Origin of the sequence: Paenibacillus sp. NPDC058898 (assembly GCF_049316025.1) — a bacterium.
GTDB lineage: Bacteria > Bacillota > Bacilli > Paenibacillales > Paenibacillaceae > Paenibacillus_AQ.
In genome coordinates this window covers 1-115,343 of the sequence record NZ_JBMOSM010000012.1, presented here as the reverse complement: position 1 = coordinate 115,343, position 115,343 = coordinate 1, and the positions used below count along the sequence as shown (strand labels likewise).

General features: G+C 50.4%; 103 protein-coding genes and 1 riboswitch (1 of these 104 running past the window's edge). Of the genes, 46 read left to right on the top strand and 57 right to left on the bottom strand.

Annotated features, from left to right (window positions below; all coding sequences use genetic code 11):
• From ACOZB4_RS26225 to ACOZB4_RS26205, 5 genes are all read right to left on the bottom strand, one after another.
• On the bottom strand, window positions 1-516 hold the start of the coding sequence (locus ACOZB4_RS26225) for a peptidase U32 family protein (RefSeq protein WP_379410786.1). The gene continues 1,464 nt to the left of window position 1, outside the view; only the first 516 of its 1,980 coding nucleotides appear in the window; its start codon is at window positions 514-516; its stop codon lies beyond the left edge, outside the window.
• A 386-nt stretch (window positions 517-902) separates the two neighbouring features.
• Window positions 903-2,615: an ABC transporter permease gene (locus ACOZB4_RS26220; RefSeq protein WP_379410789.1), complete on the bottom strand. Its 1,713-nt coding sequence runs from the start codon at window positions 2,613-2,615 to the stop codon at window positions 903-905.
• 16 nt (window positions 2,616-2,631) lie between these two features.
• Window positions 2,632-3,645 carry an ABC transporter ATP-binding protein gene (locus ACOZB4_RS26215; RefSeq protein ID WP_379410791.1) on the bottom strand — a complete coding sequence of 338 codons (1,014 nt, stop codon included), beginning with the start codon at window positions 3,643-3,645 and terminating at the stop codon, window positions 2,632-2,634.
• Between the two features lie 109 nt (window positions 3,646-3,754).
• Complete coding sequence (locus tag ACOZB4_RS26210; RefSeq protein ID WP_379410794.1) at window positions 3,755-4,834, bottom strand: extracellular solute-binding protein; 1,080 nt, start codon at window positions 4,832-4,834, stop codon at window positions 3,755-3,757.
• A 320-nt stretch (window positions 4,835-5,154) separates the two neighbouring features.
• Entirely contained in the window at window positions 5,155-7,320 is a 2,166-nt protein-coding gene (locus ACOZB4_RS26205; protein WP_379410797.1) for an extracellular solute-binding protein, read from the bottom strand.
• Window positions 7,321-7,461: 141 nt separating this feature from the next.
• Between ACOZB4_RS26205 and ACOZB4_RS26200 the strand changes: the two genes are divergently transcribed.
• The 6 genes from ACOZB4_RS26200 (at window position 7,462) to ACOZB4_RS26175 (ending at window position 13,333) form a co-directional block, all read left to right on the top strand.
• Window positions 7,462-8,319, top strand: a complete 858-nt coding sequence (locus ACOZB4_RS26200; protein WP_379410800.1) for a glycerophosphodiester phosphodiesterase family protein — start codon at window positions 7,462-7,464, stop codon at window positions 8,317-8,319.
• Window positions 8,320-8,664: 345 nt separating this feature from the next.
• Window positions 8,665-9,414, top strand: a complete 750-nt coding sequence (locus tag ACOZB4_RS26195; protein ID WP_379411016.1) for an alpha/beta fold hydrolase — start codon at window positions 8,665-8,667, stop codon at window positions 9,412-9,414.
• A gap of 7 nt (window positions 9,415-9,421) precedes the next feature.
• Entirely contained in the window at window positions 9,422-10,006 is a 585-nt protein-coding gene (locus ACOZB4_RS26190; RefSeq protein WP_076322282.1) for a TetR/AcrR family transcriptional regulator, read from the top strand.
• Window positions 10,007-10,278: 272 nt separating this feature from the next.
• Window positions 10,279-11,226: a helix-turn-helix domain-containing protein gene (locus ACOZB4_RS26185; protein ID WP_379410803.1), complete on the top strand. Its 948-nt coding sequence runs from the start codon at window positions 10,279-10,281 to the stop codon at window positions 11,224-11,226.
• Between the two features lie 150 nt (window positions 11,227-11,376).
• Window positions 11,377-12,459: a Gfo/Idh/MocA family protein gene (locus ACOZB4_RS26180; RefSeq protein ID WP_076322284.1), complete on the top strand. Its 1,083-nt coding sequence runs from the start codon at window positions 11,377-11,379 to the stop codon at window positions 12,457-12,459.
• 34 nt (window positions 12,460-12,493) lie between these two features.
• Window positions 12,494-13,333 carry a hypothetical protein gene (locus ACOZB4_RS26175; protein ID WP_379410806.1) on the top strand — a complete coding sequence of 280 codons (840 nt, stop codon included), beginning with the start codon at window positions 12,494-12,496 and terminating at the stop codon, window positions 13,331-13,333.
• A gap of 114 nt (window positions 13,334-13,447) precedes the next feature.
• Here the strand turns inward: ACOZB4_RS26175 and ACOZB4_RS26170 are convergent, their stop codons facing one another.
• From ACOZB4_RS26170 to ACOZB4_RS26145, 6 genes are all read right to left on the bottom strand, one after another.
• The gene (locus ACOZB4_RS26170; protein ID WP_379410808.1) at window positions 13,448-14,182 is read right to left on the bottom strand and encodes an ABC transporter permease; all 735 of its coding nucleotides are present in this window, start codon (window positions 14,180-14,182) and stop codon (window positions 13,448-13,450) included.
• 1 nt (window position 14,183) lies between these two features.
• Complete coding sequence (locus tag ACOZB4_RS26165; protein ID WP_076322287.1) at window positions 14,184-14,900, bottom strand: ABC transporter permease; 717 nt, start codon at window positions 14,898-14,900, stop codon at window positions 14,184-14,186.
• On the bottom strand, window positions 14,897-15,817 hold the full coding sequence (locus ACOZB4_RS26160) for an ABC transporter ATP-binding protein (protein WP_379411019.1): 921 nt from the start codon (window positions 15,815-15,817) through the stop codon (window positions 14,897-14,899). The genes ACOZB4_RS26165 and ACOZB4_RS26160 overlap by 4 nt, the downstream gene beginning before the upstream one ends.
• Window positions 15,818-16,356: 539 nt before the next feature.
• The gene (locus ACOZB4_RS26155) at window positions 16,357-17,745 is read right to left on the bottom strand and encodes a sensor histidine kinase (protein WP_379410813.1); all 1,389 of its coding nucleotides are present in this window, start codon (window positions 17,743-17,745) and stop codon (window positions 16,357-16,359) included.
• Entirely contained in the window at window positions 17,742-18,416 is a 675-nt protein-coding gene (locus ACOZB4_RS26150) for a response regulator transcription factor (protein ID WP_339270002.1), read from the bottom strand. The genes ACOZB4_RS26155 and ACOZB4_RS26150 overlap by 4 nt, the downstream gene beginning before the upstream one ends.
• A gap of 248 nt (window positions 18,417-18,664) precedes the next feature.
• The gene (locus ACOZB4_RS26145) at window positions 18,665-19,609 is read right to left on the bottom strand and encodes a helix-turn-helix transcriptional regulator (RefSeq protein ID WP_379410816.1); all 945 of its coding nucleotides are present in this window, start codon (window positions 19,607-19,609) and stop codon (window positions 18,665-18,667) included.
• Window positions 19,610-19,723: 114 nt separating this feature from the next.
• On the opposite strand from ACOZB4_RS26145, the gene ACOZB4_RS26140 reads away from it, so the two are divergent.
• Window positions 19,724-21,976 carry an ATP-binding cassette domain-containing protein gene (locus tag ACOZB4_RS26140; RefSeq protein ID WP_379410819.1) on the top strand — a complete coding sequence of 751 codons (2,253 nt, stop codon included), beginning with the start codon at window positions 19,724-19,726 and terminating at the stop codon, window positions 21,974-21,976.
• A 120-nt stretch (window positions 21,977-22,096) separates the two neighbouring features.
• On the opposite strand, the gene ACOZB4_RS26135 is transcribed toward ACOZB4_RS26140, so the two are convergent.
• Entirely contained in the window at window positions 22,097-23,794 is a 1,698-nt protein-coding gene (locus ACOZB4_RS26135; RefSeq protein WP_379410823.1) for an alpha-amylase family glycosyl hydrolase, read from the bottom strand.
• 616 nt (window positions 23,795-24,410) lie between these two features.
• Here ACOZB4_RS26135 and ACOZB4_RS26130 point away from each other — a divergent pair.
• The 3 genes from ACOZB4_RS26130 to ACOZB4_RS26120 all read left to right on the top strand — a co-directional run bounded on the left by ACOZB4_RS26130 (window position 24,411) and on the right by ACOZB4_RS26120 (window position 28,639).
• Window positions 24,411-25,445 carry a LacI family DNA-binding transcriptional regulator gene (locus ACOZB4_RS26130; RefSeq protein ID WP_076322293.1) on the top strand — a complete coding sequence of 345 codons (1,035 nt, stop codon included), beginning with the start codon at window positions 24,411-24,413 and terminating at the stop codon, window positions 25,443-25,445.
• Window positions 25,446-25,594: 149 nt separating this feature from the next.
• Window positions 25,595-26,245 carry a beta-phosphoglucomutase gene (gene pgmB, locus ACOZB4_RS26125; protein WP_339269995.1) on the top strand — a complete coding sequence of 217 codons (651 nt, stop codon included), beginning with the start codon at window positions 25,595-25,597 and terminating at the stop codon, window positions 26,243-26,245.
• A gap of 90 nt (window positions 26,246-26,335) precedes the next feature.
• Complete coding sequence (locus tag ACOZB4_RS26120) at window positions 26,336-28,639, top strand: glycoside hydrolase family 65 protein (RefSeq protein ID WP_379410828.1); 2,304 nt, start codon at window positions 26,336-26,338, stop codon at window positions 28,637-28,639.
• A gap of 253 nt (window positions 28,640-28,892) precedes the next feature.
• Here the strand turns inward: ACOZB4_RS26120 and ACOZB4_RS26115 are convergent, their stop codons facing one another.
• The gene (locus ACOZB4_RS26115; protein ID WP_076322295.1) at window positions 28,893-29,927 is read right to left on the bottom strand and encodes an EAL domain-containing protein; all 1,035 of its coding nucleotides are present in this window, start codon (window positions 29,925-29,927) and stop codon (window positions 28,893-28,895) included.
• A gap of 205 nt (window positions 29,928-30,132) precedes the next feature.
• Window positions 30,133-31,671 carry a diguanylate cyclase domain-containing protein gene (locus ACOZB4_RS26110; protein ID WP_379410833.1) on the bottom strand — a complete coding sequence of 513 codons (1,539 nt, stop codon included), beginning with the start codon at window positions 31,669-31,671 and terminating at the stop codon, window positions 30,133-30,135.
• Window positions 31,672-31,907: 236 nt separating this feature from the next.
• Between ACOZB4_RS26110 and ACOZB4_RS26105 the strand changes: the two genes are divergently transcribed.
• From ACOZB4_RS26105 to ACOZB4_RS26080, 6 genes are all read left to right on the top strand, one after another.
• Entirely contained in the window at window positions 31,908-32,291 is a 384-nt protein-coding gene (locus tag ACOZB4_RS26105) for a VOC family protein (protein WP_076322297.1), read from the top strand.
• 171 nt (window positions 32,292-32,462) lie between these two features.
• A riboswitch (TPP riboswitch) is annotated at window positions 32,463-32,574 on the top strand.
• Between the two features lie 113 nt (window positions 32,575-32,687).
• Window positions 32,688-33,719, top strand: coding sequence for an ABC transporter substrate-binding protein (locus ACOZB4_RS26100; protein WP_379410837.1), 1,032 nt, complete (start codon window positions 32,688-32,690; stop codon window positions 33,717-33,719).
• 91 nt (window positions 33,720-33,810) lie between these two features.
• Entirely contained in the window at window positions 33,811-34,104 is a 294-nt protein-coding gene (locus ACOZB4_RS26095; RefSeq protein ID WP_379410840.1) for an MTH1187 family thiamine-binding protein, read from the top strand.
• On the top strand, window positions 34,101-34,856 hold the full coding sequence (locus ACOZB4_RS26090; RefSeq protein ID WP_379410843.1) for an ABC transporter permease: 756 nt from the start codon (window positions 34,101-34,103) through the stop codon (window positions 34,854-34,856). Before ACOZB4_RS26095 ends, ACOZB4_RS26090 begins: the two co-directional genes overlap by 4 nt.
• A 54-nt stretch (window positions 34,857-34,910) precedes the next feature.
• Window positions 34,911-35,744 carry an ABC transporter ATP-binding protein gene (locus ACOZB4_RS26085; RefSeq protein WP_379410847.1) on the top strand — a complete coding sequence of 278 codons (834 nt, stop codon included), beginning with the start codon at window positions 34,911-34,913 and terminating at the stop codon, window positions 35,742-35,744.
• 79 nt (window positions 35,745-35,823) lie between these two features.
• Window positions 35,824-36,639, top strand: a complete 816-nt coding sequence (locus tag ACOZB4_RS26080; protein WP_379410849.1) for a TatD family hydrolase — start codon at window positions 35,824-35,826, stop codon at window positions 36,637-36,639.
• A 32-nt stretch (window positions 36,640-36,671) separates the two neighbouring features.
• Here the strand turns inward: ACOZB4_RS26080 and ACOZB4_RS26075 are convergent, their stop codons facing one another.
• The 4 genes from ACOZB4_RS26075 to ACOZB4_RS26060 all read right to left on the bottom strand — a co-directional run bounded on the left by ACOZB4_RS26075 (window position 36,672) and on the right by ACOZB4_RS26060 (window position 40,522).
• On the bottom strand, window positions 36,672-36,848 hold the full coding sequence (locus ACOZB4_RS26075) for an aspartyl-phosphate phosphatase Spo0E family protein (RefSeq protein ID WP_076322303.1): 177 nt from the start codon (window positions 36,846-36,848) through the stop codon (window positions 36,672-36,674).
• Between the two features lie 157 nt (window positions 36,849-37,005).
• Window positions 37,006-38,556 (bottom strand): extracellular solute-binding protein, encoded by a 1,551-nt coding sequence (locus ACOZB4_RS26070; RefSeq protein WP_379411021.1) that lies wholly within the window; start codon window positions 38,554-38,556, stop codon window positions 37,006-37,008.
• A gap of 68 nt (window positions 38,557-38,624) precedes the next feature.
• A complete protein-coding gene (locus tag ACOZB4_RS26065; RefSeq protein ID WP_076322305.1) occupies window positions 38,625-39,509 on the bottom strand; it encodes a carbohydrate ABC transporter permease in 885 nt (294 codons plus the stop codon).
• A 32-nt stretch (window positions 39,510-39,541) separates the two neighbouring features.
• A complete protein-coding gene (locus ACOZB4_RS26060) occupies window positions 39,542-40,522 on the bottom strand; it encodes an ABC transporter permease (protein ID WP_076322677.1) in 981 nt (326 codons plus the stop codon).
• A gap of 377 nt (window positions 40,523-40,899) precedes the next feature.
• Between ACOZB4_RS26060 and ACOZB4_RS26055 the strand changes: the two genes are divergently transcribed.
• On the top strand, window positions 40,900-43,218 hold the full coding sequence (locus ACOZB4_RS26055) for a helix-turn-helix domain-containing protein (RefSeq protein WP_379410857.1): 2,319 nt from the start codon (window positions 40,900-40,902) through the stop codon (window positions 43,216-43,218).
• Window positions 43,219-43,464: 246 nt separating this feature from the next.
• Window positions 43,465-43,692 (top strand): hypothetical protein, encoded by a 228-nt coding sequence (locus ACOZB4_RS26050; protein WP_379410860.1) that lies wholly within the window; start codon window positions 43,465-43,467, stop codon window positions 43,690-43,692.
• A gap of 21 nt (window positions 43,693-43,713) precedes the next feature.
• Here ACOZB4_RS26050 and ACOZB4_RS26045 read toward each other — a convergent pair whose 3' ends face one another.
• The 3 genes from ACOZB4_RS26045 to ACOZB4_RS26035 all read right to left on the bottom strand — a co-directional run bounded on the left by ACOZB4_RS26045 (window position 43,714) and on the right by ACOZB4_RS26035 (window position 45,129).
• Entirely contained in the window at window positions 43,714-43,905 is a 192-nt protein-coding gene (locus tag ACOZB4_RS26045) for a hypothetical protein (RefSeq protein ID WP_379410863.1), read from the bottom strand.
• 92 nt (window positions 43,906-43,997) lie between these two features.
• A complete protein-coding gene (nfsA, locus tag ACOZB4_RS26040) occupies window positions 43,998-44,738 on the bottom strand; it encodes an oxygen-insensitive NADPH nitroreductase (protein WP_379410866.1) in 741 nt (246 codons plus the stop codon).
• A gap of 187 nt (window positions 44,739-44,925) precedes the next feature.
• Complete coding sequence (locus ACOZB4_RS26035; RefSeq protein ID WP_076322308.1) at window positions 44,926-45,129, bottom strand: cation transporter; 204 nt, start codon at window positions 45,127-45,129, stop codon at window positions 44,926-44,928.
• A gap of 297 nt (window positions 45,130-45,426) precedes the next feature.
• Between ACOZB4_RS26035 and ACOZB4_RS26030 the strand changes: the two genes are divergently transcribed.
• The 8 genes from ACOZB4_RS26030 (at window position 45,427) to ACOZB4_RS25995 (ending at window position 53,106) form a co-directional block, all read left to right on the top strand.
• Window positions 45,427-46,044: a DUF5317 domain-containing protein gene (locus ACOZB4_RS26030; protein ID WP_076322309.1), complete on the top strand. Its 618-nt coding sequence runs from the start codon at window positions 45,427-45,429 to the stop codon at window positions 46,042-46,044.
• A gap of 265 nt (window positions 46,045-46,309) precedes the next feature.
• Window positions 46,310-48,166 (top strand): bifunctional diguanylate cyclase/phosphohydrolase, encoded by a 1,857-nt coding sequence (locus ACOZB4_RS26025; protein WP_379410872.1) that lies wholly within the window; start codon window positions 46,310-46,312, stop codon window positions 48,164-48,166.
• Between the two features lie 100 nt (window positions 48,167-48,266).
• Window positions 48,267-48,497 (top strand): hypothetical protein, encoded by a 231-nt coding sequence (locus ACOZB4_RS26020; RefSeq protein WP_098741711.1) that lies wholly within the window; start codon window positions 48,267-48,269, stop codon window positions 48,495-48,497.
• A 151-nt stretch (window positions 48,498-48,648) separates the two neighbouring features.
• A complete protein-coding gene (locus tag ACOZB4_RS26015; protein ID WP_422759696.1) occupies window positions 48,649-49,776 on the top strand; it encodes an ArnT family glycosyltransferase in 1,128 nt (375 codons plus the stop codon).
• 170 nt (window positions 49,777-49,946) lie between these two features.
• Window positions 49,947-50,336, top strand: coding sequence for a hypothetical protein (locus ACOZB4_RS26010; RefSeq protein WP_379410880.1), 390 nt, complete (start codon window positions 49,947-49,949; stop codon window positions 50,334-50,336).
• Between the two features lie 54 nt (window positions 50,337-50,390).
• Window positions 50,391-51,152, top strand: a complete 762-nt coding sequence (locus ACOZB4_RS26005) for a stalk domain-containing protein (protein ID WP_076322314.1) — start codon at window positions 50,391-50,393, stop codon at window positions 51,150-51,152.
• A gap of 203 nt (window positions 51,153-51,355) precedes the next feature.
• Window positions 51,356-51,856, top strand: a complete 501-nt coding sequence (locus tag ACOZB4_RS26000) for a sigma-70 family RNA polymerase sigma factor (protein WP_379410884.1) — start codon at window positions 51,356-51,358, stop codon at window positions 51,854-51,856.
• Window positions 51,853-53,106, top strand: a complete 1,254-nt coding sequence (locus tag ACOZB4_RS25995; protein WP_379410888.1) for an anti sigma factor C-terminal domain-containing protein — start codon at window positions 51,853-51,855, stop codon at window positions 53,104-53,106. Before ACOZB4_RS26000 ends, ACOZB4_RS25995 begins: the two co-directional genes overlap by 4 nt.
• A 202-nt stretch (window positions 53,107-53,308) precedes the next feature.
• Here the strand turns inward: ACOZB4_RS25995 and ACOZB4_RS25990 are convergent, their stop codons facing one another.
• Entirely contained in the window at window positions 53,309-53,503 is a 195-nt protein-coding gene (locus ACOZB4_RS25990; protein ID WP_339269961.1) for a hypothetical protein, read from the bottom strand.
• 289 nt (window positions 53,504-53,792) lie between these two features.
• Here ACOZB4_RS25990 and ACOZB4_RS25985 point away from each other — a divergent pair, with 289 nt between their 5' ends.
• Entirely contained in the window at window positions 53,793-56,255 is a 2,463-nt protein-coding gene (locus ACOZB4_RS25985) for a UvrD-helicase domain-containing protein (protein ID WP_379411024.1), read from the top strand.
• A gap of 185 nt (window positions 56,256-56,440) precedes the next feature.
• Here ACOZB4_RS25985 and ACOZB4_RS25980 read toward each other — a convergent pair whose 3' ends face one another.
• Together ACOZB4_RS25980 and ACOZB4_RS25975 are read right to left on the bottom strand one after the other, a co-directional pair.
• A complete protein-coding gene (locus ACOZB4_RS25980) occupies window positions 56,441-58,168 on the bottom strand; it encodes a phospho-sugar mutase (protein ID WP_379410892.1) in 1,728 nt (575 codons plus the stop codon).
• A gap of 41 nt (window positions 58,169-58,209) precedes the next feature.
• On the bottom strand, window positions 58,210-59,241 hold the full coding sequence (locus ACOZB4_RS25975; RefSeq protein WP_379410895.1) for a LacI family DNA-binding transcriptional regulator: 1,032 nt from the start codon (window positions 59,239-59,241) through the stop codon (window positions 58,210-58,212).
• Between the two features lie 346 nt (window positions 59,242-59,587).
• Between ACOZB4_RS25975 and ACOZB4_RS25970 the strand changes: the two genes are divergently transcribed.
• From ACOZB4_RS25970 to ACOZB4_RS25930, 9 genes are all read left to right on the top strand, one after another.
• Window positions 59,588-60,907, top strand: coding sequence for an ABC transporter substrate-binding protein (locus ACOZB4_RS25970; RefSeq protein WP_339269957.1), 1,320 nt, complete (start codon window positions 59,588-59,590; stop codon window positions 60,905-60,907).
• A gap of 5 nt (window positions 60,908-60,912) precedes the next feature.
• Window positions 60,913-61,791, top strand: coding sequence for a carbohydrate ABC transporter permease (locus tag ACOZB4_RS25965; protein WP_235201867.1), 879 nt, complete (start codon window positions 60,913-60,915; stop codon window positions 61,789-61,791).
• Entirely contained in the window at window positions 61,778-62,617 is an 840-nt protein-coding gene (locus tag ACOZB4_RS25960; protein WP_379410899.1) for a carbohydrate ABC transporter permease, read from the top strand. Before ACOZB4_RS25965 ends, ACOZB4_RS25960 begins: the two co-directional genes overlap by 14 nt.
• A gap of 136 nt (window positions 62,618-62,753) precedes the next feature.
• The gene (locus ACOZB4_RS25955) at window positions 62,754-64,394 is read left to right on the top strand and encodes an alpha-glucosidase (protein WP_379410903.1); all 1,641 of its coding nucleotides are present in this window, start codon (window positions 62,754-62,756) and stop codon (window positions 64,392-64,394) included.
• A 13-nt stretch (window positions 64,395-64,407) separates the two neighbouring features.
• Window positions 64,408-65,379 carry an MTP-1 family protein gene (locus tag ACOZB4_RS25950; RefSeq protein WP_379410905.1) on the top strand — a complete coding sequence of 324 codons (972 nt, stop codon included), beginning with the start codon at window positions 64,408-64,410 and terminating at the stop codon, window positions 65,377-65,379.
• A gap of 83 nt (window positions 65,380-65,462) precedes the next feature.
• Window positions 65,463-66,524: a glycoside hydrolase family 130 protein gene (locus ACOZB4_RS25945; RefSeq protein ID WP_379410907.1), complete on the top strand. Its 1,062-nt coding sequence runs from the start codon at window positions 65,463-65,465 to the stop codon at window positions 66,522-66,524.
• Window positions 66,525-66,823: 299 nt separating this feature from the next.
• Window positions 66,824-67,231 (top strand): VOC family protein, encoded by a 408-nt coding sequence (locus ACOZB4_RS25940; RefSeq protein ID WP_339269950.1) that lies wholly within the window; start codon window positions 66,824-66,826, stop codon window positions 67,229-67,231.
• A gap of 247 nt (window positions 67,232-67,478) precedes the next feature.
• The gene (locus ACOZB4_RS25935) at window positions 67,479-68,981 is read left to right on the top strand and encodes an MDR family MFS transporter (protein WP_379410912.1); all 1,503 of its coding nucleotides are present in this window, start codon (window positions 67,479-67,481) and stop codon (window positions 68,979-68,981) included.
• 4 nt (window positions 68,982-68,985) lie between these two features.
• Window positions 68,986-69,567, top strand: a complete 582-nt coding sequence (locus ACOZB4_RS25930) for a PadR family transcriptional regulator (RefSeq protein ID WP_379410916.1) — start codon at window positions 68,986-68,988, stop codon at window positions 69,565-69,567.
• 96 nt (window positions 69,568-69,663) lie between these two features.
• On the opposite strand, the gene ACOZB4_RS25925 is transcribed toward ACOZB4_RS25930, so the two are convergent.
• Window positions 69,664-70,494, bottom strand: a complete 831-nt coding sequence (locus ACOZB4_RS25925) for an aldo/keto reductase (RefSeq protein WP_076322322.1) — start codon at window positions 70,492-70,494, stop codon at window positions 69,664-69,666.
• 209 nt (window positions 70,495-70,703) lie between these two features.
• Between ACOZB4_RS25925 and ACOZB4_RS25920 the strand changes: the two genes are divergently transcribed.
• On the top strand, window positions 70,704-70,895 hold the full coding sequence (locus tag ACOZB4_RS25920) for a hypothetical protein (protein WP_339269944.1): 192 nt from the start codon (window positions 70,704-70,706) through the stop codon (window positions 70,893-70,895).
• 104 nt (window positions 70,896-70,999) lie between these two features.
• On the opposite strand, the gene ACOZB4_RS25915 is transcribed toward ACOZB4_RS25920, so the two are convergent.
• A complete protein-coding gene (locus ACOZB4_RS25915; protein ID WP_213646409.1) occupies window positions 71,000-71,371 on the bottom strand; it encodes a hypothetical protein in 372 nt (123 codons plus the stop codon).
• A 101-nt stretch (window positions 71,372-71,472) separates the two neighbouring features.
• The gene (locus ACOZB4_RS25910) at window positions 71,473-72,057 is read right to left on the bottom strand and encodes a nitroreductase family protein (RefSeq protein WP_076322325.1); all 585 of its coding nucleotides are present in this window, start codon (window positions 72,055-72,057) and stop codon (window positions 71,473-71,475) included.
• 303 nt (window positions 72,058-72,360) lie between these two features.
• Here ACOZB4_RS25910 and ACOZB4_RS25905 point away from each other — a divergent pair, with 303 nt between their 5' ends.
• Window positions 72,361-74,361 carry a S9 family peptidase gene (locus ACOZB4_RS25905; RefSeq protein ID WP_379410922.1) on the top strand — a complete coding sequence of 667 codons (2,001 nt, stop codon included), beginning with the start codon at window positions 72,361-72,363 and terminating at the stop codon, window positions 74,359-74,361.
• Window positions 74,362-74,623: 262 nt separating this feature from the next.
• On the opposite strand, the gene ACOZB4_RS25900 is transcribed toward ACOZB4_RS25905, so the two are convergent.
• From ACOZB4_RS25900 to ACOZB4_RS25840, 13 genes are all read right to left on the bottom strand, one after another.
• Window positions 74,624-75,784: an N-acetylglucosamine-6-phosphate deacetylase gene (locus ACOZB4_RS25900; protein ID WP_379410926.1), complete on the bottom strand. Its 1,161-nt coding sequence runs from the start codon at window positions 75,782-75,784 to the stop codon at window positions 74,624-74,626.
• A 14-nt stretch (window positions 75,785-75,798) separates the two neighbouring features.
• Window positions 75,799-76,536 carry a glucosamine-6-phosphate deaminase gene (locus tag ACOZB4_RS25895; RefSeq protein WP_379410929.1) on the bottom strand — a complete coding sequence of 246 codons (738 nt, stop codon included), beginning with the start codon at window positions 76,534-76,536 and terminating at the stop codon, window positions 75,799-75,801.
• Between the two features lie 36 nt (window positions 76,537-76,572).
• Window positions 76,573-77,847 (bottom strand): Gfo/Idh/MocA family protein, encoded by a 1,275-nt coding sequence (locus ACOZB4_RS25890; protein ID WP_379410932.1) that lies wholly within the window; start codon window positions 77,845-77,847, stop codon window positions 76,573-76,575.
• Window positions 77,844-80,042 carry an alpha/beta hydrolase family protein gene (locus tag ACOZB4_RS25885; RefSeq protein WP_379410934.1) on the bottom strand — a complete coding sequence of 733 codons (2,199 nt, stop codon included), beginning with the start codon at window positions 80,040-80,042 and terminating at the stop codon, window positions 77,844-77,846. Before ACOZB4_RS25885 ends, ACOZB4_RS25890 begins: the two co-directional genes overlap by 4 nt.
• Window positions 80,039-81,280, bottom strand: a complete 1,242-nt coding sequence (locus ACOZB4_RS25880) for a Gfo/Idh/MocA family protein (RefSeq protein WP_379410937.1) — start codon at window positions 81,278-81,280, stop codon at window positions 80,039-80,041. The genes ACOZB4_RS25885 and ACOZB4_RS25880 overlap by 4 nt, the downstream gene beginning before the upstream one ends.
• A 16-nt stretch (window positions 81,281-81,296) precedes the next feature.
• On the bottom strand, window positions 81,297-82,127 hold the full coding sequence (locus ACOZB4_RS25875; RefSeq protein ID WP_379410940.1) for a carbohydrate ABC transporter permease: 831 nt from the start codon (window positions 82,125-82,127) through the stop codon (window positions 81,297-81,299).
• Window positions 82,120-83,001: a carbohydrate ABC transporter permease gene (locus ACOZB4_RS25870; RefSeq protein WP_379410947.1), complete on the bottom strand. Its 882-nt coding sequence runs from the start codon at window positions 82,999-83,001 to the stop codon at window positions 82,120-82,122. The genes ACOZB4_RS25875 and ACOZB4_RS25870 overlap by 8 nt, the downstream gene beginning before the upstream one ends.
• Window positions 83,002-83,081: 80 nt before the next feature.
• Window positions 83,082-84,395 carry an ABC transporter substrate-binding protein gene (locus ACOZB4_RS25865; RefSeq protein WP_379410950.1) on the bottom strand — a complete coding sequence of 438 codons (1,314 nt, stop codon included), beginning with the start codon at window positions 84,393-84,395 and terminating at the stop codon, window positions 83,082-83,084.
• A gap of 329 nt (window positions 84,396-84,724) precedes the next feature.
• Window positions 84,725-85,765 carry a LacI family DNA-binding transcriptional regulator gene (locus ACOZB4_RS25860; RefSeq protein ID WP_379410953.1) on the bottom strand — a complete coding sequence of 347 codons (1,041 nt, stop codon included), beginning with the start codon at window positions 85,763-85,765 and terminating at the stop codon, window positions 84,725-84,727.
• 318 nt (window positions 85,766-86,083) lie between these two features.
• Entirely contained in the window at window positions 86,084-87,301 is a 1,218-nt protein-coding gene (locus tag ACOZB4_RS25855; RefSeq protein WP_379410956.1) for an asparaginase, read from the bottom strand.
• Between the two features lie 347 nt (window positions 87,302-87,648).
• Window positions 87,649-88,464 (bottom strand): anti-sigma factor, encoded by an 816-nt coding sequence (locus ACOZB4_RS25850; protein ID WP_379410959.1) that lies wholly within the window; start codon window positions 88,462-88,464, stop codon window positions 87,649-87,651.
• Complete coding sequence (locus ACOZB4_RS25845) at window positions 88,454-88,996, bottom strand: RNA polymerase sigma factor (RefSeq protein WP_379410962.1); 543 nt, start codon at window positions 88,994-88,996, stop codon at window positions 88,454-88,456. Before ACOZB4_RS25845 ends, ACOZB4_RS25850 begins: the two co-directional genes overlap by 11 nt.
• Window positions 88,997-89,150: 154 nt before the next feature.
• Entirely contained in the window at window positions 89,151-90,542 is a 1,392-nt protein-coding gene (locus ACOZB4_RS25840) for an MATE family efflux transporter (protein ID WP_379410966.1), read from the bottom strand.
• Between the two features lie 156 nt (window positions 90,543-90,698).
• On the opposite strand from ACOZB4_RS25840, the gene ACOZB4_RS25835 reads away from it, so the two are divergent.
• Window positions 90,699-91,568 (top strand): AraC family transcriptional regulator, encoded by an 870-nt coding sequence (locus ACOZB4_RS25835; protein WP_379410968.1) that lies wholly within the window; start codon window positions 90,699-90,701, stop codon window positions 91,566-91,568.
• Between the two features lie 184 nt (window positions 91,569-91,752).
• On the top strand, window positions 91,753-91,905 hold the full coding sequence (locus ACOZB4_RS25830) for a hypothetical protein (RefSeq protein ID WP_179090620.1): 153 nt from the start codon (window positions 91,753-91,755) through the stop codon (window positions 91,903-91,905).
• A gap of 139 nt (window positions 91,906-92,044) precedes the next feature.
• On the opposite strand, the gene ACOZB4_RS25825 is transcribed toward ACOZB4_RS25830, so the two are convergent.
• From ACOZB4_RS25825 to ACOZB4_RS25770, 12 genes are all read right to left on the bottom strand, one after another.
• Window positions 92,045-92,599 (bottom strand): hypothetical protein, encoded by a 555-nt coding sequence (locus ACOZB4_RS25825; protein ID WP_339269917.1) that lies wholly within the window; start codon window positions 92,597-92,599, stop codon window positions 92,045-92,047.
• Between the two features lie 134 nt (window positions 92,600-92,733).
• Entirely contained in the window at window positions 92,734-94,317 is a 1,584-nt protein-coding gene (locus ACOZB4_RS25820) for a response regulator (RefSeq protein ID WP_379410971.1), read from the bottom strand.
• Window positions 94,292-96,217, bottom strand: a complete 1,926-nt coding sequence (locus ACOZB4_RS25815; RefSeq protein WP_379410975.1) for a cache domain-containing sensor histidine kinase — start codon at window positions 96,215-96,217, stop codon at window positions 94,292-94,294. The genes ACOZB4_RS25820 and ACOZB4_RS25815 overlap by 26 nt, the downstream gene beginning before the upstream one ends.
• Window positions 96,218-96,399: 182 nt before the next feature.
• Window positions 96,400-98,073 (bottom strand): extracellular solute-binding protein, encoded by a 1,674-nt coding sequence (locus ACOZB4_RS25810; protein ID WP_179090621.1) that lies wholly within the window; start codon window positions 98,071-98,073, stop codon window positions 96,400-96,402.
• A gap of 128 nt (window positions 98,074-98,201) precedes the next feature.
• Window positions 98,202-99,083, bottom strand: coding sequence for a carbohydrate ABC transporter permease (locus tag ACOZB4_RS25805; RefSeq protein WP_339269909.1), 882 nt, complete (start codon window positions 99,081-99,083; stop codon window positions 98,202-98,204).
• A 31-nt stretch (window positions 99,084-99,114) separates the two neighbouring features.
• Window positions 99,115-100,104: an ABC transporter permease gene (locus ACOZB4_RS25800; RefSeq protein ID WP_339269907.1), complete on the bottom strand. Its 990-nt coding sequence runs from the start codon at window positions 100,102-100,104 to the stop codon at window positions 99,115-99,117.
• A gap of 338 nt (window positions 100,105-100,442) precedes the next feature.
• The gene (locus tag ACOZB4_RS25795; protein ID WP_179090623.1) at window positions 100,443-100,616 is read right to left on the bottom strand and encodes a hypothetical protein; all 174 of its coding nucleotides are present in this window, start codon (window positions 100,614-100,616) and stop codon (window positions 100,443-100,445) included.
• A gap of 187 nt (window positions 100,617-100,803) precedes the next feature.
• Complete coding sequence (locus ACOZB4_RS25790) at window positions 100,804-101,040, bottom strand: cold-shock protein (RefSeq protein ID WP_071222231.1); 237 nt, start codon at window positions 101,038-101,040, stop codon at window positions 100,804-100,806.
• Window positions 101,041-101,136: 96 nt separating this feature from the next.
• Window positions 101,137-101,337: a cold-shock protein CspD gene (cspD, locus tag ACOZB4_RS25785; RefSeq protein ID WP_006207896.1), complete on the bottom strand. Its 201-nt coding sequence runs from the start codon at window positions 101,335-101,337 to the stop codon at window positions 101,137-101,139.
• 304 nt (window positions 101,338-101,641) lie between these two features.
• On the bottom strand, window positions 101,642-102,106 hold the full coding sequence (locus ACOZB4_RS25780) for a hypothetical protein (protein ID WP_076322346.1): 465 nt from the start codon (window positions 102,104-102,106) through the stop codon (window positions 101,642-101,644).
• A gap of 20 nt (window positions 102,107-102,126) precedes the next feature.
• Window positions 102,127-103,776, bottom strand: a complete 1,650-nt coding sequence (locus tag ACOZB4_RS25775) for a glycoside hydrolase family 5 protein (protein WP_379410983.1) — start codon at window positions 103,774-103,776, stop codon at window positions 102,127-102,129.
• A gap of 227 nt (window positions 103,777-104,003) precedes the next feature.
• Window positions 104,004-105,185 carry an acyltransferase gene (locus ACOZB4_RS25770; RefSeq protein WP_379410985.1) on the bottom strand — a complete coding sequence of 394 codons (1,182 nt, stop codon included), beginning with the start codon at window positions 105,183-105,185 and terminating at the stop codon, window positions 104,004-104,006.
• A gap of 147 nt (window positions 105,186-105,332) precedes the next feature.
• Here ACOZB4_RS25770 and ACOZB4_RS25765 point away from each other — a divergent pair, with 147 nt between their 5' ends.
• From ACOZB4_RS25765 to ACOZB4_RS25750, 4 genes are all read left to right on the top strand, one after another.
• The gene (locus ACOZB4_RS25765) at window positions 105,333-106,106 is read left to right on the top strand and encodes an amino acid ABC transporter ATP-binding protein (RefSeq protein ID WP_379410989.1); all 774 of its coding nucleotides are present in this window, start codon (window positions 105,333-105,335) and stop codon (window positions 106,104-106,106) included.
• A gap of 157 nt (window positions 106,107-106,263) precedes the next feature.
• The gene (locus tag ACOZB4_RS25760; protein ID WP_379410992.1) at window positions 106,264-107,073 is read left to right on the top strand and encodes an ABC transporter substrate-binding protein; all 810 of its coding nucleotides are present in this window, start codon (window positions 106,264-106,266) and stop codon (window positions 107,071-107,073) included.
• 135 nt (window positions 107,074-107,208) lie between these two features.
• A complete protein-coding gene (locus ACOZB4_RS25755) occupies window positions 107,209-107,868 on the top strand; it encodes an amino acid ABC transporter permease (RefSeq protein WP_083397713.1) in 660 nt (219 codons plus the stop codon).
• 42 nt (window positions 107,869-107,910) lie between these two features.
• Window positions 107,911-108,561 carry an amino acid ABC transporter permease gene (locus tag ACOZB4_RS25750; RefSeq protein WP_076322351.1) on the top strand — a complete coding sequence of 217 codons (651 nt, stop codon included), beginning with the start codon at window positions 107,911-107,913 and terminating at the stop codon, window positions 108,559-108,561.
• Between the two features lie 70 nt (window positions 108,562-108,631).
• Here ACOZB4_RS25750 and ACOZB4_RS25745 read toward each other — a convergent pair whose 3' ends face one another.
• The gene (locus ACOZB4_RS25745) at window positions 108,632-108,793 is read right to left on the bottom strand and encodes a hypothetical protein (protein ID WP_422759695.1); all 162 of its coding nucleotides are present in this window, start codon (window positions 108,791-108,793) and stop codon (window positions 108,632-108,634) included.
• A gap of 19 nt (window positions 108,794-108,812) precedes the next feature.
• Between ACOZB4_RS25745 and ACOZB4_RS25740 the strand changes: the two genes are divergently transcribed.
• Entirely contained in the window at window positions 108,813-109,310 is a 498-nt protein-coding gene (locus ACOZB4_RS25740; RefSeq protein ID WP_379410997.1) for a hypothetical protein, read from the top strand.
• Window positions 109,311-109,391: 81 nt separating this feature from the next.
• The gene (locus tag ACOZB4_RS25735) at window positions 109,392-109,826 is read left to right on the top strand and encodes a DUF6376 family protein (RefSeq protein ID WP_076322354.1); all 435 of its coding nucleotides are present in this window, start codon (window positions 109,392-109,394) and stop codon (window positions 109,824-109,826) included.
• 123 nt (window positions 109,827-109,949) lie between these two features.
• Here ACOZB4_RS25735 and ACOZB4_RS25730 read toward each other — a convergent pair whose 3' ends face one another.
• The 4 genes from ACOZB4_RS25730 to ACOZB4_RS25715 all read right to left on the bottom strand — a co-directional run bounded on the left by ACOZB4_RS25730 (window position 109,950) and on the right by ACOZB4_RS25715 (window position 115,033).
• The gene (locus tag ACOZB4_RS25730) at window positions 109,950-111,059 is read right to left on the bottom strand and encodes a hypothetical protein (RefSeq protein WP_379411001.1); all 1,110 of its coding nucleotides are present in this window, start codon (window positions 111,057-111,059) and stop codon (window positions 109,950-109,952) included.
• Between the two features lie 174 nt (window positions 111,060-111,233).
• Window positions 111,234-111,860, bottom strand: coding sequence for a nitroreductase family protein (locus tag ACOZB4_RS25725; RefSeq protein ID WP_339269893.1), 627 nt, complete (start codon window positions 111,858-111,860; stop codon window positions 111,234-111,236).
• Window positions 111,861-111,882: 22 nt separating this feature from the next.
• Window positions 111,883-112,287: a DoxX family protein gene (locus tag ACOZB4_RS25720; protein ID WP_076322356.1), complete on the bottom strand. Its 405-nt coding sequence runs from the start codon at window positions 112,285-112,287 to the stop codon at window positions 111,883-111,885.
• Between the two features lie 340 nt (window positions 112,288-112,627).
• A complete protein-coding gene (locus tag ACOZB4_RS25715) occupies window positions 112,628-115,033 on the bottom strand; it encodes a LamG-like jellyroll fold domain-containing protein (RefSeq protein ID WP_379411007.1) in 2,406 nt (801 codons plus the stop codon).
• Window positions 115,034-115,343 lie beyond the last annotated feature (310 nt).

Here is a 115,343-nt window from a genome sequence, read left to right as displayed (position 1 = left end):
GAAGTACTCGAACTCCATGCCGCTCTTAGCGTGCAGCACCTCCGCCGTCTTCAGGTCCATCTCGCGGGAAGCCACGATGCGGGAAACGCCCAATGCTTTGACGGCTTCAATCATCTCCAGATTGTGCACGTTCATCATGACCGAGGAGTGAACCGGAATATTCGTGTAGTTCATCTCTTGAATCAGGGGAAACACGGCCAGATCCTGCGCAATAATAGCATCCGGGCCAACCTCGTTCAAAAAGGCGAAGTAACGTTTCGCTTCCTCCAGGTCCTCTTCATCCATCAGGTTGTTCACTGTAATGTAGGCGCGTTTACCGCGCTCATGGGCCAATTGAACAGCTTCTCTGACTTCCTCATAACTTAAGTTATAGCCCTTGCGCATCATGCGCATATTTAGGGATGGTCCCCCGAAATATACAGCATCGCAGTTTGCGTTAATGACGGTTTTGAATATCTCGAATGTTCCGGCAGGAGCCAACAGTTCCACTTCTTTACCGTTAAAATAACGAGCCATTGTCCGTTCCTCCTAATCCGTAAATTTTAATTTTATTGATTGTAACATAATTCACAATCAATAAAAGTGAATTAATTCACAGCTGGATTCGCACGGGTCGTATGCAGGTATTTACGGAGATAACAAAAGCAATATCACCGACAGCCATCCAAGCATGCCCCGAACCACGGATCGTACGCACAGGGAGCAGTGTTGCCTTATAGGATTTTTTTAAGGTATCAACTTTCGAAGCATGTCCTTCCTGATATCGCAAGAAAAATTACAGCTAACCGCGGTCTGTCTTCATGGATGTACGTCGATATACGTTTTTCTTTATCAAAACTCCCTTCGACTACTACCAGGCACGTATTTAATCCGAGCTTGGTTGATCAAAGGGAGTTTTGTAATTAATGCTTTGGTTTTCTGCCATAAACAAGATATAGCGTAACCGCTGAGATGGCCATCAGCACGACAGAGTAAACAAGTACGAGCGCCCGCATATCACCAGATGCCTGAGCATCCGTACTATTCTTGATCACGATGCCGAGCGGTTGGAGCAGCGGGTGATACAGGAAGACGGTCAGATCATAATCGGCTAGCTGTCCATTGAAGTTCAGTGCGAGCACTGCTAATGTCGATGGCAAGATGATCGGAAGCAATACTCTTCTGAAGGTGTAGAATGTGCTTGCACCCAAGCTTTTGGACGCATCCTCCAGTGAACTGTCAATCGTGAAGAACGCAGCTTTGAGCATACGTAACGTAAATGGAATCTGTACAATGACATAAGCGATAAGCAGTACCCACATGGTTCCCGTCAACACGTTGTTGCCCATAATGAACCGCGGAGTATCATACGTAATAATCAACCCAAGGGCAATCAGTGTTGAAGGCAGCAGCCATGGAATCAACATGGAATATTCCAAAGCGGCCGACAATTTATTATTGTATTTATGAAGGATACGTGAGACGACCAGCGCCAGAATTACGACCAGAATGGCTGCCATCGCCGAATAGAACATACTTACCAGATACGGTTTATAAGCATCGGCCTGGGTGAACAGCATAGTATAGTTGTCCAGTGTGAAACGATTCCAGGATAACGTTGCATTTGAAATGCTATATGCATCCGTGAAGGAAAAGATTATGATAAGCACAACGGGAAATACATAGATAACAAACAACAGATACGCTGCTATATGAACGATTATATTTACAAACCTGTTGTTAATCTTCTGCTTCTTGATCTCCGATTTCACTTTGGAGATCGATATGAAGTTACCATTCTTTTCAATTTTCCTCATTAAGGTCAATAAAATTAAGGTAGATACCCCGAGAATAATGGCCAGTAGGGATGCCATGTCTCTGGATGTAACGCTTTGTGCAAAAGACAGGATCATCGGCGTTATCGTTTGGAAGTTCCTTCCCCCTACGATTAATGGCGCAGAGGTGGCACCAAGTCCTGTCAGAAACAGCAGGATCGTAATAGCAAACAGGGTCGGTTTTAATACGGGCAGTACGATTCTTCTTAAAATATAGAATGTGGATGCTCCCATATTTTTGGCCGCTTCAATCGTTTGATAATCCAATTTCTTGATGGCGTTGGACAGAAATATGATGTGATTTGAAGTCACCGCAAACGTCATGACAAACAAAACAGCACCGTAGCCCTGAAACCATGAAGGATTGAAATCAGGGAATACCCCCATCAACGCTTTTGTAATAATCCCCTGCTCCCCGTATATGAATTTGTAACCTGATACCAGCACAACCCCGCCGTATATGAGCGTAGTAAAATAGCCCAAACGCAGGATTCTTGCTCCCTTAATATCAAAGTAATCAACGACAAGCACCAGGAAAATGCCAATAACATTAACGGTAATCACCAAAGAGATCGCCAAGACAAAGCTGTTCAGCAGACTTCTCAGCGCTCTCTCTGAACCAAGCAATTTCTGAAAGGGCTCCAATGAAAATCCGCCGTCTGAAAAAAACACCGATTTGAGCAGGTTAAGGTTAGGGTAGAGTAAAAAGGCAACAACAAACCATGCCAAGCACACTCCAATGACAACTGCAGTCGTTTTGCCGGAAAACAACGCATTCTTCCACTTTGTTATGTTTAACATAAGAAATTATCGTCTCCTAATACTGCAAAATGTCAGCGGCGTTAATAAATAAATCAACATCGTCACCCAGTTCATGTTTGATCATGCCGTCTTCTTTTTCAATATTTCGAATGGTCGACCCGTCCACATCAAACGTATATTTCGTGAACAGACCGTAATAATCGATATCTACAACTTTTGCTTTTAAGTGAGCAAAGCCGGATTCAACTGTTTTTAGAGACGTATGCACTCTTTCGGTTCGTAAATATCCCTCCTTCGTCATATCAAGAGGAACACCCGATTGACGTTGTATCTTATCTACAATGGTTGTATCCAGTTTGTTAATATCGCCAATAAAATTGCAGACAAATTCTGTAGCCGATTTATTATATATTTCAAAAGGTGTTCCAACCTGTTCAATAGCCCCGTTATGAAATACAGCAATTCGGTCGGATAGTGTCAACGCTTCTTCCTGATCATGCGTAACATAAATGGAAGTGATGCCAAACTTCTTCTGCAGCTTCTTCAATTCATTTCGTAATTGTACGCGCAAGCTTGCGTCCAAATTGGAGAGTGGTTCATCCAACACAAGAATACTTGGCTTCAACACAAGCGCTCTTGCAATTGCAACCCGTTGCTGCTGTCCGCCGGATAACTCAGATACTTTTTTCATTAACTGCTGATCGGATAAATCGACCTTCCTTGCGATATCCTTTACTTCCGCATCGATTTGTTGCTTGGATGTTTTTCTTACTTTCAAACCAAATGCAATGTTCTCATACACATTGAGCGTCGGGAACAGCGCATAATTTTGAAAGACCATGCTGATTTCTCTTTTTTCCACGGGCAGGCTTGTCACATTGCGTCCATTCACATAAATATCCCCGCGTGACGGGCTCACAAAACCGACCAGACTCCGCAGCGTTGTCGTCTTGCCACATCCGGAAGGACCTAACAGTGTGAAAAATTCACCTTCTTCGATCTTTAGATTAATATGGTGCAATGCGGTATAATCGCCATACTTCACTTCAACATCTCTAAATTCAATCATCGCGTTCACATCCTCTTTGCGGAAAAAACAAGGCATCTATCCGACAATCCGGTTATTTCGACGGTATATGAAAAACCAGATTGCAGAGAGATGCCGTATTTCCAACTTATTATGGTAATAGCTCAAGCTCAATTTTCTCCACCCATTGATTGATGTTTTTGGCAACGAACGACCAATCGATATCTTGCGGCTTTAAGGATGCCTCCATATCTTTGATCTCTTGCGGCGCATGCTCCAGTGCTTTGGCATTTGCAGGCATGGAAGAGAACGTTTTTGACCATTCGCCTTGTACTTCCGCGCTGCCAAACCAGTCAATGAATTGTTGCGCTGTTTCAAGATTTTTAGTTCCTTTGATAATACCAACTTGCTCAACCACATAAGGTACGCCGATCTCCGGTCTGACAATTCCGGCTTTCACTCCATATTGCTTCTCGCGTTCCGCGATGCCGCTTGACCACATCGGACCGAGTGGAGACTTTCCGCTCGCCAGGTTGGCGTAAAAATCCTCACCTTCCGCAGCATAAAATCCATACTGCAAATAACTCTTCACTTCGTTCCAGCCCGCTTCCGAAATGCCGTATTTCCCATTCGGGTCCTGATGACGGACCAATATTCCTGCAAGTACCGCTCTTGTCGTGCCTCCGCCAAAGCTGGAAGGAGCAGCATACTTGTTATGGAATTGATCGTTGTTCCATAGATCAGTCCAATCCTTCGGGGCTGTGTTCTCGTCATACATCTCCGAGTTGTAGATCAGGAAGATCGCTTGTTTCACCAGGGCATGATAGTAGCCATCCGGATCATTCAGCCCGTCCGAAACCTCCGATGCCCAGACCGGCTTGTACTGCTCAAGCAGGCCCTCTTCTTTGAAATTTTCATAATCTACTGTATTGAGTCCAAAGACGACATCTGCAATCGGGTTGTTTTTTTCGGCAACCAAACGGTTTACAATTTCACCGCCCCCACCTTCAACGATTTCAATGGCAAAGCCTTGCTCCGCCGCTTTCTCTTTTAGCCAATCCCCTCTCCCGTCCGATGCTGAATTTGAATAAACAACAAGAGCTTTCTTTCCACCCTCTGCTTTATTGCCAGAATCTGCTGTGCCATTGCCCATACAGCCAGTCAAAAGGCTAGTGATCAATCCCATTGCAATGATAGCGAACCTCATTTTTTTTGCGTTTGTCTTATTCATAAACCATCAGCCCCCTCAAAATTGGAACGTATCAATTTTTGTTCAAGTTTATTATATTTTGACTCTCAGAGTGCGTCAATACGCCAGAAATGATTTAACACATCTTTTACACAAGCTATACATCGCATTTACAATACAGCAAAATAGCCCCGCAAAGTGGAGCCTATGCTTCGATGATTATTCCAAATACTTTGCGGGGACCCCAAAATATATAAGTGCGATTAAAGAATTGCTTACGCTTCGCTTATTTGACATAGTACGCTTTAATCTCAAAAAAACCGCCCCTTTGGAGGGCGGTTCGCATGAAAGGAATCCCATTATTAAAATTCAAGCGCGAAAGCACGCAATTCCGAATTGATCCAGTCTATGGTCTCGCCGATATCTCCCGGACCTTTCAACATATCTTTAATGGCACGGCCAATGATCTGCTCCATCTTCTTCGTGTTAAAACCGCCTCCGTTCAGAAACTTGGTATCGCGGACACCCTTTTCATTCATATTATGGGCTTCATGCAGCCAAGGGTATAATGTACGAACCGCTTGATTATTGCACACCAGGGAATTGGCTGATGTTCCGCCGAGCAAACTGATTTGCTCCGCCACTTCAAGCCTATTGACCCATTGCAATAAAGCGACTGCTTCCTGAACGTTTATAGCATTCCTGGATATACCTATGACTCCGCCGCCCAGAAGGGGCTTTTCTCCCGGTACAGATGCCGAACCTATAAAATTGCCAATTTCACTATGCGCGATCCGTGATACATGGTTCATAAAGCCGATGACCATGGCCGTTTCGCCTCTGGCAAAGCTGTTTACAGCCTCTCCCCACCATGACTCATCCAATAACTGCGCTGCCTCCATCGTATCCAGGTAACTTTGAAGAGCTTTGGCCGCGATTTTTGTATTTAAGTGCACGCCGTTCTCATCAACCAGTTTTCCATTTGCCGCATAATACCTCGTCAGAAATTCTACAGCAACAATCTCAGCTCTGCCCAATGTCATGCTGGTGCCATACTCGGTTGGCGAATGACTGAAATGAGATTTCGAGAAAAATCGGACCAATTCATTATAAGCATCAAAATCTTGAGGAAGACTTAATTGCTTTTTATTGGCCTCATAATACATCCGTTTAATTTTGGGGTCCTCAAATAAATCTGTCCGATAGAAAAGCATCTGAATACTAGGATCAAACGGTATCGCATAGGGTACCCCTTCGATTTGGGAGTAATTGTCGCGCATATGCGGTGGGAATGATTGTATCAATCGGTCCAAATCATCATTCAGGCCCAGCAAGGGTCGAAATATTTCTTTACCGAACCATGACAGCCAGGCCATATCCATACGGATAATGTCATAATGACTATCGTTGTTCGGATCCGTTAATATTTGATAAATTTCCTCATATGAATGGATAGCCAAGTGTACTTTAATTTCAGTGTTTTTGGTAAAGTGAGGCAGCAGCTTATGCAGCGCATCCGTAGTTGGACTGGGGATCGTAAGGATCGTAAGTGTCTTTTGATCCGCTTGCTGGATGACATGCTCCCAGCTTGCAATTCCGTCGTTTTCCACCATGATTTTAGAGTCAATCTCTCGTTCATGTTTAACTTGCTGAATCATTAAATTCGCAATGTTGTGACCTAACAGATGATAATTTTGACGATAAACCGTGAAAGAATCCATATAAGTAGATGAAGTCGCACCTAGACATACGATTTCAGGAAGTTTCTGTAAGCTTCCCCAAAACTGCGCATTCTTAAGAAGCGAAGCCCTGCTTAAACTTGTAGTAATGATGATTTCTGGCAGTTCTTTCTCAAAAAACTCAAACGATTTGCGATACGATTGGTTCAGAGGAACATGAAGCACCTTCGTATCGATCTCTTTCAAATCCTGAAGAATCGCCTCCACAAACCAACGCTCACAAGAATATTTATGATCATCCGCAAATATGCCCACGGTCGTGTATCCATTGGTTCGGATATAGGAACGAATGTCCGTTCCGGCTTTCTGAAAATCAAAAGAAATAAACTTCTCCGCATTTTGAACTTCCCGATTCACGAAAATGATATGTTCACGCGGGATTTGGATCTCCTCATAATACGCATTGGCATCATCCAGGCAGGATATGGACACAATGCCCGTCACCCGCTCCTCCGCGATTTCCTTGATAATTTTTTTTTCGTTATGGGGCTGATCATAAGTAATGTATAGATGGGTGCGATAACCCAAGGTTGTCAGCGTTTTATCCAAGCCTTTGTACAATTGAATATAAATATCGGATTCGATGCTGGGAATGATGATGGAAACAGAATGGGTCGCTCCTGAACGCAACGATTTCGCTTTATAGTTCATTTTGTATCCTAATTTTCTCGCAGCTTCTTCAACCAATTGAATTTTTTTGACGCTGACATTGCCCTTCCCATTTAATACATTGGATGCTGTTCCATGAGAAACTCCCGCTTCCTTTGCAATATCCTTTATGGTTGGCATATTCCCCGCAGACCTCCTTACGATATTCTCTTACATTCTAGCTCAAATCAGGCTCACCGAAAACAATCATTAAGATTGACACGTTCCAATTTTTAATGTACGATGTCGATATTCAACATCAGGAGCGAGGTAGGTACGCATATGATAGGTAAGTATGAGTATGGTGAAATCAATCATTTGCTGCAAAGAAAGCTAGATGCTCATGGCGTCTTAATTGCGGTGCACAGAGGCAGCTCGGGTGGCAACATTATTGAAAATACGATCCCTGCCTATAAAGTCGCCCTCAAGCAAGGCGGAGATATGCTGGAAGTCGATGTCATCAAATCAACAGACGGGAAATTATATACGTTTCATGACGGACAGGAACGAAAGCTGCTGCACAGAACGGAAAACATTAAAACGATGAGTTCACAAGAGATAGAAAGTCTAACCTATTTTAATAGCATCTACCACCAAACCAGCTATAAAGTTGAGACTTTGAAGGACGTCCTTTCCTATTTTAAAGGCGATACTTTGATAAATATCGACAGAGGCTGGGATATATGGCCAGAAGTGCTGGAGTTATTGGATCAATCCGATATGACAGACCAAATTCTATTAAAAGGGCCAGTAACAGAAGAGCATTTGCAGTTTTTGAATGATTACCCGACAAAATATATGTTTATGCCCATTGTCCATACCATGGAGCAGATCGACACCGTCTTGCAGTATCCACATATCAATTTGGTTGGCATGGAGCTAATCGCCGATACGGAAGCACACCCATTGTTTCAGGATGAAGTGATTGAAAGGCTGCATAACCTGAACCTATTCGTGTGGGCGAATGCAATCAATCTGGATGATGTTACGATGCTGTTTGCCAGATTGGACGATGATACCTCCCTTATGCAAAGTCCGGATCATGGCTGGGGTCGATTGATAGATAAAAAAATTGATGTTATTCAGACCGACTGGCCTGCTTTGCTGTCGGCATACCGCACGAAAAAACGGAAATCATGATGCCTGCTCTTTTATGACAGGCCTTAAATCGATTATAAAAGTGAAGGGTTAGTCATTAGAGCATAACGTACAAGCGGTTACTACAAATATGTAGCTGCATGATCACGTTCGCTCTGATAAGACAGCCCTTCATTTTATTATATCTGACAGTCTTTCCAAATGATCGCAGGTGTGATATAACACCACCCGTATGGCTAGCTAATCTGCCTTGTTAGAGCATCCAATCATCAACTCGGATGTAGGAGGATTCATATTGAATTTTAAATTGACTAAACGTTCATTCAATAATAAAATAAGCCTTATCAAGTGTTCCAAATGATTGGAAATCGATTGGAGGGTATTCTATTGGACCTGCACTACGAAGTTCACGGCAACGGTAAGCCTGTCGTCCTTGTTCACAGCGGTGGAGCGGATATGCGGGATTGGGGCTATCTTGTCCCTCTCTTATCCGAGAACTTTTACGTGATTGCCTTTGACGGCCGCGGAGCCGGACGATCTCCCTCTCCCGTTCAGCCGCCAAACTATGTTGAAGATCTGTTGTCTCTTCTTGATCATCTGAATATTTCGCAAGCTGCGGTTATCGGACATTCTATGGGCGGCCGGATTGCCACGGAGTTCGCGATCCATTATCCTGAAAGAGTATCGGAACTGATTGTCATTGCACCAGCCCTGTCCGGTTTTCCTTATTCTGAGGAAATGCAAACTTACATGCACCGGGTAAGCGCTGCTGCCCCTGACATCGAGAAAATGATCGAGCTATGCATAGAGCCGCCCTCTTATGAAATTACAAGAAACCGTCCCGAGCGGGAGCTTATGATCCATATGCTTCGGCACCATTTTGAACGTACGTTTACCTGGTCTACCTTTGACTCGATTTGGCCGGAGCCGCCGGCGATGGAGCGATTACAGGAAATCTCGGCCAAAACGCTGTTTATCATTGGAGATCATGAACTGCCTGATAACCAGCAGGTAGGAGAACAATTTCGGAGGGTTCCGAGCATTGATTTTGCCACCATTGCGGGAGCGGATCACATGGTCACATTAACGCATCCGGAGGAGTTATCCCGCCATATCACTAAATTTGTGAAGGAATGAAGATTTCATGCCACGCACACCCAGCGAGAATGAGCGCATACGCCAGATAGCAAAAGACAAAATTTTAGAAGCCGCCATGGATTTGTTTATCCATCAGGGCTACCATGCCACTTCCATTAGTGATGTAGCCAAGCAAGCCGGGATATCCAAAGGGCTGCTTTATAACTATTTTTCAGGCAAGGAAGGGCTACTGGCCGCCATGGTTGAGGAGCGAATCGCAGGCGTTGCGGAAGTCATAGAGAATGCCGCTTCACTCCAAGCACCTGCAGAGCAACTGAAATTTATTCTGGAGCAAGCCATCGACAACGTCTATCAGCAGCCGGAAGTATTCCGGTTTTACTTGCATCTTCAAACCCAACCCGAAGCGGATCAAGAGTTGTTCCCCTACAGCAGGCGTCTTGTGGAAGAGGCTGCACGACAGTTTGAGATTCAATGCCGTATATTCGAAAGCCTCGGAGTTCCCGAGCCGCACAAGCGCTCCTTGTACTTTTCTTCTACTCTGCAGGGGATTATGCTGATGATATCCACGTATCCTCAGCACTTCCCCATTGATGAAGTGAAGGAGCAGATGCTGAAGGAGTTTTGCCCGTAACAAAAAAGAGCCGAGGTCGCACCTGTGTTTCAGGACGCCTCGGCTCTTTGCTGCATGAAACTATATCTTCGCACGCGAATGGGGATTTGATCTTTAGAAATTAGCCTAGCCTGATACCACGCACCGTCCCCACCAATTAATCTCCTTGTAACATCGTTCTCCCTGAACGCCTTGCATTCGATTAACTTTTTCAATTTTTCTCTTCCTTCATGTCCTTAATCAGTTATGCTGTTAATAACAGGATCAACACGCGCATGAGGAGGTAATGAATCATGGCTATTCACTGGTTGGCACCGGATATCGCCGAGTGTACCCGAAGAGGAATCGCCTACTTTACATCGGAGCTGGAAATGACGAATGGCCTGCCTTGCAAAGTGTACCGAATTACCGAAAAGTTCGGGAGTTTGTCCGACCATATGCACGATTATCTTCAGATCTGGTATGTCAGCAAAGGTGAATTCATCCATACGCTCTATGGTCAAAAATACCGGATGGTCCAAGGCAACATATTCGTGCTTCCTCCCTATAGCGTCCATCGCGTGGAGATGATACCGGGCAAAGAGCTGGAGGTGCTGGGGTGCGAATTCATGCCGGCCTTCATTAATGAACGACTGAATGAGACGCCGACCGAGGCGCAGCTGTTCGACCTTTCCTTCATCAAGTCTTTTGTTACGACCGAGGATAACGTACCGTTCAAAATTACCTTGACCGGCAGCAGCGACCTCGCCGTGAAGGAGCTCCTAACCGAAATGCTGGCCGAATACGGAAGCCGGGGTCCATTCTTTGATATTTTGCTGAAAGCCAATCTGCTGAAGCTGCTGGCGATCGTGAACCGCGAGTATGCCGAGCAAGGGAAGCATACATCGATCACCGTCGGTAGCGACCAGTACCGGGAGCCCATCCTGGAATCAGTCCAGTATATTCATGACCATTACGACCAGCCCCTATGGCTGGAGAATCTGTGTGCCCGGACGATGATGTCCCGGACTAATTTTTGCCGCCGATTCAAGGAGGTTACAGGCCGAACCTTCAGCCAATACTTGGCCAACTACCGGATACGGATGGCCATGCGGCTGCTCACGGAGCCTGAACTCACGGTAACCGACGTGTGCTTCAAGGTCGGATTTAACGAGCTTCCCTACTTCTGCCGCATTTTTAAGAAATATACGGGGACGACTCCCGCATACTATAAAAAGAATGCTTTTAAAACGGTGGACTAACACCCCGGTACGATAATCCAATAAATAAACACGATAGTGAAATCGAAGCGATCGTTCCCATGCTATACTCGGGGCAAGCAATAACGAAGAATCAAGTGTCAGGCTCATGTTATCCCTGCATCATCAATCCACGACTTTGGAGGAGAACCGATGAACAAAATTACAATTGCCGTGATTGGCTGCGGCACGATTGCGAACAGTGCCCATATTCCCGCCTATATGGCCAACGAAGACGCCGAGATCAAATACTTTTGCGATATCGTCAAGGACCGGGCCGAAACCGCCGTCGCCAAATACGAATGCGGTCAAGCCATTGAGGATTACCAACAAATTCTGAATGATCCTGAGGTCGATGCCGTATCCATCTGTACGCCGAATGACGTCCATGCCTCCATCGCCATCGATTGTTTACGCGCAGGCAAGCATGTATTATGCGAAAAGCCGGCCGCCCGCACCTACCCGGAAGCGCTGGAAATGCAGAAGGTTCAGCACGAAACGGGCAAGACGCTTAATATCGGGGTGGTCAACCGCTACAATGAAAGCGTAAACAGAATCAGAAAAATGATCCAAAACGGCGATCTTGGCGAGCTGTATCACGTATATGCCAGCTTCCGTTCCCACCGCTCGATCCCGGGACTCGGCGGCGCCTTCACGACCAAGGCCATCGCTGGCGGCGGCGCGCTGATCGATTGGGGCGTTCACTTCCTCGATGTCGTGATGTACTGCACGGGCGATCCGAAACCGAAGACCGTCTCCGGGCAGGCCTACTGCAAGCTGGGCAAAGATATGGAGAATTACACCTTCCTCAACATGTGGGCAGGTCCACCGAAATATGACGGCACATATGACGTCGATGATTTTGTCACGGCTCTCGTCCGCACCGAAGGCCCGACCATTTCCCTGAACGGTGCATGGGCGCAAAATATTGGCGCCGAAGAAATGTTCATCGACTTCCTCGGCGACAAAGGAGGCATCCGGCTGAAGTACGGCTCAGACTTCACCTTCTACACTACGGAGGACGGCGCATTGATCGAAACCACGCCGAAATTCAATCTCGGCAGCATGTTCCAGAATGAAATCGACGGATTCATCCGATGCATTCAAACCGGGGAGAAGCAGCCTTCGCATATCGATACGGTCATCCTCTCCTCCCAGATCATCCAGGCGATTTACGACTCGTCCGACCAAGGCGCAGAGGTTTCGCTGCAGCCCGTTGCCCAGAACAGCCTTTAACCTATAGTTTGAACGCCAGGGAGGACCTTTTATCATGAAAAAAATCGGATTCATCGACCTGCATCTGGACCAATTCCATGCGAATAAATATCCTGGCTGGATTGAACAGGCTACGGAAAGTGCCATGAAGGTCGTGTACGCCTACGGCAAAAGAGACAAAGAGAACGGGCTCACTAACGAAGCCTGGAGCAAGGAGAATGGAATTGAGCTGCTGCCCACGATCGAAGACGTGGTAGAGCGCAGCGATTACCTGATCGTGCTGTCCCCGGATAACCCGGAATTCCATGAGGAGTTGTCCCAGCTTCCGCTGCAATCCGGCAAACCAACCTATATTGATAAAACGTTCGCGCCTGACCGGGACACGGCTATCCGCCTGTTCGATCTAGCGGCACAGCATGGAACGCCGATGTATTCAACGTCGGCCCTTCGTTTTGCGAGCGAATATACGGAGCTGGACCGGAGCGATATCCAAACCATCAGCAGTTGGGGCCCCGGTAGATTCGCCAATTACTCGATCCATCAGATCGAGCCGATCGTTAGCCTGATGGGGGCCAGCCCGAAGAGGGTGATGTACATCGGAACGCCTGACTCCCCCGCCCTGCTGATCGATTTTGGGGATGGACGTCAAGCCACCGTGAATCATCTTGGGGAGAACTGCCCGTTTACCTTAGGGATAAAGAATGACGCCGGGGGGTTCAAGCAGGTCACCGCCAATTCGAATTTCTTCGCCTTGTTCATTGAGAATCTGGTGAACTTCTTCGAATCGGGCAAGCCAGCCGTCCACTCAGCGGAAACTATTGCTGTCATCACGATTATCGAGTATGGATTAAAGGCAGCCGACACGCCATATACGTGGGTAGAATTGCCTCAGTAACGTAACCACTGGTTCGTCACACTTAAGAAAACACAGAAAAAGAGCTGCTCCAGCAGGCCGTAAGGGCCTGGGGCAGCTTTTTTTACATGAAAACACGGATTTTCTCGTTCTGGATTACACTTCTTTCCGCTGAAAATAGATGAAGCCCGCGAGAAAGAACAGTAGAAACCCGCCAACCACGACGGTCATGAGACTCTGAAACGGCAGGTTGAATGCGCCGAAATCGGCCTGACCCGCCGGCATCATCGCAAGAAACGGCTGTGTCCACGGATAGAAAGGGGCATATGTCTGCGAGTTGGCTATCAGCATGTTCGGTATGGTAAAAACCACATTCAATGCCAGCGGAGCGGCAAAGCTGCTCCAGGCTGTGGAGACTCCAAGCTGCAGCGCGGCCAGCGGCAAACAGGCAACCCATCCGCCCAGCACGCAGCGCAGCAGCATTTCCCACGGAATTGGAGTTTCCACCTTATGGATCAAACCTGCTCCCAGGACGGATCCCAGGAACAATAACTGCACCACGGCGAGCAGCATGGCTACCACCGAGAATTTCGCAAAATAGACAGCGCCGCGTGAAACCGGCAGGACGAGCAGTTGCTTCCACCCCCCGCCCGTATGCTCATACCGGCACACCATGGCACTAAAAATTCCCGTCAGAATCGGAAGCAGTAGCATCGCATGCAGGATGATCATAATGCTGATTAAATGCTCCCATGGCGCCAGCTCCTCAGGCTTTCCATTTAATATGCCCACCAGCATGACCAGGATCGCACACAGGAAAATCTGCGGCCACAATTTGGACTTTGACAGCTTAAGCCACTCTGCGGACACCGCTCTTATACAGGATGCCATCTTAGTCCACATCCTTTCGGTTAAAATGAATCAGGCCAAGGCACGTTATCACCGCGCCCAGCAGCAAACCTGCTCCGATGACCTTGACTTCCCCCGGCCCCAAATAAGCCAGAAGCGGCCACTTTAGCGGCATCCAATCGGGGAATTGCAGGGCAAACATCGATACAACGGAGGCGGTAACACCTATTCCGACCGCGATCCCCTGGTTCTTGAGCGTCAATGATAGCCACAGCTGAAAGGCCAGCATGGGAAGCGCAGCAATTAATTGTACAAAACCGATGCGCAGCAGATCTAGATACGGCATTTGATCTGCGCCCATCCCCAGTATGATGCCGAGCACGGCGGTACTGATCGACAGAAGAAGACAGGATACGCATAGAATCAGGAAGGCCTGGACGAACTTGGCACTGAATACTGCCGTTCTGGAAATAGGCAATGCGAGCAGCTGTTTCCACGAGCTCAGCTGATGCTCCACGTTGGCCATCAGCGAGCAGACCAGCGTGATCCCAAGAAAGAGGGCAATCGGCACGAAAAACAGTACGTTCTCCAGCAGCCCGCCCCATGGATCGGCCGCGTAGGATTTCATCAGGTAATCATAGCGAAGTCCGAAGTTCAGCCCTTGCATCGCTGCCAGCCCGATGGGACCGAGCGCAGCGAGAAACCAAATGCCTTTGCCCCGGATTTTCAGCCAATCGGCGGAAAGCGCACGGAACATCATACCCGGCTTCCCTCCCCTACGATCTGCATGAAGATATCCTCGAGCGACTTCCGCTGTTCTTCCACTCGGTACACCGCATGCTGATTCTCCACCAGCCGCTTCACGAGCAGCGCGATCTTGGCGTCCTGCATGCTTTCCAGCTCCAGCATCTGGTTCCGCAGAACTCCTTCACAGCCCAGGTCCAGCGCCAATCCGAGCGCTAACTCCGGCTCGGACACCGATAGACGGAAGCCGCTGGACGCCGTGGATACCAGATTGCTGATCGTATCCTGGAACACCATGCGTCCCTCACGGATGATGCCGACTTTATCGGCCATCTGCTCGACCTCACCCAGCAGGTGACTGGATACCAGCACGGTTATTCCGTATTGGCGCGGCATATTCTTGATCAGCTCCCGGATTTCATGAATACCGGATGGATCCAGACCGTTGGTCGGCTCGTCCAGAATGAGCAGCTCCGGATTGTTCAGCAAGGCGGCTGCAATGCCAAGCCGCTGCTTCATCCCAAGGGAGTATCCCTTGACCGGGCGCTTGGCTTCCTTCGTCAAGGAGACAATCTCCAGCACTTCCGAGATGCGGGACTTCGGCCCGCCGGTAATCCGGCGAATGGCTTCCAGATTCTCTATGGCCGTTAAATGGCCGTAATAGGATGGGTATTCCACGAGCGATCCGGTCCGGCGCAAAATGTCCATTTTTTCGCTTTTCAAATCCTTGCCGAACAAATGAATCGCGCCACGCGTTGGTTGAATGAGTCCGAGCAGCATGCGGATGGTCGTTGTTTTCCCGGCACCGTTCGGTCCGAGGAAGCCATAAATGTCACCGCGGGCGATCTCCAGATTCAAATCCACAACGGCTGCGCGCTTTTTGTATATTTTATATAAGCCTTTTGTTTGAATGACGAGTTCCGTCACGTTCATCACCTCAGGTATAAATCCTACATGTCCAAGGTTAAATGCCGGTCGACCTCAAGTTTAAATTTTCTTTAAAAAAGCTATGCGGCTATCGAAGTCTCTTTGAAACGTCTGTTTCATTGGAGAAGTTCTACAGATCATGAAGCTAAGAGTGAGTTCGTGCAGCTAAGGCGCTGCGTGGCCGAATCGTTCTTCCGATCGCTGTTAAAACCGGGAAACTGGAATTTGCCCAGCGGTGGTTTCCCGGTTTTAAAGGCGAACGCTTCGCTTCTCCAGCAACGATTCCGTCCCCTCCGCTGGTGTATCTGCATGAGTTCAAGAGGCAGCCTAGCAGCTGCAGCCTGCCTTGCTTATGAACCCGGTTCACTGACGAGTTAGTGAAACTCGAGCGAAAAGTAATGGTACACAGACGCCTGATAGAATGTCTTTTCCGTTATAGACAGCAAAAAAGAGGAACCGGTAAAAATGCCGGTTCCTCTTTCTATATATTCGATCTAGATGTAATCATCCCAGATATGATGCTTGATAGCCCGGCCCTTGATTCTTCACCGCTTCCAGATGCGGATCCTCGTTCCCTCGTCCGAGCTTTCCACTTGGCATCCAAGTCCCATTTCCCTTGTCAGGTGATCCACGATGGCCAGGCCGATGCCTGTTCCTTTGTTGCCGGAGTCGCTTTCAATTCCCGGTCCGTGATCCGAAATGACAAGCACGCCCTCAAGCCCTTCTCTCTCCTCGGTGTGTATTCCGATGTACTTCCCGGATTTGGCATGGCGGACGACATTTTGGAACAGATTATCAAGAAGCCTTCGGAACCACAGCACGTCCACGTTCCAGCTTAGCGGTTCGTCACGCACCTGGATATCGGGTTCGATCCCCGCCTTCTCCCATACGGGGTACCAGGCCGCTGCGCTTTCCTTGACGATTCGCAGAACGTCGGTCGGCTCCATGCTCAGCTGCACTCTGCCGCTGGTGAGCAGGTTGTAGGACAACAGGTTGTCGATCAGACCGCCTAAATCCGCGATTTTCGATTCGATGAGTGACAACGATGCCTTCCCCTTCTCGCTCAGCGGCTCCCGCTCCATGGAGAAAATATGGCTTCGAATCACAGTCAAGGGGGTTCTTAGATCATGAGATAGATTGGCAATCAGCGACTTGCGCAGCTCCTCTTCCTCGCGCTGGCGGCGCTGACCTTCCTCTAATTGGATGACCATATCGTTATAGCCCGCCTCCAGCTGCCCAATCTCGTCATGCTTGGTTAAGGTAACCGGCTGCGGAATGCCTGTCACCGTATGAGGAGACGTCATGGCAAAGCGAAGTCGCAGCAGCCGCTTGCGGATGCGCACAAAGAACAGCCAGGAGACCAGAATGAACAGGCCGGACATCAAGGCCATGAACAGGCCGTACAGCGCCGTTTCACTGGCAATGGGCTGCTGGACGCTGATATATTTTCTCGGCAGCTGCATGACCATAAAGCCTTCTCCCGATCCCTCTCCCCCGATAAAAGCGACGGATGTGAACGGGTCGCTATCCAGGGAGTTTTTCATAAACTGCACGGTATAGGGCGCGCTCCATACCTCGGGAATGTTAGACTGTACAGGCAGCTGCAGCCTGGTCTCATTGCTGCCGTCCACCCAGAACATGGAGATTTCCGGATACTCCTGCCGTATCGAATTCAGCTTCTGCTCAATAACCTTCGGTGAGGCTCCGCTTAATCCGGCTGCTTCCGCATGCCACATTTTCTCTAACACGGCACCGCTGGTATACTTCCCGACAGGGGCCGGCGGCCGATCCGAGAACGTATCATTCACGAACCAGTAAAAAATCGACGCTAACGGAAACATGATCGGCATGAAGATCATCGCCATTGAGATTAACAGCAGATAACGGTTGGTCAACGAATTGCGGAACCTGCCCTGCTTCCTTCTCCATCTCATGCCCTCACCCGATAACCAAGCCCGCGAACCGTCTCAATAATCTCCGGGTTGGCGGGATCCCGTTCCAGCTTCTCGCGCAGATACCGGATATGGACCATGAGCGTCTTGTCCCCCTCGATATAAGACTCTCCCCAAACCGATTCGTAAATTTGCTCCTTGGTCATGACACGCCCCTGGTGCTGGAGCAGGTACATAAAGATTTGATACTGCTTGCCGGTCAGCAGCGTCTCCTCGCCGGTATCTTCGTTCACGATCCGATTCTCGGCTTCATATACGGATAAATGCTTTACTCTCATGGGCTCCGCTGATTTCACGACAGACCGGCGCAGAAGCACCTCCAGACGGGCAGCCAGCTCGTCCGGGTGAAAAGGCTTCGTTAAGTAATCATCGGCAAACTCAAGCCCCTGCAGCTTATCGTCAATAGAGGTGCGGGCCGACAGCATCAGGATAGGCAGTCCAGGATAGGCTTTTTTGAGGCGCTGCCCTATTGTAAAACCGTCAAGCCCCGGGAGCATGACATCCAGAACAACGACCGCACACGGAGCCGCTTCCTCTACGGCCTTCTCTCCAGTCAGCAGCCACCGCACCTCATAGCCCTTATCCCTGAGAAATTCACTGACCCACCCGCCGATCTCCCGGTCGTCCTCGATATATAGAATGCATGCGCTCATGATCCATCTTCCTTTCTCGTGCCAATATTCATATCCCCTGTGAAGGGGTTCCCTAGATCCTTTAAGGAAAAAAAACGCCCGTATCTATTTATGTATATATGATCCATCATTTGTCATTGTATCATGGGATACCAAGCGTGCAGGCAGCTGATTCGCTAACCTACCTTGATCCTTCATCAACCTTCTCTGAATTTCACTCCAAACATTTCACGCCACTTGATCTTACGACTCTTAGGTGACCCTGGCACCTATGTATCCGCCACTCCGTAATGCAGGCTCAGCTTCCTTGCCTTCTCCCTCAGCATATCCACGATCTCCTGAGGTTCAATGACTTTCGCCTCCATACCCAAACGCAGGAAGACCTGAGCGACATATTCAAAATCATTGCGATCTACGATGGTGTCCACAATGCCCCGGTGCTCATCTTGCATGACCACCTCGTTCTCCAGCCACGGAATGCTCTCGCACTGTCTCGCCCCTTCTCTTGTCAGCTCGGCATATAATCGAACAGGCTCCCGAATGGGATAGTCCTCGAGCCATTCTTGCATGCTAAAGTCCACCTCATAGGTGTGATCGGTTAGGGCTAAGGATTCCATCCGGTCCATGCGGAACACACGCACACCCTCCTTCTCGCGTTCCACCGCGGGCATATACCATAAACCATCCTGAGCATAAACGCCGATCGGCAGCACTTCCCGGTCGCTCGTACCCGATTTGGAACGATAGCTGATCCGTACAGCCCGCTGATGAAGAGCGGCTTCAATGACATCTTTTAGATAAGGGGACCCTGCGGTTCTGCTTGGACTCCAGAACGTCAGCACCGATTCCAGGCGGCTGATCATCATTTTGGTATCCTCCGGAAATCCGGCCAGCAGCTTGCGGGAGGCGGAGTCGATATTCAGCTCAAACGGTAACGAGGTATAACGCTTCAAGGCTTGAAAGGCAAAAAATATAGCAAACACTTCATCTTCATCGAATAAGATCGGCGGAAGAACGCGACTTTTCAATGTACGGTATCCCCCGTGCCGACCTTGCTCCGTATATAAGGGAACGCCCATATCGCTGATTTCGGTAAGATATCGGTGCGCCGTGCGAACGGAAACGCCGAATTCATCGGCCACTTCCTGAGCGGTAAAACTCCTTTTGGCATTGGCGTACATGATGACATCCATAAGCTGTTTCGCTTTTGACATAATACCCACCTCACACGCAATAACTAGACAAGAATTGTCATGTTTATAAGATATGCTATTGCTGTGTCCAGGTCAAAACGATACAAGAAAGGAGCCCTCATGATGTGCAACCACATGGAACAGTTCATCAAGGTAAACGGTGCCCGAAACAAAAACCTGCGTAACGTGAGCCTGACCATTCCCAAAAAACAAATCACGGTATTCACTGGCGTGTCCGGTTCCGGCAAATCCGCCATGGTCTTCGATACGATTGCCGCAGAATCCCAGCGTCAGCTGAATGAGACGTATTCCAGTTTTATCCGTCATCGCCTCCCACATTACGGGCAGCCTGAGGTCGATTCGGTTGAGAACCTGTCGGTCGCGATCGTCGTTAATCAGAAAAGAATCGGCGGTAATGCCCGTTCAACCGTAGGAACCATCACCGATATCCATTCCTTGCTGCGCTTGTTATTCTCCCGGATCGGCCGGCCCTTCGTCGGATATTCGGACGTATTTTCCTTTAACAACCCGCAAGGCATGTGCCCTCATTGCGAGGGACTGGGCAAAGTGAACAGCTTTCGGATCGAGAACTTGATCGATAAGGAGAAATCGCTAAACGAAGGCCCCATCCGGTTCCCGACATTCCGGCCGGGGGAGTTCCGCTGGAAGCGTTATGTCGCCACAGGCCTGTTTGATAATGATAAGAAGCTGAAGGATTACAGCGAGGAAGAATGGGACACGCTGCTGTACAAAACCGGCTTTAAACCGCCGAACCCGACGGAGGAATGGCCGCCCACCTCGTATTATGAAGGCATTATCCCCCGATTCGAGCGGACATTCCTGAGTAAGGATTCACGGGATGCGAGGACATATAGGGAAGCCATCGATCAAGTGGTGGCCGAGACCGCCTGCCCGTTATGCCACGGCGGAAGACTGAATCAGGAGGTGCTCTCCTGCAAAATCAACGGAACCTCCATCGCCGACTGTGCACGGATGCAGGTCAATGAGTTGATCGCCTTTTTGCACACAATCCAGGATCCGGCGGCAGCAACCATCGTGGAAACCTGCATAACTCGGCTGGAGCAGCTGCTTCTGGTCGGGATCGGCTACCTGACGATGGACCGGGAAACCTCGACCCTGTCCGGCGGCGAGTCCCAGCGCATCAAAATGGTCCGCCAGTTGGGGAGCAGCTTGACGGATTTAACGTATATTTTTGACGAGCCCAGCATCGGCCTGCATCCGCACGATGTGCACAACATGAACCGCCTGCTGCAACAGCTTCGGGATAAGGGAAACACGGTCATCATCGTGGAGCATGATCCCGACGTCATCCGGATTGCGGATCATATTGTAGATATGGGACCCCGAGCCGGCACCGCTGGCGGTACGATTGTGTATGAGGGGGACCCGGAAGGGTTGCGCCACGCAAACACACTGACAGGTAAATATTTGAGTCAACGCGCCCGGTTAAAGTCCTCAGTCCGGGAGCCGGCCGGATGGCTGCACATTGAGGACGCCTCCCTTCACAATCTGAAGCAGGTGTCTGTGAGCATTCCAACCGGGGTGCTGACGGTGGTAACAGGCGTTGCCGGGTCAGGCAAAAGCACGCTCATTAACCAGGTGCTGCCAAACGTTTATCCGGAGGCCATCATTATTAATCAGGACATGATCCAGGCGTCCAACCGCTCCAATATCGCGACGTTTACCGACATTTTTGATGCCATCCGCAAGCTGTTCGCCGACGAGAATCAGGTAAGTCCATCCCTGTTCAGCTTTAATGCCAAGGGGGCTTGTCCGGTGTGCAACGGCTCCGGCACGATTACGATGGATCTGGCTTTTATGGACAGCCTGGTTACCGTTTGCGAAGCCTGCCGAGGCCGCCGCTTTCATGATGACGTTCTGCGCTATCAACTTCGCGGTAAAAACATCAGTGACGTGCTCGCCATGACCACCGACGAAGCGCTGGATTATTTTGCGGAAAAGGGCATCGTATCCGCGCTTCAGCGTATTCAGCATGTTGGGCTGGGTTACTTGACGCTCGGTCAGTCCTTAAGCACGCTATCGGGAGGGGAACGGCAGCGGGTGAAGCTGGCGGCAGAGCTTGATAAGCAAGGTGAAATTTATGTACTGGACGAACCCTCGACCGGGCTCCATCTGTCCGATTGCGAGCGGCTAATGTCCATCATCAACCGCCTTGTCCGTCAGAACAGCACGGTCATTGTGATCGAGCATAATCTGGATATCATCAGCCAGGCCGATTGGATTATTGACATGGGACCCGGCGCGGGGCAAGACGGCGGGAATATCCTGTTCTCTGGCAAACCGGCCGATCTGCTGAAGAACGCGCATTCCCTAACAGCCAGATATTTACGGCAGTTTCAAGCCTAGACATTTACGCCTTCCAGGCTCATGCGGAGGGCATCCTAACGGTCAAAAAGACCCCGAGCACACCTCCTTCCAAGGGGCTCGGGGTCTTTGGGTGTTCCACTGCAATAGACAAGCTGCGACCTACTCCAATATGACGGTCGTATAAGGCGGCAGCGTTAAGCTGCTGCCGTTTAATGTCGCTCTATCATCCGTTGTTTTCGACAAGGATTGGAATAGCGATTCCCCGCTCTTTGCCGCCAAATCGACCGTCTGCTCTTCGCCGGACAGGTTATGGACAACAAGGGCTTTGTTGTCCTGGGTACGGCGGATATAAGCCATCACCTGCCCATTGCCGGAAGCATAGGATTCGATCGTGCCGCTGTTCAGCGCAGGCATATCATTCCGCCAGCGGATCAGCGTGCGATAACGGGACAGCAGGGAACCCGGGTCTCCCGTCTGCTGTTCCACGCCCTGCACCTGGTCGTCCCGGTTATACTTAAGTGGCTCCCAGGTCGTCTGCCCCTTATCGCTGCCCGTATTGGACCAGATCATCGGCTCGCGGATTTGTTCGTCCGGCTTCGCACCCTTCATCCCGATCTCTTCTCCGTAATAGATAAATGGATTGCCCGGCATGGTCAACAGAATGCCGGCGGCCATCTTGGCGTGGTTCTCATCGCCCTTCAGCTGCGACATGACACGGTTCATGTCATGATTCGTCAAGAATGCGGCATCCGTAAACTGGCCGCCTGATACCTGGCTGAACAAACCATAAGTCCGCTCCAGGGTGAAGGCCAGGTTGTTATCCTTCTCGTTCATCGCAGCACCGATGATGCTCTCGCCCAGGCTAAAATTGAACCCGGAATCAAACGCTTTATCGAGATACGGGGCAATGACCGCTGCGGAATTATCCCAAACCTCACCTACGATATAAGCGTCCGGGTTCACCTCATTCATGCTGGCGCGGAATTCCTGCCACCAGGCCGTATTCTTGGCCGTGGTTGCCTCGCCCTTATCGGACATCAGATCCTCATAAATATGTTTGGCTGCATCGATCCGGAATCCATCGACACCGAGCTCCAGCCAGAACTTCCCGATATCCTTCATCTCCTCGCGGACCATGGGATGATCGAAGTTTAGATCGGGCATTCCGCCCCAGAACGTGCCCATGTAATGGGCACCGTTCATCTCATGCCAAGGCGAGCCGCTGCCGGCTGCGCTGGCCCCCGAAGGGGTCTTCCCTTGATCCTCGGCCCAGATGTACCAATCGCGGGTCGCCGAAGCTTTGTCTTTCGCAGCCTGCTTAAACCAGGCATGCTCCGTGCTGGTGTGATTGACTACCAAATCCATAATAATTTTGATTCCGCGCTTATCCGCTTCAGCAAGCAGCGTTTTGAAGTCATCAAGCGTCCCGTACTCCGGATGTATGGAGCGATAGTCGGTTACATCATAGCCATGATAGCTTGGCGAAGGATTGATCGGCATCAGCCAAATCCCCGTCACGCCCAGATCGTTAGTAGTGTCTGGATTTCCGTCATTCAGATAATCCAGCTTCTCAATGACGCCTTGTAAATCACCGATCCCATCCCCATCGGAATCATAGAATGAGCGTACAAAAATCTCATAATAGACGTCGGAGGGCTGCTCATCCACCTCCTCTGTCTCCACTGTTGCAGGCGCTTTCGGATCCGACTCTTTCGTTTCCGGCGCCGCTGGCGGCTTGGCCTCCTCTTGCGGTGGAGCCGCTGTACCGCTACAGCCTGCCAGCAGACTTCCGGTAAGCGTAATGGCGGCAAGCCATATAGGCAGAGCTCTGCGTTTTCCCCATGTAAAACGTATCACATTATTTACCTCCTGTTCGCTGCAGCAGCAGAAGTTCATCCAGTTACTGCATTTATGTATTCAAATGTATCTCTTCATATCTCTACAGCATTCCGAGAAAGCGCAAACGTTTGTATTCAAAACCACTAGTGTTTTCCAGTAAAACGGTTACATTTCGTGGTACAACTTGAATTCCATCTTGTTCCGCCGATAGGCGGCCCATTTTTATCCATCCATATCATAACTCACTTCTTTGTTTTGTTAAATCGTTTGCACAATGCCGTTTTAAGTTGTTTTCCGGACTTTTCTGGCCATAATACCGGCCTTTCTCCAGTTTTCTAACCCTTGCTTCTTTTTTGATGCATTTGTGAAATAATTGCGCTGGACTGACTTGGATACGTATTTACAAGCCTATCGATTAACGTTAATATAGCAGTGTGAAACCGTTTAACTTACCGGATCAATATGGCTTTAGATCAATAGGTATCATGTATACTCAGGGCCTGACAGACCCACAATTAAATAAAGCAGAACGGTCCGCGATTAGCGGAAGTTACTCTTCTGAAGCAAGAGAGAACTCCAGTAGTCGCTTTCTTATTTTCAAAAAAACGCAAACGGTTCCACTGGAGGTCCTATTATGTCTGTAACGATTAAAGATGTCGCAAAACGAGCGGGCGTATCCCCCTCCACCGTCTCGCGGGTGCTTTCCAATCATCCTAGAATCAGCCGCGAAACCTCGCGTAAGGTGAAAGAGATCATGGAGGAAATGGGCTATCATCCCAATATTATGGCCAAAAGCCTTGTTTCCAAAACGACGGAAAGCATATGTGTCATTCTGCCGAAACCTGCGGAGGAATTGTTCCTCAACTTATTCTTCATGGAACTGATCCGCGGTATCGTCACCCAAGCGAACCGCTCCGGATACGACGTCGTTCTCAGTTCGGGCGGCAACGAGAAGGAAGAGGTCGAAGCCGTATCCCGGCTGCTTAACGGTCGCCGCGTCGACGGCGCCATTTTGCTATACTCCAGGCAGGACGATAAGGTGGTTGATTTTCTCAAGTCCAACAACTATCCGTTCGTGCTTGTCGGCCGGAGCGAGAAATACCCGGATCTGTTATCCGTCGATACCGATAATGTGCAGGCTGCCTATGATGCAACCAAGCATCTAATCTCCCTTGGACATCAACGGATTGGCTTTGTCAGTGGCCCGCCTAACCTGATCGTATCTCAGGACCGGATGAAAGGCTATGGCAAAGCGCTTGCCGATGCGGGTCTGGAGATGAGAAAAGAGTGGATTGTGGAAGGCGAGTTCCTTCAGGAAAGCGGCTATCGCGCCATGTCCTTTTTCATGAACCTGCCTGAACGTCCGACGGCGCTTGTCATTGTTGATGATATTGTCTCTTTCGGCGTGCTGCGGGGACTGCATGAGCTAGGGTATAAGGTACCCGAAGATGTATCCATTATCAGTTTCAACAATATCTCTTTGACCGAACTATCGACCCCGCCGCTGAGCAGTGTGGACATCGGGATTTATAACCTGGGTTATACCGCTTCCCAAGCGCTGATCCAGACCATTCGAAACGATGACAACACGATACTGCCGCACCGTTATATCATTCCGCACCGGTTGATGATCCGCGAATCCTCGATGTTTTCGCTGCCGAAATCTTAAGGTCCGGATCGAATCGCGGAAGATACACAATGTGTTTCCAAAATGCGGAAGATACACGAAGTATTTCAAAATAAAGAAGCATCGTGGTGCTTCCTTTATTTTTGCAGCTTGGTTCAAACGTTTGCACTAATTCGTTAAGGAGGATGTTCATGTCATCCATATCCGCTTGTTTATTTGATCTTGACGGCGTTCTGGTGGATACCGCCAAGTATCACTACATTGCCTGGAAGCGTCTTGCCGGGGAACTCGGCTTTGAATTCACGGAGCAGGACAATGAACGCCTGAAGGGAGTAAGCCGCATGGCCTCCCTCGATATTCTGCTCGAGGTTGGCGGAGTGAAGCTGGATGAGGCCGCCAAGCTGGCACTGGCCGAGAAGAAGAACGCCTGGTATGTCGAGTATATTTCCAACATGGATGAATCCGAGATTTTGCCTGGAGCCCTCGAATTTATCCAAGCGCTGAAGGACCGCGGCATCAAGGTTGCGCTGGGCTCCGCCAGCAAAAACGCCATGCTGATCCTGAACAATACCGGCCTCACGCCTTACTTCGACGCCATTATCGATGGAACGAAGACTGCCCAAGCGAAACCGGATCCAGAGGTATTTACGATGGGCGCTCATGAGCTTGGCGCCCGGCCTGACGCCTGCGTCGTATTCGAGGATGCTGAAGCCGGTATCGAAGCTGCCACGCGCGCGGGAATGCGCAGCGTCGGCATCGGTTCCCCTGAAACCTTGGGGCGGGCCAACATCGTTCTTCCCTCCCTGGAAGGATTCACAGTGGATCGTCTACAGGAGTTGTAAGCGAATGCGTACACATGCTTACGGCATCCGGTAGTTTCATCCCATATAGATCTGCAACCATTTTTCCTAAAAACAAAGGAGCCGATGATTGTGAAACAATATTTAAAGCTTGATGAATGGTCAATTATTGAGGAGGGCTTTGATCCTCACACGCATGAGATCTCGGAGAGTATCTTCAGTATCGGGAATGGATTTATGGGCCAGCGCGCCAACTTCGAGGAATCCTACAGCGGCTCCTCCCTGCAAGGCAGTTATATGGCCGGCGTGTATTACCCGGATAAAACCCGTGTAGGCTGGTGGAAGAACGGTTATCCTGAATATTTCGCCAAAGTGCTGAACAGCACCAACTGGATTGGCATCAGCATTGAAATCGACGGCGCGCCGCTTGATCTGGCTAAGAGCACGGTGAAGGATTTTGTGCGTGAGCTGAACATGAAGGAAGGCTTCCTTTCCCGCAGTTTCACCGCTGTCATGGAAGACGGCAAAGAACTCAAGGTTGAAGCTGTTCGTTTTGTCAGCATCGTACGCCATGAGATTGGTGCCATCCGTTATGCAGTTACCCCACTCAATTTCAGTGGTGAGCTTACGATTACCCCTTATCTCGATGGCGATGTGAAGAACAAGGACTCCAACTATGACGAGAAATTCTGGCTTGAAGTATTCAAGGAAGCTGCGCAAGGTTCGGCCGCATTGACTGTAAAAACCAAGAAGCTCGATTTCCATGTAACCTCCGTCATGTCTTATGCTATTTTAAAGAACGGCGAGAAGCTGGAGCTTCAAGCGGAACTGGTGGAGAAAGAGAAATATGCGGGGAACCGCGTAGGCATACCCGTGTCTGAAGGTGAAGTCATCACCATCTATAAATATGTGGCTAATGTTACTTCCCGCAATCATGGATACGGCGAATTGGTGGATGCTGCACGTGCTGTGCTGGAGCCGGCGGCCCGGACCGGATTTGAGTTGCTGCTGAAGGAGCAGGCCGATGCATGGGGCGATAAATGGAAGGAAAGTGATATCGTCATTGAAGGCGATGTAGCAGCCCAACAAGCGATCCGTTTTAACATCTTCCAGCTGAACCAAACCTACAGCGGCGAAGACGACCGTCTGAATATCGGGCCGAAGGGCTTCACCGGGGAAAAATACGGCGGCAGTACCTACTGGGATACCGAGGCGTATTGCCTGCCGTTCTACTTGAGCACCGCGGATGCCAGCATCTCGCGCAACTTGCTGATTTATCGTTATAAGCACCTGGAAAAAGCGAAGGAAAACGCCAAGAAGCTCGGCTTTACCAAAGGCGCTCTCTATCCTATGGTGACGATGAACGGCGAAGAGTGTCATAACGAGTGGGAGATTACCTTTGAGGAAATTCACCGTAACGGGGCGATTGCCTATGCCATCTACAACTATGTCAACTATACCGGCGACTTCTCTTACCTCGGCCAATACGGTCTGGAAGTGCTCGTGGAAATCTCCCGTTTCTGGGAAGAGCGCGTGAATTACGTGCCGGCGAAGGATCAGTATATGATGCTCGGCGTTACCGGTCCGAACGAGTATGAGAACAACGTGAACAACAACTGGTACACAAACCGGATTGCCAGTTGGACGATGGAATACACGCTCGACGTGCTCGAATATTTGAAAGAGAACGAGAATTCCCGCTATGCCGAGCTTACGGCGAAGCTTGCGCTGCAGGATGTCGAAACGACCAAATGGCAGGATATCATCAGCAAAATGTACTACCCGGTAGACGAGGAGCTCGGCGTATTCCTGCAGCAGGACGGATTCCTCAACAAGGTGCTTGTTCCGGTGAAGGAACTGGACCCAGTCCACCTGCCCCTGAATCAGAACTGGTCCTGGGACCGCATTCTGCGTTCGGTATACATTAAGCAGGCTGACGTACTGCAAGGATTGTTCTTCCTTGGCGACCAGTACGACTTGGCTACGAAAAAACGCAACTTCGACTTCTATGAACCGTTCACGGTACACGAGTCCTCCCTCTCGCCATGCGTACACTCCATTCTCGCGTGCGAGCTTGGGTACCAGGAGAAGGCGTACGAGATGTACCTCCGTACAGCTCGCCTGGATCTGGACAACTACAACAACGATACCGAGGACGGCTGTCATACAACCAGCATGGCGGGAACCTGGATGTCCGTTGTGCATGGCTTCGGCGGCTTGCGTGTGAAGGATGGCGTATTGCATTTGAATCCATTCATTCCAGGCCACTGGTCTTCCTTCTCCTTCAAAGTGATGTTCCGCGGGTCCCGCCTGAAGGTCAACGTCAAAGGCAAGGAAACCATCATCGTGAACGAAACGGATACGCTGGCTGTCCTGAACGTGAATGGCAAGGAATACAGTATCAGCGGATTTGGAGAGGTAACAGCCGCAAGATAACAAGCAAACTTGTTCAATCAATGGCTACCCCGAACTATATAAAAACAAGAGCCCTGGAGAACACTCCAGGGCTCTTGTTTTTACAGAAAACGGGCTCCTTCAGACATCATCATTACTCCTTCTTGAAGGACCCGTCTTCATCCATGCCAAGCATCTGTATTGTCTGAACTCAGCCAAAGGCTCCGGCAACCAGATACCAAAGCTCCGCATCAAGATGGCGGGGGAATTGCCGATTATGTATGCTATGAATAGATTAGTTGAGAATGAGGTCACGCGGAGGCCGTTCAGATGGCTTCCCAAACAAATACCCCTGCGAGAGCTCGATCCCGATTTCTCGGCAAAAATGAAACTCCTCCCGTCTCTCAATGCCTTCAGCCAGCACCATGGCCCCAAAATCATGAGCCATGTTGGTGATCATTTTGAGCTGCTTCTGCTGGGCGGGATTACGATCGCAATGGTCGATCAGACTCCGGTCGATTTTTACATAATCCGGCTTAAGCTTAATCATCTGTTCCAATGTGGAATACCCTGCTCCTACGTCATCCATGGCTACCGAGATTCCATGACTGCGATAAACCTCGAAAATCGATTGCAAATGCTTAACATCATCAATCTTCTCGGTTTCCACGACCTCAAATACGAAATCCCTCGGATCCAGATGGAGCCTGTCTATGGTATTAAAGGTGTGGCTTAGACACATCTCCGCATCATATATGGAGGATGGCAGGAAGTTCACGAATCGCTTCACGCCGATAGGAAGCCACTCGGCACTGGTCTCAATGGCACTGGTTCGTGCTGCCCGGTCCAGAAATGCATGCAATCCGGTTTTACGGGCTGTCTCAAACAGCTCATACGGCTGGAATCTGGCTCCCCACTCTACCGGACGAAGGAGAAATTCGTAGGCCACGATCTGCTCGGATGTATCCACGATGGGCTGCATGTAGCTCGTAAACTGCTTATGTAAAATGATACTCACCATATCGTAATGCTCCATCTGCAGTTCGAACTTCTGCATAGGGGTCCACGAATGCCGGATTTGCGGAGCTTCTCCACCGGTAACACAGAAGGACAGCTCTTGACGAATCTTCAGCGGAAGGGGCTGCAGACACTTCATCATAGAGATCAGGTCCGCACGTACCTTGTAGTTCACAGCACAACCCTCATTGTTCTCTTGTACCGTGTAGCCGTTCACTGCCAGCAACTGAATAAGCTCACCACTTGCAGGCTTCATATGAATGGTCCCCTGGTCCTCAATCGGTTCAAAGGTGCTGCAATTGTCGCAAATCATGTTCGTCCTCCTTGGCAAGCTAGCTCTCACTATGCTTCTTATCGGCATTTTGAATATGATTTCTTTGCATTTTATGGATTTTATATCGAAGTTATGACCTATTTTAAGAGAAATGCGCAAGATTCGTGCAATGATTGCGCCAAATTCTACAAAAATCGACTTATATTGCTTTTAACAACCTATTGTCGATACTACGGTCATACATTCATCTACTCACCTTTTGATCCAAAAGCTGCAGCAGCATCGTCCGCTCTACATCAAAATGCCAGGGGGCGTTCCGTTCCTTCGCCGCATACATCGCTGCATCCGCTCGACCAATCAGCTCCTGGTCATTTCTGGCATGATCTGGATAAACCGCAATACCGATACTCGGCGTGGTTCGGACCTCATGCCCTTCCAGCTCGTACGGCTCACTAAGCATCGTCCAGATCTCCTCCGCCATCCAGATCAGCTCCTGATCATCGCCGGCCGGATGGATCATGACCGTGAATTCGTCTCCTCCTAAACGGGAAACCAAAACTCCCTTGGATTCGAGTGATTGAAGCCGGTCTGCAACCTTTCGTATCAACAAATCGCCGGCACGGTGGCCGTATCGGTCATTGACTCGTTTGAAACGGTTCATATCCATATACAGCAAGCCTACACGGGAACCTGTGCGGTCCGCCTCCTTCAGCGAACTTGACAGCCTTGCATTAAAATAACGACGATTATACAGCCCCGTAAGATCATCGCGATGTGCCAGGGATTCACTCTGCATCAGACTTTCATGCAGTCGATCCAACAAGCGGTCGTTCTCGAACTGGATCAAAATCTGCCTGAATAGGATCAGGATAACGCACAGGGAAAGGCCGGTAAACAGTCCAGTCCACCCTCCAAAATGCTGCGCCATAAGGGCAAACATCCCGCCGAGCACGCTGTAGGGAAGCAGGTACCTTACGATCAGGTTTCCGGTTGAACGAGGCTCCCGCTCGCCAACAGATGGATTACGGGTATCAGGAGCGGACTGTCCGCCTGCGAAACTAATGAAAAATACCGATAACGTATAGAGTGGATACAGGTAAGAGCGAACCTCGATATCCAAAAGATCAACGAGATAGATGTACAGAACATCTCCGGCCATAAATGTACTTCCGCCAAGACATAACAGGATGGCCGCCCATTTCCTTAACTGTCCGGTATTAAAATACAACACCATTGTAAAAAAAATAAGTACCATTGCGCACAGTGGATACAGCATGTCCACCCAAAGGTTTCCCCATACTGTCTCATGGGCCAGACCCTGAAGCTCAGGCTTGATGAAATATTCCCATCCTACCGTCATGACCGCTATGCCAACAATCACGATATCCAGCATAAACCGCAGCCCCCGAAACGAACCCTGAACATGCCGGAATAAATAAATGAGAGAACTTGCGAACAGGATAAGTTCGATCCCCCAGAACAAATGGGTTAGAACTGACAGGAAAGCGCTCTCTTTTCCAAACCAGATATTGCATGCGTGGAGGGTTCGGGCCACTGCCTCCCCCATCAATCCGAGACTCGCAATAAGCCAAAACCTGCGAAGATGAACCTCAAAACGCCGACGGATCCGCATTAAATAAACGGAAGCGGCTGCAGGAGAAATAATGACTAGTACACGCTGAAGCGATAAAGCATCAGGCATCCACAGAGCGATCATTATCTGAATGAATGCATATATTATGGCGAGTCGAATCCACAGATGATCTGCTGGAGTTGGACTCATAAGCATTCCTCCTCGGCCAAAAGGTAAGCTGGTTCACTTTAAATGTGTTAGGTCTTTTGAATTAACATTTCTATTTCTCATGATACTTTTTGCCCACCCAAAAGTAAAGATGAGGAAATGAAAGAAAAATCATCTTATTCGCCTGTGCACGAACAACATAACACCCACTTGACGTATAGGAATTATATGATAATATTTCAGTCATATCTTATATGAATCGGAAAGGGTGTTGCACCATGTCACAGAAACGATTGGATCATGTTGGTATTGTTGTCCGGGACCTTGAAGCTACAATCGCCTTCTATACATCCGTAGTCGGACTTGAGCTGAAGGACCGCCTGACCCATACTAATGGCGTCATCCAGCTGGCGTTCCTAGGATTTAACGGCAGCAACGAGACGGAAGTCGAGCTTATTCAGGGATACAGCGACACGCTGCCTTCGGAAGGAACGGTACATCATTTTGCAGTCAGCACGGATAACATTGAAGAGGAATATGCCCGTGTGCAGGGACTTGACGTTCCTCACTTGGACGAGGAAATCGTGACGCTTCCGAACGGGTACCGCTATTTCTTCGTGCACGGTCCCGAAGGAGAATGGATTGAGTTCTTCCAGCGCTAACCTCTGCGTAGAAGCCGTATTCAAATACTTTATCTTGTGAAAGGTTCATAGCATCAATTAATTCTCCCATTGCATTAGTGTTCTAACAAAGACCTGTCACGTTCGCGCCTCTTCGAACTAGACAGGTCTGCTGTGTTAGGACTATAATAGCGGATGTAATGATCGAAACTTCATAAATACCGGGGGAGCTGGAATTTGGCCGGCTGAGAGTGTATCCGATATGATACTGACCCTTACACCTGATCTGGGTAATGCCAGCGTAGGAAGCCCATGTTTGCGGCAGCTTTTATTTGCCGTGGTATACACTTACGCCGTCATGCGTCCTGATATCATCAGGGCGTTTTTTTTGTGGAGTTGCGAGGTAATAGAAAGAGAACTTAAAGGAGAGAAGAAACGATGAAGAAGGGAAGATGGATTCCGCTGCTTCTCGCTTGCGTCCTGCTGATGGTTGCGTCCGGATGCGCTACAAGCGGAGAGAACAAAAAGATAGGCGCCGCAGGTGAGGACAGTCAGACTCCCGGGAAGCTCCGTGACGTACAACTGATGCTCGATTGGTCCGCCAATACGAATCACACCGGCCTGTATGCAGCGAAGGAGCTTGGGTATTATGAGGAAGAAGGGCTTAATGTCCAGATCGTCCAGCCGGGAGCAGGCGGAACGGATACGCTGGTCGCATCCGGAAACGTGCCGTTCGGTATCAGCTATCAGGAAGGCGTAACGCTGGCCAGAACCCAAGGATTGCCGCTCGTTTCTATTGCAGCGATCATTCAGCATAATACATCCGGCTTTGCGGCTCCCAAGGATAAAGGCATCTTGAAGGCAGGCGATTTTGAAGGGAAATCCTATGGCGGCTGGGGCTCGCCTGTGGAGGAAGCGGTTATGAAGTCCATCATGGAGATCGATGGTGCCGATGTCAGCAAGGTGAATATGGTCAATATGGGCGATGCCGATTATTTTACGGCCGTCAAACGCGACATTGATTTTGCCTGGATCTTCTATGCTTGGACGGGTATTGAAGCCGAGCTTCGCAATGAGCCGCTTGACATGATTTATGTGAAGGACTACTCCAAGCAGCTTGATTATTACACACCGGTGATCGTAACGAACGAGAAGCAGATCCAGGAAGACCCTGAGCTTGTCAAAGCGTTCATGCGGGCGACTTCAAAAGGATACGACTATGCGATTCAACATCCCGAAGATGCGGCAGCCCTGCTGACGAAGGCTGTTCCCGACCTGGATGCCGAACTGGTTCTAGCCAGCCAGAAATGGCTGAGCCCCCGTTATCAGGATGATGCATCCCGCTGGGGCGAACAGAAAGCCGAAGTATGGTCGGGGTACGCAGACTGGATGTTTGAGCGCAAGCTGCTGGAGAAGGAACTTGACGCTGACAGCGCATTTACCAATGAATTTTTACCGGAGAAGCCATAAGGTTATTTCTATATAAAAGAAGAGAGACGGCCTTTGCAGCAGGCCGCCTCTCTTCCATTACAATACAGCTTGCACGAAAGGATGAGTTTATATGGCGAATACTCTCTTGAGCATTCAAGTAATACCGAGAACGCCAAACGGGACCGACAGCATCCCTTATGTAGATGAAGCGATCAAGGTTATTCAGGAATCAGACGTGAAATACGAGGTTCATGCACTCGAAACGACCATGGAAGGAGAGCTCTCCGAGCTGCTCAGGATCGTTGAGCGCATGCACGAGGCGCTGGTGAATGCGGGCAGTCCCAGCATCATATCCCAGGTCAAAATCGCGCATCATCCAAGCGGCATCAGCATGGATAAGCTGACTGAGAAATACCGTCCATGAGAAGCTGGTGGAGTTCTGTTTGGCCGCCCGTTGTGGCGGTCCTCTTCTTTTTGGTGGTATGGCAGGCGGCAGTATCCGTGTTCGACATTGAACCCTTTATTTTGCCTGCACCGACGGCCATCGGGCATGAGGCCGTTACCGGAGCTTCCGGCCTCTTCCAGCATACAGCGGCCACCCTGCAATTAACCCTGATCGGCTTTATAATCGGTACGGCAATCGGTCTAATCATCTCGCTGGCACTGCACATGGTGCCTTTTCTCAAAACCTCCCTTTATCCGCTTCTTATTCTTAGCCAAAATGTGCCGACAATCGCCCTAGCCCCGCTTCTCATGATTTGGTTCGGCTTCGGCATGCTGCCCAAGGTTATCGTGATTACGCTGGTCTGCTTCTTCCCTGTCGCTGTTGCGGCCCTGGATGGACTCGCACGTACCGACCGCACCATGATGAATTATATGCAGATGGCGGGGGCTACCTCGTGGCAAATTTTCACCAAGCTGGAGCTGCCGCATGCCCTTCCCTCCATCTTCTCCGGGATTCGAATTGCGGCCACCTATTCGGTCATGGGGGCGGTTATCGGGGAATGGATCGGCTCGGACCGGGGAATCGGTTACTACATGATGCTGCAAAAATCCGGCTACCGCACGGATCGGGTATTTGTTGCCATCCTGGTCATCGTCTTGCTCAGCCTGCTGATGGTGCTGCTGATCACCCTGCTGGAGAAGCGGCTCATCCGCTGGAATCGAAAAGGTTGAGCCCCCTGTGAATAGACATTTCGAATCTTATATGAAAGGAGGCCATTTATCGATATGACACATCAAATACCCCTGCCGCTCCAGGACGGGGCTGATCCGTCCACTGCGTCGGTCTCATCAGCACCTGCCCTCGAGGTTCGCAGCCTTCGGAAAACCTTCCGCGACCGGCGCAGCGAAGTGCATGTACTGGATGGCCTTTCGCTTCAGGTACAACCCGGGGAATTCGTCTCCTTGATCGGTCCTTCAGGCAGCGGAAAGAGCACACTCTTCCATATCATCGGGGGATTAACCGCTCCGGATACGGGTTCGATCCTCATGGATGGTCAGGACGTGACCGGGGAAAAAGGCCGCATCGCCTATATGCCTCAACAGCCAGCCCTGTTCCCTTGGCGTACGGTGGAGGACAATGTGCTCCTTCCCGAGGAGCTGAGAGGCACCACGAAAGCCGTTGCCAGGGAACATGCCCGCAGCTGGATGGAACGGGCCGGCCTCACCGGCTTCGAGAAGGCGTATCCGCACACCCTTTCAGGCGGAATGCAGCAGCGGGCGGCTTTTCTGCGCGCACTGATGAGTCCCCAGGAAGTCATGTGCCTGGACGAACCGTTCAGCGCATTGGATGCGCTGACGCGCAGCGATATGCAGCGCTGGCTGCTCGATATCTGGGAGGATACGCGCCGTTCGGTGCTGATGATTACCCATCATATCGAGGAGGCGCTGCTCCTCTCGGACAGCATCTATATCCTGTCAGCCCGGCCCGGAACCATCTTGAAACGGGTAGAAGTCCCTTTCTCCCGCCCACGCCGGGAAAACATCCTGATGGATCCGTCCTTCATCGCATTAAAAACCGAAATTTCCGCCATCATGCGGGAAGAACAGCATAAACGCTGACCGATTAAGGCCAGCGGAATACATACATCCATGATTAGCCAAGCGCTTCGTGGAAGCTTACAAGCGAGGTTATGTAACGATGAAATCATTCATGCAAAGTGAAGCCAATTTCCCACTGTTGGATACTCATATTCATCTGGACAGCTATTCGTTATCCGATCAACAAGCGATTCTCGCGGATATCCGTCATCATGAGGTTCAATCCGTTATCTCCGTCTCCATGCATCTGGCTTCCTGCAAGCGAAACCTGGAGCTGGCCAGGCAGTACGGACCGATGGTGCGGCCGGCTTTCGGTTATCATCCGGAGCAGCACCTCCCTTCCACTAACGAAACCGAAGAGCTGCTGGATTGGATGGCAGAGCATGCCGATGAGATGGTCGCCGTAGGAGAGGTGGGTCTCCCCTATTACGCCAGGCTGGAGGCTGAATCGAAGGGCCGACCTTGGGATAACCGCCCTTACGCCTATCTATTGGAGCAATTTATAGCATTTGCTAAAAAGCATCATAAACCGGTGATTCTGCACGCTGTATATGAAGATGCGGATATCGCATGTGATTTGCTCGAAAAATACGGCGTCACTCGTGCCCATTTCCATTGGTTCAAGGGCTCCCGTGACACCTTGCAGCGGATGGCCGGTAACGGATACTATATTTCCTTCACGCCTGACATCCTCTATGAGGAAGAAATTCGGGATATGGCATGCAGGTATCCGGATCATCTCGTCATGACCGAAACCGATGGTCCTTGGCCGTTCGAAGGTCCGTTCACCGGACAGATGACCCATCCTCGGATGACGGCTGCTGTGGCTGCGGCATGGGCGGAGCTTCAGGGGCTGTCCATATCCGAGGCTCGCAGGATTTTTTATGAGAACGCCGCGAGACTTTACGATCTATAAAAAGAATCTTCATTCAGCTTTAAGTCGGTTGTTTACGCAATCGGCTTGTTTTCTTTAAGAAATCGGTTATATTGATTAATCAACTCATCAAGCACGATCGATTGACCGAGGACTTTAGGATGATTAAAATCACGATACCGCTGCTTCATCTTATGAAGCTTATGCCGTTCTTGCTCGATATTAAACTTTATGCCTTCCTTCGTTTCCATGACTTTATATCCTCCCCTCATGTAATATTTTATGCTTTAATGTAAAATTATAGGATGTTTAATATTAGACATCAGAAATATAACATGGAGGAGCTATTCCTGTTATTCACGCCAAAAAACCACAATGCAAGTTGCAGCATTGTGGTATTGGATTCCATTATTTAACGTACTTCTCCTGATACGCCTTTGACATCTCGTCTGTAATTTCCTTCATCTTCGGATCACTCTTGATCGTTTCGATCAGTTTATCGTACGATTCAACTGGTTCTTTGCCCGTGATGACCATGACCCGCATATCCTCCACCTTCTTGGAAATCTCGGGATAGTATTTGTTATAGGCTTCCGAATACAGCTCTCCCGAAGGATTCGGAACCTTGACCGTCTTGCGCTCTGTGACAATCTCTACGTTTCGCTCATATACTTCATCCGGCATCCCTACCGCGCTGATGGCCATATCGTCGCTGACGAGGTGAATCATATTGTTCAAGTTGCCGTCACCCGTCTTATCCACGGCGGCCTGCGGCGTTGCAACCTTCTTCCCGTTCTCCACATTATAATGGATACCTTCGATTCCGTAGGTCAGCATCTCATTGCCTTCTTGACTATAACCGTAATCGAAAAACTCGAGGATTTTCTTCACTTTCGCCTCCGGCACTTTCTTCGGAATCAGGTACACTCCATAGTACGGCGATCCTGAAGGCGTATACTTCACCCCGTTTGCATTCTCCAAGTAAGCAAGCGGCATTAGATCCGCCTTGGGGTCAACGCCTTTCACGGCTTCGCCGGTCACCCAGGCATGGTTCATGGACATGCCCCCTACCCCTGCCTTGGCGCTTCGCATCGTATCCATCACCTGCGAGAACTTCATGATCGCGAAGTCTTTGGGGAACAAGCCCTCGTCATAAGCCTGTTTGATCCACAGCATGGCCTCCCTTGACTCGTCCGACGTCATAATCGGAGTCAGGGTATTATCGGGTTGAAGCTTCCAGGACCCTTGCGTTTCATTAAATATATTGTAAATATAAGCGAGAGCCCCCGGATTTGCGGCATATGGAATCTCATCGGCCTGTCCATTACCATTCGGATCCTGTTCCTTAAAAGCCTTTAACACGTTATGGAACTCATCCAGCGTTTTGGGCGTTTCCAGCTTAAGGGCATCCAGCCAGTCCTTGCGGATCATCGGGAATACTCCGCCGCCATAGCTAGGATAATAACGAGGAATGACGATGTTCTTGCCATCCACCTTGGTGATTTCCCACATTTCCTTCAGTTCTTGGCGGTTCAAATTCGGATAGTCTTTAAGAAACGGCGTCAGATCCCAGAAGACGCCCTGCTTCAGCATTTTCTGCAGCTGCGGGTTCTGCATCGTTTCCACGAAAGTAACCTCCGGAAGATCGCCGGATGCAAGCATGACATTGATCTTCTCTTCGGCCGTGGACGGCGACAGCCACGTAATATTCAGCTTGGTATTGGTGCGCTTCTCGAGCTCTTTCCATAGTACATTGGTGTTGTCTATGAATTCGGTGGCATAATTCAGGGTCTGTATCGTAATGCTGGTTGGTTCACTGTTGTCTGTTCCGCTTCCGTTATCGCTCGGTGCACTTCCGTCTCGGCTGCCGCATGCGCTAAGCAAGAGCGAGCTTGCCAAGAGCAGCACCCCCGACATTTTTAAAAACGACTTGCCCGGCTTGGTTTCCTTTTTTTTCATCATTAGACCTCCCTTTTAATTTACATCTCGTCTGACTGATCATGATGGCAGTTAGACCGTATATCGGATCATTCCTTGACAGAGCCTACCATCGCCCCTTTGGCGAAGTGTTTCTGCAGGAATGGATACACTAACATGATCGGAACGGTTGCAATCACGACCGCCGCCATCTTCAACGTTTCTGTTGGGACGGGACGGTTCACTTGGAAGGCGAATCCGCCGCCGCTCCCCGATCCCATCGTTGTTGGGTCCACAAGCATATTTTGCAGCAATACTTGCAGCGGCCACATCTTCTGGTCGTTAATAAACATCAGTGCGTTGAAGTACGTATTCCAATAGCCGACGGCAAAGAACAATCCAAACGCCACCAACGCCGGCAGCGACAACGGCAGAATGATTCGCCAGAATACGCCGATATCATTCGAGCCGTCGATCATCGCGGCTTCCTCCAGACTTTCCGGAATGCTGTCGAAGAATCCCTTCATGAGCAGCACATACCATGCGCTGGTCAAGCTCGGCAGGATCAGCGACCAGACGCTGTCAATGAGTCCCACATTGCGGACGACCAAATACAGCGGCACCAATCCCGGCGTAAAGAGAAAGGTGATTAGGATCATAATCATGATGGCCTTGCGAAACCGAAGGCGTTTACGGGACACCGCATAAGCCAAGCCCCCGGTAACAAGCAGGCTGAGCAGCGTGCCAACCGTAGCCAGGAACACGCTCACGGAAATCGAGGTGACAAACAATCCGTTGGACAGTAAATGCTTGTAAGCATCCAGCGTCCAAACCCGCGGCCATAATATCAAGCTTCGTTGATAATATTCCACCGGATCGGTAAACGACAAAATAACGGTATAGTAAATCGGAAATATCGTTGCCAAACCGATGATCAGCAGCAGTCCGTTATTCACAAAACCAAACAGCCTGGTTTTCCATCCTTTCTCATGCATGTTTTACTCCTCCTTGTCTCTTCGCCAATCCTTTAGTACAAGCTTTCTTGACCGTACCGTCTCGCCAACCGGTTGGCCGTGACCACCAGGATGACGCCGACAATCGATTTGAACAATCCGATGGCCGTACTATAGCTGAACTCACCCTGCCGAATCCCCACCCGGTATACATAGGTATCGAACACCTCGGCTACATTGGTGACAGGTGCATTCATCATCAGATAAATCTGTTCGAATCCCGTATCCAGAATCGTTCCCAGACGGAGAATCAACAGAATCAGGATCACGTTGCGCATCGCCGGCAGGGTAATATGCCACATCCGTCTCATACGGCCCGCGCCATCCATGACGGCTGCTTCATATAATTGCGGGTCTACTCCAGCGATAGCCGCGAGAAAGATGATGGTCCCCCACCCGACTTCCTTCCAGATGGATTGTCCCGTCAGCATACCCCAGAAATAGTTCGGGTTGGAGAGAATATCGATTGTCTCCCAATCCATGGAGATGAGCCACTTATTAAACAAGCCCTCCGATTGCGAGAACATGAGGTAGGTTAGACCGTAGATCAATACCCAGGATAAAAAATGGGGGATATACACCAGGGATTGAATGGTCCGCTTATAGAAGGAGTTCCGCACTTCATTCAGCATCAAAGATAAAATGATCGGTGCCGGAAAAAAGAAAATCAAGCTCAGAAAACTGATCGCCAGCGTATTACGCAGCAGCATCCAGAAATCATGGTTGGAGAAAAACCGGGTGAAATGCTCAAACCCTACCCAGGGGCTTCCGAGCACCCCAAAGTATGGAGAATACTCCTGGAAGGCAATTACGAGATTCGTAATCGGAATATATTTGAAAATGATAAAAAAGATCAGACCCGGCAAGGCCAGCACGTACAAATATTTGTCGCGCGAAACATCCGACCATATCCGCCCCCACTTTGTTTTGGATCTCACGGGAATGGGGGGGCTCCCGCTTCCTTTTGCCGACTGAACGGTTTCTTGTGCTTTCATCGATACTCCCTCACTTTCAGCCTTGTCATCTTGTTCAACATACCGTTCACGGAATGTAGTTCTAATGTAAACGCTTGCAGTATTCCCTGCAATTCCACTTTTTTTCCGCCGTTTCCAATAACCCGTATCTTCCTGCACAACACAGGGAATTGCTTGGTCTCTAAGGTATTGAGGACCCTTTCGTTTCCTTGTATTGCACTTTTTTTCCACGACGAATGAACGTCCGCTTCGGTTAAACGATAACGTTGTCCCAACCTCAATTGGGAAGATATGATCTTTTCAACTCATCCACTCATTCGCTATGATAGGAAGTAATCATTTACCGGCTCGCTTTGATTAAGCCTTTGATTTGTCTATGCCAACAGGGGGTTAAACTAATGAGGCAACAGAATCATGAATCCGTTTTCAAAGGTATTATGTATTGGAGAAGCATCGCGCTGGCCGTGTTGTTAACATGCCTCCCCATCTCGGCCATTACGGCCGTTTACCTTTATGTGGGCAACCAGCATATGATTAACCAATATCAGCAACGGAACGAAGAAGCCCTGGTTGACGCTGCGAGACAAGTAGACGAGCAATTTACCCAGTTGGTCCACTACGCCCTCAATATGGTGGTGAAGCCCCATTTCAAGCCTTCGTTGTCGGATATGGACTTTGTATCGAATGTCGAGGAGACAAACGAGCTGTTCAGTACGCTCAACCTAGTGGGGAATGCCGATCCCTTGGTGGATCAGGTCTATCTGTATATCAAAAAGCAAAACAAAATCATGGAGCCTGATCTCGGCCTGCGGACGCTGGATCAGGAACAGGATGCGATAAGCTTCAACAAGCTCATGGAAGGAGATTCGGACATGTTCTGGGTCCATGACCTGGAGCGGCCTTTTAACAAGGATAAATCTTCCCACGCGCTCGTCATGCGACTTCCCTTCAACGGTCATACGCCCTATGGCGCGATCGTCATCTATATTGATCCGTCGAAGCTGCACGTCATTCGCAATAGCGAGAATCTCTCGTTCCTGCTGGACGACCATGGTCACGTCATCGGGGAGTCGGGAATGAGCCGCAGCATGCCGAAAGCGATGAGCGCGATTCAGGAACAGCTAAAGCTTCCGGAGAATGCCCGAAGTTCGAATCATTTGCGGTTGAAGGTTCCGGTGGACCAGGATGTGTTGCTGGTGAACACCGTTCAATTTGAAAAAATGCAACAAAATTGGACCTATGTTTCAGGCACGCCGCAATCCAAGATCATTGCTCCAACGAAGCCGTACACTCATATCATTCTGATTTGCTTTGCTTTTGCGCTTGCGGCATCGCTGGCTGTGAGCTGGTTTGCCTCTAAGAGCATGTATCGTCCTATAAGCAAGATGCTGAATATGATTGGCGGTGATCAGGCCAAACCGAGCTTGCGATACAATGAGCTTGATTTTATTGAACACGAGTGGAAGCAGTACCGATTCTCCCACGATACGCTGCAAAGCCAATGGAAGCGGTCCTTGCCCGCGATCAGGGAGGCTTATATCAATCAATTTTTGAGTGGACAAGCCGCCCACCTGACGGAGCCCGAATACGTGCTCAAGCTGCAAGAGATGGATCTTGACATTACCCATAAACAGTTCTCGGCCATCGTGCTTCAGCAGCATACCCACGGGGAGGATCGGACGCCTCTGACGGAAAACGATCAGCATCTTCTCACCTATGCCGCCCTGAACGTGATCCAGGAGCTGGCAGAGGACATAAGCGCATATATGCATCCCATCAATTTCTTCGACGGCTCATTCGGCGTCATCTTGATCGTTCCGGCTTCCCATCAAGCCGATGAACAGTCGCTTTTGATGAGGGAGCTGTGCGATCAGATCATGCGGGCTTTGCGCGATACGCTCCGCATGTCGGCAACCATCGTATTGGGAGGACCAAGCTCAACCTGGACGGATGTTCCCCATATTCTCGAACAGGCCAAGCGGGCGCTGCATTACCGATCCTTTGATGCAGGCAGTCAGCTGCTGGAGGCAGAAACCGTGCTTTCCCAGAAAAACGACTGGATCGACTTTCCGCTGGAATTGGAGCAGGATTTCATTCACACCTTGAATCTTGGGCTTCAGGGAGATGCGCTGCGTTCCCTAAGCCGCTTCGTAACGGCGCTTCAGGCCGGGGGAGGTTCGGAGTGGCATGTCCACCATGGCCTCATGCGGTTAATCACAAGCGTTCACCGGTCTATGCTGCAGGCTGGCTTAAATCCATATCAGGTGTACAATTTCTCCAATCTGCAGGAACAGCTGTCCCTGCTTCGGGATCCGAAGGCCTGCGTGACCTGGTTCCAGAAAGAAATCATCGAACCCTACCTCGATCAGTTAACAAAGAACTTCAACAGCTCCATGAAATCGCTGGTCGAAAACGTACTGGAGCAAATCGAGCAAAACGGAATGCAGGACTTGTCCCTGGATGCCATGGCCATGGAAGCCGGTGTCAGCGTATCCCAGCTGAGCAAAGCGTTTAAGCAGATGACGGGCACGAATTATATAGACTATCTGACAACCGTGCGCATGAACCGCTGTAAAGAATTGCTGCTGACCACGGATCTTCGCATTCACGAGATTGCGGAGGCCGCAGGATATCAGCCTCCCTACTTCAATCGAATGTTCAAGAAGCTTGAAGGGATCACGCCCGGACAATACCGTCAGCAGGGCATTGGCAAATAGATCAGACTAGGTTCAGCATGCGGAGAAGATGGATTTGCCAACACATGATCCTGATCAGCAATCTCCATATAAAGGAGACCGCTGAAAAGGGGCTGTCCCTTGGTCCGTATTTCATGACCTTTTGGGACAGCCCCGTACTGTGTTATGACTTACGTTCCAGCGTCGTACATGGCGGCACACTTAGCGCCGACCAGTCATCCAAGCATGCCCCGAACAACGCATCGCGCACAGGGAGCAGTGCGCACGATGTACAAAATAGTTGCACATTTTAGCGGACTCAGCGGACCTTATTTTGATCAAAAGCACCATTTTTCGAATGGTAGCGGACATGAGGTCCGTTATTCACCGAATAAGGCTCTCATATTTCGGCTTATACCCTACTTAACGGAACGTGTGTCCGATAGATCCGGCAAAAACGAGCCCATAGCGAAAATAACGGATCTGCTGTCCGATACTGCTACTGCCGGGCCGTAACTCGTTCCGGCGGCTTGGAAGCTACGGTGCAAACTTACGGTGCACTGCGTCTACGACCCCACCAATCCCACGCCAGCCGAGCTTGGTTCCGAAAGCCCACTGGCGTGGGATTGATTCCGAGGCGGGCTTAGTTCCGCGGCCTGGCTTGGTTCCGCGGCCTGGCTTGGTTCCGCGGCCGGGTTCGGTTAGGCGGCCGAGCTTAGTTCCTAGCACCGTACCCTCGAAGAGTATTCCCACGAGAGCAGCCGTACCCGCCTCTCTCTATTGATTTACGAGAGCGCCGTACCGGCTTTCTCTATTTATGTCTAACGCCCCATGAAACCCTTCCCTTTCAGGAAGTCCTTCATGTGCAGCCTTACCGGCTCTGCCAGGCGTTTAGCCATAAGCACCGACCACGGCGTGTTATTTTTGCCATGGGTACGTTGGGACAAGTATTCGGAAGAGGTTCGATCGTAATTCTTCACTTCCTCTGTAGCCGCGCGATGATAGCTGTCGCGGTGCAAAACAGCCTCCACCGGAAGCCGAGGGCGAAGCCCCGGCTCCTGATCCGGGTAGCCCAGGCACATGCCAAATACCGGATAGACCAGTTCCGGCAGTTCCAAAGCCTCGGAGAACTCGGCAATGGAGTTGCGGACCCCGCCTATATACACGATGCCAAGACCGAGCGATTCCGCGGCGATCGCGGCATTCTGCGCAGCCAAAGCGGCATCCACCGTGGCCACGATGAAATTCTCGGTCGAATCTTCATACGTCTCTTGATCAACCACGTGCGACTCTGTGCTTTTTTTCAAACGATACAGATCCGCGCACCACACCAGAAATACCGGGCATTCCACAATATACGCCTGATTTCCCGCTAAAGCTGCCAACCGCTGCTTCTTCTCTGGATCGGTAACGGCAATCACGCTGTATGCCTGGACGTTGCTTGAGGTTGATGCCATCTGACCTGCTGCCACAACTGCCCTAAGCTGCTCCTCGGACACCGGCTGATCCGAATATTTACGAATCGATCGATGGTTCATCAGAAGTGATAGGGTATCATTCATCGAGTTTCCACTCCTTAGGCTCTGAAAGAATTGTTTCATCTATTATGAAACTTCGGCTTGAGCAGTGCAAGTTCACGCGGGAGGTGATTGGCAGCGCAAAAAAACCGGCTTGCTGTCGATCGCTACAGCAGCCGGCTCCTATTTTAGCCAAAGCTCGCGGCTTTGGATTGTTCCAGGGAATCTTTCGTTAGGACACGATATCGTAGCCTTGCTCTTCAATCGCTTCTTTCAATGCTTCAAGGCTGACCTTGGTTTCGTCGTATTCGACGGCCACTGTATTGGATGCAAGATCGACTTTACCAGAAGCTCCCGCATTCTTCAGCGCACCTTCCACCGAGTTCACGCAATGGTTGCAGGACATGCCTTCCACTGTCAATGTCACTTGTTTCATGCTGTCGTCCTCCTATCATATAATATTGTACCATTTAACTTTACTATACCCCCCATAGGTATGTAAAGTTCGATAATTTGCTCTTTTCTGCAACAGAAACACGAAAAAAGTAGGAAGATTTATCCTTTTTATCTGCTATAATATACATAAATCATGAGATTCATACAAGAAGGGACAAGCTTTTTATCCGACCTTCTAATTTTTTTCATAAAATTTGATTTTTGTTGAAGGAATTACCAATTCGCTGTCGAACTATTAATTACAGAGATAATGAACTATGAAAGTAGGAATTCTATCATGGTATTTGACGGCATTATACTCGGATTAATTGTCGGACTGATACGTGGCGGACTCCGTCATGGACTGCAGCAATTCAGTAAGATCCGTCTGAAGGGCGGCTTAATCTTCCCCATACTCCTGATTGTGCAGCTGCTGATATTCCGCTTTCAAGTGAACTCTGATTGGTTGGCAGCCGCAAGTGGCTACGTCTTTATGTTCATCTACGTTGCCGGTATGATCTTTCTCTGGATAAACCGGGATCAGAAAGGTTTTGGCAGCATCTTGGCAGGTGTCTTTCTGAATTTCCTTGTCATGGCAGTGAACGGTGGCAGAATGCCCGTATCGATGAGCGCCACTTCCGTTCTGGATCCTTATTACGTGGACATGCTGAGCAACAGCACCGTCATCACCAAACACTATCTGATGGACGCCTCTACCCGCCTGCCGTTCCTGGGAGACATTATCCCGTTATCCCCGCCATACCCAAGAACACAGGTGATCAGTATCGGAGATATCATCATGAATGTCGGAATATTCTTCTACATCGTCCATCTAATGACTTCCGGGAAGAATACCCCTGTTCAAACCTTAATACGCAAATCCGATACCAATGAACGTGTGGAACCACAAAATTAATCATACATCATACCACCTGGAAAGGAGGGAGAACTGTGAAGAAAACTGATAAAATCAAGTATTCCCGCATCGTATTGAATGCCATCATCGTTGCTTCTGTTGTTGTCGCTCTGACTTCCGGTTACAGATTCGGATAATAGACTTCCATAAGAAACAGGCTGGAAAATTCAGCCTGTTTTTTTACATCTTTTTCGTTGTTTTGCATCGCAATATACCTTAAAATGTGGAGAATACACCATTGATTTTTATTGAGGAGAAATCATTTATGTCCATATTTAAGCGTCCTAGGTTCTCTCAAGGCTTTACGGGACAGCTGTATTTTGTTTTTCTTTCTCTTCTGGGCTGTTCCATCTTCCTGCTGGTGCATCAAGGGGAAATTCTCCATTATACTCCTTCACAGTGGGTATGGGTCTATGCGATGTTAGGCGCCGCCCTCATCTTAAATTACTTCACCTTCCAGCTGCCGCCAGAGGGTAATTTACAGTCCATGGATTCCTCTGTTTACCTGGCATGCATCTTTATCTACGGGGCACCTTTTGCGCTGTCCGTCATCCTGCTCGTCTCCCTTGCCATGGCGCTTTACGACAGAAAAATCCCCTTTTGGAAGCATTTTGTTAATTTCTCCGTGTATACCGTGATGATCGTCGGATCCTCCTTCATTTTCAAAATGGCAGGCGGACAAGCAGGCCCTATTCACAATAATCAATTTGGCGCGTATGTTGCAGCGTTGGTTGTTTATTTTGTTATCAACGTCTTCCTTGTCGGTTTCTACTACTACCTTCTATACAAGGGATCGTTATATGATATTTTGAAAACCTTCATGAAAGATACACTGCTAGTTTACCTCAGCACGCTCATTCTTTCGCTGGTTCTCTCCATACTCATCGTACATAACGGCGTATTCGGACTAACCTTGTTTATAGGTCTCAGCGTGATGCTATCCTATTCCTTCAAGCAGCTCTTCACAATGTATAAACAGGTACAAGAGAAAGCCATCAAGGATCAACGAACCGGATTGTACAATCACAGTTATTTCGAAAATTTGCTGGAAGACGAGATCAAGAAAGCCAAGACCAATGAGACGCCATTGTCACTGGCCATGATCGATATTGATGATTTCAAAAAATACAACGATCAATTCGGACACCTGAAAGGCGACATGCTGCTCGGATTTCTCGGCAATTACCTCAAGGTAGAATCCGAAATGGCCGAGGTGGTAGCCTCCCGTTTCGGCGGCGAGGAATTCACGATTCTCATGCCGGGTTACGATGACAACAAAGCACGCTCCTTCATTAACAGGCTTCGCAAAAAACTGAACGATACCTATTTTGACGGCGTCGAGATTTTTCCCTCGGGGTGTCTCTCATTCTCTGCTGGTGTTGCGTCCTATCGGATTGACATCCATGACAAGTCACAACTCGTCGAGCTTGCCGATCAGGCGCTGTATTATGCCAAGAAGCAGGGTAAGAATAATGTGCATGTATACGGGAGCGGCGCCGAAAAAGAATCCGAGATCGACTTCGCGGAAGACGTCCGCGATATCGAGCAGCAGCTGAAGCTGTTCTTGTATAAAGATGTGGATACGTTCAAACACTCCAAACGGGTATTCCGCTATGCCATGGATATCAGCGAAGTGCTCGAGCTTGATAGTGTGGAGCGACGCAATTTCGTACTCGGCGCACTCATTCACGATATCGGCAAGCTTGAGATTCCTTGGGGGATCTTGAACAAACGGGACAAGCTCACGGCCGGCGAATGGGAAACCGTCAAACGGCATGTCAGCTGGGGGAAACGCATTGCAGAAACGAACGAGAAGTTCAAGGAACTGGTTCCTTACATCGAATTGCACCATGAAAGATATGATGGCGGTGGGTATCCGCACGGCTTCAAGGGCAGCCAAATCCCCAAGCTGTGCCGGATGCTGACCATTATCGATTCGTTTGACGCGATGACAACGGAACGGCCTTACCAGCAAACGAAAACCTTCGAGGAGGGAATTGAAGAATTGCTCCACTGCTCGGGCACGCAATTCGATCCGGAGCTTGTTGAGCTGTTTATCCGTTATTTAAGACTTAAGGCAGAAGCGCAGCAGCAGCCTGCAGCCAGTTCGGAGACGTCTTAAAGAAACCAATCCCCTCCCCTTTTATCGCCTCTTCATGTTTGATACTTCCCCAAATAAGGTATAAAGGTAGTATCACAACGATAAAATGAGGTGAGAAACGGTGGCTGACAAGAAAAAGGATCTTCCGCTTCACAACGGTCCCGGCAACATGGATCACCCTGAACAATACCCGACGGAACAAGAAAGCCTGTTCGATAAGTTTGAGAGTGAACAGCATGTGGACCCGATTCCGATGGAAGACGCCAGGCTGGAGCGCCAGGAAGAGAAGCAGCGGGACGGGACGTCAAAGGATCGTTCATCCAGTAACGATAAGTATCACAGCGGCTTTTAATCGTGGGACAGATCTTGTCGCTGCAGCGTAACTTGAACTTATGGGCTCCGTTTTGGCGGAGCCTTTTTATTTCACCGTTTATTCTTTAATATAAAAGGGTATAAAATCTGATTTGAACCCTAGAGATTATATACAGAGTGGAGTGGACCCTTTGTTTTCCATATGGACGTTAAACCGTGTGCAGCGAAGGATGCTGCTGGTACTGATTGCTGCCGTTCTGGTTATGTCATGTCTGCTGGTTCTTACCGGTCTTGATGAACGTTCCACGAGCATAAGCAGCGTAATCGAAGAACGATATATCCAAAGTGCGGCCATGATCAGCCACCCCGGTGGAGACCTGGAAGAACATGCCTCCAGCGTCATGCCCGGTGTGCCGCTTATGATTGCCGGACTTACCGCCTTGTTCGGAAGCATGGATGCTGCCTTGATTGCCTACCAGCTGCTCCAATGTCTCTTCCATGCATTTTCCGTCTACTTGGTTTTTGTGCTGTCCCGCTACATGTTTAATACGCGAATCGCTTTTCTGTCATGCATGATCTACGCGCTATTCTGGCCGGCTTACGGCGCCGTCCGGCTGATCCTGCCGGATACGACCATGCAGACCCTAATGCTTCTTCTGGTCTGCGCCGTCATCGGAGCGCTTGAATTGAAGCAGGCTGGCTGGTACGCGGCTGCCGGCGCGCTTACGGCGCTTATGGCTTGCTACAACCTTCAGGCGCTGCTGTACCCGGTATTGTTCATTGCCTTTTGGGTCAAGTACCGCAGTCCGGTCAAAATTGTAACCGGCGGGCTCATTCTTATTAGCGCGGGTTATTTACTCATCTTGTCCCCATGGTGGCTGAACATCCCGCTTTTCAATCGTTTGATGTATATGTCCGGTCCGTGGAACCTTGCCTCTCTGTGGCTCGAATCGAGATACATCGAAGGCAACCCTTTGGTTCATCTCTTCCGGAGCATATTTGCCGGCCGCACCTCCAAATATGCGGCTGCGATCGGAAATGAGGAAGCCCGAAAGGTCGTGCAATCCGCATTGGACGCCGTCCGTCTCCTCATGCTGTTTGCCGGGACTGCCGGTGTCATCTGGTCGGTTTGGAAATACCACCTGAAACGGCAGCTCCCGGTGCTGTTGACCCTGCTGTACTTTATTGCCGCCGAATGGTTGGTTCCCAGCCTCGACGGTACCGGATTTCCTTATTCGGTCTTCCTGCTCCTCTACGCTGCCTTTCTCGCGGACAAAGCGATTATCTATGCACATAAAACCCGACTGCTTCGTAAGTAAGTTTCAACGTGAAGCCTGTCATTCCATCATCATGCACTTCTGCGCCTGAAAGCACTTATACCTTGTGCCTTTAGGCGTTTTTTTCGCATTTTTCTAGAACCTTTCAGGCTGACGAAACGTCTATATTAGTATCTAAGCACCTATATATTCATGCCAGGAGGAATGACAGCATGAAAATAAACCGTAAATATATCACCATTCTCAGCATCGCTGTGGCAAGCGTCCTGACGGTAAGCATCATACTCTTCTTTACGGATGCTTCGAATCGCTCGGGCCAGGATCATCGCATGAACGACAACATGAACGGACAGGCGCTAATTCAAGTTGGTTCCACTTACATCACGCATACCCATTTAACGACCTTTAAGAATAACCTCGCGCATAGCACCGCGCCCCTTCCTGATGACTCTGCGCTTCTTAAAGAAATGGCAACAAAGGAATTGATGCTTCAATTGGCCGATGAACAAGGCGTTGCGGCGAGTCTGGAAGATGATCTGCTACACACCGCGCTAAATGAACAGCGAATTATCGTGCTGGATCCGAGTATTCAATTGAGGTAACACTGTATTGGTATATAATGGTGTAAAAGTCCATATACGCCATGGGAGGATATTATGAAAAAACGTTTCTCTTCTATTCCTGCTTTTGCACTTGGCGCAATCGTCGGCGTGGCACTAACAGCAGGTACGGTTGTTGGCGCTGCCGTTTATCTGAAGGCCGTACCGTCCCATTCCAAGATCCTGGTCAACGGTTCGGAGGCCAAGCTGTCCGAATCCCCCGTTGTCATTCAGAACAAGCTCTATGTCCCTGTCCGGGACTTCTCGGAAGCGCTTGGATATCAGGTCGGCTCTGTTGGTGCCGATCAGATCGGGATTATTCCCAAATCCTCGAATGGAGAGGCAATCCCGGTTGGCCCGACTACGCCTTCCGAGTCCGAAGGAGCACCTGCTCAAGAACGCCATTTGGTGAAAAACCTTGGCAAACTGATCGAAGTGAACGGCGAATTGAATATGCAAAAGATTTATATTGTTATCGCTGCCGGTGAAGCGAAGTTGTATTCCCAAGACGAAGCAACCGGCAACGGCCTGCTGCACTATTTGATTCTAAACGGCGATTCCTCCCTCTACGACCCGTTTGTACAGATGGACGGAAAAGCTGGTGAGCTTGATTACAACCTGCCAAATTTCGATGGTCAGACACCGCTTCATCTGGCTGTCATCCACAAGAATGACTTTTTCATCGACAAGCTGCTGAACCAGCACAAAGTGGATGCCTCCATCCAAGACGCGTCCGGAAAAACAGCGCTGGACTATGCCGAAAAAGACAGCAAGCAGTACAAAACGCTGACGGCCTACATAGACAAGAATAGCAAGTGATTTCCGAATGCTGCAGAGGCGCGTGAGTCCCACCGTTTACGGTAACCCCCTTTTCTACAGCACTTCATATTCTATCGGAAGCCCGCTCATCTGGCGGGCTTTTGTTTTTTGCGACTAAGGGGCTCAATCGCTGCTTCATTTCTTTATAGCCGAAAGTGTAACTTTATGCTCTGGTTAAACGTGTGTTACTTAGAGGGGAGGACATGAAACTGAACAGTCTGGAATCGATATATCAATATTACGTGAAGGACGTTTATCGTTATTTGTACTCTCTCTCCTATGATCACCATACGGCGGAAGACCTGGTACAGGAAACCTTCTATCGCGCTTACCTGTTCCTTGAGGATTGGAAGGAAGAACGAATCAAGCCATGGCTATTTCGGGTTGCCCATAACGCTTATGTGGATTATCAGCGGAAGGCTAGCCGCAGCATCGTGAGGGACGCTGGTTTTTTCGATCAGATGATCGACCGCAATACCCCGGAGAACATCCTGCTTCAGCAAGAAGCCCAAAGAGAAATCGGGCAAATGCTGACGGATATTCCGGAGAAGCAGCGGCAGGCGGTTATCTTGGTGGATTTCCATCAATTCTCCTACCAGGAGGCGGCGGATATTATGGGCATCACCTTATCCCATATCAAAATCACGTTATTTCGGGCCAGGCAACGGCTGCGGGAAATGAAACGAAAGGAAGGGACACTATGAGCGAAGAATTTAAACAGCGGCTGAAGGATTACGCAGATGGCAATTTGAGTGACGAGGAAAAAATCGAAGTAGAGCGGGAAATGGAAAAGCTGGAGGAATACCAGGCTTACCTGGATGAAATGATGGATAACACAAGCTCTATTTCTAATAGCGCTATGCACAAGTGCGCTGACGATCAGACCGGCCTCTCGCCCAAGAAAGAAAAGCGAATCGTGCGCAGGGGCAAATGGAAGGCCCGAATCTCGAATACGCTGACGGTTATTTCTGTGTTTCTGGTTGTATCCATCCTTAGCTCAATTGGTACAGCGTTATTCTACGGTGTCGGCGACCCAAGCCGAAACGATAAATATCGGGATGCCATCGCTTCCGCTATCTCGATATCCCAGCCTAACATCGACGTTCGACTCAACAGTCAGGGCAAAGTCTTCTTCATGCAGGAAGTGTATGGGGATATAGACAAGAAAGTAGGGAAAGAACGAGTGACCGTCGGCAAATATACCGTGAACTTCCTGTTCGGGCTGCCGTCGGTCGAAATGGACTGGAAAGAAGGCAGCTCTGGTATATCACAGATTTTCTACCGGCCGGATAGCTCTGCGGAGACATCTTCCGCAAATCAAGAAGAAGATCCCAAGGAACAGTCGAAAGAACAGCACGCTAGCACCTCTTCCGCCAAGAGCGGTGATTGGTCCAGGCTTGAAAAACTCCCAGAGGGTACCGTGGCCGAGGCTTATGTATCGTTTAACCGCTTCTTCTCGACCGACGAGTTGCTGAAGCAGTTCGAGAACCGGGATATGGAGGCTGTCTGGTTTGCCGTCGATACCGGGCCGGATGACCGATTCGGCGGTCATGATGGAGTAATCACCGATCCTGTCGGCTTTCCGTCTTATCCCGTCTGGCATCATGACGATTTGACGATTACCTCCTATAAGGAAGAAAAACGCGGTTGGTTTGGCAAAATCGTGTCCAGCGGCGGACATTACCCTTCAATAGACACCTATGGGGACGGGGAATTGCGGAATGAGCACTTCGTCAAATCGCTGCGGCTGCTGCAAGAGTATGACCTGATTGCCGACCGGGTGGCTCCGTTTGTTGACGTAGATGCTTCGTTAGCTTACGTGGAAAAGAACGGGGTTCGTCTCTATGGTGCTGTCATTACCGGCCCCGTTAAGGAGCTGTTGACCCTGCGTGAGGTATCCTGGGTCCGCGACCTACGGGTCGGAGAAGTGCGGCTGTGGAATTGGACCGAGTGATGGTCTTTTGGCGAATGCCGTATACTTCAACAGGCTTGCTGACATGAATAATGTCAACAGCCATCCAGGCCTCCCCCGGACTACGCACCGTGCACCACAGGAAGCCATGCTCACGATGTACAAAATCACATAAGGGCAACAGCTATCCCGGACTCCCCTATTTTGAGCCCGGGATAGCTGTTGTTCATATAAATGATTCAGGTCATGAATGATCTGCGCTGTCAGCACTTGCCTCATGTGACCATGGCTCCATTTGCCGCTTCCTCTCCCGCTCCTCCCGGATTCGGCGGTCCCTCTCCATAGCTTCAGCAATATAGTCTCGCGGCTTCAGCTTCCCGTTGATGTTCAGCAAGATCCCAATCATTATGAGCTGCAGAATAGCAATAACAACCAGCATAAGAGTCCTCCTTGAACATGTCTCGTCTCTTCTTTGCTCTTCTAAAAACAATCCTAAATGATATAACACTTTCCCCGGGTGTAAAGTTGGTTCGTATCCGCGGGTTGGGCTGACAGATGTGTCGGAGCAAATCAGCTCAATTCTGGCGTGCGCCTCTGAAATTCACATCATGAATTCATAAGTGTTCGCATCCCGGGGTTCTTATCCATATCCTGCGCTTTGCCAGACTTCCGAGAATCCGGTAAACTGGTAGGACGATAATCGAAATACGAAATGATTGGTGAATTTCATGACATCCATACCCTTCTATAAACGCCCATACGGCGGAGAGCGTCAGGATATTCCGTTTGCCAAGCTGGCTTCCTTCGAGAACAGCCAGGACCTGATCAGCGATGACGCGCCGGATGCGGCTTTTTTTCGCGGCTTGGAATCACAGGGGCTGCTGCTGAACCGCGCCCAAATCCAAGCTGTACGACATACCCAAGGACCGCTGCTTACGCTTGCAGGCGCCGGCTCCGGGAAGACCTCCGTGCTGGTCAGCCGGACAGGCTACCTCATTGCGGCCAAGAAGATCGATCCGTCTTCCATCCTGCTTGTCACCTTCTCATCCAAGGCGGCAGCCGAGATGAAGGAACGCATCATGGCGCTTCCCGGCTTACGGGCTAGCGAAACCGCCAAAGTAACGGCAAGAACCTTCCACTCCTTCTTCTTATACTTGCTGCGTACCCGCGGCTACAGGCAGGAAATCCTAAGCAACTCCAGGCATCAGCAATTTATTATGAAGCGCATCCTGCGGGAGATGGGCTTGCAGGATAGCTACGAAGCTGAGACGCTGCTATCGCTCTGGTCTGCCCATCGAATGAGTATGACCGGACTTGACGAGCTGCCTGTCAAAACACCTGCAGAAGTCGAGCAAAGGCAAATTTTTGCCCGTTATGAAGCGTGGAAGGAAGACCATGGCCAGATGGATTTTGATGATATTCTGGTCATGTCCCACCGTCTGCTGTCTCAAGATCCCGGTTTGCTGGCCTCCCTACAAAGGCGGTACCGTTATGTCATGGTCGACGAGTTCCAGGATACGGGACTGCTGCCTTATGAGCTGCTCAAAAAAATCGTCGCCCCGCACCGCAATTTAATGGTTGTAGGTGACGATGACCAGACCATTTACGGCTTCAACGGGGCACGCAACGAATTCATCCTGGAATTCGACCAGACGTTTCCCGGGGCTAAGGTCGTGACGCTCGATATCAATTACCGCTCTCTCTCCTCGATCGTCGGGCTTGGGAACGAAATTATCCGCGTCAATGAACGGCGCCGCCCCAAGCAGCTGCGTTCGACCCGCAAGAGCAGCAGCGTGCCGCTGTATCTTCGTCCAGGCGATCCAGACCAAGAAGCGGAGCAACTGCTGACCCATATTACCGAGCAGGTCCGGGAGCACGGAAAGCAGTACCGCGATCATGCGATTCTGTACCGGACCGCGAACAACAGCCGGGCTATCTTTGAACAGCTCGTGATGCGGGAGATTCCGTTCATTCATTACGAGAATGGAGATCTGTTCTACGAACAGTGGATTGTCAAACCGCTCATGGACCATCTGCGGCTGTCGCTGGACCGGCGCAATTTCACGGCTATGGAGGGCATGCTCCATACGCTGTACATGAACCGGGATAAAGGCATGGCTTTCATCCGGCAGCAGGATGCTCCGCGTCCCAAGAAAGGGCCTCTATCGCATCTTCAATCCTTTCCTGGTCTGAAGGATTTTCAGATCGAGAATATTAGAGATCGCACAAAGCTCATTAAGGGACTAAAGGCGATGGAGCCCCTTCAGGCGGTACAGGAAATGAGGCGCCAATTCTATGACAAGTTTCTGGAGGCAGACGAGCGCCAGGAAATCACCCTCCATAAGGAATTCATACAGGAAGGTCTGGATGAGTTGGAGGCTTCAGCGAAACGCTTTGGCCATATCGCTGAGTTCGTCGAATTTGTCGATCGGCTGATCATCATTCATAAGGAAATGGCGGCCATGAAACGGGACGAACATGCCGATGCTGTCCGCTTAATGACGATCCATAAATCCAAAGGACTGGAGTTTCCCTCGGTATGCCTGATCGGGGCAAGCGAGGGCATTCTGCCGCATACGTCCGCTTTGGACGCCGAGCGCAGGGACGATCAGCGTCCGCTGTCGGACAAAGAAGATAAGGCGCTGGATGCGCTGGAAGAGGAGCGCAGATTGGCTTATGTCGCTATCACTAGGGCGCGGGATGAATTGATTGTCAGTTCGCCTGGCTTTTATCGGGGGCGAAAAGCGGAGGTTTCCCGCTTCTTCCGCGATGTGTTCGTTACGGACGAGCAGAGCAAGCAAGGCAACAGCTTACCAAGCAAGGGCGGCGGGTCAACGCCTCGATCGACGTTTACGGCAAAGCGTACGGTCCGCATAGAGACCTCAACCTCAGCCAAGCGCTCATCCTTGCCTTCACCTGCTGGGCGGGCAACGGTAAGCACTGCCAGCCAGAGGAGCCAAGGCATTGGTTCAGGATCAGGCTCCGCTCCCAGCTTACAGCATCAGACTGCACCCGCTGCAACGGAGATCGTCGACGTGTGGCTGTGCACTAGCGCCAATTGTAAAGGCTGGCAGCGAGTCAACGCGAGAATCGCCGCTAGCGCACGGGATCGGGAGAGCAAGGCCTGTCCTTTATGCCAGTCGCGCATGAAACAGGGGCGTAAAGAAGTTCCGGTGCATCAGAGGCGCTAGGGAGCAATTAGTCAGCTGTTCGGTGAAACATAGCGGTTCCTGGAATCATTAATACAAACGATTATCGCAGCTTTTGCAATTCTTACGCAGTATGATACCCACCTGCCTTCCAACCGCTGGCCGATATCCAAAAAGGACTGAACCTTTCCCGTTCTTCAGCGAACGATCAGGTCCAGTCCTTTTTTCTATGTCTGATGCTGTTCGATATAAACATCAATTCGAGCCATTACATCTTCCGTAAGCGCAGCGATCTTAGCCTGTGCATCCTCATACCTGCTGCCCTGAACAGCAAAATACAACTTGATCTTCGGCTCCGTGCCGGACGGACGAAGGCAGAACCAGCTGCCGTCGGCAAGATGGAATTTCAGCACATTCTCTTGCGGCAGACCATGCAGTCCCCGGCTGAAATCCTCGGTTCCGATGAGTTCAATCCCCGCCACTTCGCTTGGTGCCGATTCACGCCAAGCGCTCATGATGCCTGCAATCAGCTGTATACCTTGAATGCCCTTAAGCGTTCTCGTCTCCAGCTTCTCGGCGAAATAGCCGTAGGTTCGGTACAACTCTTGGAGCACTTCATATAAAGACTTACCTTGCGTTTTATAGTAAGCACCCGCCTCGGCCATGAGCATGGCTGCAACGACAGCGTCCTTATCGCGAGCATAGCTGCCGGCAAGATAACCGTAACTTTCCTCATAACCAAAAATGAAGGTAAACGCTCCGGTCTTCTCGAACTGCGTCATTTTCTCCCCAATGTATTTAAATCCAGTCAGCGTGTTGAAGACGGTCATGCCGTATGCAGCCGCGATGGCAGCTCCCATTTCGCTGGTCACAATCGTCTTGATGATCGCGCCATTCTCCGGAAGCGTTCCTTTTTTCTTCATGGATTCCAGCAAGTAGTGCACCATGATGGCACCGGACTGGTTGCCGCTAAGGATGAAATACTGTCCTTGATCATTCTGAATGGCAGCCCCCATGCGGTCCGCATCCGGGTCGGTTCCCAGAATGAGGTCAGCCGCGCATGCCTTGGCCTGGGCAATGGCAATCTCAAATGCGGCATGTTCTTCGGGGTTAGGCGATTGCACGGTTGAGAAATTGGCATCCGGTTGTTCTTGCTCCGGCACGATATCCACATGCTGAAAACCTAGATGCTTTAGAACAGCACGTACAGGAACGTTACCGGTTCCATGCAGCGGCGTAAATACGATTCGGTAATTGCTGCTGGCTTCAGGTAGGATTCCGGGATTTTGGCTTATGCCTGCAACGGCGAGGGTATAAGCATCATCGATCTCTTGGCCGAGCCATACGAGCAGGCCGCTCTCTTCCGCCTCTGCCCGGTCCAACTTACGGATTTCTTCAAAAGAAGCGACATGCCCGATCTCCTCAATCACTCTGGCTGCCGTATCGGGCGTAATCTGCCCACCGTCCGGACCGTACACCTTATATCCGTTATATTCCGGTGGATTATGGCTTGCGGTAATCACGATTCCCGCCTCTGCGTTCAGATGCCGCACGGCATAAGACAATTCAGGCGTCGGACGGAGAGCTTGAAATACATAGGCCTTAACGCCATTCCCTGCGAGCACCCGTGCCGCTTCAAGCGCAAATTCGGGAGAAAAATGCCTAGAATCGTACGCAATCACCGCCGAAGGCGATTCGTACTCCTGCTTTAGCGCAGCGGCAAGCCCTTGGGTTGCTTTCCCCACGGTATAGATATTGATACGATTGCTGCCTGCGCCGATCACGCCCCGCAGTCCGCCGGTTCCGAATTCCAGTTCCTTATAGAAACGGTCTGCGATTTCGCTCTTGTTATGTGCAATAGCGCGAAGCTCATCCTTGGACGCTTCGTCAATCACCCCGCTGTTCAGCCATCGTTCATATGCCTGTACAGCTTGTTCTTGTGCTTGAGTGGTCATATTGTGAATGCCTCCATCTCGAAATCATCGAATCATTTATGTTAATTGCGCGGAGCCGATGTCGAATCGCGTTCAATAAGTGTTGTTGGTAGCAGCAGCTCCATATGCGGCGCGTCTGGCTGCTTCATTCGCCAGAACAGCTGCCGGATCGCCGTTTTGCCGAATAGTCTCAGGTCCACTCCCATGGTGGTTGTCTTGGGCGTAGCCAACCTGGAAAGCTGTCCGTTATCAAAGCTGACAATGGAAATATCGCGCGGAATCTGATAGCCCATATTATAAATGGTCGAATTCACGATAAACCCGAGACCGTCATTCACGCAGAACCAGGCAGTAGGCTGTTCGTCCAGCCCCTGCAGCCGCTTCTCCATAAATTCCTGATCTTCCAGCGCGTCGCTAAGAATCCATTTCGGGTGCAGCTCAATGCCGAGTTCATGATGGGCAAGCCGGAACCCTTCCAGACGTTCATAATAGCTCGGGGAGAAGGAAGTATTGCCGACAAAGCCGATGCGTGTATGCCCGAGCTCATAGAGGTACTTAACGACATGATAGGCGCTGAACCGGTTGTTCGTAAGAATAGCGTCGGCTTGCACATCCGGATGGTGATGATCGATGAGCACGGTAGGAATACCGGTATCGATCAAGGTGTTCATATATTCGGTACTAAGATGCGAAAGGATCAAGATCCCGTCGACTTCCCTTCCCTCGATAAAAGGGGGCAGCGTCTGATCCTTCATCATCTGCTGGGAAATGGATTGGATCAGCAGCTTCTTCCCTCTCTTCTGCACTTCATTTTCTATAGTAAGGTAGATTTCCCCGAAAAAGCCCCGCATAGAGAAGGCAAAATCCGTTGCTACTAGAGCAATACTGCCTGTAGATTCTTCCTTGTCCTCTTGATCCGAGGATCGCTTGCGATTTCCGGTATAGATGTAGCCCAGCTCATCGGCCGTTTGCATGATGAGCTTGCGCGTCTCCTCGCTGACACCGCCTTTACCTGATAGTGCTTGCGAAACCGAATTTTTGGAGATTTGCAAGTGGTCTGCGATGTCCTGCATCGTAACTTTTGGCTTGGTCAAGGATAACGTTCCTTTCTCTTTATAGTAAGAATAGTTGTATAGGACGAATGGATTCTCATCATACTATACCGAAAACAAACAGAGATTTGAAAGCTCTTGCCCGAACATTACAAACATTATTTTAACGTTACAAAATAATTATGTAAAGTAATATATTCATGTGATCTACCTCACAGGAATTAATTGTTTGTTGTATTTCGCAGGTTAAAGCGTTGACAAAACTATTAGTCATGAATAATAATGTGAATACAACGCTTTCAGTAATTAGTAATCCTATTTTGTAACGTTACAAAAATAGCAGTGTCAACGTTTGGTAGACATCTTGCATTTAGGAGGAAGGGTCAATATGAAAAAATCAAGAATTTCTTTGCTTCTAGCAATCTCATTGGTAGGTGGAACGGTACTCGCCGCTTGCGGCAACGGCGGCAGCAATGGCGGTCAAAGCGCAGACGGCGTAACCACCGTCGAATTCTGGGCGGCACCTAACCCGCCGCAGCAAGCATTTTGGCAAGAGATGGCCAAAGAGTACGAAACTGTGAATCCGGACGTAAAGGTAAACGTTAGCGCGATTAAAGAATCACCAAGCTCTGAGGCAAGTATTCAGGCATCCATCGCAGGCGGGAATGCACCGACGGTAGCTGAGAATATTAACCGCGGATTCGCCGCGCAGCTATCCAATAGTAAAGCGCTTGTAGCTCTTGATGAACTGCCGCAATTTAAGGAAATGGTCGAGTCCCGTAACATGACCGAAACGATCGCTCCTTGGGAATTCGCGGACGGCCACCAATATGTATTGCCGATCTACTCTAACCCGATGCTGATCGGATGGCGTACGGATTTCCTGAAAGAGATCGGATATAATGAGCCGCCTCAAACGTACAGTGAAGTTCTGGAAGCCACAACGAAGCTGAAAGCGAAATATCCGGATAAATATATGTGGGCTAAAGGCGCCGACCTTGCAGACCCTACGGCCTGGAAACGCTGGTTCGATTTCTTCTTGCTCTACAACGCAGCTTCGGACGGCAACAAATTTATCGAAGGCCAAAACCTTGTCGCGGACGATAAAGCTGGGGTGGAAATGCTGACTTTCGTTGATGACCTTCGTAAAGCTGGTGGTGTATTGGCGCAGAATGCAACCGATCCATTCGAAACCGGTGCGGGGGTATTCACTGATATCGGTCCTTGGACATTCGATATGTGGGCAACAAAATATCCTGAACTTAAATACGGAGAAAACTTCACCCTGACCCTGCCTCCGGTACCGGATCATATGGATCCGGCAGATGCAAAAACCTACGCGGACGCAAAAGGCCTAGTTATCTTCTCCGCAGCTCCGGAAGCATCGCAGCAGGCTGCCGCCGAATTTTTGAAATGGGTTTATTCCAACGAGGAAAATGACGTGAAATGGTTCAAGCAAACCAACCTGCCTCCGGCGCGCGATGATCTGAACGAAGTGGAAGGCTTCAAGCAGATCCTCGCCGAGAAACCGGAACTGGCTCCTTATGCGGAAGCGGTGTCCAAAGGCGTTCCAGCCATGGATAATCCGAAGTTTAATGAGCTTCAAACCTTGATTGGACAAGAAGCATTTAATAAGGTCATCCGCGGAGAAATCGATCCGCAAACCGGTTGGAATAACATGAAGAAAGCGATTGAAGGTGAACTTTAATCATGATTAATAAGCAAAACAATAAGTTGGGCTGGCTTTTTGCCAGTCCCTACATTATTTTCGGATTGGTATTTTTCCTGGGACCGCTCCTTTGGTCCTTATACCTTTCTTTTACGAATTGGGACCTGATTGCTCCTGAATTTGATTTTGTAGGGCTGGATAATTTCCGGAAGGCCATGGCCGCACCCGGGGTGCAATCCGCCTTCTGGGTTACCTACAAGTTCATGATGCTGTTTGTTCCACTGGTAACCGCCATGTCGCTCGCCGTCGCTGTTGTTATTCAGGGATTGCCCAAGTTCAAAAGCGTGTACCTGATCGGCTTCTTCCTGCCGTATCTGTCCTCAGGCGTTGTTGCTTCCCTGATTGTACAAGGCTTCTTGTCCTACAACAGTCCGGTCAATGAATTTTTGAGAGGCACCTTCGGGATCAATATCGACTGGCTCGGCTCACCGTTCTCGGCGCTGTTTATCGTCGGTCTGATTTTGGCCTGGAAGTTCACGGGTTATTACGCCTTAATCCTGACTTCGGGGCTTGAAAGCATTGATAAGGAAGTCTATGAAGCAGCTGCCATTGATGGGGTAACCGACAGGCAGCGATTCTGGAAAATCACGCTGCCGCTCTTGTACCCTGCCCTGTATACAACACTCATTCTCTCGTTCGGCGTAACCTTCGGCATCTTCACGGAAGTTTACCAGCTGACAGGCGGCGGACCGAACTTTGCAACCAATACATGGCAGATGGAAATCTTTAATCAAGCCTTTACGAACTTGCAAGCCGGATATGCGTCTGCGATTGCCATTATGGCATCCATCGTAACGTTCATCTCCATCTTCGTGATTCGTAAACTGCTGGAAAGCTGGGGGAAACGAAATGGTTGGGTCTAAGAAATATAGTAAACGTCGTCTCGCGGGCCGCTATGTACTGGCAACCCTTCTGCTTCTCGTCATGGTGTACCCCTACTTGTACATGGTGCTCAACTCTTTTGCCGATTGGGCGCAGGTAGACAGGCAGCTCGTTCCAAGCAAATTCTCTTTAAAATCTTATGAATGGCTTCTTACCGGGGGCGAGGTTGGCATTGCCCGGCCATGGATGAACGCCTTCTTCAACAGCGTCATCGTCTCGGTAGCCTCCACCTTCCTTATGATGCTGTTCGGAATCATGGTGGCCTATGCGCTGTCCAAATTGAAATTCCGGGGACGCGACACCGTGAATAACTTTGTGTTGTTCCATATGTTCTTCCCGGCGATCATTCTCTTGATTCCGAACTTTCTCATTATCCAGAAGGTCGGACTTTACGATACGTACTGGGCGATGATCATTCCAAAAGCCGTCAGTTTATGGGCGATCTTCATGTACACCAACTTTTTTAAAGCCGTGCCGGATGCTTTTATCGAAGCAGCGAAGCTGGATGGGGCATCGGACTTCAAGATTTTGTACAAAATCATGCTGCCCATGTCCAAATCCATCACTGCAGTGATCTTCCTCTTCTTGCTGATGGAGCGCTGGACCGAGCTTTTATGGGATATGATCGTTGTCCGCAGCGACAACATGCTGACGCTCAACGTACTCTTGTCCCAGATGTTCGGGCCATACGGCAGTTACCCGGGTCCGCTCTATGCGGCATCCGTCCTGCTCACCGTGCCGATTATTATCATGTTCGCGATCTTCGGCAAAAAATTCAAGGAAGGCATGCAGTTCAGTCTCAAATAAAACGCCGTTGGCTTCAAAAGGCGCATCGGAACGTTGCAGGAAGCTCGAATATGAGGGTCTGTACTTTACAACCTGCCTATCTGGGCTTCTCTTAAATAAAGGGATGAAAACAGCTTTCATCTGGGAGTGGAAACGTATGGACAGAAACCAAAAAAAGTGGTGGCAAGAAACCGTCTTTTATGAAATTTACTTGCCAAGCTTCTGCGACGGCAACGGGGATGGCCTCGGAGATTTTAAGGGGATCACTTCCAAGCTGAATTACCTGAAGGAACTCGGCATCGGCGGTATTTGGCTGACTCCCTTCTATCCATCGCCCAAGATCGATAATGGCTACGATATTTCGGATTACTACGCTGTCGATCCGGCATACGGAACGATGGAAGATTTCGATGGTTTCATTCATGAAGCTCATCGGCGGGGCATCCGGGTCATTGTGGATCTCGTGCTGAATCACACCTCATCAGCCCATGCCTGGTTCCAGGAGTCCAAATCCTCTACCCTTTCCCCGAAGCGCGACTGGTATATCTGGAAGTCTCCCGTTCATCAAGGGACACCGAATAACTGGGAGTCCTTCTTTGGTGGCAGCGCATGGGAATGGGATGAAGGCACGGGACAGTATTATTACCATGCCTTTGCCAAGGAACAGGTGGATCTGAATTGGGCCAACCCGGAAGTCCGGCGGGCCATGAAGGATGTTATGGGATTTTGGCTGGATAAGGGAATCGACGGCTTCCGGTTGGACGTCATCAATTTCCTTAAGGTCTCTGGCGATTTCCAGGATAATCCGGTAGATGACAACGGCGAACAAATTCACCGGTACGATCAGAACCAAGACGGGATTGTGGAAGCCATCGGCGACATTTGCCGTTATGTGCATGAGCGGGAAGGCATTTTTATGGTAGGTGAGGTCGGTTCTGAGGATATGGACATCCTGCGCCGTTACAGCGGCAGCGGCCTTCTCGATGTGGTGTTCAACTTCAACCTGGGAAGCCAGGAGCAATTTCGGCCGGAGGATTTATTTAATGAGATTAAACGCATGGAAGACCAGCACGCATCCGATCAGCTCCCTACCTTGTTCTTCAGCAGCCATGACATGCAGCGCCACATCTCGAGATTTGGCAAAGGCGATACGGAGCTTGAGGAGCAGAGAGCCAAACTGATGGCAGCTCTCATGTTAACGGCGAAGGGCATTCCGTTCATCTACTATGGCGACGAGATCGGGATGAGGAACCATATCGCGCACCGGATCGAGGACATGAGAGATATCCAGGGCCTCAGCCACTACGAAGCCGCACTTCAGAATGGAAAAACGGAAGAGGAGGCTTTGGACTTGGCCCGGGTCAAGAGCCGCGACCATTCCCGTTCCCCCATGCAATGGAATGGCGGTCGATACGGTGGCTTCTCTGATCAGGCTCCTTGGATCGGGATGGGGCCAGGGCACGAACACATCCATGCGGAAGCGCAACGGGAGCAGCCGGATTCCATTTATTCTTTCTATAAAACGCTGCTCTCGATTCGAGTCCAACATGCTGCCCTCTCCTCCGGTGATTACGTAAAGCTGGAGCAATTGGAGGGATCGGCAATCGCGTATACCAGACGATCCGGCTGCGAGGAAGCCGTCATTGTCCTTCAATTCGCTGATCAGCCGCTTCAGCTGGACCTATCCAATTGGTCCTCCCAGAGGTTGGAGCTGGCTGCTGCAAGCGGCGAGATGGCATCCCTCGGCGGATCAGTAATCGAAATCCCACCGCACACAGCTGCGGTCTGGGTATCCTAACACGCAATTATTTATGATTCATATAAGGAGGCATCATACGGTGGCATTGCATAAATCCTCTGTAAAAACATGCGCAACCCTGTTGCAAGAATATCAAAACAAGAAATCCACGGTTCAGAACCCGGTCAAGCTTTCGTTTTCGGGTGTAGGCGACAAAGATGTATATAATATCACGGCGCCCTTCCGGATTGATGGAGTCACCGTCATTGCGGGCCGGGTGGAATCGCGAGACAGCGAGCATTCGGAAATCCGCTTCTTCGTGGAGCAGGACGGCATCTGGGTACCGAATGAAGGAGCCCCAGTCTTTACGCTTCAGGATCCGTTCTTCACCTTTATCCATGGCGAACTGGTTCTGGGTGGCGTTGAAATCTTTCCTCACCCCACGATGGAGAATGCGCTGATGTGGAGAACCGTATTCCGGAAAGGCAAAACGCTGAATGAGCTCTCCCTATTCTTCACGGGTCCCGATGCAATGAAGGATTTACGCCTCACGGAGCTGGCCGGCGGCGAAATCGGCGTGTTCACCCGTCCCCAAGGCGAAAAAGGCGGCCGAGGTAAAATCGGGTTTACTAAGGTGAGCTCGCTGGAGGATGTGACGGTAGAACTCGTTAACGAGGCCCCCCTTCTGGCTGACCAATTCATCGATGCGGAATGGGGCGGAGCCAACGAGCTGCACTTGTTGAGCAATGGGCTTGTCGGCGTGCTTGGCCATGTGGCAAGCTTCGACGAAGCCGGGGAGCGCCACTATTATCCGATGGTGTTTGCGCTAGACCCGCAGACAGGCGAGTTTTGCGATATGGAATTGATTGCCGTACGTGCCGAATTCTTGCCGGGTGAAACCAAGCGTCCGGATTTGGTTGACGTCGTATTTAGCGGAGGACTCGTTCGCCATGCAGACGGAACCGCCGATCTCTATGCCGGCATCAGCGATGCGGAAGCGCATCGCATAACCATCCGGGATCCGTTCCTCCAATTTGAACAGTAAGCAGATCGGTTTCCGTTTCCTGCCTTTTAGGGTGCGACGACAAACTCAAAATAAATAAGAATATTGGATAGGGGTAAACAACCATGAATATATACAGATATGAGGAGAACCCTCTGATTACACCGGCCGACGTGAAGCCGTATCATGACGGCTTTGAAGTGATTGGCGCCTTTAACGCAGGCGTTGCCGAATATAACGGCGAAGTGCTGCTGCTGCTTCGGGTCGCGGAGCGCCCGATCAGCGCCGATCCGATGATTGTCAAAGCGCCTGTATTCAATGCAGAAACACAGGAGCTGGACATTTTGGAATTCCGTACCGACGATGCTCGTTATGATTTCTCCGACCCCCGTGTCATTCGCAATGTGAATCACAGCGCTACCTTCGAATATTTGACTTCCTTATCCTATATTCGAGTGGCACGCAGCACGGACGGGCATCGCTTTACCATCGACGACAAGCCGCTGGTATATCCCGCGCAGTCGCTGGAAACCTTCGGTATCGAAGACCCGCGCGTTACACAGATCGGCGATACGTATTACATCTACTTCTCCGCTGTATCTCCGGTAGGCGTAGGTGAATCCATGGTTTCGACCCGGGATTTTGTGAACTTTACGCATCACGGGATGATTTTCGGACCGGACAATAAGGACGTGCTGATCTTTCCTGAGAAAATCGGCGGCAAATACTATGCGCTGCACCGTCCTACGACCAAGAGCACAGGCAACCCGGAAATGTGGATCGCCGAATCCGATAATCTCGTATACTGGGGCAACCATAAACATCTCGCAGGCCTGCGCAACGGCATGTGGGACAGCGGCCGCATGGGCGGCGGTGCCGTACCATTCCGCACGGAAAAAGGCTGGCTGGAGCTGTACCATGGCGCAACGTTGGATCACCGCTACTGCATGGGTGCCCTGCTGCTGGATCTGAACGATCCTTCCAAAGTCATCGCCCGCTCCAATCAACCGATCATGGAGCCGGAAGCCGATTATGAGAAGAACGGATTCTTCGGAGACGTTGTCTTCTCCTGCGGCACTTTGGTCGATGGCGATGTCGTGAAGATGTATTATGGCGTTGCCGATACTTCCATGGCTTGCGCTGAACTGAGCGTGAAGGAAATTCTGGACAGCCTGACCTACGAATAAGATTTTTGCCTGCGTGTAGGCAATGCTAACTGTGACTTCGTAATACGATGATTACCCTAACCCAAGGCCTGTTTTAGCAGGTCTTGGGTTTTTGGCATCTGCATGAGGGCATAACAATAGCAGGCTACGGTTGTATCCCGGATTGACTCAACCGGGCGCTGACTCAGCGAAGAATAACAGCCGGTTTTATTCCTCCGATTTTCCAAATATATATGGAAGCGTATACAGAATAAGCTACAATAGATTTATGAACTCGCCTGATCCTTAAGCGTTGATACATACCAAGGAGGAATGCTGTCATGATTAAAGGAATCGCCCATCTGGCGTTCGATGTCGCCGATATGGAGAAGTCTCTGCATTTTTACTGTGATATTCTTGGTTTCACCCGTGCTTTTGATATTCCTAACGATCAAGGTGAACCCTGGATCGAGTACATTAAGGTGCGTGACGGACAGTTTATCGAATTGTTTTACGGTGGGCAACAGAAACCGGAGCAAGTAGAACGGCCCGTCGGATTCTCCCATCTCTGCCTCGAGGTGGAACATATCGAGCGCATCGCGGATCATCTCCGCAATCAGGGCGTGAAACTCGACGTCCCGCCGGTCCAAGGAAAAGACTTCAACTGGCAGTGCTGGGCCAGGGACCCGGACGGCAATCGGATCGAATTTATGCAGTTGGATCCCAAATCGCCGCAGATGAACTGTTAAGTATTAACTGGAAGCAGCTAACAGCGTGTCTTGACGCGAAGGCATCCCGGCAGCCGATTCCCTATTATTGCAAGGTCATCCCGTAAGCTTTGGGTTGGCCTTGTTTTTTCTTGTCCAGAATGTAGAGACAGGCAGTGCCATTAAACATCTTGCCAACATCTGTTAATCCGGCTACAATATAACCACCGAATTATTCAAATTTGAATAATATGTACATAGTTGAATATGGAAAAGGAGTATTCTTAACATGAATGCACAACAAAGCAACATCAAATTGGTCGTGGCCGGTCTGCTGCTCGGCATCTTCATGGCCGCCATCGATAACACGATTGTAGCCACGGCTTTATCGACGATTATCCGCGATCTCCAGGGCTTTGACCAAGTCGTCTGGGTAACCTCAATCTACATGGTTGCCGTAATGGCCGGCACACCGATCTTCGGCAAGCTGTCCGATATGTACGGGCGGAAACGGTTCTTTATATTCGGATTGGTTGTCTTCTTGATCGGTTCCGCCCTCTGCGGGATGGCCAATAACATGACAGAACTTATTATTTACCGGGCGATTCAAGGAATCGGCGGCGGTGCTCTAATGCCGATTGCGTTTACCATCGTGTTTGACCTGTTCCCGCCGGAGAAGCGCGGTAAAATGACGGGTTTGCTCGGTGCCGTATTCGGTACCTCCAGCATTATGGGACCACTGCTGGGTGCTTTTATTACCGATAGCGTTGGCTGGGAATGGATATTCTATGTCAACGTTCCAATCGGGATTGTATCCTTTATTTTCATCATGACCTCCTATAAGGAGACCCGTTCCCATGCCAAGCAAAAGATTGACTGGACGGGAGCCGCAACGCTTGTAGGTGCAATCATCTGCCTAATGTTCGGTCTGGAACTGGGCGGGCAAACCTATGCATGGGACTCACCGCAAATTCTAGGTTTGTTCGGGGGATTCATCGCTCTGTTTATTGCGTTTCTGTTCGCAGAGACCCGGGCAGCCGAACCCATTATTTCGTTCGAAATGTTTCGTAAACGCCTGTTTGCTTCGAGCAATATCGTTGCCTTGTTCTATGGAGCAACCTTTATCGTGGCAACCATCTACATCCCGATTTTTGTTAGCGGCGTGTACGGTGGATCAGCAACCAATTCGGGCCTCATTCTGATGCCGATGATGCTCGGCAGCGTATTCGGCAGCCAAGGCGGCGGTATGCTGACGACCCGGACCTCGTTTAGAAACATCATGATTCTGTCCGTCTTGTGCTTTATCACAGGCATTTTCTGCCTGAGCACGATAAGCCCAGATACGCCGCGCTACCTGTTGACGATCTTCATGGTCCTGACCGGCTTTGGCGTCGGTTTCTCGTTCTCCACGCTCAGCATGGCCTCCATCCATAACTTTGATGCCAGACAGCGTGGCGCGGCAACATCGACGAACTCCTTCCTTCGCTCCTTCGGCATGACGGTGGGGATTACGATCTTCGGGATCATCCAGCGCAACGGCCTGAACAGCCGACTTGCTGAAGCCGGAGGAAACGCGCCGGCCGGTGCCGAGTTAAATGCGGATGCCGTTCTTTCACCTGAAGTGATGGGGCAGCTTCCGCCGAACGTGCGTGAACAGATTACGACTTCCTTGGCGGATTCCATTGCGAATACGTTCTTGTGGGCGCTTGTCCCGGCGGTACTGGCTCTCGTGTTTGTGCTCATGATGGGCAACGAGCGGGTGACCGTGCCTGCCAAGGCTAAGGGAGCCTAATGTCATGTCGATGAAGCTGGCCATCTTGGGCTTGCTGCTGGAAGGAGACCATCATCCGTACGAGATCCGGATCAAGATGAAGGATCGCGGCATGGATCAGTATACGAAGCTTCAGATGGGCTCTCTCTATTACGCGGTAGACCGGCTTGCCGAGAACGGATATATCGAAGCAGTGGAAACCATACAGAGCGATAGCCGCCCGGACAAAACCATCTACCGGATCACGGATGCCGGACGCAAGCTTTTTGAGCAGCTGCTGCTCAAAAAATTCAGGGACATCGAGCCCGTGCATCACCCGCTCTATATTGCGCTGCCGTTCTCGCGACTCGCGGACCCGGCCGTTCTGGCCCCGATCCTGCAGTCCCGTATCCGGGAAACAGAGCATCGGGTGAACCAGGCATATCAATTATACGTGGAACACCAACATATCGTCCCCCGCAGCGCCCAGCATCTGATGATCGGGATGTATGAACATGCCAAGACCGACCTGAACTGGCTGAAAAGATTGCACGAAGATCTAATACAGGGAAAGCTCGGTACGATTGGTGAACCTTTGTTTCCTGTGGATGGGCTCGAAGAACGATAACTGCAAGAGGAACTCTATCCTGATAAATAACGTAAAAAAGAGCGGGCACTTCCCTCATTCCGGGTTGTGCTCGCTCTTTTTATATGGAAGCGAAATTTAGAACAGGACTTCATCCGGATTGGAGCCAAAACGTTTGTTTTGGTTCAAGCCGTCAATGGCTGCCATATCCTCCGCCGAAAGCTCGAAATCGAAGATGCCCGCATTTTCGCGAATGCGATGCTCTTTAATCGATTTCGGAATGACGATGACACCATTCTGAATATCCCAGCGCAGAATGACTTGCGCCGTGGTTTTTCCGTATTTCTCCGCGATCTGCGCGAGCACTGGTTGATCAAGATTGCCCTGCATCAACGGACTCCACGCTTCCAGGACGATATTATTCTCGCGTGCATACCCTAGCAGCTCCTTCTGGGAGAGCAGCGGATGCAATTCGACTTGGTCGACAACCGGTACGACACCCGTTTCCTCGATGATATGCTGCAGGTGGCGGATCTGGAAGTTACTGACCCCGATGGAACGCACGAGTCCTTCTTTTTGCAGATGAATCAATGCTTTCCACGTATCGAGGTATTTATCTTTTCCCGGCCAATGCACGAGATACAAATCAACGATATCCAGCCCGAGCTTCTTGCGGCTCGTCTCAAAGGCTTGCAGCGTCTTCTCATACCCCTGGTCATCATTCCACACCTTGGTGGTGATGAACAGCTCGTCCCGCGAAACTCCGGATTCGCGAATGGCTTGCCCTACGCCCTCTTCATTGCCGTAGATGGCAGCTGTATCGATGCTGCGGTACCCTGCAGCGATTGCTGATTTTACGGACTGAATAACCTCTTCGCCTTCTTTGGTCTTCCATACGCCAAGACCCAGCCACGGCATTTTTACGCCGTCATTCAAAGTAGGCCCATCGGTAAAAGTTTGATTGGCCATTCTGAAATCCCTCCTGTTGATGTAATACAGCGGTTTGTAAAGTCGCTTTCTCCAGTATATCAAAATCCCAGTATCCCGCTCAACGTTACACCACTTGCCAGGTTCCATTCATTTTTTAACTACATTTAACCGGGGTTTAAACTTCGTCCGTTACAATGGAATATATCTTATACGTTACTAGCAGCTAAAACAGGAGGATCCACGAACCCATGGAAACCGCTACGCTCATCGTTGCGATCACTGCACTCGCGCTCATGCTCATTCTATTCATCGGAAATATAATCAACAACGGACTCTCCGCCGTCTTCAACTTGAACATCCGTGCCAAAAAGTACGCCGTGGTGCTGTTAATCATTTACGCGGTGTCGATCAGCGGCTTTGTCCTTCTCACCCAGTGGTGATCTGTCTCAAAATAGAAAAAGGGCCGTCCCTGTCAGAGGCATGTCGCCTCCGGGTTCAGCCCTTCATTCCTATCACGCCATATACAAAAGCATGCGCAGCGAGTCTAGTACCTGCGTCTAAAAATACCGAAGCTCAGCAGTCCGCATGACACCAAGAACAAATACGGCCCTGCCGCCGCCCCTCTTATTGTCTGGCCGAAAAAATCTACGGTTTTGGATGACACGTACGTCATCGTCAAAAATATAGCGACCAGCGCAAAAATGTAGGCAATCAGCTTGTTCATCTTCTTCTCGCGGACCACTTTCAAAAATGGATAGATGAAACATACGATGAAAAACACGCCGCCCTGCAAAAAACCATTCTCTGCAGCCACGCCGATATCCAGCCATTTAAAAAAGAAAGAGGCTATCGCTAAACAGGTGGCTATAAAAATAAACTTGCTCCCCAGATCCCACTGCTTGAACCGAAATTTCATTCCCGTACACTCCCCTAGTGTCAATCGCCCGGATGCCGTAACACCCTTAAGACAAACTTAGGGTTCATTATACCGGATTTTTGCGGTGGAGGGTAGATCAACTACAGGTCTGCAGCACTATTCAGCCATACCGTTTTGTTCGCTGCCGGTTGACGTTTCCCCTGCTTAGGTTCCATATCCGGATAGCCGATGTATAGGAAACCCAGCATTTTATCTTCAGGCTTCAATCCGAACGCTTGATTCATCAGCGAATGGAAACACGGCTCGCCCGTTCTCCACACTGCACCCAAGCCAAGCTCATGAATTTGCAGGAGCATATTTTGAATAGCGGCAAACACCGCTCCGTACTCTTCAAGTTCAATCACCTTGGGGTCCGTGGACGGTTCGACCGCCACACCGATAACAACCGGAGCCCGATACGCCTTCGTACGTCCTGACTCGCGTGCTGCAATTACAGCCTCTTCACTTGTATCATCACCACCTGCCGCCTGAATGTCACCAAGTGCGTTGCCGAGCACGTCGCGGCCCTCCCCTTGCATGACAAAGAATTTCCACGGCTCCGTGAGCTTATGGTTCGGCGCCCAGGTTCCCGCTTCTACGATTTGTTCAATCCATTCCTGCGGTACAGCGTCAGGCTTGACCTTGCCAAGGCTGCGGCGCGTGCGGATAGCTTCACTTACGTTCATATCTTATTTCCTCCTGAGCTATATATAGTTGGTTTTATTTTACATACTCCTAATTGAGAGCCTGTCTCAATTATAACAAAAAGCACACCGTATCGCTTCTAAATTGACCAGTTGAAAATTAATGAGCTGTTTTCAGTTCTAGAGCTTCATTTTACAATCTAGAATTATTGTAATTTCCCCTCTGTTTTACTAGCATTTGGTACGAAACGTTCACATTTCCCCTTTCACTTTTCATCTAGATTTCCATACCATTATCTGGGATAATGATGTTTAACTCACACAAGAAGATTAGGAGGATGATTCATGACTGATAAGCGACTCATAACGCCAGAGGATTTGTACAGGATGCACTGGGTGAATGACCCTGTCGTATCTCCAGCTAGTGGAGCCATAGCCTATGTACATAAATCCGTCAGCGAAAAGTACGACGGTTACCGTTCCCATATCCGCCTGCTTCCTGCAGAAGGAGACCAGGATGTTCCCTTCACGTCCGGCGAGGCGGATGCAGCACCCGCTTGGTCCCCTGACGGGTCGGAGCTTGCTTTCTTGCGCAAAAAGGGCGATAAGCCGCAGGTATGGATCATGCCTGCCAACGGCGGGGAAGCAAGGCCGGTTACCGACATGAAGCACGGTGTCAGCACTTTTAAATGGTCCCCGGATAGCGCACGCCTACTTGTTAGAAGTGAGGCGGAAGCAGCCGAATCTACGGAAAGCGAAGAATCAGACAAAGACGACAAAAACAAGCTCCCTGAGGAAAAAATCATTAATCGCATTAAATATAAAGCCGATGGCGCAGGATTGTGGAATGAACGTCGACATCATCTATACCTCGTAAATCCGGCAACGGAAGAATGCAAGCAAATTACAGAAGGAGATTTTGATATACATGCCTTCGCCTGGTCACCGGACGGCACCCGCATCGCATACAGCACCTGCCTTGCCACCGAGCAATTCCCGAATCCGGATTTTCGTTTGACGGGCGATGTGTTTGTCATGGACCTCGATAGCGGATCCGTAACCGAATTGACGGATGGAACCCTCTCGATCGGTTCCATTGCATTCACCCCGGACGGGCAGTATATGCTCATGCTTGCCAGCGACCTCAGCTGCGGTTTTGCCACCCTGACCAAAATCCACCTGGTTCCGCTATCGGGCGGAAAATCCCGCGTGCTCTTCACGGACATGGATATTCAGCTGGGGCACGCTGCGGTCAGCGACATGAGAGCCGGAGCCGGAACGCCTCCGCTGTTCAGTAAGGACGGCCAATCCGTATACATCCAGCTCAGCCAGGATGGCAGTGTTCATATTGGACGTTTTGCTCTGGACGGTTCATCCTATGAGCTGGTCGTATCGGGCGAACGCGAGGTGTACCAATTCGCTCTGACACCGGAGGAGAACGTGGTGTTCGCCGCTGCCGACCCGCTGCAGCCTGGCGATCTGTTCAGCTTCTCTATCGCTAAGAACGAGGAGAAGCGTCTGACAAACTGCAACGAGGAGCTGTGGAACGAGCTTACGTTAAGCACGCCGGAGTCCTTTACGTTCCGGACGTCGGACGGCTGGCCGATTCAAGGGTGGATCATGAAGCCTGCCGGCTTCACGGAAGGCACCAAGGTCCCAGCCGTGCTTGAGATTCACGGCGGTCCGCAAGCCATGTACGGACATACGTTCATGCATGAGTTCCAGCTGCTTGCTGCAGCCGGCTATGCGGTATTCTACACCAACCCTCGGGGTGGCCACGGGTATGGTCAGGTACACGTTAATACCGTTAGAGGAGATTACGGCGGACGGGATTACCAGGATCTGATGGAAGCTGTAGATTATGTGCTGGATACCTACACCTATATCGACGCTTCCCGTCTTGGCGTGACCGGCGGCAGCTACGGCGGCTTCATGACCAACTGGATCGTCGGTCATACCGACCGGTTCCAGGCTGCGGTAACCCAGCGCTCGATATCGAACTGGATCTCCTTCTACGGCGTCAGCGATATCGGCTACACCTTTACGCAGGATCAGATCTGGGGCAATCCGTGGGACGATCTGGAGAAGCTGTGGAAGCATTCCCCGCTCGCTTACGTGAAGGACGTCCATACGCCGCTTCTGATCCTTCACGGAGAACAGGATCTCCGCTGCCCGATCGAACAGGGAGAACAGCTGTTTATCGCTTTGAAGCGACTCGGCCGGGAAACTCAGTTCATCCGTTTCCCGGGTGCGGATCACAACTTGTCCCGAAGCGGCCATCCGCATCTGCGGGTGAAACGCTTGAGTCATATCGTCCGTTGGTTTGTGGAGCATATCGAAAAATAAAAACAAAAGAAAAACCATCCCTGTGCGAGCTAACGCAATGATCGCTCGCATAAGGATGGTTTTTTGTATTGGTTCCGCCAGACGATGGCCAAAGAGAGTTGTAGTCTGCTGGAGGGCAGCAGATTTGCGGTCCAAAGTCCCATAAAAGGATTTTCTGGATCGGTGAGCGTGACTCTTTGCACTTCTCCAAGTCCCCTGTAAGAATCAGGACGTGTTGTTCGCGGACGCTGTTCATTTTCCCGCAGCCTCCTACACCCTCATATCAAATAGGACCGTACACCGTCTCGCCCGCCACAACTGTCTCCCGGACAGCCATACCCGATCCGTCTGAATCGCAGTCGAACAGCGTCAAGTTCGCCGGATTCCCGATCGTAAGCTCGCCCAATTGCGGCATAGCCAGTACCACAGCCGGGCGGATGGTGACCGCGCTTACCGCTTCCGCCAGCGTCATATCCGTATAGCGGATCGCATTCGCAATGCCAACGTCCAGCGAAGAAGCGGATCCGGCCAGTATCGCCGGATTCTCCACCGTATGCAGGCGCCCGTCTGCGGTCAGCTCGACCTCGCCTCCGATGAGGCTGCTGTACCGTCCGGGAGCCATGCCACCGAACATGACGGCATCGCTGACAAGCAGCGATTTGTCCCGTTTCGCCCGCAGCATCGCTTTCAGCACAGGGGGCGCCAGATGGTGGCCGTCCGGTATAAAGGTTGCCCATAACCGGTCGTCCGCCAACTGATGCCAGATATAGTTGGGGTGGCGCGGCAGAACGGTCTGTGAACCGTTCCCCAGATGAGTCGATACCGTCGCTCCTGCCTGCACCGCCCGATCGATCTGCTCCCCTGTAGCCATCGTATGCCCGATCGCCACAACCACGCCCGCCTTGACTACCTTCTCTATAAAAGGAACCGAGCCTTCGCGCTCCGGCGCGAGCGTCACCATCCGGATAAGCCCGCCAGCGGCATCCTGGAGCCGCTGAAACTCATCCCAATCCGGATTCCGGATATACTCCCTCGGATGCGCCCCTCGACTGCCGTCTTCACCAGATAGATATGGACCTTCCATATGAATGCCGGCAATAGAGGCACTTCCGAACTCCCCGGACTGGACATATCGGGACAACCCGCTAAATGCTTGACGCATCCGGTCATAACTGCCCGTGATGACCGTTGGCAAGTATGCGGCAACCCCTCGCCGATGCAGCGCACGGGTCACGCCTTCAATATCGCTCTGCGACGTCACGGTCCCGTTCAAGTCGTATCCCCCGAAGCCGTTGACCTGCACATCGATCCAGCCGCTGCTGATCCAAGGTAACGCCGTCTTATCGTTCTGTCCCAACCGGCGTATAGCCGCGATCCGTCCGTCTAACGCCGCCTCTACCTCAACCGATTCGCCGGTATGCGGGAGCTTTCCACGCCACAACATAGGCGTCCCCCTAGCTACGCCCATTGATAAATCGGCGCTGCCGATGCTTTATCCAGATATAGCATCCAGCTGGGATGCGTCTTCAAGATGGTAGCTGGCACCCGGTTGTCCACCGCGCCTTGAATGGTATTCTGAATGGCAGCCGCTTTGGCCTGATGAGGCACGACCGAGACGATATGGCGGCTCTTCAAAATCTGTTGGACTGTCATCGTTATCGCTTGCTTCGGCACTTCCTCATTCGATGCAAACCAGCCTTCCCTTACCTGCTGGCTCTTGCACGTATCGCTCAGGTTCACGATGGTATAAGGCAACTCATTATCAAAATCGGCCGGCGGATCATTAAAGGCAATATGCGCATTTTCCCCAATGCCGATCAGGGCCAGATCCACAGGAGCCTTGGCAATCTCTTCATTCAACCGCTTCACCGTTTCCTCAGGATCTCCTTCCCCGTCAATGAGCCATGCCTGGCCGACGTTCGCATATTTCAGAAAACGCTCCTTCAAATACTTACGGAAGCTCGCGGGGTGAGATTCCGGCAACGCGATATATTCATCCAAATGGAACATCTCGATCTTATCCCATTCCATATCCAGCTTCACGAATTGCGACAAAAACTCAAACTGCGACGCGCCCGTTGACAGGACGATGCGCGCTTTTCCTTTTTCCGCGATCGTGTTGCGGAGAATCGCCTCGCAAGCGCGGGCTGCCTCCAAACCTGCTTGATCCGCATGTTCCAATATGTTCAATTGCATAATGATAATTCCTCCTTGTTGTACAGCGTTGTAAATTTAAGCCAGAACGTCGCTATTCATAAATTCCTCCAGCCTCACCATGCGCTTCTCTACGCGGGAACGCTCGGCGGCAAAGGCCATCAGATGACTCTGTATCGACGCTTGGGCAGAAGTTGAGCTGTTATGCTGCCCCTGGGATCTGACCGACTTCACAAAATCCTCAATTAAGCGCATATCCCCGCCTCCATGTCCTACATGTCCTTCCGGATCGACGAGTTGGATCATTTCCTGCTTGCCGCTGCCAAAGCGGCGGATCTCGATCTCGTTGGTTTCCATCGTGGCCCGAATCTCACCCTCAGTCCCCATAAGCTTGATGGTACGGTTGCATTTCTCCGTGAACGCGCTCATCGTGAACACCGCCGTAATGTCATGCTCGAATTCCATACTGACGACCTGGTGATCCACGACATCGTTATCGCAATGGTACACGCACCGGCCAAAAGGACCCTCCAACATCGCTTGGTAACGCGCTTCGTAACTCGGATCGTTGCTCGCGGCCTCGCCCTTCCAACCCGCATTCTCGATCAGATACGTATTCGGCGCATAGTACTGGCATTCATGGGATACCGGGCATCCATCCAGGCAGCGCTTCGGCGCGCCAGGCGGAGCTGATTCCGGACGAAAATGCGACAGGTGGCCATAGGAGGCAACGCTCAGGCATTGTCCTCCCGCCAGCCATTGCATAATGTCGAGGTCGTGACAGGATTTGGCCAGAATCATCGGGCTGGATGACTCGCTGTTATTAAAATATCCCCGCACGTACGAGTGCGCCTGGTGCCAGTAGCCGACGTTCTCATTGTGCTGGATCGACATCAGACGACCGATCCGTCCTTCATCAATCAAACGTTTAAGCTCTTGGAAAAAAGGCGCATAACGGAGAACATGGCAAATCGTTAACGTACGGTCGAAGGCTTCCGCCTGCCGGCCCATATCGATGCATTCCTGCCACTCCGGCGACATCGGCTTTTCCAGCAGCACATGGTACCCAGCGGCCAGCGCCTTCATGGTCGGCTCATAGTGGTCCCGGTCCCTCGTGCAGATGAAGACCGCATCCGATTGGCGGGGCCCAGCAAAAAGCTCATCCCAGCTCGTAAAGCATCGCTCATCCGCTATCCCGTACTTCGCTTGGCAGCGGCTTCGCCGCACCTCATCCGGATCGGCAACGGCAACAATCTGCATCTCCTCCGGTCGCTGGAGCGCATAATCGCTGTATATCATGCCGCGAAGGCCGGCTCCGACCAGCGTGACCGTTAATGGTTTTGGTTTACTCATGTCCTTCCACTTCCTTTCCCTCTAGTTGCCCGCGATATACTCCCCGATTCGTTCAGCTCGGAGGGATCAAGCACCTTCAAAATGCCGGGAAACACAACGCTCATCGCTTCTTCCTCCTCAAACTGCCGTGCCCTGACCAGATCGGCTGCGCTGCTCATAGGATGAATGGCCGTGATCGCACCGATTCTTCGATCAATCTCCGCGGCAAGCTGCACGTAAAGCCCTTCCCGACCCACGGTATAGAACGGGATCGCTCCCCCCTGCCACTCATCAAAGTGGGAGATGACCTCCATGCACCGGAGGACATCGTACGTGCGCAGCGCAGCCAGACTGTCCCCGAGCCAGATCAAATCATCGGCAAGCTTATGCAGCACGCCAAAATAGGAATGCGCAGGTTTTTCGTATATCGGATAAGGCTCATGAGGACCGACCCCGGACATATTCAGCACCAGTACGGCGCGGCCGGATTGACAGGTCTCCTGAATCCAGGCCCAGTGATCCTTCAATCGCCGGGTCCCTCCCCGCCAAACCGCAACGGTCAGCGGCTGCTTTCGTTCGGTTATATCCCCGGCCAGTCGGAATACATAACCGCTGTTCATGATGCCTTCCTGTGACCACCACAGCCGATAATCGGCCTCAAGACCCTCCACTGCGCCCAGCCGAATGATGCGCGGGTTCAATTCGTAAGGCTTGCGGGAGGCGTAGATTCTCTCCAGTAGCCACTGCCTTGCTTGATCCTGTCTTTGCTGCGTCGGCAGCAGCGACCGGGCTGCTGCCAGTTGGTCGCAGCGATCGGCATTGAAGTCCCGGATCGACCTTGCATCAGCCTTATCCCGGTACACCTGACCGCTGGGGCTGCACCATAGTTGTTCCGGGGGCAGTGCCTCTATCTTCATTGCATCATTGACAGTAACCTTCACCTCGAGATGCCGGACGAAAAATGCCGCCGCAGCCGCAGCCAGCCGGTCCGTATAGCGGTGCGTCGAGGCGTCGGTCACAAGCTGCAGGTCATCGCGTTGACCCAGCAGCTCCCAGAAGCGTCTTCCTCGCTCCACGGTACGCCGCGTGCCTTCAATCGGGAAGAAATCGTACTCCGCCGCCAGCACGATCAGCGGCTTCGGCGCAAAAGCGATAAGCAGATCCTCATGGTCGTAACCCAGCCCGGACAGACCCGGCCATACCTGCTCGGCATCCTGCACGCCGCCGGCATGCATGTACAGCTGCCGGTTCATGATGAATGTGGCGGGAGCCGCTGCCGCAATGCGTTCATCGCAAACCATCATCATGCCCGTCTGCGTTCCGCCGCCGGAGTTCCCCGTTACGCCGATCCGGGCTGGATCAACATCGGGCCGTTCGCATAAGTAATCGACGGCACGCATGGCATCGTGAACGAAATAGCGGGCTACGCTGTCGCCGAGCATATGACACTGAACGCCGTATTGCTGATGCTCCTTTGTACCCCATATGACGCTTCCTTCCCGATCTTCGAAATCATGAAGGCTAAGGCGCTCGCCCTGCCCGATCGGATCGATTGCCAACACAATCAGGCCAGCCCGAACGAAGTGCTGGATCACGCGCTGATAATAGGCATCATGCTTCGCCCCCAGCTCGTGTCCGCTCAGAAACAGGACGGCCGCGGAACGTTCTTCCCGGTGATCGGGCAGGTACAGATTCGAAGTGACATAATACCCCGGACTGGACTCGAATATGACCTTCTCTACCTGAAAGCCGGCTCCGCTAACGACACCCGCCGTATGTACATTAAGCGGAGGCTGATGTTTGGCTTGCGCTCCATCATCACCGGTTTCTCCCGCTGCGCGCCCGGAACGGAGCCTGACGAGCGACGCGCCCTCTGAAGTCCCTTCTGCCTTTTTACTGATTCGCCCTGCCGCCTTGTTCGTGTATACATTTGGCAAAGAAACGCCAGGCTGTATCCTCTCCACGAATGACGTCCCTTCTTCCCTTTCCAGGTTGGCAAACGTAAACGTATCAGGAAGCCCGCCGATGGACCTCAGGAAAGCCCCCCTGATCTCCTCCTGCCGCTTTCTCGCCGCTTCGGGTGTGACGATGGCATCCCGAATGACATCCCCGGCTGCAAATGCGGCATCGGAACGTTCAAACACATGCACCTTCAACTGATCCCTCGTGTCGTATAATGTGCAGATATACTGCTCCAGTCCCTGAACGCTGTTCATCTCGGTGAACTCCCGTCGACAAACTTCGGCGAAACGTCCGGAAGTTTCATCGCCCGGCCTTCGGCAATGGAACGATTGGCTGTGGCACCAATCAGAAGGGATTCGGCGCCTACCGAGCTATCGGCTTGTTGACCTAGAGGATCTTCGATTCCGCCTTCGAACAGCGCCTTGCGCAGCTTCGCATCCCCGCCGCCATGACCGGCGGCCGATGTATTGACCTCGACCACCTCTTCCGTGCCATCGGTTCTGAAGATATGAATCCTGCTCGCTTCCCCTTGCTTCATATCCGCGTTGCTGTATATATTCGAGACCTCGATCCGGCCTTTGCTGCCGTTGATCGCAGCGCGCCATCCCTCATAAGGGCTATAGGCGACGAGGGAATAGGTCAGCATTGCATTATTGTCATACCGGACATTGACCGACATCGTGTCATAAATGTCGATCCGGCTGTCAAACAGGCACCGGTCCCGGAAATATCCGTCCGCTTCTTCAGCCTGGCGATAGTATTTTTCAAGAAACGGATCCTTTTCGATATCCATATAGAACTCGCACTCGTCTTTCCGATGGCAAGTAAGGCATCGTTCTCCATGATCCTGCCGATCGTCCCCATACACCCGTCTCGTTCCAAAGGCATGGACCTCCACAGGACGGCTGTTCATCCACCAGTTCATGATGTCGAAGTGATGCGTGGACTTGTGAACCAGCAGTCCGCCGCTGTTCTTCATCTCGGCATGCCATCTACGGAAATAATCCGCGCCATGCCGGCGGTCCAGAAACCACTCCAGATCAATATGGTAGACATCCCCGATGACCTCTTGCAGCAGCAATTCCTTCACGGTCGCAAAATAAGGTGCAAACCGGAGGTTGAACGTAACCGTCACCCTCTTACCGCTATCCTGCTCCGCTTGCAAAATTTCACGGCATTTATCTTCATCAATCGTCATCGGCTTCTCGCTAATGACATCACAGCCGGCTCTCAAGGCTTGCACGATATAGGTATGGTGCGTGTAATCCGTGCTCGCCACAATGACAACATCCGGCTTCACAGCCGCAAGCATGCCGTGGAAATCATCATATACGGGAACTCCCCCGCATTCCTCGCTAAGAAAGCGCGCCCGCACCGGATTGGCATCATACACGCCTTCAAAGGCAACGTTCCCCTTCCAATCGGTTACCATCGGTTTAGCAAACATATACAGCGCTCTTGACCCAGCGCCGACTAGTACGTACTTCTTCATGTCGTAAGTTCCTCCTTCAGCCCTTCATCCCTGTCGAAGCGATACCCTGAACAAATTGCTTCTGCGCGAACAGATAGACGATGACGACTGGAAGCGTCGTAATGACGGCCCCTGCCATCAGCAGCGCTTGGTTGACGTTCTCCGATTTCAGGTAGAGCAAGCCGAGCGGCAATGTATATAATTCCTTGTCTTGCAGGTAAATCAGCGGTCCCAGCGTGTTGTTCCACGCCCCCATGAAAGTGAATACCCCTAGCGCCGCCAGCGCCGGCTTGCACAGCGGCAAATAAATTCTGAAGAATATGCCCGGCGGGCTGCAGCCATCAATCGTAGCCGATTCATACAGCTCTTTAGGCAAAGATTTGATAAACTGATGCATCAGGAAAATACCGAACGCCCCGCCCAGAAAGCTGGGCACGATCAAAGGGTAATACGAATTCAATGCGCCAAATTCCTTCCAGATGAAATAGGTCGGGATCATGGTCACTTGAGACGGAATCATTAAGGTTGCCAGCATGATCATATAGATGAGCCCCCGCAGCCGGAAGGTGAACATCGCAAGTCCAAAGGCCACAAACGCGCAGGAGATCAAGGATCCAACCATCTCGATCGAGACGATGAAAAAACTGTTCAGGGTGTATCGACCGAAGTCGACTTTATTCCATATCGTCACATAGTTATCCCAATTCATCGGATTCGGGATGAGCTGCGGCGGCATCTGCGAGATGGCGCCTACCGTTTTCAGCGATGTGGACAGCATCCATAGGAATGGGAACACCATGAATACCGCACCGACAATCAGTAGCAGGTACATGAGCACCTTAAGTAAGGGGTGAGTAGTCTTAGTCATAATGCACCCACTTCTTCTCAAAATACTTCTGGAACAAGGTGAAGCCTAGAATAATGACAAACAGCAGCCAGGCCGTTGCGGATGCCGGTCCCATTTTGAAGAGCAGGAACGCATCCCGGTACACTAGCAGGTTCGGAACCATGTTTCGTTCCGGAATTCCCGTGGTGATGGAACCGAACAGGCCGAGGAACACATCAAATGCCTGAAACGCCGAGATGGTAGACAGAATCATAACGAGATATACCATCGGCGTTACCATCGGGAACACCACCTTCGTCAACTGCTTCCAGCCGTTGGCGCCGTCGATTTGCGAGGCTTCCAGCACCTCTTTCGGAACATTTTGCATCCCGGCCAGGATCATGATCATGGATTGACCAACGCCCTTCCATACCTGAACAATCGCGATGCTGGAGACGACCATCAGCCAATTGCTGCTATCTATCCATTTCACAGGATCGAGGCCGATGGATTGAAGCACCCAGTTGATGACGCCGTATTGGTAGTTGAACATCCACACCCAGACCACGCCGCCGGCGATCCACGGAGTAACGACAGGCAGGAAATAGAACAAGCGGAACAACCCCTTGGCCCGAATGGCCTGATTCAGCATAAAGGCGATCACAAACGCCATGATCGTCTGAATCGGCACGAAGATAAGTGCAAACATAAAGACATTTCGGATGGATACCCAGAATTCATGTTTGTTCAATACACGCACCCAGTTATCCAGCCCGACCCAGCGCGGTGCGTTAAACAAGTCCCACTCCGTGAAGGAAATATATGTGGAGAATACAATCGGAAATAAGAGGAATACCACGACATTAATGACAAACGGCAATGTGAATATATAGCCCCAGTACCCTTGTTTCTGCATGACACACCTACCTTTCGATAGCGGGAAGAGAGGTGCAGCCCGATACGTCGTCAAGACTGCACCGCTCTTATCCCATGAAGCTATTTACTGGAGTCCAGTACGTCCTGAACTTTGGTATGAATATCTTTCACGCCGTCTTCAACCGAGACATTGCCTACCATGATTTCATTGACCACCTGCTGCACCAGAATGCGCCATTCGCTCCAAGTAGCATTTTCATCCAGGGTAACGCCGCCTTCGTTAATGCCGTCCGTGAAAGCCTCTTTGTTCAGCGGTTTGGTTGTGCTGTCCTTCAATTGATCCAGTGCCGACTTCTTCACGGGAAGCGTGGATCCCGTCTTGACGATCATGTCCTGCACTTCATCGCCGAGGTAATATTTCAGGAACTCCCAGGCGGCATCCTTCGATTCCTGCTTCGCTCTGGAGGAGACCAGCCACGTGTTGGCTACCATCGGAACATAACGTTTGCCGTCAACGCCTTTCGGAATTTTGACAACATCCCAGTTCGTATCGGCAAAACTCTCGTTCATATTCACCTGCAAGCTGTATTGGAGGAAGTACATCGCAGCCTTGCCGCTTGCGAATACTTCGAGCTCGCCGCCGTTCGCTTTTAGAAAGTCGATATCCGCAAAATATCCCTGGTCCAGCCCATCATACAGCTGCTGTAAACCGACCGCAGTCTTGGGATCGTCAAACCGCGATTTCGTCAGGGTATCGTCCAGGGCAGAGCCGCCTGCCTGCTTGATCCAAGGGAACCAGCCATTGGTTATGGAAAAGGATCCGATAAATCCGAATTGGCTCGTTTTGTCTCCTTCTTTGATCGTCAGCTTCTTGGAGGCCTCAATCAGGTCGTCATAGGTCCAATCGTCGGTCGGCACTGGCACGCCGGCTTTCTCAAAAACATCCTGGTTATACGCGAGTGCAATCGGGTTAATACCGTGAGGTACACCCCAGATCTTGCCTTCAGGCGTTTTGGCCGAGAACAAGCCATCGATGTATTCGTCTGCCTTCAGATCAGCTTCAATGTAAGAGGATAAATCCTCTGCTACACCGCGCTGTCCGTAGCTAAGTATGGTGGCGTTCTCTTGGAACCAGACGTCCGGCATGGTGTTGCCTGCAATCTGCGTGGCGATCTTGGACGTAAAGTCCCCCCATGGCGCTTCTTGAATTTCAACGTTGATGTGGGGATGGGAAGCAATAAAGCCATCGATAATTTCCTTACTCGTCACCTCATAACTGCCGGGAAGCCCAATCTTGAGCGTCACTTTGTCTTTGCTGCCTCCCGGTTCGCCCGGCGGAGTTTCCCCGTCGGTTGACCCTCCGGATGAGGAGCATGCCGTGAAAATCATCATAAACGCCAGCATCAGGGTGAATACCTTTACCTTTTTTGACATTGAAAACCCTCCTTTTTGTTTAAAAAACAGGATTGCGTGTTTTCTGCTCCAACTCATTCCAAAAGGCATTATTTTTATAGTAATCGATTTCTGTAACGAGTATAGCATGGAAGCCCTTTCTTGAATAGAGTTTTCTATGCTCTCTTCGATGTTTTTTATTATAAAAGTCTGAGTTCAAGCGTTACATAAGGCATTCTGAGGTTTTAAAGGAATTGTTTCCCACTTGGTTGATTCAGACACGGACAAGTAATTAGTTAGTAATCGATATCTTTTATTGGAAATAAATAAAGCCCGAGCAGTTATGCCCGGGCTTTATGCCATCCTTGTATTCACTTGTTTTCCCGGATATCCCGAACCGATTTTCTCTCCAGCAATTTAGGCTGCAGCATAACATCAAACATCGGACTATCGTCGCCCTGCATCATATCCAGCAGCATTTTGCAGGCCATCTTCCCCATCTCGTAATCAGGCTGCTTAATCGTTGTAAGCGGCGGATGAATCATCTGCCCCACATCAATGCCGTCAAAGCCCATAACTGAAATCTGCTCCGGCACTTGGATATCACGCTGTGACAATTCGTTGATCACCCCGAAGGCCATCATGTCGTTGCATGCAAAAATCGCCGTCGGCTGCGGCGAAGAATGCTCCAGCAATTTCTGCGTGAGCTGCTTGCCCGTATCGAATTCGGTAATCGCATTATACACTTCTTCAGTCGGTGACTCGACCACCAGCGGCTTGAGACCCGCGTCCTTCATCGCCGACATATAACCCTGATGGATGCTTCGGCGACTTGGGCGATCCAGCTTGGAAGTAACGTAACCGATGCGTTCATGCCCCTTCTCCTGCAGATGCTTGGTTGCGATGTAACCGGCTTTGTGATAGTCGAACTCAATCTGGTTAATGTTATCCTCGTCGATCTTCTGATCGATGGCGATGACGTTCAGGCCAAGCTTCATCAACTGAGTCAACTGGCTCTTATCCTTGGAGATCGAGGAGATGACCAGGCCTTTGACCTGTTTCTCCATGATCGTCCTTAAATATTCATCTTCCAGCGCCGGGTCTTGCAGCGAATTGCATACGATAACCGTAAAACTATTCTGCCGAGCCACCTCTTCGATCCCGAATATGACGGAAGAATAAAATGGATTCACAATAGAAGGTATGATGACTCCGATTGTATTGCTGCTATTCTTCTTCAGCTGTTTGCCGAGCATATTCGGAATATAATTGGACTCCTTCGCGATTTGCCGGATGCGCTCTTTAAGCTCCTTGCTGACAGGATAACTGCTGTTGCTTAACACGCGCGAAACCGTCGCCGAAGAAACATTTGCCATCTTCGCTATATCATGTATCGTGGTCGGCTTCTTCATAGGATCCCTCACTTATAGTAATCGTTTACTATTGTAAAGTATACAAATAGCTGACATAGAAAGCAATAAATCGATGAAAATATCCTCAACGCTCACGCCCCTGTTACCATCCGGTTTATCCCGAACTCCTCGGCTATAATCCGATTGGCAGGAATGTTATTTTCAGCCGCTGAATCTGACAGCCGCAAATAGCCATTTGTCCCTTCGTGCTTGCGAACAAAAAAAAGACCGCCAGGTTATCCCTGGCGGCAAATATATTGGTGGAAGGAATTTCATGGTTCAGTAGGAATAAGGAGTAGCCAAATAGAGTAACTAAGATTACACTTCAGGTGTTCCGTAGGTTGTGAACCAACCCTTAATGGTATTGAAATCATCCGTAAAGGACAAGGAGAGCAGCAGCAGAACGCGGGCTTGTTGAGGGCTAAGGTTGTCACCTGTAATGATACCCTCTCCGCCGCCGTATACGCTGCCGGAGCCTGTACGGGTCGTTGTTACGAAAACCACCCCCTTCTCGATAGCATCCTTGCGGGCCGCACTCATCTCTTTCGAGATGCCGCCTGCACCAGTGCCGGAAGTGACGATGCCTTTGGCTCCGTCTGCCACAAAGCCTTTAATCGCACCGCCGCCGGCTTCCTGATAGGAGATCGCAATTTCGACCTTCGCCAGATCCCCTTTCGAGATTTTGCTCAGGTCAAACACCGGTTTGCCTTGACCTTCCCCCTTCATTGCACGGAGGGGAGCCCGGTAGATACGGATATTCTCGTCATCGATATATCCGACCGCTCCCAGCATAGGCGTTTCGAACGTGTCGGTACGGTAGTCATTGGTCTTGGTTACGCCGCGTGCCAGATGAATCGTATCATTCAGCATCAGCACCGTGCCGAAGGACTCCGTACGGCCGCTTCCGGCAAGCTTGATCGCGTTGTACAGGTTCGCTTGGGCATCGGAACCAATCACCGTCCAAGGTCTCATGGAACCCGTGATAACGACGGGTTTGTCGCTTTGCACCGTCAGATCGAGGAAGTACGCGATCTCTTCCATCGTATCCGTCCCCGTCGTCACAACGACGCTATCGTATACCTCCAACGCTTTGTCGACGGTCCGGGAAAGATCGTATAAATCCGCCATGGTATAGGCGCTTGACCCGGAGTTGCCGAACTGGATCGTGCTGATATCCGCAATCTTGTCCGTATTCGGAAGCTCGCCCACCATATCTTCAATCTTCAGCGTACCCGCCCGATAAGATTGAAAACTGGTGGCATCCGTCGATTGGCCTGCCAAAGTCCCGCCTGTCGCAATGACCAGCACGTTCGGCTTAGTCGATTGCTTAGAAGCTTCCGATAGAGGAGGTACCGTCGTATTCCTTCCCGGCGTTGCAGGAGTCTGTACGGGTGCAGCCGTACTAACCGTTCCTTTCACTTCCGTCACTGTGGCAGCATCTGCCGCATAGGCTCCAAGAGGAGATAAAGAAATAACAAAAGCGGTGAATGCAGCGGTACTCCAGACCGCTAAAGGACGTTTTGACTTTGGTTTCATTATGGCACTCTCCTTTTATGTAATAATACATAACATTAAAATATGTATTCGTTAAAGTTATTCTATTTAATGTTATTTAATATAACAAATCGAACATGCAATAGGAAAAGCGTTTCCAATTAAAGATATCCATCATTATCATTTGATTTATAGGCATTTTCAATAAATCAAAAATAATATATCCCAGAATTAGGGAGTGTTCAATATATTCATAGACCTTGGTAATGTTATATAACATTACATATAGTTATCTGCTAGCACTTCTAACCGATCTTTAATCACTTAAAAAGGATAGCCTCTCATCATTCGATTGGACTATCCTTGTTTATATCATGAACTGAAGCTATCTACTTACTGTCAGACTCTGCATTTGTATTGGTCGTAATATGGAATTCCTTCATCATGTTATGAAAACGCGCACCGAAGCCTTCTGAAGCCTCCAGGAAATACTGCTGCTTCACGACAAAGCTGCCGCCCTGCCCGTTATCAAATACGTAATACCGTATAACCGGATCATCCCACTCTTTGCCGCCGGTTCCGCCAACGGCACGCACTTCCCAGCCTTGAATCGGTTCATCCACCGAATTCGACTCGACCTTCGGATACTCTTGCAGCTCCGCCTGGATCCGTTCCGCGGCGGTCTTTGGATCGATGCCCTCCTGTGAAATTTCCATGAACACTTCCGGATAGCGATCATCCGTCGGCTTCTCCTTCAATTCAATGCGGTCCACGCCCGATTCATGAACCATTTTAAACCGGCTCTCATCAATGTAAATGACGTAATCCGCACCCTCATGCAGCTGATCTACGCTTGTTTCCGGCGTGCCCTCAAGCTCCTGCTCGACCGTTTTCTGGGGAGCAAGCCATTCCTTCACCTGATCAATAAACGCCTGAACCGGTGCCGTCTGGAAGCTGACGGTCAGCACAATGGCTGCCGCAGCGGCGGTTCCCACAATCCATACTGCCGCTCTTCGTCCCGAACGGCGGCGCCCTTTCGATTCCCGCGGTGCGAAGGGAGTGTCCGCTTCCGCAGGCCGCCTTGCTTGCTCGCTATGAATCCGCTCCTTGATCGCCATCCAAATCTCGTCTTTATGTCGCATCGCGTCATCCGTACCCTTTTTCAGGCCGTCTTCAATCTCTTGATCCCATGGATCACGTCTCATGCTGATTCCCTCCCCTATTTTGCAGCATCCATTCCTTTAATTTCTTTCTCGCTTTGAACAGCCTGGACTTCACCGTGTTGACGTTCAGCTCCATCATGTTCGCGATATCCTTCTCGGTAACATCATTCAAATATTTCAAAATGACGGGAATCCGGTGCTGGTCATCCAGCCGCTGCACCAGCTCATATACCTCGCCGTGCCGGTCAAAATCGTAGGTGTCGTTCTCCGAGGGAATATCCCTCTCCTCCGAAATCTCGGAAGGCACCACCCTCGCATGTTTCTTCAAATACCGGTTGCACTCGTTATAGAGAATCCGGTTGAACCACGGATCAAAGGGCCTGCTCAAATCATAGGACTCCAGATTGCGGTAAACCCGGATAAACGTTTCCTGGACCACATCGGCGGCGCTTGCCGGACTCCCGGTGATTGCGGTTGCCGTTCGAATCGCCCGATCCGCATATAACCGATACAGTTGTTCAAACAGTTCGTCGCTGTATTCCATCTTTAATCGTTGTATAAGGTCGTTTAGCAAACCGTGCTTACCTCCTTTCACTTGGCCAATCACTTACAATACCCCGGCATGCAGTTGAAAAGTTTTCGAATGCGTTATTTTTATAGTATGGCAAAAAAAGGATACCCCGATGCCGCACGGCCGAAGTATCCTTTTTCTATATTATAGCCCGTCATTACGCTTGCGCCGGGATCGGTTCCATTGGCTGTGCCTGATGGCTCGCCGGCTCTACCTGCTCTGCCTTTCTCAAGTGCTTCTGCCCGCGCCAGCGGAAGAAGGACAGCACGCCCCGCAAATACTCGTCGGCAATCATGCAGGAGTATATGCCGATGAGCCCCCATCCCATGTGAATGCCAAGTACATAAGATAGCACGGTAGCGACCAGCCACATCGAGCCGAGGGAAATATACATCGTAAACCTCGTGTCTCCGACGGCGTTAAGCGAGTTGCCGAGGGCCATGTTGAGCATTTTGCCCGGCTGGAGAATTAGATTCATGCCCAGGAGCGATGCGCCGATCGCAATGATCGTCTTATCGTCCGTAAACAGCCCCAGCAGTTGCTTCCCGAACACATACAGAAGGAAGGCATTGACTACAACATAAACAGCCCCGACGCCCAGCGCGCGATACGCGCTCCGATAAGCCTCCTTGATCCGGCCTGCGCCAAACAGATGCGCGATCTGAATCTGGGCAGCCATCGCAATCGAAGAACCCAGCAAGAAGCAGAAGGATTCCAGTGTATTCATATACGTGCGCGCAGCCAGCTCGGCAGCACCCAGCGTTGCAATGAAGGAATAGATGATCAACTGCGTGAACACCCAGCAAGACATATTGATGCCGAGCGGCCATCCAATCTTCAGAATTTCGCCGAACAGCGGACGGTTGAACACACGGAATTCCTTCCATTTGATCCGATATTCAAATGAACGAAGGAATATATACAGTAGTAAGAGCACAGCGAGCAGACGGCTGACCACCGTCGAGATCGCGACACCGGTAAGTCCCCACTGCGGGAACCCGAAAGCGCCGAAAATAAACCCATAGTTCATAACAACGTGAATGATATTCATTCCGATCGCGACATACATCGGTGCACGCGTATTGCCGGTATTCCGGATGACGGTGCTCATCGTAGCCATCATGGCAATCAGCACCATCCCGCCGCCGACAATGGAGATATACGTTCCGGCAAGCGGAAGCAAATGGTCCGGCAGTTGGAGGACCGAAGCGATGGCCTCCGGCATCGCAAATAATATCCCGCTGCACACCAATCCGATGATCGTGGTGACACTCACCGCCATGATGCCGATCGTTCGGGCATCGCCCGTTTTATGCGAACCGATCTTCTGAGCGATGAGAATGCCGGCACCGCTGGCAACCGTCATGAACAACGTTGTCATAGCCTGAAACAACTGATTGGAGAAGCCAACCACCGCAACCGCATCATCGGAAATCCGGCTGACCATCAATGTATCCACCGCTCCCAGCAAAAACTGCAGGAACAGCTCGATGAATATGGGCCATGCGAGAACCCATAATGTAAATTTGTTTGTGTTTTTATCCAACATTCCAACCTCCGCCCATGATGTAAGGGTTAAACACAATTCATGATGAAACGGTCTTTAACCTTCTCAAATTATAGATGGTATACTGGAGTTATAATATCATTTTCCGAACGAAAACTATCAAAATTCAAACCTCGAGAATCACGAAAGGGCTTTCTTATGACAATCCTGAAATTTACCGTTCCGCCGCTGCCGGAATATATCAATAGCGGGCTCACCCGCGCTCCTATTCATAGCGGACATCCCAACCGTAAAAACATCGGTATCTTTGACCTGCTCGTGGTCATGAAGGGGGAGCTCCATGTCACGGAGAATGGTATTCCTTATGAAATCGAACCCGGCATGTTCCTCATCCTGCGTCCCGATACGCATCATTTCGGCACGAAGGGATGCACGGTGGAGACCGATTATTACTGGCTTCATTTCCAAACCTCCGGGGAGTGGCATGCGGACGAGGCCTGCCAAACGCCTAGAAGAGAAGAGGCTCCGGAGCTGAAGGCGATGACGCCGAACTATTTTTCCGTTAATATCCCCCAATTTGGCACCCTTCCTCAACCGGAAAAAGCCCTGGAGCTCCTGGCTACCATGTCTTCGCTCGTTCAGTACGGTCACCAGGCCAAATTTTTATGGCGGCAGCAGGTGGTGTTCCAAGAGCTCATCGAACAGCTGGCCGCCGCACTGGATACACCGGTGTCCTCCCCTTCCTCTGCCTGTGCCGAGCAGGCCGCGGCGTATGTGCGGAAGCATTACCGTGAGGAGTTCAAGGTGCAGGATCTTGGCGAACGCATTAACTTCCACCCTGTTTATATCGCACGCTGCATGCAGAAGGAATTCGGCTGTTCGCCTGTTGAATATTTGCAGCGCTACCGGATCGAGCAGGCCAAAATGCTCCTCATGCAGACGGACTTCAGCATCAGCCGGGTCGCTGAAGAGGTCGGTTTCAATCATGCAGCGTACTTCACCTCCTGTTTCACGAAGCAGGAAGGGATCTCGCCGCGTAAATACAGGCAGCGGTTCTTTATGAATTAATTCATTTTTACGCAAAAATCTAAGAAAGTGACTTGCAACCTGTGCGGGATCTCTTTATAATGAGAATTAGCCATATGATAATGATTATCATTACCGGGCAAGTGAGAATGTGTTGAGAATGGACGTTTGAGCTCCTACACGCTTCGCTTGGAGAGTTTATATATAAAGGAGAGCCGATTGACTTATGAAGACGACTTCCCGCCGCTGTTCTCTGCAAATCGATGATTATCTGGACCTGCTGAACCTTGCGATCCAGCTTGGAGATGTGAAATGGCAGAAAGAAATCACCCGCAAAATGGAAATGACGCTGTCCACATTAGAGACTGCAGCTCAATAAATAACATGGGGATTACATAATCCTGCATATAGAAAAGACACCCGATCGCGAATTCCAGGTATGTCCCAGGAAAGCCGATCCGGTGTCTTTTTTTTCTGTCATCCATATCGTTCTTCTCTGGGTCCTTGGATTCACTAAATTACTTCTTCGTAGTAAAACCATCCAGATCCTGCTTTAACCGGTTGTTAAGCGCTACCAATTCGCCGTAATCGGAGATGTCCAGGTTGACTTCGCCCCCCTCAACCGATTCCGAAACGTAATAGACCTTGTACATCAGAGGAATCAATGCTTCCGAATCCCGCATAATAATCGCGTATTTCTCGATATCTTCGTCCGAAAAGCGCCCGTTCTCCACATAACTCTCCCTTATGCTGTCAGACAGAGCCAGGAACTTTGCAGCGATGGGGTTAAGCAGCTGAGAACGGACGGCTTCATCCGCTGTCTTGGAATACGCCTCGATAGCTGCCAGCTTCAGCCGTACTTCTGCAAGGCGCGCTTCATGAAGGGGCATGGACTTCAACTCCAGAATGTCGGTGTAATGACTCCATATTTGAAATAGAGATGTGCCCAATATGCTTTGCAAGGTCATTTGTGTCCCCTGTTCGATCTTCTTCTGATGTTCAATCAGAAACACGGTGCATACCAGCACCAATGCTACAATCCATACCCAGATCCATTTCGCTGCATTCGACATTACGCACCTCCGACTTTTCTATTTTACCATATTAAGGAAAAACGAGATGCGATCTATCGTCGCCAGCGTAAAAAATAAAATCGATCCCGCCGATTCAAGATATGCGGCGGGACCATGCCAAAACGTTAGCCGGACTATTCATGCTGCAATCCCGCACCCGTTTGTACCTTGATCCGGTATTCATGCGGCGAGATCCCTTCCAGCTCTTTGAATACGCGCGAGAATTGCTTGGTGTTCTCGAAGCCGACCGCTTTGCCAATGTCAGCAAGCTTCATGGCACCATCCTGGAGCAGGTCCTTGGCCTTCGTAATCCGCAGCTTCTTAAGATATACCACAAAGTTCTCACCCGTATGGGCCTTAAACGCTTCACTGAAATAAGAATAATTCAAAGACACATAATTGCTGACCATCGCCATGTTTAGCGGCCTGTGATAATTCTCCTCCATGTAACTCACCGCTGCCTTGATCTCGGAATGCTCACTGTGGGCGGAACGAATCCCTTTAACATATTCATTCACATGCAGCAGCAAATGCTCCAGATTTCTGAAATAGGTGTGAAAATGACGGTAATTGTCCATCGTTCCCACCTTTCGGTACAGCTTCAACACTTCCACCATGGATTCCCCGTACACACGGAATACCTCATCCAGCACCTGCTCATTGATCCGCTTGCTGACAAACTCCAAATAATCGATGGCCACATGCGGCATATCTCCGATATGAAAAATATCCAGCAGCAGCGCCTGGATCTCCCGCTCCCGCTCCGTGCCGAGCATGTTGCCCAGCTTGCGGATACTCTCTTCCGGCACCGGATACGTGCGCAGTTCTCCCTGAATATCATCATGGCTCATCAGCTTGACGTTGGGATGGATGAATGTATAGCTCAAGGCGTTCAGCGCCTGAATGTAACAGGAGCGGATATCTTCGATCCGGAAGCCTTCCCGGCTAATGCCAACGAAGAGCCCGTCCATCTCCCGCTCGGTAAACTGCCGTGCCAGCTTCTCGAATTGCCCGTCCGGACTGCCGATGAGCACGACCCTCCCCTTGCTGTCCAGAAAGCAAGCGTTGATCCGTCCTTCCACTGAAGCCCTCATGTTATCAATCAATTGCTTCAGCTCATCCTTATTCATGGAATTGCCGTCTTCGTACTTGTATTTTATCACCGCTACCCGGAATGGCTTCACGAATGATTCAAACCCGATTTCGCTTGCGGCAGCCTCCATGTCCATCCCCAGCCCTTGGGGCAGCTCCAGCAGCTCCTTCAGCCGATGGGTCTGCAGCTGCTGAAGATATAATTCACTGGCGGCCACCTGGTTGTTCACTTCCGCTTGCCGGACCAAGGCTTCTTCTGTCTTTCGGAGGGCAGCGAACAGCTCATCCCGTCGAATCGGCTTAAGCAGGTACTCCTTCACCTGGTAACGGATCGCCGCCTTCGCATATTCAAAATCGTCATATCCGCTCAGGATTAGAACGACGGGTTTAACACCCGTTGTTTCTTCCAGTCCAGCAAGCGCCTCAATGAGGCGTATCCCGTCCATGACCGGCATCCGAATGTCTGTAATGACGATCTCGGCCGGTTCTTCGCGGAAGGAATCCAGCGCGTCCTGCCCCTGGGCAGCCAAGCGGATCTCGTATTGATCCGGGAATTCCCGTTCAATCATCGTTTTCAGTCCATACCGGATATTCTTCTCATCATCCACGATCATCAGACTTCTCATGTCCACTGCCTCCTCCTGTTAACAGAACCTTAGGGAATGTCATGGTCACCTGCGTGAACTCCCCCTCTTCGCTCTTCACTTCGATTCCATATTCATTCCCGTAGAACAACCGAATTCTCTGGTGCACATTCCGAAGTCCGATTCCTCCAGCCTGCACTCCACCTCGCCCGTAATCTACGGAGGGGAGTTCCTCGTTGTCCGCCGTTCGCAGAATCTCGCTCAGCCTGCCCAGCCGATAAGGCTCGATCCCGATGCCGTTATCCGTGACGTTAATCGTGATCCGGTTCTCTTCCCAGGCAATAGCATCGATCTTGATCCGCTTCTCCTGATCCGGGAACTCGGGCCAGGCATGCTTGACGGCATTTTCCACGATGGGCTGCAGCGACATTTTCAATACCTCGAGCTCCATGAATTCAGACGGAATGTTAAGTTCAAGCCGGATCGGCTCATCAAACCGGATATTCATGACATCAATATAATTGCGAATATGGCGAATTTCATCCTTCAGTTTGACGTACTCCCCCGACCATTTGAAATTATAGCGCATCATCCCGCCAAGGGAGGTCAGCGCGTCTGAAATCGTCCGCTGCCCCTCGATTTCGGCCAGCATCTTTATATTTTCCAGCGTATTGTATAGGAAATGAGAGTCAATCTGGCTATGCAGCGTTCGCAGCTCCGCTTCTTTGGTCACCGCTTGCTTGCGTACACCCTGGGCAATCAGTTCATTGATGGTGCGGATCAATTTGTTGAAATGATGCGCCAGCTCTCCCACCTCGCCGCCGCCCTGGATGGCAATCGTCGCGGTCACTTCACCCTTGCGGACTCTCTTCATCGTCTCCGTTAAACGGCGTAAACTCTTCAGGATAATGGAATTCAGGTAGTACGTAATGATCGACAGCAGAAAAATCAATATAATATTCGCCGCGATAATCTGCCCCTGGGCTTTGGATACGTTACTTAGCGCCCCTTCCAGTGAAACGACATTCAGCACATGGGCATGAAGCCGTTCCATCGGTGTCGCAATCAGCAGGAACGAGGAGCCGTTTAAACTGAACCGGGCATGTACTGTTTCCTCAAAGTCACCCGCCTGCTGCTTCAGATTGGCGAATTGGATCGCCACCTCATCTCGGAGTCCCTCGTGACTGGTCATAAACGATTGGCTTCTGTCCATGAACAGCTGCCCTTCCTGATCGACAATGGCCATCTGCGAGCTGTCATCCACGATACCGGCAAAGGTCTTCGGAGCAAAGTGCTTGAGCAGCATATCCACCTGGATCACGCCACGGTAACTCCCGCTATGGACTTGGCGAATCAAGGACACCTTCGGCAGCTCCTCGGAGGCATCGGCAGCGTAACGCTGCAGAATATCGGGATCGCTGTAGTTGAATACCCAGAGTTCCCCACCGTTCAAATCCTTGATCTTAGGGAACCACGGCTCGCTTGCGATCCGTTTCTCCTGGAAAATGATCGGCCACATTTCCGTTACATTGGAATTATTCGTATATAACCGTAGGTGCGTGATATTCGGATTGTTGGTTTGGATCCGTTGGATATCCTTGAAGGGCCCCCAAGCCAAATCGATTAACCACGCCGGCTCCGGTTCTTCATTGATCCGGAGATAATCCTTGATCCCGTCATCCGAAATTGCCAGCTGAGCGGCCATCTCAATCGCCTCAATCTGGTTCAGCATGTTCATCTTCTCAATTTCTAACAGGAACGAGTTCTGGTTGAGCGCATCACTGATATAGGTATCGCGGATCTGCTTGAAAAAATAGTTCGATACGATAATGCTCGGAATGAGCAAAATCAAGATATACGCAGCAACCAAACGACTCTGCATCGACCTGCGGCCAAACCAATAAGTAAACGATTGAATAAGCGATCTTATTCGTGTCATCATGACTGTCACTTCCCGTTTTCTATGTATGGCCGCAGCCGAGCCATGAATGGAAAGGCGACATCAGCCGATCGGATACCCTCCTATATTAGCTCGTGATGCGACAAAAGGCACCCTATTTCGACAAAATCGATAATAGGGTACCTTGAGTCTTCATTTTGTTCATCCGCCTGAGCGGATCATCCTTACTTCAAGAATTCCTCAAGCTTCTTCACATTCTCTTCGTATTCTTTCTGTCTGTATTCCTGCACTTTCGCAAACCCCAGCGATTCACGCTTCGCTTGGTAATCGTTCCAAATCTGATCGAACTCGGCATCCGTTTTGGCAAAGATCAGCTTCGGCAGGATTTTACCCCACTCGTTCAACACCTTGTCGTTGATGATGCCTTCCTCGGAGCTTGCATCCGGATCCAGTTGATCAAATTGTGAGAAGCTCTCGGTCTTTCCACGAGTCCAGTCTTCCATCTGCTTGAACGGTTCCACGGCCGGAGGCGCCCAAGGCTGCGTAACGTTGTTATCCATCATCATCCAGAAGGTATGGGATGCTCCATACTTCTTGTCGAATGCGCCGCGGTCGCTGTTCAACAGCTCTGCAACCTCTGGCAGGAATTGATCTTTGCCATCGATCGTATCCCATGTCACGCCTTTCTCGCCAAGGTAAGTATCACGCTGACCTTCTTCGGAGATCAGGTAATCCAGGAAGCGAATGGCACGCGCTTTGTCTTTTACGTTTTTCGAGATCAAGGTTACCGTCCAACCGGAGATCGAAGGACCCGACAGCGTCGGCTGATCCAGATTGGTGTTAGCCGGCCCATCCACAGCGATATAGACGGAATTCGGATCGTTTGCATACAACGCGTTCTGCTGGTTCGCCATATCGCTTCGTTGGTACAGCATCGCGAAATAGCGTCCCTGTGCGATTTTTTCTTCCATCTGCGGACGTTTATCTACGAAAATATCCTTAGACATCAATCCTTTTTCATTAGCAAGACGCAAGGTTTTCAACCATTTTACATATTCCGGATCTGTTGAACGGTCATTCAATTTCCCGTCTTTATCCTGTGGAATGGCAAGGAAGTTCTGCAGGTAACCCTCCAAAGAGCTGTTTCCTTTTTCATGGAAATCATGCAATCCAAACGGAATGAGCGGCTGCCCGTTCACATCCGGGAACATTTTCTTGGCGTCCTCAAGCGCTTTCAGGAAACCTTCCGGTGTGCGCATATTCGGGCTTCCCAGTGCCTCATACATGTCTTTGCGTACCAAGAAGGTTTGGTTCGATGTGATGTTGTCGCCAAACTTCTCATAGTCCTTCGGTGATGAGGAGGCATTCGGATAACCGTAAATGTTACCATCATCCTTGGTGTACCATGACACTTTCGCAGGGTCCGTTACCTTATAGAAATACGGATCATATTGATCAGCCAATTCGTTCAGCGGCAGGACCAGGTCGCCTTCAATCATCTTTTTGACAGCGTCTTCATACCACCCTAGCGTAATAAAATCTGGCAATGTACCGGAAGCGATCATCGTATTCATCTTCTCGGCTTCGTTCCCCGCAGGTACGATCAGATTAAGATTAACCCCCGTCTTTTTGGTTACGTATTGAGAAGTAATGTCCTCGCCCCATTTGTTCGGGAACCAGGCAAAGTTGATGTACCAGTCAAATGTAATCGGGGAGGTATCGACTTCCCATCCCGGCTGATCCTGAGTCAATTTTACTTCTTCTGCCGGCTTTTCTTCCTCTTTTTCTTTTTCCGACGCGCCGCTATTATCACCGCCGGACGAGCATGCTGTTGTAAAGGCCATGACCAGTGCGAACATCAACAACAGAAGGCTCTTTGGCTTAAGCATCTTGCTCATGTGTTTACCCCTTTTCTTATTTAAAAATATGATTATATAGAACTCCCGCCAAATTAGGCAAGAGAAGCTACCTGTAAGAACTTCCCCTCCCCCCGGGAGAGGGAAGCTGCATGATCAGACACCGAGAATTAACCTTTAATGGAGCCAATCATCATCCCTTTGACGAAATACCGCTGCAGAAACGGATAGACGAAGACGATCGGCGCCGTCGTTACAACCATGGTTGCCATTTTGATCGATTGGGAGGTGACCGTCTTGGCAACGCCGCCCGGAACCTGAGCCATCATCTGATTGGAGCTGGATTGTGCGACGACCTTATATAGGTACGTCTGGATCGGCTGCAAATCCGTATTGTTGATGTAGATGACGCCGGTGAAATAGTCGTTCCACTGGAACACCCCATGAAACAACGCGATTGTCGCGATAACCGGCATAGATACCGGCAGCACCACCCTTAGGAAGATCGACCAATCATTGGCCCCATCAATCTTTGCCGCTTCCTCCAGACCGTCCGGAATTTCTCGGAAGAAGGTCATGAAGATGATGAGATCGAAGAAACTGAACATGGCTGGTATGATGTAAACCAGGAAACTGTCAAGCATATTTAAATCCTTGATCAACAGATAAGTAGGAATCAGTCCGCCGCCGAAAAACATCGTTACGGTTCCCAGCAAAATATAGATTTTACCGCCAATAAGACCCTTCCGCGAAAATGCATAAGCCACCATGGCGGTGAAGAGGACGTGAATGAACACGCCGATCACGGTTTTGGTTACGGTAATGCCCATCGCCGTCATGATGCCAGAGCTCTGGAACACCGCGCTGAAATTCTCGAGGCTGAACATCCGCGGCCACCAGTAGATCCCTCCGCGCATGGCATCCTGCCCGTCATTGAAGGCATTCACCAGCACGTACCAGATCGGGTAGATCGTCAGAAAACATACGATCAGCATGCCGAAATTATTGAATATATCGAAGAAGGCTTCGCCTTTGGTTCTGCGTTTAAACATGGATTATTCGTCTCCCTTCTCGCTGGTCTCGCTAGAATAGTGATGTGTCGTTCAGTTTTTTGGTCACCTTGTTCGCGATCAACAGTAGGATAATCGCAATGACGGACTTGAACAATGCAACGGCTTGCGCGTAGGAGTATCGTCCGTTCTGCATCCCGGTGTGGTAGACGAAAATATCGATGACGTTGCTCGCGCTTTCGTTCAGCGTGTTTCGGAGCACCAAAATCTGATCGAAGTTGGAGTTCAGCACACCACCAACCGCAAGAATGAAGAGAATGGATATGGTCGATTTGATACTGGGAAGGGTGATGTACCACATCTTCTGAAACCGACCTGCGCCATCAATCGTCGACGCCTCGTACATTTCAGGCGAAATGCTGGCAATGGCCGCCAGATAGATAATCGCGGACCACCCAAGCTCCTTCCATATATCCGAAGTGATAATAATGCCCCAGAAGTATTTCGGTTCGGCCAGATACGTAATCGGCTCATCGATAATATGCAGAGCCAGCAATAGATTGTTGATAATCCCGATATCCGCAAGCCAGGTCATCAGAATGCCGCCCAGAATGACCCATGACAAGAAGTGAGGCAAATAAGAAATCGTCTGAATGGTCCTCTTGTAGCGAACGGACCGGATCTCGTTCAGAAAGAGTGCAAAAATGATCGGAAGCGGAAATCCGATAAACAGCTTCAGCAAGCTGATACCGAGCGTGTTCCGCATCACGTTTGTAAAGTCCTCGTCTGAGAAAAACTCCTTGAAATGCTCAAGTCCAACCCATGGAGCTTCGCCGATGGACTTCACGATATTGAATTCTTTAAATGCAATGATGACACCGTACATCGGAATGTAGTTAAAGATGATCATCCACGCAACGCCGAGCAGCGCCATAATTTGAAGATGTCGTTGGCCATAGAGCTTTCTGAGCCATCTTTTTCTGTCAAGCTTCTTCTGTACAGAAGGCTCCATTGCGGGACCGACACCGGTTTCGGAAACATCGGCATGAAGTTGATTTTGCATGGTTATGACCTCCAAGTTGATCCTATCATTTTGAAAACCTTTACATTCTCTATGTTTATATTGTAGATCGTCCTTTCTCTGCACGAAAGGTTTCAGATTTCGTTTCAAGGGGCTCATTTTTCGGGTAGGCTTCGGCATTTACGAAAAAATGCATCCTAAAAACGAAATATTGCGCCCTGTGCGTGCTCATTCCTGGCACAAAAAAAGGCATGAACAGCAGCCTCCATAGCTGCCATTCATGCCTTCCCTCTTGCTAACGATTGTTCGCCACAAGCCCCTTGGATCGTCGCGGCGATGTTTATCGTTTATATCCTCAAGTATATCAAACGGTTCCCCAGTTATTCCCCTTTGTCTTCCTCACGTTGTTCCTGTTTGCTTTCGTGTTCCTGTTGGTATTTCTCACGCATCAGCTTTTGCATGATGAATTTCTCCTGATCGTTCAAGCCGCCTTGGTTATCCTGGCTGATCATGTTGTCAATGTTTCGCTTCAGTACCTCGGTTTGCGTGTTCAATACATTTCACTCCTTTGAATTTTGCGTCCCTTATGCTGTAAATCATTCTGAATGAGAACGAAAGGGTACACATATTACTAACCATTCTCCTTCAAATGAAACAGAAATAGACGGATTTACCATAAAATCCGAAGGTAGCTTCAAGAAGAATTTGTGTTTGCCCAGCGCTTTCTCTAGGTATTAGCTGCTATTTGCGCTCGATCTGAATCCCCTTAGCCAGAGATTTCTGTTGTTTATTGGTATTAACTAGCTGCGGCAGGCTTCTCGTTTCTTTGACCATAGGGGATTGACACAAATGGCATACTGGTTCCGTGTCGAACGCAAAATCGTCCCGCATCCACCCTTTGCAGTCTTCCTTCGTGCATGCCCATACTTCTGTTATTTCTTCAGGAATACTCTCCATCGAGTTTTTACGCGAATACATGAACGCTCCTCCTTATTCTCGTCTTAGAAAATAGAAACGCCGTATAAAAGAAAACTGCCCTTAATGTCACACATTAAGGGCAGTCTTCAATTGTAATTACAATTTAACAACGTTCTCAGCTTGTGGTCCACGGTTTCCTTCAACAATGTTGAATTCAACGCGTTGGCCTTCGTCAAGCGTTTTGAAGCCGTCGCCTTGGATCGCGCTGAAGTGAACGAATACATCGTTACCGCCTTCAACTTCGATGAAACCAAAGCCCTTTTCAGCATTAAACCATTTAACAGTTCCTGTTTGCATGGGGGAATCCTCCTTGATATATATTTACATGACCTTTTTTCTTCGCAGACGGAATAAAAAAATTCACATATTGCACAAGGTTACCAGAAATGACAACCCTCTACAATATGTGAATTCAGGTCGATTTCGATATTCATATCTTAACACATTTTACTGCCGATAGCAAATACCAATGCAAAAGATTCTGCGGAAAAATTAAAGTTATTTTCTTCGGCATCATTCCGATTAGGCATGAGTAGGCATATACAACTCCCGGCATATGCCGGGAGCTAGATCTTGAGCAGGTTTTTCACGCCGTAAACGTTTACTTTCGTAATTCCTCCAGCGTTTCCTTCCAGCGCTGCAAGACTTCATCCGGGTCGTGCAGTTGAAACTTCACGGCCGATTTAATATCCGCATACTTCGCGATATCCTCGCGAACAGCCACTACCTCGGCCTCAAAACGCTGCAGCGGATGCCGGGCATCCGGCAGATCGGGAAGCCCTTGAAGACGCAGCCGAACATAATGGGCCGCTCCATCATGAATCGCCACCAACGTACCCTGTCCGGACCGAAGAAGATTGCCAGTCGTAGTCGTCCCCTGCCATAACGCAAGTCGTAGCCGGTTCCGGTCTAAGGCCAAAACCTCCCCCACGCTGAGCATGGCCGTATGCGGCCATCCATCTTCCGTTGCGCTGAGTAGCATCATCGCTTCGTGCTGCTTCGATTCCAGATTACTTCCATCCAGCCATTGGTACAGCCCTTCCGATATTGCGGCCTGTTCCGTCATAATGCCATCTCCCCTTCAACTTATAAATTTAAACGCGCTTCGGTAAATTCCAGCCAATCCAGCTCGATTCGGCCCTTATTCACCATGAACACCAGATCCACAGGGCCTTCCACAATCGGCATAGCCTCAGCCACCCTATGGATGCGCCACTGTCCTTCGCCAGAGTCCGACAAGGAGATAAGCTCAGGCTCCCGATCCCCGATCTGGAGCATCAAATCCACCGTCCCCTCGGGAATGCGTCCCCGAATGTCCAGATGAAAAACGTCTGCGGAAGCGCAATTCGCATCATAAGCGAGCCAATCTCCCTCCCGGAGCTGCACGCATACCAGGTTATCCTCTATCCATGGCTTGCCGCCTTCCGGAGCGTAGCTTGGTTTCTCCGCCTTGCCCGTCATCATCCGCATCGGAACACCGTCATGAACTCGGAACCCGATATCCTGACTGGCCTTCGCCTCAATATGATAAGAGACACCCTCACCCCGATATCCGTAAAACTCTGCCGGAATCTGAATGGGCAGCCGGCGCAGCAATGACCGGGATACGTTCGGATAAGCATCGCAGGCTGCCAGTGGAAGATGATCCAGATATTCGCCCAGAATCGCTTCCGCTTCGGCTGAAGAGGGCTTCTCTCCGCCTTCCAGGTATCCCGTCAGCTTCTCCCAGCCTTCCGGTATGCGGATCGAGAACGGCGAGTTTTGAGTGTTCATCTTCTTCCAGGTCCAGAAGTTCCAGGATATGTTATGATCCTCGAACAACCGGAATGCGCCCGTATACCACTGCGGGTTGTTCTCGCCGCCTTCACCCATGAAGATCGGCACATTCCATTCTTCGCGAAGATCCAGATACTTCTGAATGCTCTCCGTGTCGGGATTATTCCAGTACTTATGGAACTGCAGCATCAGGTTATCGTCAAATTTCTCGTCGAAAATGCTCCAGTCCGTTGACCAGTGGACACCTTCCAAAATGATCATATGGCGCTTGTCCACTTCGCGTATAGCCGCGGTGATTTCCTTATACAGCGGCATCACCCGATCATGATACTCGCTGAACCAGTCAGGCAGCGGCTCGTTAAGCAGGTCGTAACCGGCCACGATCCACTCGTCTTTATAGCGTTCTGCCAGCATACGCCACAGCGCCACGGTTCGCTCCACATTCAGCCGATCCGTGAACAGCTCCGGCAAATCGCGCTCGGAATCATCGATATTCGCGCCGGTCTGTCCGCCTGGCGCGCCATGCAAATCCAGAATAACATACAGCGAATACGTCCTGCACCAATCGATCACCCGATCGATGAGCCTCAGATGGCCTTCATGATAAGCAAACGGCGGATGCTGCCCTTCCTCCATGATAAACCTGGCATTGATCGGCACCCGGATGGAATTGAAGCCTTCCGTGGCGATCTGCCGGATATCGGCTTCCGCGATATAAAGCTCATAATAGGCTTCCCAAAAAGCCGCCGCCTTTTCCTCATCGATCAGGTCCCTAACCATGCCTTCGATGCGCCGAGGTCGGTCTCCCTGCTCCGGCATCTTCCACATGTACCCTTCCGGAAGCAGCCAGCTGCCAAGCCCGACCCCCTGCAGCAGAATTTCCTGACCATCTCCATTAACTATGCGCTTGCCGTCCGCCTTTATGAAACCGTTTACTAAGGAATCTCTGCTATCCTTCATATTGGCACTCCCTCGCTTTTCATGTCTGTAACGAATGTAATTGACCTGTACTTAGCAACGTCTTCGTACCACCCACAGACCGAGTATCAAACCAAATATAGCATGACATCCCAGATGATAAGCCTCATTCCGAAAATCAGGGAATCATCCTGAAATATCGCCACTCGGGCAAAAAGAAAAGGCGCTCTCCTCTTTGCGAAGATTGCGCCTTTTCCACTTTATCGAACTTACGATGATACCTCCGTAACCGGCTGAGCCGGAACAGGAGGATTTGGTGATCTTCCCGTCCGCAAGCTGCCCGGCAGTTTGCCGAAAAGGATCCAGGTCCAGCCCCCGAGACGGCTAATGCTGTAGACCACCACATATGAAACCGCCAGTGCGCAGACGAGCCCGCCGGCATACCAAGCCAGCATCAGCCAGGAATTCTCCGTCTGCGGAGGAAAGTCCCGGTAGAAGAGCAGGACCAGCGGATGCACCAAATAAACGCCGAAGGAATACATCCCGAGCCGTCTGAATCCGTTCAACCACCATACCCTCTTATTCCCGAATACCAGCGCGACCTGGAGCATGACCAGGGCAGTGGTTAACGTATGCACATTCCAGAAGGCATCGTAGAGCAGCGGATGATATTCTGTCCCTAGCAGCCGCTGATTGTATCGCAGGCCGATATGCACCAGGGCGGCGCCCAGCCATATCGCCCAGAGCGCGACCCAGCCCAGCTTGCGCAGGGCCGGTCTTGCGGCATGCTGCGCTGAAGTCAGCCAATCCTTGACCCGGTCATAATAAATGCCGATCCATGCCCCGAGAAAATAATACGACAGAAACGACAGCGACCAGCTGTTCCGGTTCGTTACGTCCCACCAGACATCATTGCCGATATAGAACACCCACTGCAGTACAATGCCGACCAGCACGCAGACCGCCGCGAAGCCGCGGAATCGCTTCAGCAGCATCAGCACGAGCGGGAACAGCAGATAGAACTGGATGTTAATGAAGATGAAATATAAGTGCGTGTAAGATTTCCCCGTGGCCAGCTTGGGCCAGAAGCTCTCCAGCATTGCCGCCAGATTTGACTCCCCCCCGCGATGATACCAGGCCACCGTAAAGAATAACACCGAGAACAGCAGATACGGTACCAGAATATACATCAGCCGGTTCTTGAAGAACCGTGCCAAGTCACGGCCTTTGAACGGGCGGTGATAATAGTTATAGAACAGCACAAAGCTGCTCAGAAATATGAAAGTCGTCGTTCCAACCTTCGAGAATACGTTCAGGAAGTTATACAAGCCAAAAAAATCGTCCCCGCGCATCTGAACTGTGGCGAACGACGTCGCATGCACCATCAGCACGCCCATCATCGCAAAGCCCCGAACCAGGTCGATTTCAGTTATTTTTGCACGTTTATCCATGTGGCCTCCTTCATATGAATACGCCCCCTATTATATCTCACTCCCCACCGCTTGGATACTAAATTTCCCTAAAAGTGGCATGGAACAAGCTCCCTTTGCCATACCAGTGTAAAAAGGGCCTGGCACCAAGACAGGTCACAAGCTTACATGCATGCAAGCGTTCAATTCGAAGTGAATAGGAGGGGATTTCTACTGATTGAATTTAGCCGCGTCAACAAATTTTTCGGAACCTTCCATGTTCTGAAAGAAGTCGACCTCACCATTTCCCAGGGGGAAGTCGTTGTCATCGTTGGACCTTCCGGCTCCGGTAAAAGTACGCTGCTGCGGTGTATCAATCGGCTCGAAAGCATTACGGATGGCGAGCTTGTCGTGAATGGCGTCAAGCTGCATGATCGAAAGATCGACATCAATACATTCAGGCGGGATATCGGGATGGTCTTCCAGCATTTCAACCTGTATCCGCACAAAAAGGTGATCGACAACATCATTCTCGCACCCATGAAGGTGCTGGGGATGTCCAAAGCGGAAGCGACGGAAAAAGCGATGACGTACCTGCAGCGAGTCGGAATTGCGGACAAAGCGGACAGCTATCCTTCCCAGCTCTCCGGTGGTCAGCAGCAGCGGGTGGCGATTGCCCGCGGATTGACCATGAATCCGAAGATTATGCTGTTTGATGAGCCGACGTCCGCACTCGACCCGGAGATGATCGGCGAAGTGCTGGATGTCATGCGTTCACTCGCCCATCAAGGCATGACTATGGCCGTGGTTACCCATGAGATGGGTTTCGCCCGCGAAGCCGCAGATCGAATCGTCTTTATGGATGAAGGCCGGATTATCGAGGATACACCCGCCTCCGATTTTTTCAATCAGCCGCGGGAAGAGAGAGCACGGGCGTTCCTGAGCCGCCTGCTGCATCACTAACCTTGACTTGGTTCGTAGGGGTGGAAAGGAATTGCCGCTTTGCTTTTTAGGATTGTCATGATGGCTGCCGCAAGAGACAAGGAGTCCACGCTCGGACAACGCGCCGTTAGGAGCTTGCTTGTTCAGAGAATTCATATCTTTAAGGGGGATCTGGTGTATGAAGAAAAGATTTACGAGGCCTTTCAGGTGGAGTGCGGCCCTTCTGGTGTTAGTGATGATGCTGGTTGCATCAGGGTGCGGGGGTTCCGGCAATACGGATACCCTCGAGGCGATCAAAAAACGCGGCAAGCTTGTAGCTGGCGTGAAATATGATACGAAGCTGTTCGGATTGCAGGACCCTGCCACCGGCAATGTAGAGGGCTTCGATATCGACATCGCCAAAGCGCTGGCCAAGAAGATTCTCGGTGACGAGACCAAGGTCGAGCTGAAGGAGGTTACCTCCAAAACCCGGATCGACATGCTGAAGAACGGGGACATCGACATCATTATCGCCACGATGACCATAACAGAGGAGCGCAAGGAGCAGGTGGACTTCAGCGATGTGTATTTTGAAGCCGGCCAATCCCTGCTGGTGAAGAAGGGCAGCCCGATCACGGGTCTGAAAAGCTTGAACAAGGATACGAAGGTGCTCACGGTAAAGGGCTCTACCTCTGCGCAAAATATCCGTGAGAAAGCGCCCGACGCCGTCATTCTCGAATTCGAGAATTATCAGGACGCCTTCACCGCACTCAAGGCGGGACAGGGCGATGCCCTGACCACCGACAATTCCATCCTCCTCGGTATGCAGCAGCAGGACCCCAGCTTCGAGCTGGTCGGCGGAAACTTTACGGATGAACCATACGGCATGGCCATCAAAAAAGGGAATCCGGAGTTTGTGAAAACCGTCAATGAGCTGTTGAAGGAACTGAAGGATAGCGGCGAATACGACAAATTGTATGAGCAATGGATGGGCGTGAAACCGGAATAACCGCAAGCATGTAATGGTCGGGCCGGTCCTAAGGCATCATGGCTCCAATCAGGTTCCTCCCTTTTGCGGGGCGGAACTGCCTGGCTTCTTTTGGCCGGCCACCCGATCATCATCCCCCATTGGAGGTGAGGCATTTTGACCTTGTGGGATTTTAACATTCTGGTCCAGCATTGGGATCAATTTATGGCTGGCTTGGGCCAGACCATTCTCGCCAGCCTGCTTGGGCTGATCGGCAGCTTGGTGCTGGGCACCTTGATCGCCATCCTGCGGATTGCCCCATTCCGCATACTGAAAGCCATTGGCGCCATCTATGTAGAGTTTATCCGCAACATTCCACTCCTGGTGGTTGTCTTTTTCTTTTTCCTGGGCCTGCCCTCTCTCGGCATACCGGTTGACCCGTTTACTTCGGGTACGCTTGGGCTGATGGTGTACACGGCTGCTTTCATTGCCGAAGCCATTCGGGCGGGGATCCAAGCGGTGCCCTCCGGACAGTCGGAGGCGGCCCGCTCTTCCGGGCTGAGTTATATCCAGAATATGCGCTACATCATACTTCCGCAGGCGATCAAAATCGTACTGCCGGCCATCGGCAACCAATTGATCAATTTGGTTAAGAATTCTTCGGTCCTCGGCGTTATCGCCGGACTCGACCTGATGTATTATGCCGATCTGATTAACCTGAGCACCTTCAAAGGCATTCCCGTCTATACGTTTGTAGCCCTGTTCTACCTGCTCCTGACCATACCGCTCAGCTTGGCCGTCCATTATATGGAGCGCCGCTTTGCGAGAAGCAATTGACGTTAAACGCAAGTTTGCCCAATAAACAGGAGGTGGCATGAGATGGATTTTATCGGTGCGTACTCCTGGCCGAATCTGCGATATCTCCTTCAAGGCTTTTGGATCACGGTGCAGGTTGCCGGCTTATCCATTGTGTTCAGCTTCATCATTGGAACCGTGCTCGGGACCGTGAGATATACGAAAACGCCCTTCCTGTCGAGGACAACGGCATTTTTGGTGGATATAATCCGCAATCTGCCGCTGCTGCTGATCATTTTCTTCATCGGCATGGTTCTGCCGCAGACCGGGATTCGAATCCCCACTTTCTGGGCGGCCGTCGTCGGCCTGAGCATTTTTGAAGGAGCCATGATCGCCGAAATTGTCCGCAGCGGCCTCGTATCGGTGGATAAAGGCCAGATCGAAGCAGCCCGGGCGTCGGGTCTCTCTTATATGCAGACACTGCGGCACGTGATTCTCCCGCTAGCGCTGCGCCGGATGTCCCCGCCCATGGTGAGCCAGTTCATCTCGCTCATTAAAGACACCTCGCTCGCCGTGATCATTTCGCTGCCTGAGCTGATGCGCAACGTACAAATTCTTAGCGGTTCCAGCTATGACTATGTTATTCCCGCCCTTGTTTTTGCGTCGTTGCTGTACTTCACGCTGAATTATCTTCTGTCCATCATCGCCAAACGGCTGGAAGCAAAGCAGATCTAACTGCTATTCCCGCTCACATGCTGGACCGCTAGTGAAAAAAGCAAACGACCCGCGATACGCGCACCCAGGTTCAATTCTGCTCCGCAGCCATTTTGGCTTGCGGGGTATTTGCGCTTCTGGCAGAAACTAAGAATTCAATACTTAATCCTCCTCGGAGCCATTTTGCGTCGAATTTATTTCCAAGTAACGCTGCAACAATGGTGAAACCCTCCTCGTCTAAATACATAATCATCCCGAAAGGAGGCGTCGATATGAAAAAAGGGTTTCTCGCCATGATCGCTCTTTCCCTTACTGTCGGATTATGGCTTGGCGCAGATCACTCCACGGCATCCGCATTGTCATGCGCGGAGCCTCGAAAGCTTACCGAAGAATTAAAAACCTCGGATGCGGTATTCAGGGGCACGTTGGCCTCGTCCAACCCTAAAGCCGATATATCCAAAAGCAGCTATGTATTTCAGGTTGCCGAATGGTGGAAAGGAGATTCTGATTCCCCTACCGTCACACTTTATTCCAATGGCTGGGAATCCTTTGAAACAGGCAAGGAATATATCGTGTTCGCCGACAAAAACGGGCAGAAGCTCAAGCCCCATCTATGCGGAAATACGGGTTCCTCCTCTTCCGTTGACGTGACTTCGCTGGGGAAAGGCATCCAGCCCCAGAAGCCCGCTCCTTCAGTCGAAAGCCCCTGGTCCGGCGGCATCCTGGCGAGTTTGATTGAGCTTATTCGCTGGCTGCTGGGGAAATATTAATCCGCGAAAAAAATACAACCATTCTCCTGACCATGCGTATACAACGTATAAGAACTGCGTTTAGACGACAGGAGGATGAGAATGATCAAAAGATTATTGTTGATTTCACTGGTATTGGGAGTTCTCTCCGGCTGCTCCTTGGTGGACAGCGTGAACAATTCTTTGGATTATACAAAAGAAGCTACCACGTTTATTAATGAAACATCCCAATTTGCCGAGTCTATTCCGGAGCTTGCCCAACAAGCCGCCACGAATACAGATGCCAAGGAAACGCTGACCAAGGAACTCGAAGCGATGAAAACCCGGATCTCGGAGTTTAACGGCATTGAAGCCCCTGCTTTTGCGCAGAACATCCATGAACAGCTGGTCGGTTTAAATGACACGCTGCTGACTGACATCAACGGCTACATGGATCAAATTCAAAACGGAGTGACCGACTTCCAGAATTCCAACATCGTTCAAACCATTACTAAAATAAACGAAACGATGGATATGCTCCAGAATCTTCAGCCGTAATTCAACCAAGCCCATTGACGATAATATAGCAGCCCTGCTCTTGAACTGTGACCCGATTTGGTCATCGTTCACTTCATGAGCGGCGCTGCTATATTTGTCTTCGCTATGTATGTATTCCATTCCTCACTTGAAAAAGGATTCCAGATTGGCGGTAAGCGTCTGCTTTACCACATATTGAATTCCGTCTTCGCTAGGCGCCATAATCCAGTATGTCCCTTGGTAGCCTGCTTCATGCTTCGGGTCCCAAGCCACAATGAATTGCCATGTGTCGCCAAAGCTTTTATTATATTCTTCTCTATAACTCCCGGCCATATTCTCCGGCGGAACCGATTCGATTGAAATATGCTGCACGCTTTCAAAAGACTTCATCCATTCCGTAAATTCCACCATGTCCCGGGCGTACTGACCCGAAAAGTATCCCTCGCCCCCACCGGACATCGCATAAAAGGTTTCTGCATCCTCCGCCTGCGCTGCCTGGTACAGTAAGGAAACGGTCTGCACCGGGTTCCATACAGGCTGCTTCGCTTTTGCCGCAAGAAATTCCCTATCTTCAGCCGTATACTGGATCTCTATCGCGATAAGTTCTTCCATTGTCGCCTCTCTTCCAAGCTCGTAGGCACCGGGATAGACCGTGGATTGCTCTACCACTTTAAGTCCATCCGTAAACGCCGTCACAAACCACAGGTTATGATCGCCCTGACTAAGCTCTTCCAGCACAATTTCGGCTTGGCTGCCGTACGTAAGAGCTAACATCTGACGGCTCTCCCGATCCAGCCCTTCTCTATCAAAAAGCTCGAACCGTTCCGGTCTCACTTCACGCTTGCCAGCCTCTTCGAATAACACCTTCAGCTTGGCGGGGGACATACGAACGCTCGGAATGTCAGCATAACGGAAATATAATGTAGAATCGTTAGCCTGAAGCGCCTCATACATATTGAGAACTGCTTCAATCGGGTCATAATTGGACTCCCCTTCTGGCGACTCCGCTTCTTGCTTAACCTGGTGATTGCTTTGATTTTCCGACTGGAATGCCGTACGCGAGCTTACCGTTGCCGCTGCCGGCATTTCCGATGGATTCCCAGCTTCTCCTGCGCTCAACTCGGCGGCAGTCGATCTATTTTGCGGTATGGATCCCGGTACCTCCTTCGTGCATGCCACCAGTAACATAATTGTCATGACAGCCAGCACTATGTTCTGTCCGGATCGCTGATACGCCCGCTTCCTCGTCTTCATTTCGTTCACCCCCATATATAATGAATACAATCATATTTAGGATTGGCGCTGCACCGATCTCTTTATATTCATCATCGTCAAAACGGAGAGGATTGTTTATCAAAGCGGATGAAAAAAAGCTCCCGTCAGATCTAAAGACCTGCAGCGGGAGCTCCCTCTCATATCATGCATCATTTAAAATTGATTATAGCTTACAAATTCCAGTACAGGCTTGCGGTAACCCCGGGGACGTGGCTTTCTTGCATCTTCCTTGCCGATCGCGATCAGCATGGCAGGCACATAAGCATCCGGGATATCCAGTTCCTTCTGCAGAGCCACGGGATCAAAACCGATCATCGGACAGGTATCCCACCCCTTGTCCTTGGCCACCATCATCAGCAGCATCGCGGATAGACTGGCATTGCGAATGGCTTCATCCCTCATAAAGGATTCTCCACCCGCTTCATAAAAGTTCGTGACGGATTCAACCGTCATGTCATATTCGAGCTTGTCGATCACGCCCAAATTCAGAAAGCCCTCGTTCATTTTCCCGATTTCCCGGTAGGCCTGCTTATTCCCCAGCACAACGACAACGGCCGATGCAGTGAGTATCTTATGCTGCTTGTTGGCGGCTTCATAAACTTTGTGCTTGATATCGGGATCCTTAACTACAACATAGTGTGTATGCTGCAAATTAAAAGCCGAAGGTGCATATTTAACTTCATTAAATATATCATTCAAATCCTTATCCGGGATTTCAATCCCTTCCATAAACAGATTAGCCGATCTCCGGCTCTTAATTAATGTTGTCAGATCACTCATATCTGCACGCCCCCATTATCGATTAGTTAAAGATTACCGCATCCAGTGAATATGCACCTGCACCCGTGAGTGCCAGTGCAACTGCGACTGCGATCAACAGCAGATTATACTCATATCCATTCGCTGTAGACCAATACCCGTTCCGGCCATGCACCTTCACAATTGCACCCAGCATCGTTAGCGTGATTAGCGCTGCACCGAGCACCGTGAGAAATCCGGCAGCAAACAACAGCCCGCCAACCAGTTCCATCAGACCTGACAACACCGCAATTGCGACACCAGGCTTAATGCCAACCGATTCCATCCAGCCGCCTGTCCCTTTCGGCCCGTAACCGCCAAACCATCCAAACAGCTTCTGTGCACCGTGCGCCATGAACGACAACCCAACCACCAAACGAAGTAACAACAATCCAATATCTATAGCCATTTTATACGCCTCCATATTCATTTTTATTATTTATAGAAATTCATCGATACCATTCATCAATATCTTAATTTAAAGATATATACATATAGAATGATTAACCTGCTTCATCTTCGCTAACGTTTAAATACTTTAAACTTACTCCTTTCAACCAACTAACTTTTATATAGTCACTTAACTTAATATTAAGATATCTGATATACATCCTTCTGTCAACCGTTATTTTAAACGCCAATACAAAAAAGCGTGCAGACGGTAGTCTGCACGCAAAACTCAAAACCCAAAATTCATAACTCATAACTCATAACTCATAACTCATAACGCATGATTGCACTGTGTAAAGTCATTCCGCCAGCTTCTTGATTTCGCTGTCGGTTAGCGCCTCGTTATAAATCCGCACCTCATCCAAGCTCCCGTTAAAATAAGGATCGGCCGCAAAACGGCTTTTACCTAAATAAGCTTCCGTTGCCAGTAGTTCATTCGGATTCAGTTTCATATGATCACCAGATGCAACGACTTGACCGTTCACGTACAGCTTACCGGTATTCCCTTGCAGCGTGACCGCAACATGCGTCCATTCATGGCTCGGCAGCGGTGCCTTTGACAAGAGACTCTGGTCTCCCTCACTGCCATGCAGCGTGAATTGAAGAACGCCCGAATGCTGGGATGGTGTCAGAAACATATGCCTGGCAAGTCCATTCCCTACGTCCAGCACTCGCTGCCAGGGTGCTCCACCCTTCCAATATACCCAAGCCGCAAAGGTAAAGTCCTCTGTATCCGTAACCCGACTCGGCAGCTCAATGTAGCCGTCTGTCCCGCCAAAGTCCATTCCGCCTCCCTGCCGGCTCTTCTCATTCCACTGGGCCCCTCCAAGGACCTTGCCGTGAAATCCATTATCCGAGCTGTCTAATACCGAGCCACCCTCATTCTCACTGAATGGATAATTCAGCAGCAACGGCCCTGCCGACTGCTGCAGCACGGTCACGTCAAAGGCTTTGGAAGTCTTCACTTTACCCTTCGTTATCTGAGCGGTCAGCGTCACCTTCGCGTCCCCGGCCCCGGCAGCAGGACGATGGACCTTACCTTCGGCTGATACAACCTCGGGATGAGAGGAACTCCAGCGAATGACCGCACTGCCGGAAGCCTCTGACGGCAAATCAAGATCATAGAACACACCGCTCACATCCCCGAGGAACAGGTCCTTCTGCACGGCATCCACAAGTTCCCTGTCGCTCCGATCAAACTGACGAACACCCCACACGGCGGTTCCATCGGCCGCGAGGGCCGTAAAGGTCATCGCCTGCCGCTTCGCTTCCGGATCCCACTGCGGAGTTAATACGCCTTTATAACTCTTTCCATCCAGGGTAAGCTGCACATCCCGCTTTCCGCTGATCTTCCATGTGCCTTCTGCTTCGCCCGTAACTTTGCCGTTCTTATGAAGCTCCATTGGCACCGATTCTTTGATGACGGACGAAATATCTTTTCCGTGTTGAATCAGCTTGTAGTCTCCTGCCGCATCATTCGGCGTGATTTTCTTGGATTCCTTGGCTTCTTCACCCGCATAGCGGTATGGAGCGGATACCGGCCAGCCGTCCTGGTTCATATACAATTCATGCACCCGGATTTCATGCTCTTCCCCCCGCTGTAGGAAGCGGCTGTGAAAAATGAGGAATGTTCTTCCATTCCGTTCATCGTAATAGACGGAGTTATGGCCCGGCGATACGGCCCCCGTGCCAATTCCCGTTCCCGGATCGCCGATCAAACGCTTAAACAAATAGTTCCCCATCAGCTTCACGCCATACGGCTCAATCGACCGGTCATCAAAGAGCGGAAGGGAAGGATTCGCCTTCACCTCTCTCATATCGTTACCCTCCGCATCGTAGAAAGGACCGTCCGGATTTTTGGAGCGGACGACCCGCATATTGTAGCCGCCAACCGCATCCAATCCGCCATAGGACAGATACAGATAATAATAATCCGTCACCGGGTTGTAGAGCATGTACGGCCCTTCAATCCGGCTGTGGTTGCCGCCGAGCAGCTTCTTGCCGTATCCCTGCCCAGGCAGCGGTTTTCCGGTCTTCGGATCCAGCTCCATGATAAAAATCCCGCCGGAATAGGAGCCGTATACCATCCACAGCTTGCCGTTCTTATCAAAGAACACATCCGGATCCACCACATTCGGGTGCTTCGTTGCATCATAGATGGTTCCATCCTCACTGATCTCGTCCCACATGCCAGATTTCAGAATAATGCCCGTATCCTTATAAGGCCCCTCAATCTGATCTGCAACCGCAATCCCCATGGCAGATCGCGGAGAATCCCCTTTACAGGCGTTATAGTACATATAGAATTTGCCGTCTGCCAGCTGAATCACATCGGCTGCCCACAAGGTATCACTCTGTGCCCATTCCAGCGTTTCCTTCAATTCCTCCGTCACGTTCGGAATCAGCGGGTTGCCATTCGAGACCCCCGACGCCACCATGCCCCAGCTCATCAGGTCCTTCGATTTGGCGGCGGCCAGGTGGGAACCGAACACATAGTATGTATCCCCTGTTTTAATGACGGACGGATCATGAACGGATGCCTCTCGGAATATAGGCGCCTTCTCCCCCTTCTTTAGCGGCGCTGCCTCCGCGTTTACCTCCAGACCGCTCGCCGAAGGTCCTTGACCTGCAGAGCCTAAACCTCCAACCAGTAAAACTGCCGCTATCCCTGCCACAGCCATCTTACGCACCATGCTCTTGTGCATACGATTCTCCCTTCGTTCCCGATTTCATTCTTGTAAACCCTTTCACAAAAAGAAAAACCAAGATGTCAATGCCCTTAGTTAAGCCTTCAGCCTGAATTTAATTCATATTAATATAAAATGTTTTATATTTAATAAGATATTAACATTGCTCTATGTGAAATATCAATGCAAATTCTTTTTATTTTTCACTATAAATCAATTATTGGTAGGAAAGAAATCATGACCACCCGTCCAACGGGTGGTTTGCACTTGGGGTATAACCCCCTGTTGCCAAACTGCGCCTAAAGACGCTAGCCTGACCACAAATCTG

Coding starts and splice junctions, on each gene's coding strand:
- ACOZB4_RS26110 (WP_379410833.1), bottom strand. CDS start 31,671: ATGAGTCCAACTCCAGCAGATCATCTGTGGATTCGACTCGCCATAATA.
- ACOZB4_RS26095 (WP_379410840.1), top strand. CDS start 33,811: ATGGCGAATACTCTCTTGAGCATTCAAGTAATACCGAGAACGCCAAAC.
- ACOZB4_RS25905 (WP_379410922.1), top strand. CDS start 72,361: ATGACTGATAAGCGACTCATAACGCCAGAGGATTTGTACAGGATGCAC.
- ACOZB4_RS26145 (WP_379410816.1), bottom strand. CDS start 19,609: ATGTCAAAAGCGAAACAGCTTATGGATGTCATCATGTACGCCAATGCC.
- ACOZB4_RS26190 (WP_076322282.1), top strand. CDS start 9,422: ATGCCACGCACACCCAGCGAGAATGAGCGCATACGCCAGATAGCAAAA.
- ACOZB4_RS25825 (WP_339269917.1), bottom strand. CDS start 92,599: ATGTCGAATGCAGCGAAATGGATCTGGGTATGGATTGTAGCATTGGTG.
- ACOZB4_RS26215 (WP_379410791.1), bottom strand. CDS start 3,645: ATGATTGAATTTAGAGATGTTGAAGTGAAGTATGGCGATTATACCGCA.
- ACOZB4_RS26220 (WP_379410789.1), bottom strand. CDS start 2,615: ATGTTAAACATAACAAAGTGGAAGAATGCGTTGTTTTCCGGCAAAACG.
- ACOZB4_RS26090 (WP_379410843.1), top strand. CDS start 34,101: ATGAGAAGCTGGTGGAGTTCTGTTTGGCCGCCCGTTGTGGCGGTCCTC.
- ACOZB4_RS26025 (WP_379410872.1), top strand. CDS start 46,310: ATGTCCATATTTAAGCGTCCTAGGTTCTCTCAAGGCTTTACGGGACAG.
- ACOZB4_RS26200 (WP_379410800.1), top strand. CDS start 7,462: ATGATAGGTAAGTATGAGTATGGTGAAATCAATCATTTGCTGCAAAGA.
- ACOZB4_RS25800 (WP_339269907.1), bottom strand. CDS start 100,104: ATGCAAAATCAACTTCATGCCGATGTTTCCGAAACCGGTGTCGGTCCC.
- ACOZB4_RS25840 (WP_379410966.1), bottom strand. CDS start 90,542: ATGTTGGATAAAAACACAAACAAATTTACATTATGGGTTCTCGCATGG.
- ACOZB4_RS25805 (WP_339269909.1), bottom strand. CDS start 99,083: ATGTTTAAACGCAGAACCAAAGGCGAAGCCTTCTTCGATATATTCAAT.
- ACOZB4_RS26070 (WP_379411021.1), bottom strand. CDS start 38,556: ATGAAAAAAAAGGAAACCAAGCCGGGCAAGTCGTTTTTAAAAATGTCG.
- ACOZB4_RS25790 (WP_071222231.1), bottom strand. CDS start 101,040: ATGTATTCGCGTAAAAACTCGATGGAGAGTATTCCTGAAGAAATAACA.
- ACOZB4_RS25920 (WP_339269944.1), top strand. CDS start 70,704: ATGGAAACCGCTACGCTCATCGTTGCGATCACTGCACTCGCGCTCATG.
- ACOZB4_RS25900 (WP_379410926.1), bottom strand. CDS start 75,784: ATGTTGTGGCGTGGAAAGCTCCCGCATACCGGCGAATCGGTTGAGGTA.
- ACOZB4_RS25735 (WP_076322354.1), top strand. CDS start 109,392: ATGATCAAAAGATTATTGTTGATTTCACTGGTATTGGGAGTTCTCTCC.
- ACOZB4_RS25950 (WP_379410905.1), top strand. CDS start 64,408: ATGATTCATATAAGGAGGCATCATACGGTGGCATTGCATAAATCCTCT.
- ACOZB4_RS25745 (WP_422759695.1), bottom strand. CDS start 108,793: ATGATTATGTATTTAGACGAGGAGGGTTTCACCATTGTTGCAGCGTTA.
- ACOZB4_RS26050 (WP_379410860.1), top strand. CDS start 43,465: ATGTACAAAATAGTTGCACATTTTAGCGGACTCAGCGGACCTTATTTT.
- ACOZB4_RS25960 (WP_379410899.1), top strand. CDS start 61,778: ATGGTTGGGTCTAAGAAATATAGTAAACGTCGTCTCGCGGGCCGCTAT.
- ACOZB4_RS25985 (WP_379411024.1), top strand. CDS start 53,793: ATGACATCCATACCCTTCTATAAACGCCCATACGGCGGAGAGCGTCAG.
- ACOZB4_RS25870 (WP_379410947.1), bottom strand. CDS start 83,001: ATGCAGAAACAAGGGTACTGGGGCTATATATTCACATTGCCGTTTGTC.
- ACOZB4_RS26075 (WP_076322303.1), bottom strand. CDS start 36,848: ATGGAAACGAAGGAAGGCATAAAGTTTAATATCGAGCAAGAACGGCAT.
- ACOZB4_RS26035 (WP_076322308.1), bottom strand. CDS start 45,129: ATGAAACAAGTGACATTGACAGTGGAAGGCATGTCCTGCAACCATTGC.
- ACOZB4_RS25775 (WP_379410983.1), bottom strand. CDS start 103,776: ATGAAGGATAGCAGAGATTCCTTAGTAAACGGTTTCATAAAGGCGGAC.
- ACOZB4_RS25835 (WP_379410968.1), top strand. CDS start 90,699: ATGACAATCCTGAAATTTACCGTTCCGCCGCTGCCGGAATATATCAAT.
- ACOZB4_RS25880 (WP_379410937.1), bottom strand. CDS start 81,280: ATGAAGAAGTACGTACTAGTCGGCGCTGGGTCAAGAGCGCTGTATATG.
- ACOZB4_RS26185 (WP_379410803.1), top strand. CDS start 10,279: ATGGCTATTCACTGGTTGGCACCGGATATCGCCGAGTGTACCCGAAGA.
- ACOZB4_RS25865 (WP_379410950.1), bottom strand. CDS start 84,395: ATGTCAAAAAAGGTAAAGGTATTCACCCTGATGCTGGCGTTTATGATG.
- ACOZB4_RS25930 (WP_379410916.1), top strand. CDS start 68,986: ATGTCGATGAAGCTGGCCATCTTGGGCTTGCTGCTGGAAGGAGACCAT.
- ACOZB4_RS26000 (WP_379410884.1), top strand. CDS start 51,356: ATGAAACTGAACAGTCTGGAATCGATATATCAATATTACGTGAAGGAC.
- ACOZB4_RS25815 (WP_379410975.1), bottom strand. CDS start 96,217: ATGATGACACGAATAAGATCGCTTATTCAATCGTTTACTTATTGGTTT.
- ACOZB4_RS26170 (WP_379410808.1), bottom strand. CDS start 14,182: ATGGCATCCTGTATAAGAGCGGTGTCCGCAGAGTGGCTTAAGCTGTCA.
- ACOZB4_RS26085 (WP_379410847.1), top strand. CDS start 34,911: ATGACACATCAAATACCCCTGCCGCTCCAGGACGGGGCTGATCCGTCC.
- ACOZB4_RS25850 (WP_379410959.1), bottom strand. CDS start 88,464: ATGAGACGTGATCCATGGGATCAAGAGATTGAAGACGGCCTGAAAAAG.
- ACOZB4_RS26005 (WP_076322314.1), top strand. CDS start 50,391: ATGAAAAAACGTTTCTCTTCTATTCCTGCTTTTGCACTTGGCGCAATC.
- ACOZB4_RS25820 (WP_379410971.1), bottom strand. CDS start 94,317: ATGAGAAGTCTGATGATCGTGGATGATGAGAAGAATATCCGGTATGGA.
- ACOZB4_RS25725 (WP_339269893.1), bottom strand. CDS start 111,860: ATGAGTGATCTGACAACATTAATTAAGAGCCGGAGATCGGCTAATCTG.
- ACOZB4_RS26160 (WP_379411019.1), bottom strand. CDS start 15,817: ATGAACGTGACGGAACTCGTCATTCAAACAAAAGGCTTATATAAAATA.
- ACOZB4_RS26140 (WP_379410819.1), top strand. CDS start 19,724: ATGGAACAGTTCATCAAGGTAAACGGTGCCCGAAACAAAAACCTGCGT.
- ACOZB4_RS25715 (WP_379411007.1), bottom strand. CDS start 115,033: ATGCACAAGAGCATGGTGCGTAAGATGGCTGTGGCAGGGATAGCGGCA.
- ACOZB4_RS25770 (WP_379410985.1), bottom strand. CDS start 105,185: ATGGATAAACGTGCAAAAATAACTGAAATCGACCTGGTTCGGGGCTTT.
- pgmB (WP_339269995.1), top strand. CDS start 25,595: ATGTCATCCATATCCGCTTGTTTATTTGATCTTGACGGCGTTCTGGTG.
- ACOZB4_RS26165 (WP_076322287.1), bottom strand. CDS start 14,900: ATGATGTTCCGTGCGCTTTCCGCCGATTGGCTGAAAATCCGGGGCAAA.
- ACOZB4_RS25935 (WP_379410912.1), top strand. CDS start 67,479: ATGAATGCACAACAAAGCAACATCAAATTGGTCGTGGCCGGTCTGCTG.
- ACOZB4_RS26180 (WP_076322284.1), top strand. CDS start 11,377: ATGAACAAAATTACAATTGCCGTGATTGGCTGCGGCACGATTGCGAAC.
- ACOZB4_RS26130 (WP_076322293.1), top strand. CDS start 24,411: ATGTCTGTAACGATTAAAGATGTCGCAAAACGAGCGGGCGTATCCCCC.
- ACOZB4_RS26115 (WP_076322295.1), bottom strand. CDS start 29,927: ATGATTTGCGACAATTGCAGCACCTTTGAACCGATTGAGGACCAGGGG.
- ACOZB4_RS25855 (WP_379410956.1), bottom strand. CDS start 87,301: ATGAAACCAAAGTCAAAACGTCCTTTAGCGGTCTGGAGTACCGCTGCA.
- ACOZB4_RS25915 (WP_213646409.1), bottom strand. CDS start 71,371: ATGAAATTTCGGTTCAAGCAGTGGGATCTGGGGAGCAAGTTTATTTTT.
- ACOZB4_RS26030 (WP_076322309.1), top strand. CDS start 45,427: ATGGTATTTGACGGCATTATACTCGGATTAATTGTCGGACTGATACGT.
- ACOZB4_RS25740 (WP_379410997.1), top strand. CDS start 108,813: ATGAAAAAAGGGTTTCTCGCCATGATCGCTCTTTCCCTTACTGTCGGA.
- ACOZB4_RS25890 (WP_379410932.1), bottom strand. CDS start 77,847: ATGAGTAAACCAAAACCATTAACGGTCACGCTGGTCGGAGCCGGCCTT.
- ACOZB4_RS25810 (WP_179090621.1), bottom strand. CDS start 98,073: ATGAGCAAGATGCTTAAGCCAAAGAGCCTTCTGTTGTTGATGTTCGCA.
- ACOZB4_RS26055 (WP_379410857.1), top strand. CDS start 40,900: ATGAGGCAACAGAATCATGAATCCGTTTTCAAAGGTATTATGTATTGG.
- ACOZB4_RS26175 (WP_379410806.1), top strand. CDS start 12,494: ATGAAAAAAATCGGATTCATCGACCTGCATCTGGACCAATTCCATGCG.
- ACOZB4_RS25860 (WP_379410953.1), bottom strand. CDS start 85,765: ATGAAGAAGCCGACCACGATACATGATATAGCGAAGATGGCAAATGTT.
- ACOZB4_RS25885 (WP_379410934.1), bottom strand. CDS start 80,042: ATGAACAGCGTTCAGGGACTGGAGCAGTATATCTGCACATTATACGAC.
- ACOZB4_RS26150 (WP_339270002.1), bottom strand. CDS start 18,416: ATGAGCGCATGCATTCTATATATCGAGGACGACCGGGAGATCGGCGGG.
- ACOZB4_RS25940 (WP_339269950.1), top strand. CDS start 66,824: ATGATTAAAGGAATCGCCCATCTGGCGTTCGATGTCGCCGATATGGAG.
- ACOZB4_RS25765 (WP_379410989.1), top strand. CDS start 105,333: ATGCATGCAAGCGTTCAATTCGAAGTGAATAGGAGGGGATTTCTACTG.
- ACOZB4_RS26010 (WP_379410880.1), top strand. CDS start 49,947: ATGAAAATAAACCGTAAATATATCACCATTCTCAGCATCGCTGTGGCA.
- ACOZB4_RS25990 (WP_339269961.1), bottom strand. CDS start 53,503: ATGCTGGTTGTTATTGCTATTCTGCAGCTCATAATGATTGGGATCTTG.
- ACOZB4_RS25995 (WP_379410888.1), top strand. CDS start 51,853: ATGAGCGAAGAATTTAAACAGCGGCTGAAGGATTACGCAGATGGCAAT.
- ACOZB4_RS26105 (WP_076322297.1), top strand. CDS start 31,908: ATGTCACAGAAACGATTGGATCATGTTGGTATTGTTGTCCGGGACCTT.
- ACOZB4_RS26065 (WP_076322305.1), bottom strand. CDS start 39,509: ATGCATGAGAAAGGATGGAAAACCAGGCTGTTTGGTTTTGTGAATAAC.
- cspD (WP_006207896.1), bottom strand. CDS start 101,337: ATGCAAACAGGAACTGTTAAATGGTTTAATGCTGAAAAGGGCTTTGGT.
- ACOZB4_RS25720 (WP_076322356.1), bottom strand. CDS start 112,287: ATGGCTATAGATATTGGATTGTTGTTACTTCGTTTGGTGGTTGGGTTG.
- ACOZB4_RS25830 (WP_179090620.1), top strand. CDS start 91,753: ATGAAGACGACTTCCCGCCGCTGTTCTCTGCAAATCGATGATTATCTG.
- ACOZB4_RS25780 (WP_076322346.1), bottom strand. CDS start 102,106: ATGACGGAACAGGCCGCAATATCGGAAGGGCTGTACCAATGGCTGGAT.
- ACOZB4_RS25970 (WP_339269957.1), top strand. CDS start 59,588: ATGAAAAAATCAAGAATTTCTTTGCTTCTAGCAATCTCATTGGTAGGT.
- ACOZB4_RS25980 (WP_379410892.1), bottom strand. CDS start 58,168: ATGACCACTCAAGCACAAGAACAAGCTGTACAGGCATATGAACGATGG.
- ACOZB4_RS25910 (WP_076322325.1), bottom strand. CDS start 72,057: ATGAACGTAAGTGAAGCTATCCGCACGCGCCGCAGCCTTGGCAAGGTC.
- ACOZB4_RS26210 (WP_379410794.1), bottom strand. CDS start 4,834: ATGAATAAGACAAACGCAAAAAAAATGAGGTTCGCTATCATTGCAATG.
- nfsA (WP_379410866.1), bottom strand. CDS start 44,738: ATGAATGATACCCTATCACTTCTGATGAACCATCGATCGATTCGTAAA.
- ACOZB4_RS25925 (WP_076322322.1), bottom strand. CDS start 70,494: ATGGCCAATCAAACTTTTACCGATGGGCCTACTTTGAATGACGGCGTA.
- ACOZB4_RS26100 (WP_379410837.1), top strand. CDS start 32,688: ATGAAGAAGGGAAGATGGATTCCGCTGCTTCTCGCTTGCGTCCTGCTG.
- ACOZB4_RS25945 (WP_379410907.1), top strand. CDS start 65,463: ATGAATATATACAGATATGAGGAGAACCCTCTGATTACACCGGCCGAC.
- ACOZB4_RS25955 (WP_379410903.1), top strand. CDS start 62,754: ATGGACAGAAACCAAAAAAAGTGGTGGCAAGAAACCGTCTTTTATGAA.
- ACOZB4_RS26080 (WP_379410849.1), top strand. CDS start 35,824: ATGAAATCATTCATGCAAAGTGAAGCCAATTTCCCACTGTTGGATACT.
- ACOZB4_RS26060 (WP_076322677.1), bottom strand. CDS start 40,522: ATGAAAGCACAAGAAACCGTTCAGTCGGCAAAAGGAAGCGGGAGCCCC.
- ACOZB4_RS26155 (WP_379410813.1), bottom strand. CDS start 17,745: ATGAGATGGAGAAGGAAGCAGGGCAGGTTCCGCAATTCGTTGACCAAC.
- ACOZB4_RS25760 (WP_379410992.1), top strand. CDS start 106,264: ATGAAGAAAAGATTTACGAGGCCTTTCAGGTGGAGTGCGGCCCTTCTG.
- ACOZB4_RS26205 (WP_379410797.1), bottom strand. CDS start 7,320: ATGCCAACCATAAAGGATATTGCAAAGGAAGCGGGAGTTTCTCATGGA.
- ACOZB4_RS25895 (WP_379410929.1), bottom strand. CDS start 76,536: ATGCAATTGAACATATTGGAACATGCGGATCAAGCAGGTTTGGAGGCA.
- ACOZB4_RS25875 (WP_379410940.1), bottom strand. CDS start 82,127: ATGACTAAGACTACTCACCCCTTACTTAAGGTGCTCATGTACCTGCTA.
- ACOZB4_RS25750 (WP_076322351.1), top strand. CDS start 107,911: ATGGATTTTATCGGTGCGTACTCCTGGCCGAATCTGCGATATCTCCTT.
- ACOZB4_RS25730 (WP_379411001.1), bottom strand. CDS start 111,059: ATGAAGACGAGGAAGCGGGCGTATCAGCGATCCGGACAGAACATAGTG.